Consider the following 114,962-nt stretch of genomic DNA (forward strand, 5'->3'; position numbering starts at 1 on the left):
CCATGAGCAGGTGGTAGGTATAGGTCCTGTCTCCCCGGCGGTTGCGGATAGTCTGCACATACATATTAGCAACTTTATATCATAATCATACCTTGTTGTAAAGGTACTATATAATCGATGGCGCCCTTGTAATCTTAGCAACATGACCAGGCATGAATCAACCCCATATGGGGATTTACCTGGGCTTCTATGAATTTATTATATTCATGGCTCGGAAGTTCCGTTGAAATGCTCGTCGCGCCTCTGCACCAGCTTGTAGATGATGTACATGCCGTAGATGCCGCAGGTGACGATGGAGAGCAGGATGGCCATCCCGGGATCGGTGATGAAATCCGTGCTCGCCCGCGCGGCGATGTTGTACTCCAGTGCCGACCCCGCCTGGCCTTCCATGGGTGTTCCTTCCATATCTTCCTCCTTTTCCCTCCAGGGGAGGCTATTCCGCCCCCGCCTGCTCGCCTGTCCGACTTCGCCGCCTTCCCGGCCCAACCGCCGCCGCCCGGACTTCCCCCTTTCCCGTCCTTCCTCCCCACCCCTTACTCCGCCGCCCCGCCGCGCGAACCGCCGCCGCGCAGCGCCTCCCCGCAACCCGGCCACGCCTGGTCTAGACGTTGACGCCGAAGACCGCCAAGCGCAGGACCCAGGCCAGAGCGAGCAAGGCCAGGAGCAGCCAGGCCGCTTTCCTCATGGCGTCTCTCCCCGGTCGGGGCAGGAAACGCGCCGCGAGCATTCTCTCCAGGACCAGGAGAGAGGTCGCCGCGGCCACGATGAGGAAAAGCGGGGGGCCCAGCAGGTGCATCCTGAAGGCTTCCTCCCAGCGCCCGTGGGCGGTGGCCGCGAAGCTGCGGGTCATGCCGCACAGGAGACAGGGCAGGCCAGTCAAGCGGTGGAAAAGACATCCCGGGGTCACTCCGTCCACCACCCCTTTGAGGTAGGGATAGAGAAAGGACGCTCCCAGGACCAGGAAACCCGCCCCTATGAGCTCGCTCTCCCTCGTAAGGGATCTTTTCCCGAGTGTATCCGGAAAGGCCGGGACCCCCGTTGACCTCGATACCAGGCCGGCATCATCCAGCATGCCCTCACCATCCTTTTCCCTCGCCGTCCATTATACCCGAGGACGGCCTTTCGCTCTTCCGCTTTGCCGGGGGATCGGGAAAGGGCCGTCCCCGTCAAGGGCATCACAAAGGCGGCACTCCTGTCTCTGCCGAGGTAGACGAGCGGCTCCCGAAGCGGTCTTGTCGTCAGCGGCATCAACAGAGCGGCATTCCTTGAACTCCCATGCACCTGGATACAGTTTCCATTTCCTCGCCGCCGCATTCCACGTGCAGCCATATGCCGTGTATGATTTCAGGGCTGGAGACCGCTGGTACCACCCCCTGACGGGGCCTTAAGTCGCGGGCCCGCGCAACCGATGGTGGGATTAGGAGATCGAGGGGGAGGAGCGTTGCGCAAGCCGAGAGTTCTCGCCAGGGAAGACGGATTCTCGCTGGTGGAACTGATGATCGTTGTGGGCATCATCGGCGTCCTGGTGGGGATCGCCCTGGTATCCTACGAAGCATCGGTAAACCTCAGCAAGAAGGCAGCCTGCCGCGCCAACCTCAAGATCATCCGGGAACAGTTGCTCAACTACTGCGCCGACCATGAAGACTACCCGGGTTCCCTCGGCGAGCTGGTCCCGAACTATATCGAGAACGAACGGGGCATCAGGTGCCCCGCCACGGGAGAGATATACCATTACGACCCCGCGAGCGGCGAGGTGTGGTGCCCGTACCATCAGGACCTCTAGGCGGGATCGGCCGGAAGGCGTGAGGAGAGGCTTGAAAGGGGCGGAGGTGCATGAGATACGCCAGGTTTGAGCGCATAATCGTGCTGGTCATCGCGGTGGCGGTGGCGGCCATGGCCGTGGCCATGGCCTTCCAAAAGACGGACGAGGTGGAGATCCTCGGCCACCTGTTGATGATCGCGGTCATCGTCTCCAGCCTTTACGGCGGCAAGAGAGGTGCCGTAGCGGGTTTTCTGGCCAGCCTGGCCGTATACGCCGCGGCCCGCCTGGTCTGGAGGGGGGATTTCTGTTATGTCACGGCCCTCGAGTTGGTGGGCATCAAACTCCTCGTCTACGGGGTCCTCGCCCTCCTTTGCGACTACATCAGGATCCAGTTCCGCTACTTCTTCGTGAAGATGGAGCGCCAGGACCTAGTGGACGACGAGACCCAGATCGGAAACGAGAGGTTCCTGGCCCGCGAACTCCAGGCCCGCATCGATGAGCATGGGCGTTACCAGACCCCCTTCTCCCTCGTCCGCTTCTCCCTGGACGGAGATTTTGTGAAGAGACAGCGCCGGGAAGGGGTGAGCGTGATGAGGGACCTGAGCATCTCCGTGCTCAAGAACGACACGCGTTCCGTGGACGAGCTGGCCAGGATGGGCGACGAGTTCGTGGTCATCCTCCCCAACGTGGGAAGGGAGGGAGCGGAGGTGTGCCGCAACCGCCTGCAGGGCAAGATTTCCGCGTACATCGAGCGCCACCTGGAGGGAGATAAGGCGGCCGAGGTCCTGAGGGCGGAGGTGCTCTCCTACCCCGAGGACCGGGAGAGCGTGGAGGCCATCCTCTCCGAGGCGCAAACGCGGGTGGAGGCAGGCTGATACCACGAAGGCCGCGTGGACGCGACACCTTCACTCCGGGGCGGGATGCAGAATATTCCCCCCCGCGCTGGCACGGCGCTTCGCGAGAACCTGCATCCCGAACAGAGGCAGGTCATGGCCGCTGGAGTCCGGCATCCCGGGGGCAGCCTTCTCCCGGAGAAATCCTTTCAGGGATCCGCCACAGGGTTCACCCCCGAACTGCGAGGTCCTCGCCCGTGGAGCTCGGTCGCCTCTCCTGAAAGCGGGAACCACGCCGCGCTGCCGGAACGCCCTTCCGCGCCGGGCGAGGATCGCTCACAGCACCTCCCCGCCGTGCTCGCCGCCTTCAAAGCGGCTCCCGCACCCGTCGCTCGCCTTACCCAATACCCGTATTATGGTGGGAGACAATCCCCGGCGCTCCGCCAGCCTGACCCCCAACCATAACGATACGCCTCCCGCCGCCACCGCGGCCATGACCGCCGGCCCCGCGCCGCCGAAGCCGGCGAGGACGGCCAGGGCCATTACTGAAAGGTAGGCGGCCGCCATGCCCACGAGCGGGAGCCCGAAGACGACCAGGTAGGAGAGGAGTAGGTGCCCGGAGGGGACCTCGAGGATGACCTCGTCACCCTCCTCCACTCCCAACCGCGCCGTTGCCGAGAACTCCATCACCTGCTCGCGGTCGCGCGCCAGCAGCCCGCACCCGCCGCATTCCGCGCAGTTCACCCGGGCCACGCGCACCTTCGCGCGCCCGCCCTTCACCTCCATGACCACAGCCCTGCATTCCATGCTTGAAGTTTATCGTATCCGACGGCCCTTCTCCCAGGGTGCCTCGCGACCCACGGCCTCCCCGCCTCAAGCGCATATGGGCGACCCCACCGGAAATGGCGGCCGTTTCCAATACGGTTCACATCGCGCTTGACGGCGGAACAGCCCCGGCACCGGAAAAGGAGGGGGAGGCAAAATCCTCTGGACTTAACGGCGGGCAAGGATTAAATTACTGGTGGTATTTTTTTGCCCGCGCCCCGGCGGCAGCGGCAGGGAGGGGTCCGGAGCAGCACAGAAGGAGCCATGGGAAGGACGAGCGGCCTGCTGTACAGGATCAGGGGAGGTGTACATCCGCCCTCCTCCAAGGACCTGACGGCGGAGAAGCAGATCCGGAGGATTGAGGCTCCCGCCACCGTCACCATCCCCATGCGCCAGCATATCGGCGCTCCCTGCACGCCGAGGGTCAAGAAGGGGGACGAGGTCCTGGTGGGCACGGTCATAGGCGACTCCGAGGCCTTCGTCTCCGCCCCCATACACTCCAGCGTCTCGGGAAAGGTGGTCCAGGTGGCCCCCCAACCCCACCCCGCGGGCGGCGAGGTGCTGGCGGCGATCATCGAGAACGACGGCGAGTACCGCCGCGACCCCTCGCTCGCTCCGCCCAGCCCCTGGGAGGACATGCAGCCGGAGGAGATACGCAAAGAGGTGCGGTCGGCGGGCATGGTGGGCCTGGGCGGCGCCGCCTTCCCCACCCATGTGAAGCTTAGCCCCCCGCGGGAATACCCTATCGATACCGTGATCCTGAACGGAGCGGAATGCGAGCCCTTCCTGACCTCGGACTACCGCCTTCTCCTGGAGGAGCCGGACGCGGTACTGGAGGGCATGCGCATCATCATGCGGGCGGTGGGCGCCCGCAGGGGGATAGTGGCCGTCGAGGACAACAAGCCCAAGGCCATCAAGGCCATGGAGACATGCGTAAGAGGGTCGGGCATAGAGGTGGCTTCCCTGCGCACCCGCTACCCACAGGGAGCGGAGAAGGTGCTCATCGCCAACCTGCTGCACAGGGAAGTGCCCTCGGGCGGTCTCCCCATGCACGTGGGGGTGGTGGTGAACAACGTAGGCACCGCGTATGCCATAGCGCGCCGGTTCTCGGAGGGGATGCCCCTGGTGGAGAGGGTGGTCACGGTCACCGGATCGGTGGTGCGCGAGCCCTCCAACCTCATGGTCCCGCTGGGGACCGGTTTCTCCCATGCCGTGGAGGCATGCGGTGGGTTCACCGAGCCGCCCGCCAAGGTGATCATGGGCGGGCCCATGATGGGGCTGGCGCAGTATACCCTGGAGGTGCCGGTGGTGAAGGGCACCTCGGGCATCCTAGCCCTCTCCTGGAAGGAGGCGCGGTACAGCGAGCCCGCCGAGCCGGTCTGCATAAGGTGCGGGCGCTGCGTGGACGTCTGTCCCATGGGGCTCATCCCCACCTATCTGGGCACCTACGCCCATAACGAGAAATGGGACCTCCTGCAGAGGCTCCATATAGAGGACTGCATAGAGTGTGGCTGCTGCACCTATACCTGTCCCACCAAGAACCCCCTGGTCCAGCTGATCAAGACCGGTAAGGCGGAGCTCGCGCGACGCAGGCAGCACGCGGAAAGGCGCGAGTCCGAAAACCGCGCCGCGGCAGAAAAGAGCGAGGGGGCGGGGAAGGATGGATGAGGGGAAGCTCATCATCTCCACCTCTCCCCATGTGAGGGACCCCATCAACACCCGCCGCATCATGTGCCACGTCATCGCGGCCCTGGCGCCGGTGACCGTATACGCTTTGGTGATCCACGGGCTTTCCGCCCTCTGGGTGCTGCTGGCCTCCATCGCGGGCGCCATGTTGGGAGACTTCTCCATGCAGAAGGGCAGGCGGCTGCCCGTGACCCTGGATGACTGTTCCGCCCTCTTGACCGGCCTTCTCCTCGCCCTTACCATGCCGCCCAAGCTGCCCTGGTGGGTGGCCGGCGTGGCGGGGCTGGCGGCCACCGTGCTCGGCAAGCAGATGTTCGGCGGGCTGGGGCACAACATCTTCAATCCCGCCCTGGTGGGACGCGCGGTGGCCTTCGTCTCCTGGCCCGGGTACTTCGCGGCCGGGTACGCCAAATCCGCCGCCATCGGCATCGCCAATACCGCCGCCCACAAGACCATCCAGGCCGCCGTGGACGTGGCCAGCGGGGCCAGCCCTCTGGCGGCCATGAAGATCGTCTACGACCCGTCGACCAGCCCCATCGGGCCGGGCGGGGTCCCTCGAGGCATCGTCGCCAGCACCTACTACAAGCCGCTGCTCCTGGCCAATCCCTGGGGGTGCATAGGCGAGGTGTCGGCTCTGCTGCTCATCCTGGGCGGCATCTACCTCGTGGCCACCCGGGTCATAGGATGGAGGATAACCGTGTTCTACGTGGGCACGGTGGCCGCGCTCACCGCCATTACCGGGCGCGATCCCCTTTTCTACATTCTGGCGGGAGGCCTGCTCATCGGGGCCGTGTTCATGGCCACGGACTACACCACCAGTCCCCTGGCGCGGCGGGGAAAGATCGTCTACGGCATCGGCCTGGGAGTGGTCACCTGGCTGCTGCGCTTCTGGTCCAACAACCCGGAGGGCGTGATGTTCGCCATCCTGTTCATGAACGCCCTGGTGCCCCTCATCGACCGCTACATCATGCCCCGCCGTTACGGCAGGGTAAAGGAGGCGGAGGAGGCGGTGAGAACATGACCAGGACCATCCTCAACCTGGGCTTGCGGCTGCTGGTCGTCTGCCTGGTGGCGGCGGTGGGCCTGGGCCTCACCTACACGCTGGTGAAGAACAGGATCGAGGAACAGGACCGCAAGCGCCGCGCCGAGGCGGCGGAGGCCGTGCTATCCGCCATCGAAGCCCGGCCCCAGGAGGACCTGGAGCTGACGGCCTCCCTGCAGGAAAGATTCGCCGACCTCATCGGGGTCTTCGAGGGCCTTGACGCGTCGGGAGACGTCATCGGCTACGCCTTCGTGCTCAAGAGCAAGGGCTATAACTTCATCACCATGGCCGTGGGGGTGGACGCCGAGGGCAAGGTGACGGGCATCGATATCGTGACCAACGAGGAGACGCCCGGGCTGGGCGCGGTGGCGGCCGAGAAGCCCGAGTTCCTGGGCCAGTTCAAGGGCAAGGGGCCGGAAAAGCTCACCCTCAAGGTGGACGTGGACGCGGTGAGCAGCGCCACCTACACCTCCCGCGGCATCACCAACGGGGTGAACATGGCCCTTGAGGTCTGGAAACATCTGAGCAATAAGGGCGATTAGGAGACGGGCGCATGGAAAAGGAGAGGACCCTCTGGGGAGAGTTCATAAAGGGCTTCATAACCACCAACCCCCTGCTGGTGCTCATGGTGGGCCTCTGTTCCTCCCTGGCCATCTCCACCCGGGTGGAGAGCTGCATCTTCATGGGTATGGCGGTCATCTTCGTGCTCACCTGCTCCAACATCATCATCTCCCTCATACGCAACTTAATCCCCGACCAGATCCGCATCCCCATTTTCATCGTGGTCATCGCCTCCTTCGTCACCATCGTGGATCTCACCCTGAAGACCATCCCCGCGGTCTACGAACGCCTGGGGGTCTGGATACCCCTCATCGTAGTCAACTGCATCATCCTGGCGCGCGCGGAGGGCTATGCCTCCAGCGCCAAGGTCTCGCACGCCATGATGGACGGCCTGGGCATCGGCCTGGGATACACCTGCGTGCTGCTGATCATGAGCGTCGTCCGCGAGCTCTTCGGCACCGGCAAGATCGTGATGTTCGAGCACACCATCATCAGCCTGGGGACGAACAAGATGCCGGCCATACTCATCCTCTTCCCCGGCGCCTTCATAACCTTCGCCCTGCTCTCCGCCCTGCTGCAGTGGTACCAGCAGCGCCGCAAGCCCGAGATCGAGGGGGGATGACGGGATGCACGAGGCCTGGCGTTTTTTCCTGCTCTTCTTCGGCGCCGCCATCGTCGCCAACATCCTGCTCATCCGCTTCATCGCCCTCTGCCCCTTCTTCGGGGTCTCCAACAGCCTGGAGACCTCCCTGGGCATGAGCATCTCCGTGATCTTCGTCATGGTCATGGCCACCTCGGTGAGCTGGCTGGCATGGAACTACGTCCTGGATCCCCTGGAGGTAGGACAGTTCCTTTACATCCCCACCTTCATCCTGGTCATCGCCAGCCTGGTGCAGTTCGTGGAGATGGTGATCAAGAAGACCAGTCCTCCCTTATATCGTGCCATGGGCATCTATCTTCCCCTCATCACCACCAACTGCGCCGTTCTCGCCGCGGCTACGGAGAGCGTGAAGCCCGGCTTCTTCACCAAGCTGAACATCGCCTACAGCTACGGTTTCGTGGAGGCGGTGATCTATACCCTCGGGGTGGCGGTGGGCTTCTCCGTCGTGCTCGTCATCTTCGCCGCCATGCGCGAGCGCATAGACCTGGCGCCGGTGCCCAAGTTCTTCCGCGGCGTGCCCATAGCCTTTATCGCCGCGGCCCTGTTCTCGCTGGCCTTCATGGGCTTCGCGGGCATGTTCGGACTGTGAGGAGAGCGGCATGGACTGGTCCCTGATCTGGAAGGCGGCCATAGCCCTGTCGGGCTTCGGGGCTCTGCTGGGGGCAGTGCTGGCCGTGGCCTCGAAGCGCTTCCACGTGGAGATAGATCCCAGGGTCCAGGAAGTGCTGGATGCCATGCCCGGGTCCAACTGCGGCGCCTGCGGGCTTCCCGGCTGCGAGGCGGCAGCCGAGGCGGTGGTCAGGGAAGACGCCCCGGTCACCATCTGCCGGGCGGGAGGACCGGAGGTGGCCGCGGAGGTGGGAAGGATCATGGGCGTCGAGGTGGGCTCCATGGTTCCCCTGGTCGCCCACATCCACTGCCGCGGCGGAGCCAGCCTATCTCCCATCCGCGCCGTGTACCAGGGCATCAACTCCTGCCGCGCGGCGGAGACGGCGGGGGGTGGGGGCAAGGCCTGCCCCTACGGATGCCTCTGCCTGGAGGACTGCGCCAAGGTCTGTCCCGTCAACGCCATCACCTTCGACGAGGACTGCATCAGGCGCGTGAATGTGAGGAAGTGCACCGGCTGCGGGCTGTGCGCCGACGTATGTCCGCGCGACCTCATCGAGATGGTGCCCGCTTCCGCCACCGTGTTCGTGCGCTGCAAGTGCCAGTACACGGGGAAAAAGGCCCTGGGGGTGTGCAAGGTCGCCTGCATCGGGTGCAGAAAATGCGAGAAGGTCTGCCCCTCCGACGCCATACACGTGAACAACGGTTTCGCCGCTATCGACTACGAGAAGTGCACCGACTGCGGCGAATGCGCCCTGGTCTGTCCCACCGATTCCATCCAGGTATGGGTGGCCAGTGAGGACCATCCCGAGGGCGGGGAGTTCGTCGTCCCCGAGGGCAAGAAGAAAAAGGGCGCGCGGGAGGACGAGCCGGAGAAGGGTTAAGGGCAGGACAGGGACATCCGCGCGCCACTCCCGGCATCCAGGGGCGTAAGCCAGTAGCCTCTCCCGGGGCTTCTATAAGACCCCGGTCCGCCTGTCCCCCTGCGGCGGGCAACGATGTTTTCTCGCCTTTTCCTTGAGCTCCGTGCCCCGTCGCGGCCTGCATGGCGGCGGCGAGAGCGGTCGTCGCGGCCTTCGGGCGCTCCTCGCCTCCGTCCCCTTCCCTGCGGGGAGAATCAAAGGCCACGCAACGCTTGATGCCGGCGAGCGCGGGAGCCGGCGGCGATGCCCCCTCGGCAGAAAGCGGCGGATCGCGCCATCGCCTGCGGCCATCTCCCTGTGCAGCGGAGCGGGATGCGCGCCGGGTCCCGGACCGGCACGGCGCCAGTCGGCCGGGGAAGCGGAGTCATCGATCCGTCAGTCTCCCCGCAGCCAGCGCAGGGTGGGCACGAGGAAGGGGTGCTCCTCCTCGAGGCGGGCGAACTCGGGGCCGCGGAGGGCGCCCCCCTCGCGCGCCCATGGGAGGGTGTTGTCGTAGGCCACCTCCACGCGCACCGCCTCCGCGAGGCGCGAGCTCTCCACGAGCGCGCCGCAGAGCCTCTCCAGGAAGGCGGCGAAAAGCGCCTCGGCAGCCTCCTCCTCCTGCAGCAGGTCGCAGGGCAGATAGAGGCCCAGATGGCGAGGGGCGCGCAACACCGCGATGACCGGATCGTAGACCACGGCGAAGAGGCGCCGGCGGAACCGCGTGCGGTGGTACCCTCCGTGGGGGAGCACGCAGTCGGCCCTCGGCTCCTCCTCCCTCTCGCAGGGCGGGAACACCTCCTCCACAGCCTCACGCACCGCCGCCTCCAGCCCCTCCACCATCTCCATCCAGCCCCTCTCCCCCGAGAGGGAGAGCTCGGCGAAGAGGGAGCCGCGCAGGGAAATGTCGCCGCCGACGGGCTCCGCCTCCGCGAGCTCCAGAAATGAGGCCATGCCCCGCACGGCATAGGCATCGTAGGAGCGGTCCCCCAGTCCCGCCAGGCGGTGGGCGGCCTCGCGCCCCACCTGCAGGATGCGGCCCCGGAAGCGCACACCACCCGCGGGCAGCTTTGCGCCGGCTGGCACGAGAACCGGGATGCGCTGGTAATCTCTGGTAAGCACCTCCCGCACGTGGGCGGGGAAATCCGGCCGGTCGAACGCCCTCTTCCCGCGCGGAAAGAGAAAGCCGACCACGCGACCGTCCGGGAAGAGGGGAAACCTGCTCACGGGGAGGAAATGAGGCGAGGCGGAGGGCTCCCTCTCCCCGCGCCGCAGGGCCGCGCGCATCTCCCCCAGGACATACTGGGGATAGTACGCCCGCGGCCTGTACACCGCCGCGTAAGGTCCGGCGACAGCCTCGCCCTCGACCTCGTCGCCGGGCAGGACGGACCCGTTGAAGATGCCCCTCTTTATGGAGGCGACGTCCATGCCCCCGTGGGTCCTGCCGCTCGCCGACTCCCCCAACACCCCTTCCCGCTGCGAGAGGGCGAGGCAGAGGGAGAAACGCGCCATCTCCTCCGCCATCCCCCGCTTCCCGCGCGGCAGGGGTACCCGGTATCTCTCTTCCTCCTCCAAGGTCTTTCCCTTCCCTTTCCTCCGCCGCCTCCAAGTTTCCGCCCACGGCCGTCCCCCGGGGACCATGCGCGCTCCCCGCGCGGCCGCCGTGCCTTCACCGAAGGCTTCATCCCCGCCGGACGGCACGGTTGCCGCCTTCACCTCGCGACGATTATACCCCCTGCTCCCCCGCTCCCCGAAACCGCGGACAGATGCAGCCGCGTGGGTACCGCCGCCACTATGGGAAGCAAGACATAGATGTTAATATGTGTACGGAATTAGACGCCGCGTCCGGGAGGGGAGCAGGAAAGGAGGAACCTTGGCGAGCAAAGCCGACGTGACCATCTACGGCGCGGGGATGTCCGGCCTGGTGGCCGCCATCGACCTGGCCCGCAAGGGATACGGCGTGGTGGTCCACGACCGCGAGAAAGGGTACGGGGGGGACTCCATCTACAACCCCTCCACCCACACCACGGGTATCGACGTGGGGCGCACCTCGGAGTACGTGGGCATCGACCTCTCTCCCGTCTTCCACCCCTTGGCGCGCTGCCCCTTCTACTTCCACGAGACGGTGCTGGAGGCTCCCCTGGAGGACCTGGATATGTACACGGTGGAGCGCGGCAACCGTCCCACCAGCCTGGACACCCTGCTCTACGGGGAGGCCCTGAAGCTGGGGGTGGAGTTCAGGTTCGACTCCCCCCTGAGAAAGGAAGATCTTCCCAGGCTACCCGAGAACACCATCGTGGCCTGCGGGCTCACCCCCAGCGTCTACGAGATGCTGGGCATCCCCTACCTGCGCTGGTACGGATGGATCTCCCGCGGCGAGATAGGCTTCAGCAACATCTCCTGGATCTGGATCGACGAGGTCGTCACCGAGTACGGCTACCTGAGCTCGTGCAACAACTTCTACTTCGACCTCCTCTTCTCCATCCGCCCCATCGACCGCGCGGCTCTGAAGAAATACAGCGACTTCATGGCCCGCCACGAGGGGGTGGAGCACCGGGAATGGCGCTACGTCTCCGGGGCCGTGCCCATCGCCGCCCCTGACAACCCCCGGCTCTTCCACCGCGACCTCATCCTCTGCGGCACCATCAGCGGGGCCATGGACCCCTTCTTCTGGTTCGGCATCCTGGGCGCGCTGATCTCGGGGAAGGTGGCGGCCATGGCCGTCTATGACCGCTCCAAAGCACTGGAGGAGTTCGAACGCTTCAACCGCGGCTTCAAGGCGGGGTTCCTCTTCAAGCAGCACGTGTGGTACAGGATCAGGCCCCACGTCAGCCTGCTCGAGCTGCAGCTCCGCCTTCTCGGTCCGCAGCGGCTGGCCAGGATGGTGGCCGTGGGGGTGAAGCGGGGGGCCAAGTTCCCCTTCAACCTCCCCGGCTTCAGCCTGCTGGGGAATTACTAGGCGATGCGGTCGCCGGCCAGGGGCGGCATGGCGTTATAGACCTCCCGCACGCGGAAGAGGAGGGTGCTGCGGCCCAGGGGACGGAGCTCGCCTTTGACCTTGTAGCTCTTCACGTCGAAGGTGAGCACGCACAGCGCCGCCGGGCAGGGCACCATCACCTCCGCCAGCTCCCGGTTGTAGGAGGTGATGCGGAGGGCGAACCCTCCCTCCCCCGCGGGGGATGCCGCCATCACTGGGAACACGCGGGGATATCCGTCCTCGCCCATCACCGCCAGCGCCTTCACCGAGGTGAGCCTGACGAACTTCTCCCGCACCATGGGGGGGACGGACACCGCGCCGTTCCCCTCCGCGCGGCGGTGAGCCCTCACCAGGAGGAAATCCAGGGGCACGGCGGCCATGGAGGCGGCGCGCACCGGTCCCACCTCGCGCACGTCCACCACCCCCGCGGCCCGCACCCCGGAATAGGCGTTGTAGCGCATGAGGGGTGAGGAATCCAGGGCGTCCTTGTAGGGCCCGGTCTTTTCGAACCCCCGGAAATCCCCGGTGAGGGTGGCCATGCGCAGTTTTGTGTTCACCACCGCGGCGGCCACGCGGGGGTTTTCCCGCAGGTACTCCCTGCTCTTCCACATCAGGAACTCCCCGAAGATGAGCCTGTCCCGCCTCCCGTCCGGCGGCGGCTGCAGGGTGACGATAAGGGCCACGTTGGGACGCCCCTCGGGGTCCACGGTGGCCAGGAACTTCGCCGCCATCTCCTCCGCGAAGAGGTCCATGACCTCCCTAGGCATGTCCATCCTTCATACCCCCTTCGCCCTCGCCGTCGCCCCGGACCAGCGGGCGACGCTCACCCCTTCCTCCGCGGCCGCCTCGGCCAGCCTCTCCATCCTCTCCTCCGTCAACAGCCCCTCTCCGGCGAGGGGAAAGACCATGTCCAGCCGCCGGTACTTGGCGTCGCAGGTGTTGTTGAAGGCCAGCAGGTCGTACCGCTCCACCGCCGGGAGCTCGTCCCTGATAAAACGCGCTATGGCCCTGATGTTCTCCTCCCCGTCGGTGTAGCCGGGGATGACCGGGGTGCGTATCCACATCGGCCGGCCCGTCCGGGCCACGGCGCGGGCGTTTTCCAGCACCGTCGCGAGGGGGACCGCGGTGAAGGCGCGGTGCTTCTCCGCATCCATGACCTTGAGGTCGAAGAGCACCAGGTCCGCCACCTCCACCAGGGGACCCAGCCTCTCCCAGCTCACCCCGCCGCAGGTGTCCAGGGCCAAGTGCACCCCCTCCTCCCGCAGCCTGCGCATGAGCGAGAGGGTGAAATCGAACTGCAGGGCGGGCTCCCCCCCGGAGAGGGTGACCCCTCCCCCCGACTTCTCGTAGAACACGCGGTCCCGCAAGGCCTCCGCCGCCACCTCTCTCACCGTCCTCACCTTGCCGATCACCTCCAGGGCCGCCGCGGGGCAGGCCTCCTCGCATCTCCCGCAGGCGTCGCAGCGCTCCCTGTCGATGACCATGCCCTCGGGGGTGAGGGTGAGGGCGCCGCGCGGGCAGGCCTCCAGGCAGTCGCGCGCCCCTATGCAGCGCACCTCGTACCATACCAGCTGGGGCTCCCTCGCCAGCCCCTCCGGGTTGTGGCACCAGGGGCAGCGCATGGGGCATCCCTTGAGGAAGACGGTGGTGCGTATTCCGGGTCCGTCCTCGGTGGAGTAACGCTGGAGGTTAAAGACCACCCCGGTGACGTCGTCGCCTTCAGAGCGCATGGGACTCCCTCGCGATGATCTCGTCCTGCATCTCCCGGCCGAGCATGACGAAGTAGGCGTTGTATCCGGTCACCCGCACCAAGAGGTTGCGGTACTCCTCCGGCCTGCGCTGCGCCTCGCGCAGGGTCTCGGGGTCGATGACGTTCACCTGCAGGGCCGTCCCTCCCCTCTCCCCGTAGGCGCGCAGGAAGGCCATGAGCTTGGAGATGTGTTCGTGGTCGCGCAGCAGGGAGGGGCTGAAGCTGATGGTATGGGAGGCCCCGTTGGGCGCCGACTCCAGACCCAGCTTGCCCACGGAGAGCAGCTCCGCCGTGGGGCCGTTGCGGCAGGCCCCGTCCACGGGGCCGATGGCGTTGGAGAGGAAGGTCCCCCTCCTCCTGCCGTCCGGCGTCGCCGCCGTGCCCGGGGCGAAGGCGATCCAGTAGTTCCAGGAGAGGTACCCGGCGCGATAACGCCTGCCGGTGGCCGGGGACACGCGCTTGCTGACCATCTCCGTCCACAGCCGTGAGAGGTAGCGGGCCACCCCGTCGGCGTAGTCGTCGTCGTTGCCGTACTTGGGGGCCTTGTTGAGGAGGGTCTGGCGCAGGGCCTCGTGTCCCTCGAAGTCGTCGCGCAAGGCCCTGGAAAGCTCTTCCATCTTGACCCTGCCCTCCTCGTACACCAGCTTCTTCACCGCCGCCAGGGAATCCGCCGCGGTGGCGAAGGCCACGCCCTCCACGGTGATGAAGTTGTATCTCGCCCCGCCCCCGGTGATGTCCCTGCCGCTCTCCGCGCACCCCCCCACCAGGGCGGAGAGATAGGGGGTGGGCTCCCAGGCGGCGCGGATGCGGTCTGCCTCGTCGCTGATGGAGAGCATGTAGTCAATGAGCGCCTTCATCTGCGCCTCGAAGGCGGCCCTGAAATCCTCCCAGGTGGAAAGGTCTTCCACTCTGCCGGTGTCCGGGCCGATACGTTTTCCGGTGGCCGCGTCGCGGCCGCGGGAGAAGACCATCTCCACCGCCTTGGCCAGGTTGACGTTCACGTCCACGGTTCCGGAGCGGTCGTCTCCCTGCAGGGTGTTCTCCAGGCAGCCCACGGGGGCGTAATCCCACAGGCGCTCCTCCGGCAACCCCTGCCAGGCCAGGCCGCGCATGGAGTTCTCGTCGAAGTTCATGAGAAAGGGGGAACCCTGCGCCCCGGCGATCATCTCCGCCACCCTGCGCAGGAGGGGCTCGGGGGTGCCGGCGTGCAGCCTGATGTTGGGCTTGGGCTCCAGCATGTTCATCTCCTCGATGACCTCGAGGATGAGCCAGGTGAGCTCGTTGGAGGCGTCGTTCCCCTCCGCGTCGATGCCGCCGATGGTGATGAGCTGCCCGAAGCCGGAGTTGATGCCCTGGTTGTTCATGACCCGGCACTGGAAATCGTAGGCGTAGTTATGCTTTATCCAGTAGCATTCCAGGAGCTCCTTGGCCTCCTCGCGCGTGAGCCTACCGCTCTCCAGGTCCGCGCGGTAATAGGGGAGCATGTACTGGTCGAAGCGCCCATGGGAGAGCCCGGCGCCGGGGTAGGATTCCGCGGCCATGACCAGCATGTGGGTGAACCACAGCGACTGTAACGCCTCGTGGAAGCTCTCCGCGGGCTCCCAGGGAACCTTGCGGCAGATGCGCGCGATCTCGCGCAGCTCCTCCGCCCTGCGGGCGTCCCCCTCCTCCCCCGCCAGCCTCTCGGCCTCCTCCGCGTAGCGGCCTGCGAGCTCGCGTGCCGCCTCGCAGCATTCCATGAGGGCGCGCAGGAAGTCGGCATGGGCGGTGTCCTCAACCTCCGCGAGCATCCGGGCGAGGCCGGCGTGGATGCCCGCAAAGCCATCCCGCAGCACGCGGGGATAATCCGGGATGAGGTGGCCGGGAACCGCGCCAGCGTTGCCTATGCCCAGCTCGTTTATCTCCGCGGCCCGCTTCCACCACTTGTCCACGGATTTCTTCCACTTCCTGGCCTCCCGGCGGTCGTGGCACTTGGAGAGGGCGGTGTTGAACTGGCCGCCTACGATGAGCTCGCCCTCCAGGATGCGCACCGGCAGGTGACGTCGGCATACCTCGCGGAAGAAGACGGCCCTGCGCATGACCAGGGAGCGCTCCCAGAACCCCTCCGGGAGCTCCACCACCCGTGCCGAGGCGCGCAGCGACTCCGCGAAGGCCCCCATGAAGGGCACCATCTCAGGGATGATCCCCCAGTTCACGGGAGACCACACCGCGTCCCATTCCGTCCCCGTGGTGAAGGGCATGACCTCGTTGCGGAAATAAGGCCTGTCCTCTATGGAATAATATTCCTCGCGCAGCCTACGTACCCGCGGCGTCAGCCCATCCGACGCATGCCAGATCCTCTCCGGCGTGATGACCTCGCTCTCCCTCATCCTCTTACGCACCTCCCGGAACCCGACCGGCCTTCCCCGGCCCTGAAAGACTCGCCCGCATATATGCTCGGCATATTTCCCCGCGCGCCGCGCCGGAATGATCCCCGTCACTTAACAGGTTAGCAAAAAGCATGCCCCTGACCCAAGTTAAGCGGTGCTGCCGGGCCACCCGCAGCAAGGGCTCGCGGCGGAGCCTTCGAGGGTCCGGTCACGCTCCGAGGTGATTCGAACACGTCTCCGGGGATGCTCGGGGGAGGATCGGCGAATCCCGGGGAGGCGGGCGAGCATCCTCCTTCCGCCGCCCGGCCCCGTCGCGCCGGGCACGCCCCCTCCCCGCCCCTCCCGCCGCGGCCTAGAAGAGCAGCTTCTGGAACTGCCAGTCCAGGAGGGAGCGGCCCACCTCCAGCAGTCGGAGGTCCCGCTCCATAGCCAGCATGGTCTCGTCCCTGGGCACCCTGGCCTCCTCCACCGCGGCGCGCATGCTCTCCACCCACTCCGGCAGCGCCTTGCCGAAGAAGAGGAGGAGCTCCATGCGCTCCCGCCCGTTCTCGGTCTCGCCGAAGGTGAGCTCCAACAGGCGGGAGCCCAGCGCCCGGTAGGCGGTGAGCTCCACCTTCCTCTGGGCCAGCAGCACCCGGAGGTCGGGCGAGATGGCGTCGGGATCGAGGCTCGACACCGTCAGGTGATGCCAACGCTCCAGGTAGGACACGAGGACCGGGATCAGCGCCGTCCTCTCCCAGATGAAGAGGGAGCGGGAGATCTTTTCGTGACCCCATCCCTCCGCGCCGAGGAGATGGTCCCTGGACACCTTCACCCCGTCGAGGATGACACGGCCGTGGGGAGCGGTGGGAATATATCCCAGCTCCACCTCCTCCACCCGCACGCCCGCCGCCCTCTCCACCACGAAGGCGGAGAGCCCCTCCTTCCCCGCGCCGGGGTCGGTGGCCGCCACCACCAGGAAGACGTCGGCCACGGGGGCGTTGGTGACCGGGCTCTTGACCCCCTGCAGGGAATAGCCGTCCCCGCTTCGCGCGGCGGCGCTCCGCATGCGCGCGGGATCACCGCCCGATCCTTCCTCGGACACCGCCGCCGCCCCGATGTAATCGCCGCCGCACAGGGAGGGCAGGTAGCGCTCCTTCAGGCGCTCCGACCCGAACACCTGGAGGGGATAGGCGCAGAGGATGACGTGGTCCACCAGGCTGAGCGCAAGCCCCAGATCGAGGCTCTCGCCGGCGAGGAGGGAGGCGCACTCCACGAACTCGCTCATGCCGGCCCCCCCGCCTCCGTAGCGTTTCTCCAGGGCCATGCCCACGATGCCGGTATCCGCCATGGCCCTCCAAAGCCCGCGGTCGAAGGCGCCCTTCGCCGCCCTGTCTCCGAGGCTGCCGAAGATCCTGTTGCGCGCGAAGGTCCTCAGTTCCTTGGTGTTCATGTCGCCTCACCTCTCAGGGATCTCTCCTCCCCTCCGCCGCGGCCGGTGCCGCGCGTTCATCACCCCTATCATATCCGTAGCCGGGAAAAAACGGCAAACCGGGGCGGTGGGGCTTCAGGCGCGGATGGCGTCGTTCAGGTACTGGGTGTAGTCGATAAGCTCCTGCTTGCGAGGGGAACTGCCGCCGCGCGGCCGTGGAACACGAGGGATCGGAGGCGGAACATTAACGGACCGGGTATCCCGGGGCTTCAGGCGCGGATGGCGTCGTTCAGGTACTGGGTGTAGTCGATGAGCTCCTGCATGGAGGAGAACTCCTCCCCGGCGAAACAGAACTCCTCCGACCAGCGGTTGAGGCGCAGGCGCTCCCGCTCCTCCTCTCCGAAGGTCTCCAGGAAGGTCTGGTAGAGAGCGGTGCCCCGGAAGACCACCAGCGGGAAGAAGGTGGCCTCGGTGATCCCCTCCCGGCGCAGTGTCTCCACCGTCCGCTCCATGCTCGCGCGGCTCTCCCCCGGCAGCCCGGCGATGAAGGTGAGGATGGGGGTCATACCGTGGGCGCGCACCGCCCTGGCGGCAGCGAGGATCTCCTCGCGAGTGGTGCGCTTCCTCACCACCTCCTTGAGGATGCGGTCGTCGAAGGACTCCGCGCCGATGGCCACGCTCCCGAAGTTGCTCTCGCGCAGCCCTTCCAGCACCTCCGGGGTCAGGGAGTCGGCGCGCGTCTGGATGTGGTAGGTGAAGGGGAACTCCCTGACCGTCTCCAGCAGCGCCCTGAGGCGGGGGCGGTTGAGGGCGAAGGTGGCGTCCCCGAAATAGAAGCTGCGATCCCCGGTGGTGAAGTGTTCCCAGCAGTAGGCGAGCACCTCGCGCACGTACCCCGGGGAATGGAAGCGCGTCTTCCTCTTCCACACCGCGGGATCGAGGCAGAAGGTGCATTCCTCCGGGCAGCCGCGGGAGGTCAGGAATCCTCCCCCGGGGATGTAGTCGTCGAGGGGGTTGAGGGCTTTCAGGATGCGGTGACGCGTCCCGATGGCGAACTCCTCGGAAACGGTGTAGATATGGGGGAAGCGGTCGATGTCCCTCTCGCGTTCCCGATCGGGGTTGTTCACCACGCGGCCTCCGGCGTCGCGCCAGGTGAGGCCGGCGATATGGGAAAAATCCCCTTTCCTCCCTTTATCGCGCAGCGCTTGCAGCAGCTCCAGGGCGGTCCACTCCCCCTCGCCCCGCACCACGAAGTCCGCGGCGCCGTCCTCCATGATCTCCCGGGGATGCATGGTGGAATAGACTCCCCCCGCCACCAGCACCGCTTCCGGCACCAGCTCCCGCAGGCGCTTGAGCATCTCGCGGGCATGCAGGGCGATGTAGTAGATGGAGATGGGGAAGAGAACAACCTCAGGCTGCGCTCGCCGCAAAGACTTTTCCAGGTTTTCCCTCAACATCCGCAGCGCCTCTTCCCCGCCGACGGGAGCCGTGGAAAGGGCGTCGTCGGGGAGGCCCTCCTCGCTCTCCACGAACCACCTCCGGTCGTCGAAGACGTCGGCCACCAGGTTGATGACCTCGACCTCCACGCCCCTGGCCTTGAGAAAGGCGGCGACGTACATGGCCCCGTACTCGGGCACCAGCAACGCCTTGTTGCGGACGGCCCAGTAACGCACCTGCCAGAGAGGATGCGGCCTGGTCTCCATGAGCCCGAACCCCCAGGCATCGGAGATGATCGCCGTGCGGAGCTCCCGCCTTACCCGGGACATGGCGTTTCCTCTGCTCCCTTCTATCCGTAACCGGCCCGTGGCCTGCGCGACCACCATGATAACACGCGCGGCGGAAAGCGGGTTGAGACACGGGCCGCGGAGCCCGCCGCGGCCCGTCAGGACGGGGAGATCTCCCTTACCCTCATCCCAGGATGCGCTCCACGCACAGGATGGCGGAGCGCGAGGCGCCCTCTATGGCCAGTCCCCTTCCCAGGTAGGTGTCGCCGGCGAAGAAGAGGCCGTCCACGGAAGGGGCCCGCACGTCGGGCTTGAAATCCCCCGTGAGCCCGGGCTTGCGCGCCAGGCCGTCGCACCCGGTGGTGAAATATGGCAGGGCGAACTCCACCTCGCCGTCCTCGAAGGAGTAGAGCTCCTTCACGTCCTCCCAGTGCTGCTCCATGAGGCGGGCCAGGTTGAACTTGTCCTCCAGCTCCCACGGCTCGGCCACGTTGTCGGTGACCAAGAGGTAGCGGTCGGGCGGGGCCACCCCCGGGTCGAAGGCGGTGGGGGCGAAGGCCTGCAGGGGCAGCCCGGTGCGGGGCGACTTCAGCGCGGACATGAACACCGTGCGCTCGTAGAGGGGCCGCCGGGTGGCGATGATGTAGCCGAAAAGGCCCGTCCGCTCGCCCCGGATGTCCTCGATGCGCTTCAGCCACCAGCCCGGCAGAGGGGAATAGCGGCGGTCGAAGTCCAGCACCTTGTCCAGGTGCCAGATGGGGAGGGCCAGCACCACCAGGGGCGCCGTCACCAGGTCGGTGGAGACGAAACGCCATTCCCTGGCGATGGGGCTGGCTCCCCTGCGGGCCACCCGGACCCCGGCCACCTTCCTGCCCTCGAAGACCACCTGCTCCACGCGGGCTCCCAGCCTGAGCTCTCCTCCCATTTCCTGGAAGGCATCCACCAGGGGCCCGATGACCCCCCACATGCCGCCCCGGGGATAGGCGGCGATGAGCACCGCCCTGCCCTTGATCAGGGCCTCCCTGGCGATGTAGAGGCATTCGCCCGCCGACTGCTCCCTGGCGTCGGGTATGGTGGTCATGATCATGCTCATGTTCTCCCATACCTCGCGCAGGCTGCCCGCGAGGTCGTTGCGGTCCAACCACTCCTCGAAGGAACGGTTGTCCCAGGCCTTGAAATCGGGCTCGCCCATCTCCGCGATGTCCTTCATGAGGGCGATAAAGCTGGCCTTCTCCTCGTCGGTGAGCTGGATGAAGCTCTGCATGTCCTGCCACTTTCCGTCCTCGTAGAGGTCCAAGGTCACGGAGAAGGCGGCCCATTCGATCTCCTTGCCCACACGGGCGCCGAGTTCGTGGCAGTAGCCCTTCTTGCCCATCTCGATCATGTGCAGCCCGATGTCCACGCGGTATCCCCCCGGCAGGTCGTAGGACTGCATGCGGCCTCCCGCCTTGGGATACATCTCCAGCAGCAGGGTCTTCTTTCCGGCCTGCTGCAGCTGCGTAGCCACCCCCAGGCCGGCGATGCCCGCTCCCACCACGATCGCGTCGTAATCGTACATCACGCCTCCCTCAGCCTCGTCCCCCTCCCAGGAACAGATCGGGGGTCGTCGCGGACCCCCGTTGCCGTCTCATCCTCCCGCCATGCGGGAGATGATGAACACCTCGTCGCCGTCCCGCAGGGCCTCGCCGTCCTCCAGGAACGGCGCTCCGCGACGCGCGGCCCTGATGACGGGATGGAAGCGCTTGTTCTCCGCGTCCCACATCTGGGGCGGCATGCGGTGGCCGAGATCCTCCCCCACGCGGCGCAGGAGGTCCGAGACCGCCGTTCCCTCGGGCAGCTCGTACCTCCTCTCCTTCACCCCCGCGTGGTGCCGGACGATCCCGGTGAGATGGACCGTTACCTCTATACCCATCGGTCAGAACTTGCCCATGAGCAGGCGGCTGATGATCATCTTCTGGATCTCCGAGGTCCCGGCCCCGATGGTACCCAACTTGGCGTCGCGCAGCGTGCGCTCCACGGGGTACTCGCGGATGTAGCCGTAGCCGCCGAAGATCTGCACCGCCTCGTTGGCCACCTTGAAGGCGCTCTCGGTGACGAAGAGCTTGCACACGCAGGCCTCCATCATGGCCGGGATGCCCTGGTCCTTCATCCAGGCCACGCGGTAGACCAGGAGGCGCGCCGCGTCAAGCAGGCACTTCATCTCCGCGATCTTGAAGGCCACCGCCTGGAACTTGCCGATGGGCCTCCCGAACTGCTTCCTCTCCTTGGCGTACTCGATGCAGCGGTTGATGTTGCACTCCATGCCCCCCACCGCCGGAGCCACCATGATGGCGCGCTCCCACTCCAGGGTGGCCTTGCCCACGCCGTAGAAACCCTCGCCTTCCGCGCCCAGCAGGTTCTCCGCCGGCACCCGGCAGTCGTTGAAGGCCAGCTCGGCGGTGGGAGAGGTGCGGTTCCCCATCTTGTCCAGCTCGCGGCTGACCTCGAAGCCGGGGGTATCGCGGTCCACGATGAAGGCGCTGATCCCCGCGCCTCCCTTCTCCTTGTCGGTCACCGCCATCACGATGCATAGGTCGCAGATGGGGCCGTTGGTGATGAACATCTTGGAGCCGTTGATGACGTACTCGTCCCCGTCCCGCACCGCGGTGGTCTTGATGGAGGCCGCGTCGGAGCCGGCGTCCGGCTCGGTGAGGCCGAAGCAGCTCACCTTCTCCCCGCTGCAGATGCCCGGGAGGTATTTCTTCTTCTGCTCCTCCGTGCCCATCACCCAGATGGGCACCGCCCCGATGATGGTATGCGCGCCCCAGGACAGGGACACGCCGGCGTCGCCTCCCCCCGCCGCGAAGGCGTCCATGGCGATGGCGGTGTCCAGGGCCCCCGCGTCGGAGCCGCCGTATTCCTCCGGGAAGGGGAGACCCAGAAGGCCCATTGCTCCCATTTTCTTCCAGCCGTCCCAGAAGAACTCGCTGTTGCGGTCGTACTCCTCGGTGAAGGGCGCGATCTCCTTCTCCGCGAACTCCTTGACCTCCTTGAAGAAGGCCTTCTGCTCCTGAGAGAGTTCAAAGTCCATGCTCAACCTCCTCTTGCCTCTTCCGTTTCTCCGTGGAGAACCCTCCCTGCCTGCATGCTCATTCCGGCTCCGCCGTGGCCGTCCCCGAACCGCTCCCCGGGAGCCGCCCGCGCCGCGCGGCGCACGTCGCCGGACACACAAGCATCATAATGTGCACGCCCCTACGCCCGCGTCAAGGCCCTCCCGGCCGACGCGGGCGCCGCATCCGGGTCGTACGCTAACTGCCCAGGACGCTGCGGGCCATGACTATCCGCTGGATCTGGTTGGTACCGTCCCAGATCTGGTTTATCTTGGCGTCGCGCATGTATTTCTCCACCGGGTAGTCCCGCATGTAGCCGTAGCCGCCGAAGACCTGCACCACGTCGGTGGTCACGCGCATGGCCATGTCGGAGCAGAAGGTCTTGGCGTAGGCGGCCTCGCGGGTGAAGGGCATCCCCCGGGTCTCCATCCATGCCGCCTTCATGTAGATGAGCCTGCCCACCTCGATGTCCATGGACATGTCGGCGAGCATGAACTGGACCGCCTGGTTCTCGGCGATGGGGCGCCCGAACTGCACCCGCTGACGCGCGTAGTCCACCGCCGCCTCGAAGGCGGCGCGCGCGATGCCCACCGAGCCCGAGGCCACGTTGACCCGCGCCTTGTCCAGGGTGATCATGGCGATCTTGAAGCCCTGCCCCTCCTCTCCCAGGCGGTCCTCCGCCGGCACGCGGCAATCGGAGAGGATGACCTCCGAGGTCACCGAGGCGCGCACCCCCATCTTGCGCTCCTTCTTGCCCCCGCTGATGCCGGGGTTGTCTTTGGGCACCAGGAAACAGGAAAGCCCGCGCACCCCCTTCGCGGGGTCGGTGGTGGCGTAGACGGTGGTGAGGTCGGCGATGCCGCCGTTGGAGATGAAGCACTTGGTGCCGTTGAGGACATAGGCGTCCCCCTCACGTACCGCGCTGGTCTTCACGCCCGCCGCGTCGGAACCCGCCTCCGGCTCGGTGAGGGCCATGGCGGCCAGCGAGGGGCGCGAGGTGAGCTCGCAAAGGTATTTCTTCTTCTGCTCCTCGGACCCCGCCACCAGCAGGGGGGTCACCCCCAGGCCGTTTGCTCCCAGGATAGTGGCGAACCCGCAGCACCCCCAGGAGAGCTCCTCGTTCACCAGGCAGGCGGTGAGGAAATCCATGCCCTGGCCGCCGTACTCCTCCGGCACGTAGAGGTAGGTCAGGCCGGCTTTGAAGGCCCTCTCGATGAAAAAGTCGGGGTATTTCTCCTCCTCGTCGTATTCCGCCGCCACGGGGCGGATCTCTTTCTCCGCGAACTCGTGGGCCACCTTGGTGATGGCCTTCTGCTCCTCGCTCAGCTCAAACGAGATCATGCTGCATTCCTCCCCTTGTGGTGTACGGGCACGGCAAGAACGTGCCTCCGGTATCCCGTGTTCGTGGTCAAGACCGGCGCAGGACGCGCGCGCTCAGCGGCCCCTGAACTGCGGCTTGCGCTTCTCCTTGAAAGCGGCCATCCCTTCCTTCTGGTCCTCGGTGGAGAAGAGGAGGGAGAAGCACTTGCGCTCGTATGCGAGGCCGGAATAGAGGTCCAGGTTCATGCCCTCGTTGACGCAGGCCTTGGCGCAGGCCAGGGCCACGGCCCCGTTGCGGATGCAGCGCCGCGCCAGCTCCCTGGCCTCCGCCATGAGCTCCTCCACCGGCACCACCTTGTTCACCAGGCCCATCTCCAGGCAGGTCCTGGCATCGTAGAAGGAGCCGGTGAAGATCATCTCCTTGGCCCGGTTGGGCCCCACGAGGCGGGGAAGCCTCTGGGTGCCGCCGGCGCCGGGAATGATCCCCAGGGTGATCTCCGGCATGCCGAATACGGCCGTCTCCGAGGCCACGATCATGTCGCAGACCAGGGCCAGCTCCGTGCCGCCCCCCAGGGCATATCCGCTCACGGCGGCGACGACCGGCTTGGGGATGCGTTCCAGCTTCTCGAACCCCGACAGGTCGGCGCCGTAGGCGTTGAGCATGTCGGGGGCGTACTTGCCGGCCATCTCCTTTATGTCGCCTCCCGCCGCGAAGTTGTCCTCGCCGCCGGTGACGATGACCGCCCGCACGCCCTCGTCCCTGGCCAGCATGTCCGCCGCCACGCCCAGCTCCGCGATGAGCTCCAGGTTAAGGGCGTTCTTGGCCTCGGGGCGGTTGAGCCGGATGGTGGCGATGCCCTCGTCGTCCGTTTCCACCAGCAGGTACTTGAAATCCATGCGACCTCCCGTGATGTCTTTACCCTCCAGGGACAAAAGCGGCGACCCGTGATCACGGGCGCTCTGGCGATATATCGAGGATGCGGCGCCCTCCGCGCCGCAGATCCCGCTCCGCGGTCTCCCGCCGTGCCGCCGTGCACCCGTCCTCGCATCCCTTGACCGTACGGCCGGCGGTCAGCCCGCGCCGAACCGGGGCACGCGCTTACGCGGTCTATAACCCCGCCGGGCACACGGCGTTACTCGAAGATGGTGTCTCCCTCTCCCGCTTCCCTCTCGCCCTCTTTTCTTCCGACGGCGGCACCTCTCCCCCCCTCCGCTTCGGGCGCGGCCTCGAGGGGAGCGTTCCCTCCGCCCTCCGCCCCAGCCTGCGCGGCATACCTCCTCAGGGAGGCTGCCGGCTCGCCGCTGGCGAAGCAAGTGGCGAAGCATTCCGCCTCGTGTTCCAGCCCTCTCTCCAGAGGCAGGTCTGGGGCGCGTCTCAGACAGCGCTTGGCCTGGTAGAGGGCCAGCTTGCCGCAGCTCGCCAGCCTCCGCGCCAGTTCATCCGCCTCTCTCTCCAGGGCATCCTCTCCGGTCACGCCGTTTATCAGTCCCCATTCGGCGGCCTCCCGGGCGGAGAGGATGCGGCCGGTGAGCACGAGCTCCTCCGCGCGGCGCAGCCCCACCAGGCGGACCAGCCTCTGGGTGCCTCCGCCGCAGGGGATCATGCCCAGCCTGGCCTCGGGGAACCCGAACCTTGCCCGGGGGGAAGCCAAGGCGAGGTCGCAGGCCAGGCACAGCTCCAGCCCCGCCCCCATGGCCACCCCGTTCACGGCGGCGATGACGGGGAGAGGCGAATCGGCAACGCGCCCCACCACGGCCTGCAGCTCTCGGCAGCGCCGGCGCGCCGCCAGGGGATCGCTCCCCTCCAGTCCCGACATCTCCATGCCCGCGCAGAACGCCTCGCCCGCGCCCGTGATCACCAGAGCCCTGATCTCCGGGTCCGCCTCCAGCTCGCCCAGGGCCCTCCACAGGGCGCGCAGGGAATGCGGGGAGAGGGCGTTCATGCGCCGGGGACGGGAGAGGATCACCCACCCCGCGGGCGGCCTTTTCTCCAGGACTATCCCGTCCTTCTCCTCGCCCACCTGTTCCCCCGTTCGCCGCGCGCCGCCGCGGACCGCCGCGCGGGGCGGTCCGCAGCCGCGCCTTCAGGCCATGCTCAGACCTTCCAGTAACTCTCCTGCTTGCCGCTGGAATAGTCGTAATATCCCTTCCCCGTCTTCCTCCCCAGCAGCCCGGAGGCGATCATGCGGTGGATAAGCGGCGGGGGGAAGTACTTGGGGTCTCCGGTGTCGTTGTATATGGCCATGCAGGCATTGGCCAGCACGTCGATGCCGGTCATGTCCGCGAGCTCCAGGGGACCCATGGGCAGGTTGTAGCCCAGGCGCATCGCCTTGTCGATGTCCTCCGGCGTGGCCACCCCGGCCTCGAGCATCCTGGCCGCCTCCATGCCCATGGGCAGGTAGAGGCGGTTGGCGATGAAGCCGGCGTGGTCCTTGAGCACGCGCACCGTCTCCTTGCCCACCGACTGCGCCCATTTCTCCGCTATCTCCATGGTCTCCTCGGAGGTCTGCAGGCCGCGGATGATCTCGCAGAGGCGCATGAGGGGCACGGGGCTGAAGAAGTGGGTCCCCACCACCTTTTCCGGGCGCCCGGTGGCGGCGGCGATGGAGGAGATGGGGATGGCGGAGGTGTTGGTGGCCAGGATGGTATGCGGGGGACAGACTTCGTCCAGCTTCCCGAACACCTCCTTCTTCACCTCCAGCTTCTCGAAGACCGCCTCCACCACCAGGTCGGCGTCGGAGGCGTCGGAGAGCTCGGTGGTGGTGGAGAGGTTGGCCAGTGCGGCGTCATGCTGCTCCCGGGTTATCTTCTCCTTGGAGAGGAACTTTCCCAGGGAGGACTTGATGGCCTCCATGCCCCTGGCGGTGAACTCCTCCTTCACGTCGTGCATCTTCACCTTGTAGCCGGCGAAGGCGCTGACCTGGGCGATGCCGCTCCCCATGAGGCCAGATCCTACTACGAAGACGTTCTTGATCTCCATTCCTCCCTCCTTCAGCACTGGAAATCTCCGGCACGGACATGTACACGGTGCATGAAAACCCCTCTACGGACCGCTCCGCCGCCGGCGGCGTAAAAAGTATAACACAGGGCACTTACGCCGGTAACGTCTCCCGGACGGCGCCGATACGCCTTAAAACGCCTCCTCCGGGCCGGGGGCGGGCGAAATGGGCTATCATGTGTTATGAAGCGGGGGATGCAGGAGGCCCTCGAAGGGACCCGCGGCCCGGCGGCGCGGACAGGAGGGCAACCCTCCCGAGGCTAGGAGGTGAGCCGGCCTTGAGTGAAAAAAAGAGCGTCGGGGAGCGTCCGGGATCTCCGGGATTCCTACCGGCTATCCGGGTACCCCGAAAGGCGGAGGCGAGGCCGTTGTCTATGAAACGCCTCTCGGGAAGCGCCGCCGCGGAGGCCTTCGAGGAGGCCCTCACCGGCATGAAGTCGGCGCGGCTGCAGCTCGGTACCTTCTCCCACCTCAGCGGGGATATGGGGGAGTACCTCGCCCCGCTGCGACGCGCGGCCGAATCCGCGACGTCCTTTCTCTCCCGCAGGGGCAACGCCCTGATGGTGTCCGCGGTGTTCATCTCCTGCGCCGGGCTGCTCGATCTGGCGCGCGGCTGGATGCGCATGCGCTCGCGCATCCCCGGATGAAGGAAAGGGCATCCGCGCGCGGGAAAAGCCCCTCCCCCGGGGGTCCCGGCATGGTAACGATCGCCGTGTAAGTGGCCTTCGACCCCACCGCCTCGTTCCCGCAGATGTTGCCCCGGCCGAGCGCCGCCGGGACGGGAGAGGCGCATCCCGCCCGACCCGGCGCGCGAGAGGAAGAGCATGCGCCTTCGCATCCCCCGGAGGAAAAGGCCTGTTCGCGACCCGGCGCCCCTCCGGACGGCGTGTCCTTCCTACGCGGGCCGCGTTCACGGGAATAGAGGCGTGTGAGAGAAGGTCCCCACGTCGAAGAGGCCCCGGTCGGTTATCTTCAGCTCCGGTATCACCGGCAGGGCCATGAAGGAGAGGGTCATGAAGGGCTCCGCCAGCGGGCACCCCAGGGAACGCGCCGCCTCCTGGAGGGAGGCCACCCGCTCCTTAACCTCCTGCAGGGGCAGGGTGGACATGAGCCCGCCGATATCCAGGGGGAGCTCCGCCAGCACGGTCTCCCCTCTTACCACCACCTGTCCGCCTCCCATCTTCTCCACGGCGCGCGCCGCCGCCATTATCTCGCCGTCCGAGGCCCCCACCGCCAGCAGGTTGTGGGAATCGTGCGCCACCGTGGAGGCCAGGGCTCCCTCCCGGAGCCCGAAACCGCGGATGAAACCCACCCCCACGTTGCCGGTCCCCCGGTGACGCTCGAACACGCAGATCTTGAGCAGGTCGCGGAGGGGATCGCTCACCGCCATCCCCTCCTCCACCTTCGGCCGCTCACGCAGCTTCGCGGTGATGATCTGGTCCGGGATGACCCCGATGACCAGCATCTCCTCTCCTTCCGCCCGCACGGCGAGGCTGCCCGCCTTCTCCCAGGCCACGCGCATGGCTCCCGGCGCCGGCGGCACCGGCGCGAGGCCGGGGAGGAAGCGGCCGTCCTCGGCCACCAGGGCTCCCCCTTTGTAGACCTGCCTGACGCGGAAACCCCGGAGGTCCTCCAGCACCACCAGGTCGGCCCGCATGCCCGGCGCTATCGCCCCGTATCCGCGCAACCCGAAGCGTTCCGCCGTGTTCAGGGTGACCATGCGCAACGCGGCGAGGGGGTCCAGGCCCAGCGCCACCGCCCTGCGCAGCAACGCGTCCATGTGCCCCTCCTCCAGGAGGTCCTTCGGCTGACGGTCGTCGGTGACGAAGATGCAGCGCCCCTGCGAGGCCCCTTCGGCGACGGGAAGGAGCGCCTCCAGGTTGCGCGCCGTAGATCCCTCCCGGATGTAGATGAACATGCCCTTGCCCAGCTTCTCCGCGGCCTCCTCCGCCTTCACACATTCGTGGTCCGACTGCACCCCGGCGGCGATGTAGGCGTCCAGAGCCGCTCCCGAGAGACCCGGGGCATGGCCGTCGACGGGAAGGCCAGCGCAGGCGGCGAGCTTGGCCAGCACCGCGGGGTCCCCGTTCACCACCCCGGGGAAGTTCATCATCTCACCCAGCCCCACCACCGCCTTCTCCTCCAGGAGGGGAGCGAGGTCCGCTGCCTCCAGGACCGCCCCCGCCGTCTCCATGGGGGTGGCCGGGACGCAGGAGGGAAGCATGACGAACACGCTAAGGGGCAGGCCTTCGACCGCCCTCATCATATAGCGCAACCCCTCCACGCCGAGGACGTTGGCGATCTCATGGTAGTCGGTGACCACGGCCACGGTGCCGGAGGGGACCACGGCGCGGGCGTATTCGGGCAGACTGACCATGGAGGACTCGATATGCACGTGGCCGTCGATGAATCCCGGGCAGAGGAAGCCGCCGCCCAGATCCACGCGCTCCCTCGCCCGCCGCTCTCCGAACCCCGCTATCCACCCGGCGTGGACGGCCACGCTCTCCTTCACCACCCTGCCCCGGAAGACGTCCACCACCCTCGCCCCGGACAGAAGCAGGTCCGCCTCCGCGTCGCCTCGCGCCACCGCCAGCAGGTCCTCCGATGCCATGCACCTACCTCCTCTGCTCCACCATCAGGGATGGTGAAAAGAATCCCGTCCCTCGGCGCCCCGGGCCACGTCTCGTCGGCTCCGCGGCGCCGAGGCTCCTGCCCGCCGCCCGGCTCCCGCAGTCAGATCACCGGTTCCTCTTCCAGCTCTCCCGGCCGCCTGAGGCCCTCCGCCGGGTAGGTCTTCATCTCCAGGATCACCTTGAGGGCCTCGTCCTTCATGGCGTAGTCGAAGGCCTGGAGCCCCATCTCCAGGGGGAATCTGCGGTCCACGAGCTCCTGCACCTCCACCAGCCCCCTCATGAGGGCGCGGATGGCGGGCTCGAAGGGTCCGCAGCGGGAACCCACCACCTTTATCTCGTCCACCACCAGCCTGGAGATGTCCACGTTCAGCGATTCCAGGTAGGTGCTCTTCTGCACGATGGTCCCCCCGGGGTCCACCAGCGAGCGCGCCAGCTCGAATCCCTCCGGCCTCCCCGTGCACTCCACGACCACGTCGAAACGCTCCTTGAGGTCGAGGTCGTCCCGCAACGCGGTCCTTATGCCCAGCCGATCCAGTATCTTGAGCTTGTGGGGAAAACGCCCGATGGCCAGCAGCCGGCAGCCGGTGAGGCGCAGCACCTGGGCGGCGAGCAGGCCCAGCTTCCCGTCGCCCAGCACGGCGACGCCGATCCGCGGGCTCACGTGCACCTGCTCCAGGATGCGGAAACACGCCGCCAGGGGCTCCACGAAGACGGCGGAGTAGAGCGGCAGGGTATCGGGCACCAGGTGCAGGTTGGCCACGGGAAGGGCCACGTATTCGGCGAAGACGCCGTCGCGCCCGCTGATGCCCAGGGTGGTGCGCTGGGAGCAGTGGCCGGTCTTGCCCTCGATGCACATGGGGCACACTCCGCACCAGCAGTTGATCTCCCCCACCACCCGCTTGCCCACGAGCTCGGGGTCGTCGGCGGCCTCCACCACCCCTACGAACTCGTGCCCCATGATCCCCTGGAAATGCATGTAGCCGCGGACGATCTCCAGATCGGTGTGGCAAATGCCCGCGGCCATGACCTTTATGAGCGCCTCCCCGGGCCCGGGCTCGGGCCGCTGGAGGTCATCCCTCAACTGCAAGCCGCCATCGAAGTAAATGCCTAGCATCCTTTCCAGCTCCCTCCGTTCACCTCGCCGCGATCATCCCCCCGATATCCCGGCACGGGGCCACCCGCGGCGCTGCGGCGCGTGCCTTTCCGCTCCGCGACACCCCCTGCCGCAGCCGCCTCCCGCCGGGGAGGGAGAAGCGAGCCCGTCACATGCGTCCCCGACGATGCCTCACGCTCCTCACCTACAATATTATTACCGCCCGCAGTCCTTTTGCACTCCCGAATCCCGCCGCCCTTTATCTGCCCGCCCCATCGGGCATATACTTTCCTTGTCGGCTGAAGTTACGTGCGCTAAAGGGGTGATGTGCGATGATCATCGACAGCCATGTCCACCTGGTGGCGGAGGACTGGATCGACCGCAGCTTCTTCATTGGCATGGCAAGGGTTGCCACCGCTCCCATGGGCAAGATGACGGGGGAATACCCGGATCCTGCGGCCCTCATCGACAGCCTCATGCCCGTGATCAGCGACACCACGGGCGAGAGGACGGTCGCCAACATGGACGAGGCGGGGGTGGACATGGCCTGTATCTTCGCCGTGGATTACGGCCTCGCCGCGGGCGAGCCTCCCGTATCCATTGAGGAGCAGAACCGCATGGTGGCCGAGGCCGCCAGGCGCTTCCCGGACCGGCTGGTCTCCTTCTTCGCCATCGACCCGCGCCGCCCCGAGGGGCTCGACCTCTTCAAGCGCGCGGTGGAGGACTGGGGGATGAAGGGGCTGAAGCTCCATCCTACCACGGGCTATTATCCCTACGATCCCGTGGCCTACCCCTATTACGAGAAGTGCATGGAATACGGCATCCCGGTGCTCTTCCACACCGGCAGCCAGCCTGCGCCCATGAAGTTCCGCTTCACCCAGCCCATCTACGTAGATGACGTGGCCGCGGACTTCCCCGACCTGCCCATCATCATGGCCCACTGCGCCCACTCCCTGTGGGAGGAGGCCCTGCTGGTGGCGGAGATCAAGCCCAACATCTACTTCGATTTCTCGGGCTGGCAGATGCGCTTCAACAGCCATCCCCAGGATTTCTACCGCATGCTGAGGCGGGTACTGGACCAGGTGGGGCCCTGGAGGGTCTTCTTCGGCACCGACGGGCCTTACCTCAACGTCCTCTGCCCCTGGGGGACCTGGGTAAAGGCGGTCACGGAGCCCGACCTGAGCTGCTGCCCGGAGGTCTCCTTCACCCCGGAGGAGATCGAGATAATCATGGGCAAGGCCTTCGCCAGGCTGCTCAAGCTGAGCTGAGCGCCGCCCTCAACCTCTGGCGCCTCCCGCGGCATCCGCCCCGGCGGGCTTGAGGTCGGCGGCCTCGGGGGGCGCCGTCTCGCGCACCAGCAGGTGGCGCCGCGCGATGAGGGTGATGATGGAGGGGAGCACCAGCAGGCTCGCCGCCAGGGAAGCGGTGAGCGCAAGCGCGGTGACCAGGCTGAAGCGGCGGATGGGCGCCATGCGCGAGAAGGACACCACCAGGAACGACCCCGCCGTGGCTACGGCGCTGGCCAACAGTGGCTTCCCCACCCTGGTAACGCAGGACCTCAGGGCCTCCGCCACGCTCACCTCGCCGGGCTCGTACTCCTCTATGAAGCGGTGGGTGACGTGGATGCCGTAGTCGATGCCCATGCCGATGATGAGGGAGGAGATGAGAACGGTCATCATGTCCAAGGTCCATCCCATAAGGGACAGGAAGCCCAGCTCCACCGCTATGCCAGCCACCAGCACCGAGAGGGTGGCGAGCCCGAAGGTGAGGGAGCGGAAGATGAGCACCAGCACCAGCGCCGAGAGGCAGAGGGCTAGGACGGCCGTCCACATCTGGGTGGGCACCAGGTTGCCCATCATGTCGGCGGTAAGGGGGGTGATGCCTCCCAGGCGCCAGCTCAAGGCGGTGGACCCGAAGGCCTCCTCGGCGGCCTCGGTGAGTATGCGGTCCTTCTCCAGCATCTCCTGGTTGTTTCTAGCGCCCTCGCTGAAGATGGAGATGAGCGCCGCCCGGTGATCCCCGGATACCAGCTTGCCCTCCTGGGGGCCCATGAGCGCCTCCAGTTCCGCCAGCGTCTCCTCCGCCTCCGCCCGGGTGGACGGCAGAGCGGCCTCCGGGCTGTCCGCGGGGCCGGCCCTGCCGGTCTCGACGCGGAAATCGCGCAGGAGCTCACCCAGGCTGGCGCTGCCCTTCTCGCTGAAGTACGGCGTGGCCGCGATCCTCTCCTGGAAATCCATCATCGCCGCCAGCGCCCGCGGCTCCATGACCTCCCCCGTCACCAGCAACACGTCCTGCTGTACCCCCCCGAAGATCGATTCCTGCAGGTACTGCGCCTGCAGGGAGGGGATGTCCTGGGGGGCAAGCGCCCGCAGGTCCGGGGTGGTGGTAAGGCGGAAGGTGCCCATGACGCAGATGAGCACGATGAACCCGTACACCACCACCACCGCGCCGGGACGGTGCTGGGAGAGGGAGGCGATACCTCCCAGGGCGCGGTCGATGCGCCGGTTGTTGCGGGGGGAGAAGATCTCGATCCCCCGCGGGTCCACTGCCCCTTTGCGCTGCCTTCTCCGCTCGCGCAGGATCATGAGAGAGGGCAGGAAGGTGACGCTGAAGAGGAAACAGACCCCTATCCCCGCCGCGCACATGATCCCGAACTCCCGCAGCACGTCGAAGTCGGAGAGGAGGAAGGTGGCGAACCCGATGACGGTGGTGATGCAGGCCAGGAATACGGCCACCCCTACCGTCACCACGGACCTGTAGGCCGCCCTCCCGGGGTCCCGCTCCAGGCCGAACTCCTCGTAGAAACGGCCCATCATATACACCACGTTGCCCAGGCTGATCCCCAGCACCAGGGGCCCGATGATGGCCGAGATCACCGTGAACGGGTACCCCACCCATCCCATGAGGCCGTAGATCCAGATGGTGGAGAGCGCGATCACCGCCAGCGGCAGGACCACGTCGGTGAGTCGCTGGAAGGCGATGAAGAGCAGGGTCACCAACACGATGAGCGCCAGCACCGCCAGCAGCCAGGTGCTGGAATAGACGTATTCCTCCAGGTCCTTGTCTATGGAGGGATCGCCGCTCACGTAGACGGTGGCGGGGACCTCTCCGCCCTCGAAGTAGGCGTGGAAGAAGTCCTCCATCCTGGTGGCCAGGGCCTTGCGCTGGGCCGAATCCAGGTCGGGGTTGATCTTGATGATCACCTGCGCGTACCTCCCGTCCGCGGATAGGAGGCCCTGGCCTTTTTTCTCCACCGTCCACTTGTGGGCCACGGGGTTGGCGAGGTAGAGGGCGACCCCGTCCTCGATCACCTCCTCGAAGGGCTTGCTCCGCGAGGGGTCGGACGGGTCGGGCACCAGGGTCCCCTCCCCGAACTTGAGGATGGTGGCGATGTCGCTCACCAGCGGGCCGTACTGCTTTTTCGCCTCGTTGAGGGCGTTGCGCGCGAACGCTGTTAGGTAGTGTTCCATGTAAACAAAGCTGTCCTCCCCCACCGCCTCCGCCATCTCCTCCTCCAGAAGGAGGAACTTCTTGATCATGGGGTAGGAGAGCAGCCCGTCGCTCTCCACCATCGGCGTCTCCATGGTGGTGCCCCCGAAGAGTTCGTTCACCTGCTGCAGGGTGCGTGAGGTCTCGTATTTGCGGGGGATGAGGTCCTTCTGCCCCGCCCTGACCTCGAGGAAGGAGATGCCCACCGCCACCGGAACGGTGGCCAGCAGGCATACCGCCACCACTGCGAGGGCGTGGTCCCTACACAACCGCGCGAAATATTTCATCACCGGTCCCTCCCGTCGACGAAAGAGAGCTCCCGAGCCGCATAGCTCTTCCCGCTGGCGAATCCCTCAATAATCGTAAAAACCTTCGCTCCCCGTAGGTTACCCTCCTTCCCCGGGCGCCGCAACCTCGGCATATCCCGCGAAGACGGGACCTCTCCTTTGCCCACAGGTGTCAAGGGAGTCTCCGACACATCTTGTCGCAATGGGAGACGAATACATGCCAGGCGCAGCGAGAACAAATTATGCGGAAATGATTACCATCCGACACATCTTGTCGCAATGGGGGATGAAGACATGCCGCCTCCTGTCTAGTAGAATGGTTGCTGACGGCAACCGGGCGGGTTCGCCCCGCGGGGGTTTACGCCACCTTCCGCGCCGCCCGACGGGTATGCGTCCCCGGCTGTGGACGCCGTTGGATGGGCGCCCGGCGCGGCGCCGCGATGGCCTCGGCGCCGGAAGGTCACGCCCGCGCCGAGAACGGGGGTCGGCAGATGACCGCGCTGACGGAGATCCTGGACCATACGGTGCGCGCTTTCCCGGAGTTCGAGATCCTTTACTTCGAGGAGCGCGCTTACACCAACCTGGAGTTGGACCGCCGCTCCCGGCGTATCTCCAACGCCCTCCTGGAGCTGGGGATGGAGCCGGGAGAGGTGCTGCTGGCGCACATGGAGAACTGTCCCGACTTCTTCGCCCTCTTCTCTGCCTGCGCCAGGACGGGGATCGTCTTCTGCCCCACCATGTTCCTCCTCAGCGCAGATGAGCTCTCGTGGATCGCCGAGCATGCCGGCGCCTCGTACATGGTGACCACGCCGAGCCTGCTGGCAAAGGCGAGGCTCGCGTGTCCGGAGCTCTTCTCCCGCGGGCGCGTCATCCTGGCCGCGGGAGAGGCGGAGAGCGGGGCCCGCTCCCTCGAGGAGCTCATCTCCGACCAGCCGGAGACCGCCACCGAAACCGCCGCCCTCGGAGACGGCGACACCGCCGCCCTGCTCTATACCGCGGGGACCACCGGCCGGCCCAAGGGGGTGCTGCTCACCCACGCGAACATCGCCAGCAACGTACGCTCCATCGCGGTGTCCAACCGCATAAGCAGGGATGAGACCGCCCTCTCCGCCCTGCCCCTCTCCCATTCCTTCGGGCTGACCACTTCCCTGCTCCCGGCCCTGTGCGGGATGAAGAGCGTGCTCTTGCCCTGGTTCGACGCCGAGAAGGTGCTCGCCTGCACCGAGAGGTTCCACGTGCGCGCCATTCCCGGCGTTCCGGCCATGTTCGTCCAGCTCCTCAACCATCCCCATGCGGCCCGCTACAATACCAGGAGCTGGAAACGGCTCCAGAGCGGCGCGGCCCCCCTGCCCCTGGAGGTGCTCAGGGCCTTCCACGACAAATTCGGGATCTATCTCTACGAGGGATACGGGCTCACCGAGGCCTCTCCGGTGGTGAGCTGCCAGACCCCTTTCATCCCTTTCAAGGCGGGCTCGGTGGGTCCCCCCATCGCGGGCGTCGAGGTCTCCATAAGGGACGACTTCGAGCGCGAGCTCCCGGCGGGCAGCCCGGGGGAGATCACGGTGCGCGGGCCCAACGTGATGAAGGGATACCTGCGCGACAAGGAGGAGAGCGAGCGCGCCCTGCGGGGCGGCTGGCTGCACACCGGCGACATCGGTTACCTGGACGAGGACGGCTATCTCTACATCGTGGAGAGAAAAAAGGATCTCATCATCAGCGGCGGCTTCAACCTCTATCCCGCGGAGGTGGAGGGGGTCCTGGCGAGACACCCCGCGGTGGCCGATGCGGCGGTGGTGGGGGAGCCGGATCCCATCCGGGGAGAGGTGGTGCACGCCTTCGTGGTCACGGTGCCGGGGAGGGAGGTGACCGAGCGGGAGCTCATCGACTATACCCGCGGCCACCTCGTATATTACAAGTGCCCGCACCGCGTCACCTTCCTCAGGGAGCTGCCGCGCGACCTGCTGGGAAAGCCCTCGCGCCGCGCGCTGCGCGGTCTTCTCTCGGAAGGATGAGGTCGCCCGCTGCGCTTTCATGCGCGCGCCGAGAACCATCGGAACATGGCGCGGTCCATTGTCGGGATATAGGGTCACCTGAAGATCGGTAGATCCCGACGCGCGGGATGCCGTGGCCCGGCGCCGGGTCACCGCAGGGACATGCCCTTCTCCTCCTCCACCCGGCGCAGCAGTTCCCTTACCGCCACCTCCCCCGGACGGTGCCTTCCTCCCTCTATCTCCTTTATCAGGGTGAGCAACGCTGCATGCACGGGTACCGCGGTGCCCGAACCGCGCGTCGCCTCCACCACGCGCCCGCTCATCCAGGCCACTTCCGTGGTCTCCCCCGCTTCAGCTCTTCTCTGCATGGGGGGCCTGAGGTCCTCCCATACCGCTTCCTCCCACGCCGACCCCGGGCGGGGAAGCTCCACCCCCGCCACGGCCGCGGCCCCGCGGCACTCCTCCGCCGCCTCCGCGCAGAGTGCGTCCAGGCGGCCGTCCGCGCGCGCCTCCGCGGGCATCATTCCCGACACCGCGCATATGCCGCTCACCGCCGCGGCGCACTGCAAGCGCTCCCAGGCGCTGCCGGCGATGTCCGACACCGCCTTCACCCCGCAGGGACAGGCTCGGGCCAGGGCCGAGGCGAGGTCCTCCCAGCCCCCGACATTCCGCTCCGCGAAGGGCCCGACCCTCAGCTCCCTCATCCCCTCCACCTCCACCACACCCGTGGCGGACTCCTCGGCCGAGACCCAGGGGAGGGCGACGACGGTCCGCTCCGCCCCCACCAGCGAGGCGAGCTCCGCGGCCGCGAAGCCGTCCTGCAACGAGAGATAGATGCTGTCCCGGTGCACGAAGGGGCTTAACGGCCGCAGCGCCTCTCCGGTCTTCCCGGCCTCCACCGCCAGCACCAGCGCGTCGTAAGGCGCCGCGGCCCCGCCTTCCTCCCCCACCTCCGGAGCGCAACGCCCCTCCACCGCGCCCCGCAGGACTACGCCCTCCGCACGCAGGAAACGCAGGCGCTCCGCGCGCCGTTCGTATAGCACCACCTCCGCGCCGGCGGCCTGGAGCAGGTAGGTCGCCAGGCTCCCCATAGCCCCCGCCCCGATCACCGCTATCCTCATGGTTACCTCCCGTCCCTCTCTTCACGTCGTTCTTCTTACCTCTACCTTCCACCTCCCTTCCCGCCCCTCTTATTCTTCCCACAACCGTCTCTGCGCTCCTTCCCCGGAGAGGGCGGTCGGCGTGAGCACGGCGCGGCCAGGTTTGGCCTTCCGCGAAGGGGGAAAGATTTATTTGAAGGGCGGCTGACGCGAGGAAAGGGGGAGAGATGGGCGACAGCGTGTACAAGATCATCGAGGTGGTGGGCTCCAGTCCCGACTCCTGGGAGGACGCGGCGCGCAACGCCGTGGAGACCGCCGCCAAGAGCCTCACCGACCTGCGCATCGCCGAGATCGCCGAGCTGGACATGCGTGTAGATGAGGGCAAGGTCACCGCTTACCGCGCACGGGTGAAGATCTCCTTCAAATACCACGGAGAGGATTGACGGGATAGAGCCCGCATGCGCCGCCGCGAGGTGACGCATGGGAACGGCTCCATGGGGGGCCCGCGGGGCGACATCCTTTCCTGAACGGAACTCTATGCCCGATAAGGGCGCTTGGAGCCCGCCCGACGCGGAATCCGGCAGAGACACCGCGCGTCGAGCGCTTACGGAAAATCCTCAAAAGGGCGCTCCGTGCCGGCATCTCATGGGTGCAGTGTCCCTCTCCGGACCAGGCATGCTTCCGTCCAGACGGCTTGCCTCCAGACCGGCGGGAGCGGGGATGGCGCCATTGCCGTTTCATGATGTCGGTGACCGCCGCCGTATGCCGGAGCAGCGCGCCGCGCGGATGCGGCCGTTCTTCCTATACCGGAGCGTCCTCAGCGGTCGTTGCCGTTCTGGGTCTGTTCGCCCTGCGGCTGCGCTTCCTGTCCGAGCCCAGGATCCTCGGGTCCCACCGGGGCTCCTTGCTCGGGGGGCGGCGGGGGCACCGGTCTGGAAGTCCAGATGAAGAGGGGCGTTCCCACGCTCACGTGGTCGAAGAGCTCCAGGATGGCCTGGTTGGACATGCGTATGCACCCGTGGGAATACAGCCCGGGCACCAGGTTCTTGGTGCCGTGGATGAGCACCGTGCCCCCCGCCGCGCTGGTCACCAGAGCCCGCACCCCCAGGGGGTTGTCCGGGCCGGGCTCGATGCGGGGGGGCATGTTCTTGGACCACTCCACATTGGGGTTTAGCCACACCGGGTTCTCTTCCTTGCGGATGATGTAAAACTTTCCCAGCGGGGTGGGGTACTTGGGCTCCCCGGTGGCCACGTAATACGTCTTCACCAGGGTATCCTTGTCGTACCAGCTCAGGGTGTTGCCCATGATGTCCACCACCAGCACCGTCTTCACGTCGTCGCTGGACAGGGAGGGCGGGGTCACCGCCACCACGGGCTCCAGGACGCGGTTCTCGCCGCAGAGTGCCGACTGCACCAGCTGCGCGGTGGCGTCGACGTCCATCCACAGCCCGTCCCGGGAGGGATGAAAAGTGAGCCTCCCGGTCTGGAAGTCGAAATCCAGCGAGGCGTTCCTCACCTCCTGGTCGATTTCCGCGGCCACCGCGCTCAGCTTCTCCTTGAGCACCTGGCCGTCCATGTAGCACTCCAGCCCGATGTTGATGTCGCCGGGGCGGTTGAAGGCGCGCCGGAAGGCACGCTCGAAAACCGACCTGTTCCATCCCTCGTCGTATGCCTGCTGCACCAAGCTCTCCACGTCCAACTCGAGGCCCAGTTCCGCGGGATCCAGAACCCACTGCTCGCCGCGGAACTGCAGGGTTATGGGGAGCATGAGGGGCCTTACCGCCTGCTCGGTCACCGCCTCCACCGCCTCCTCCCTGGTCATGCCGGTCACGTCGACCCCCAGGATGACGGTGTTGGGGAACATCTCCCCCCGATGGCGGGCATCCGCGTAGACCAGGAGGGAGGAGGAGATGAGCATGAGCGCGAGGGCGCACCCCAGCACCACGAGCGCCCAGCGCGCCAGCCCGTTCCTCGGCAGCACAAAGGACTTCAGCTTCTCCCAGTTGCTCAACCTACGCCTGGCCATGAACCCTTCTTACCTCCGACGTCTTATCCTCTCGTCATTTCCCGCCCTTCGCGCGCGGCCATGCCCGGTCCAAGAGACCGGGCAGCATCCCCGGCGCCCCGCGTCTTCGCCGCGACCCGCGCGGGCGCGGTCTCGTATCTCCTGCCGGCGCCCGGGAGAGAATATGCCTCACCTTCTCAACCTCATGTGACGCCGCGGCGTCCCGGGCGGTTTCATCCTTTCCCGGCGTTCTCCCCTTACCCCATCCGGATGAGCGCTCATCAGAGCGTATCTTCGGGACCGCTCCAACAGCTCCGGGCGGTGCTCTTTCCTTTACTTCCTCCCGCATACTTCCCGCCGCTCCGGGGACGCCTCCCGCGAGGGGAGTCCTTTTTCAATACCGGTCCCATCTCTCCACGAACTGCCGGAAGTAGCAGAAAAAGGAATACTCCGAGAGTACCCTCTGCCGCTCCTCGTGCATGGAGCGCAGCCGCCCCATATCCCTTTCCATGCCCCGTGAGCCCTCCTCTTCGATGAGCAACAGCAGCTCCCGGTTTCGCCTGCTCAGCTCCTCCAGACGCAGCTCATAGCCGGGTATCCACATGGCCAGGAGCTCGCCTTCGCGAAAGCGCGCCAGCGACCTGCAGCGCATGCACTCGTGGCACCCGGCCTCGCCCGCGGAGCGCATAACGCCGTTGCACAGCGGGCAATGGAGTTCCTCCTCCCCGGGGCCATCAGGCGTCCCCGGCCATGACGCATTATCCTCCATTTCCCGCCTCCCAGCCATGACCAAAGACACGGGAACCCCGTTCCCGGGGTCCCGCTCTCCGTCTCTGCCGATGCCTGAATACGCCGCCGGGGCGCACATCACCCCTCGGCGGGCTCGGGAACCTCGCCGCCCCCCATGAGGAGGCCGATGATGAGGAGCAAGGCGCCCACGATGAGCAGCGCCCAGGGTATATACACCTTGACGAGGTTGATCTTGGAGACGGCGTCCTTGGCGTCGTCGATGGCCGACTTCACCGTCTCCTCGGTCTGGGCGATGCTGTACTCGAGGATCTTGCGGGGTTTGGACTCCCCGAGCTGGCTCTGCAGCCCCATCAACTGCGAGAGCGCCGGCCCCAGCTCGGGATCGTTCGCGTACTTGGCCAGGATGGCGAAGACCCCAGCCAGCTTGGAGGTGTCCGGCTCCATATACATGGCCTCGGCATCCTTGTACAGGTCCACCGGCGCGCCGGTCTTGGGTTCGACGGAGGTCTCGATGTCGTAGGTCCAGTAATATTTCAAGGGGATCTTCTCCTGCAGGGCGGCGTCGAGGCTCTGCAGGTCCTCGGGCGATAGGCGACGCTGCGCCAGGGCCAGCAGCCCGTCCACGTCCACCCCCAGCGCCTGAAGCTGGGGCTTCAAGGCTTCGAAGGTCACCTCGGAGGGCAGGCCGTTGATCTCCAGGTAGGCCGGGACCACCTCTTTCTTCTCCTCCAGCGCGGCGCTGCCCTTGAAGTTGTAGACGGTGACGCCGAACTTCTCGACCTCCTCGAGGAACTCGCTCTCCCCGGCCTCCCCTATCTCGCCCTTCCATACCTTGTAGGTCTCGTCCTTTGAGGTGTCGAAGGGCAGGAGGGGATAGTAGCTGCCATCGCGGTTCACGCGGTTGCCGGCTTTGAAGTCATAAGCACGGTCGTCGTCGAGGTTCTCGGAGCTCTTGCGGTCCAGGGCGTAGACGGACTGCAGGCCGCCAGGCGGGACCTTCATGCCTCCCACCTCCACCGTGACCTCCTCCTTGATGAGCGCGGTGGAGGAATCGTACTCCTCCGCCATGGAGACCACCCTGCGCTCGACCTTCATGGGCATCTTCATCTCCTCGCCCTCCGGCAGGGGCTCCTGGGTGGCGGGGTTCACGTAATAGGTCATCTCGCCCTCGTACTTCGTGGTCGAGTCCAGGTCGTCGGGGATCTTCACCATCGCATTGACGGCGATGGCCCACCACAGGATGGCCGCCAGGATGAGAACGATACCCAACGCGATGAGTATCTTGCTGGTCAACCCCTTCATCGTGACCTCCTTTGACCGTGCCTAGGATAATCCTCCGCCTGTCGCTTTATTCTATACCTCTCCGCCTTTGTCCTTCGCCGCGACCCACAACCCTAACCTATTCTAACATCGCCGTCGAGGGGTGATCGGTTACCGTGGGGCACGATCTCCTCACCGGCGCCGGCGGGGAAGGGCTAGCGGACCACGCCCGGGTAGTAGCCCGCGGAGACGTGCTCTCCCGCCCAGGCTCCACGGTACCGGAAATAGAGCGGACGCTCCACAACGATGTCGCCACCGGCGTGCACGGAGAGGGCCAGGCCCTCCTGGTAGGGGGTCATGGAGTTGAGGAACACGGTGGTCCGGCTGTGGGGATCCAGCTTCACCTTCTCATACAGCACCTCGCCGCTCTCGTGGTGCATGCCGACCTCCGCCTCCACCGCCTGCTCACCTGGGTTCTGAAGACAGAGCCACGCCTCGAATCCATCTCCGGTGTAGCCCTCGGCGAAGTACCAGTGCCGGGAGGGGGCGGTCACCCCTGCCCCCACGTCCCCTCCCTCGCACCAGCCATGATAATGGTGATAGATGGGGCGCTCCGCCACCAGCGGCCTTTCCCCCGTCACCGCGATGGAGAGCTGGAGGTCGCGGCCGGCGCGGAGGTTCACGTCCACGGTGCGGCGGCAGAAGGGCGGGATCAGCTCCTGGTCCTGCCTGACCACTCCTTCCGAGGTCTGGTAGGAGATGCTGACCAGATTGGGTTCGGGGTTGGGGTTGTACAGGCACAGCCACTCCTCGAAGCCGTTCCCGGTGTAGCCCTCGGCGAAGTACCAGGTGGTGGAGGGGGTGTTGACGCCGGGGGAGACATGCCCGCCCGCCCAGCGGCCGTGGTAGAGGAAGTAGATGGGGCGCTCGGCCACCACCGGTCGGTCCGAGGTCACGCGCAGCGAGACCTCGTGCCCCGGACCCACGGCCTGGTTGACGAAAACGGTGTCGCGCTGCCGCGGGTGCAGGGTCCTCCGCTCCTGTCCCAGCACTCCCCCCTGCGAGAAGTACTCGACGGTCACCTCCGCCGCCTCCTCTCCCGGGTTGAGCAGGCACAGCCACTCCTCGAAGCCTTTCCCGGTGTAGCCCTCGGCGAAGTACCAGGTGGTGGAGGGGGTGTTGACGCCGGGGGAGACGTGCCCGCCCGCCCAGCGACCTCCGTAGAGGAAATACATGGGCCTCTCCACCATGAGCGGCAGGGGCGAGTCGACGATGACGCTCACGTCGCGCCCCTTCCCCACCTCCCGCGCGACCTCGATGCTCATCCTGCTCTCCTCCGGCACCCGGTAGGAACGTCTTTCGGCGCCTTTCCCCCCGAAGGCGTAGGTGACCTCGAAGGTCACCGGCTCGTGATGGGGGTTGAGGACCGTGAGCCACTCCTCGAAGCCCTCGCGGGTGGTCCCCTCGGCGAAGTACCAGTGACGGGCGGCGTTCGCCACCATGAGGTCGCGGGATACGGAGGCCGTGCTCCCGTTCCTGTACCGGGCGGTGGCGCGCAGGGAATAGGTGCCGTCCTCCAGCGCGCCGCAGTCGATCTCGAAGCGGTAGGGTTTGGAGGTCCTGGTGGCCAGGAGCCGTCCCTCCATCTCCAGGTCGAGGCGCTCCAGGCTGTCGTCTCCCAGGAGCTGCACCTCCACGTCCACCACGCCCTGGGAGAGGCGGTTTTCCTGCGGCAGGGCGAAGCTGATGCTGGAGGGCATGTGGATGCCGCGCAGGATGGCCATGGCCTCGCGCTGGAGGTAGGAGTCGTCCCGCAGGCGCCGCTCCTCATCGGGGTTGGAGATAAATGAGGCCTCGGTGAGGATGGCGGGCATGACGGTGTTGTCGAGCACCCCGCAGTCATCCACCTTCCATACCCCGGAGTTGCCCAACCCGAGCTCCCCCACCAGCTCCGCCTGCACGGCGTTGGCGAGCTCCAGAGACTCCCGGCTGGCGTTCACCGAGACCAGGGTCACGGTATAGTTGATGCTGCGGTCGCTCACCGCGTTATGGTGGATGCTGATGAAGCGGTGAGCGCCCCAGGAGTTGGCCATCTGCCAGCGCTGGGTGATGCTCACCTTGCTGTCGTCGTAGCGGGTCATGCGCACCTCGGCGCCCTCCGCCTCCAGGAGGTCCTTGAGTTTGAAGGCCACCGCGAGGTTGACGTCTTTCTCCTTGAGGCCCGTGGGACCCACCGCACCCAACTCACTTCCGCCGTGCCCGGGGTCCACGCAGAACTTCCAGCCCGAAAGGGTGCCCCCGTACGCCCTCCGCGCTCCGAAGGGGAGGGAAGGAGGAAAGGAGCACGAGAGACAGAGCAGGACCGCGCAGAGGAAAAGGCCCGCCCCCGTGTTCCAGGCGCCCCGACTCCTCCCGCCGGCGGCACGCGCCGCGGCCGGACATGCCCGTGAGGCGAGCGCCGCGCCCGCCTCACGGTCACGCCTCCCGCACGAGGGCCAAGCCCCAGCCCGAAGTCTCACGCCGGCCTGTACCTCCCTAACGCCCCGTCTCCCGGCCTTCTTTTCTTTCGGCAACCCGGGGACAAACCCTTGAGCCGGGAAAGCAGGCATGTTGCCGCGATCCCCGCGCATGCTCCTCGCGGCGCGACATCTCCGCCTCCTTACATGTCCATGTGAGGACGCCGGCGCGGGCGAGGTTCCTACCAGTTTTCCGCCAGCAACTCGAAGTAGTCGACGGGATGGGCGATCACAGGTATATCCCGGGATCACGCATATGCGCGGAACATGATCTGCACGGCGGAAAAAGACCCAGCACTTTTCGACCGCCCGAACCATCTCCGCATATCGCGCTCAACGTTTGAGCTCCAAGAGGAAACGCGTGGCCTCCGGCTCGTCCGGCTGGATGCGGAGGACCTCGGCGAAATCCTCCGCCGCGCCGGCGACATCTCCCTTCTTCATCCTCCCCAGCCCGCGGGCGAGATAGGCGGGGTAGAGGTCGCGGTCGAGGATGAGGGCACGGTCCCAGCTGTCCACGGCATCCGGCCAGGCGTTGAGGAGGGCATAGCAGACGCCCCTCTCGTAGTAGGCCTCCGCCCAGCCCGGCTTCATCCTGATCACCTGGTTGAAATCGCGGATGGCGCGGTTGTAGAGGGGGTTCTCGCCGGGGTTGAGCTTTCGGCGCAGAGCCTTCCCCCGCAGCATGTAGGCCTCGGGAAAATCGGGGCGCAGCTTAATAAGGCTCGAGAGGTCCCTTATCGCCAGGCCGTAATGTCCGTAATCGAACCACAGCCTCCCGCGGCGGAAGAGGTCCCCCTCGTCGGTGGGATTCTTTTCCAGGTTCTCCGTCAGCTCCCTCAGCAGCAGTTCGTCGCCGCGGTCCGGGGATGCCGGTCCCTGGCCTTCCTCCCCCTCCAGGAGGTCCGCCACCATCTCCGCCACCCTCCGCGAGCGCACCAGCCCCATATGGGTGGTCGGCCACCTCGCGCGCACGTTCAGGGCTCCCTCCAGCCGGCAGCTCGACCAGGGCACAACCGCCAGGTCGATGGGGGTATAGATGGATACGTAGCGCCGCCCTCCCTCCTCGCCCGGCGCGGCCCGGTATCCCTCTTCCAGGACCCGCAGGAAGGAGCTCGAGGGCACCGCCTCCCGGGCCGCGGCGAAAACCACGAAGGGATAGAAGGAATACGAGCCGTGATTGGGGGTGCCCAGCATCACCAGCCGGTCAAGGTATTCCAGGGCACCTAGCTGCTCCACCGCGTAGCGGGCCGCGAGACCTCCCGTGCCCTGCCCCACGACGGAGAGCTTGCGCGCCCCCAGTAGCAGCCTCATCTCCCGCATCCTGTCGTGCAGCGCCCGGGCATAGCGTCGCAGGTCCCCCGTGCCGCAGCGCGGAGGGCGCAGGGCATAGACCTCGAAATCGAGGGACCGCAGGCGCCGGCGCAAGGTGGCGGTGAGCGCGTTGAGGCGCAGAAAGCCCGGGAGGAAGAGCACGGGGCTGCGGCTCCTCCTCGCCACCTCGAGCCTTTCCGGGAGCCGCCCGCCGGAAGGCTCCCTGCTCCGGCGCTCCATCAGGGTCTCCTCCATGCCGGAAGCTCCTTATCCAGACTCTCCGCGCTGCCGTCCCGTCATCGCCCTACCGCTTACGCCGCTACTTCTCAGCTCCTTCTCCACCCGGCGCAGGCCCTGGACGGAGGTCGGATCCAGGGGCCGGGGCCCGGGTGGCGGGGATCGGTCCCCTCCTCCCGCGGAAAGGCGATGCGGCAAGAGTTCCGCACCAGGACCCCCGGCGACGACCTCCACGGGCTCCGCCACGGCGCCGGTTATCTTTCCGGGGAAGGTTTCGGGGAAAGGGCGGCGACTTCCTCCGTCACCACGGCATGATCGTTTAGCTCGTCACCCCCATGGCACTCCTTCACCCCCGCCCGCACGCGCCGCGCAGGCGCCCGATCTTCCACCTCGTCTCCCCGCATGCGTCCGCCGGACGGCAACGGCGAGTTCCCCCAGACATGCCTTTTTCACGCGGGTCGAGTCGTTCTCCCGCCCCCGACTTCCGGCGGCGACCCTGCTTCATCCCCTGGGGATGATGGGGGTGATGCGCGCCGTGGTGCGGTGCAGGCGCGCCTGTATCAGCAGGCCCAGCGACTCCAGCGCCGGCAGGGGCACCATCCGCAACGGGTTGACGCCCATGAGCGGCGTCAGGGCGCCGAGGACGTCTCGCAGGTTGTTGCAGCCGCGGGCCGCGCACACCGCTCTCCTCCCCAGCCTGTGCGCCAGCTCCGGATAGACCTCCTGGAACGCGCAGTCTCCCACCACCAACACCTTACCGCCCAGGGACGCCAGTTCCTCCCGATCTATGCCCTTGCCCATGACGATGCTGAAGCCACCTTGCCCATCATGATCCACGTAGAGGTACTGCAGCACCATGCGGGTGTTGAGGCTGCACCCCTCGGGGCAACACCGCTCCTTCCCCTCCACGATGTGCACGTCCGGAGGATAGACGTCGAGGAGCTCGCTGGTATAGCGGCGCCTGAAGGGGTCGCGCTCGCCGATCACCTCGATCTCGCCCAGGTCGATGGTTCCAAGACCTCTCTCCGCCGCAAGCCTGAGGTGCTCCACCTCCCGGGGGTCGATGCCCAGGATGTCGCAACCGACCGCGTCCACGGCCAGGGTGTCGTCCCCGCCGATAAGGACCCCCAGGCGCTCGGCGCATCTGTCCACCAGGCCCTCCGGGTGGTCATGGCCGTGATTCATGGCATAGATGCCCTCGATGAGGGTGAAATCCGGCCGGATCAGGTCATAGATGTCGGCGAACTTGCGGTGCAGATTGTAGTTGTGGTCCCTGATGCGGTCGCCCTGCATGATCAGCCCGAACTGGTTTTTCACCCCCAGGGTGACGGTGGCCATGGAATGGGTCTTGAGTTTGGGGATGCTCAGGTAGAGGTTGTCCCCGCGGTTATCCATGAGCCTCTCCTTCACCCACCGCGACACGTGCACGCCGTATCCGAGGGTGGGTAGGGTCACCTCCACCTGCCTGCCCTCGTCCAAGTAAAGAGGCTTGGCGCCCGCTTCCCGGGCCGCCCTCTCCAGCCCCGTGACGCGGAACACCAGGCGGGTGAAGGCCGCCTGGGTGCAGTTCTCCATCACGTACACCTCGCGGGCCCCCGCCGCCCTGAACAGCCGCGCGGCGGCAGAGACCACCGCGGGGTGTGTATAGCTGTGGGACTTGTAATCGACGGCGTTGACCTTGATGAAGACGCCCTTCCTTCCCCCCAGCACCTCCTTCACGCCGCCGAAGGGCTCGAACGCCCGCCCCACCGCGTCCTCGACGTCGTCGCCGACCGCGATCACGGCCACCCTGCTCATCTTTTCTCCTTTACTCTCCACCCCGCGACCGCTGACTGCACGCGTTCTTTTGCCGGACCGCCATGTACGCTACCGTGCATCGTGAGTCCTGCTCCGCTCAGATCCTGCCTTCACCGGCATCACCCCCCGCCCGCGCTGCGGCACGCGCATGCGCCCTGGACCAAAACCCTGCCCGCACCACGAGACCTCTTTCCGGTCCGGCCTGCCCGGTCGGTGAAGCGGCTGCCGGAAGCGCCCCTATTCCCGGTAGGCGACGGCGGAGAGCTCCAACCGGAATCCCCCCAGGAGAGACACCCCCACGGCTGAACGAGATGGATAGGGCGGGCGGAAGAACTCCTCGTAGACCTCGTTGAACGCGAAGAGGTCCTCGATATCCGCCAGGTAGACGTTCACGGCGAGCACCCTGTCCAGCCCGCTGCCGGCCTCCTCCAGGAGGCGTTTCAGGTTCCGCAGCACCACCAGGGCCTCCTCGCGCACATCCCCGGCCACCTCCCTGCCGTCCGGGTTCACCGCCAGCAGGCCTGAGACGAATACCAGCCTTTCCCAGACAACGGCCGGGGAATACGGGCCCTTGGGCACGGGGATGCCCTCTCCCTCCACGACCTGAAACCCATCCGCCATCCAGCTCACCCCCTCGTCTCAAAGAGTATATCACGGGGCCGCTTCAGGGCACCCCACGCCTCAATCGGCATCCGGAGTCGGAGATGTCCCATGTCCGGGGCTGACCCTGATGACGGGGCGGTAGCGGGCCGCGGCGCGTGACCCCGAGCGGTAGGTGCGCGAGATGATGAGGTAGGAGAGGGCGAGGGAGGAAAAGCCGCAGACAAGGGAGATCGGGACGGCGAGCCTTCCCCCCAGGACGAAGTGGCTCAGCAGTGCCCCCAGCGCCAGGCCGGCGAGGAAGAACAGCAGCGGTATCCCGTAGAGTACGTATGCGGCGCGTATGGATGTGTTCACGGGGATATCCACCGTCACCCTCTCGCCCGGCTTCGCACCCGCGAGATTCAGCGCGTCCACCAGCATGCTGTCCTCGTCCAGCTTCACGCAGCAGGAACCGCAGCCCTCGCACAGCCGGCTCCGCCGCATCAACACCTTCGCCTCCTCCCCCCGTACCGAGACCACCACGCCCTCCTCGGCCCGCGGACGCGTGGCGGCACGGTAGGCGAAGTGCTGTGAGAGATCGGCGGGCGCCTGCCTCGCCTCGAACTCATCCTCCATCGACACCGGCCTCCTCACTCCGACTAGCGCGGCGCGCGTTCTGCAAGACAGCCCGCCGCCTGCCTTTTCGCCCTCATCCCCTGGCGCGCGAGATATACTTTTCGGGATCCCTGTCGAACTCCTCCTTGCACGCCAGGCTGCAGAAGTAGATGGTCTTGCCGTCGTATTCGGACGTCGCGGCGGCCTTCTTCCTGTCGATCTTCATCCCACATACCGGGTCCGTCGTCTTGCCGAACATCTCCTCTCCTCCTTCCGATTCGCTACGGTCCGCGGCGTCCGGGATCCCGCGGCCGCCTTTTTCCCCAGCCCGGCCCGCCCAGCTCTCGCGAAAGCGGCGCAGGCGCAGCGAGTTGCTGACCACGGACACGGAGCTGAAGGCCATGGCCGCGGCCGCGTATATGGGGTTGAGCAAAAGCCCCCAGACCGGGTAGAACACCCCCGCGGCCAGGGGGATGCCGATGACGTTATAGAAGAACGCCCAGAAGAGATTCTGCTTGATGGTGCGCAGGGTAGCGCGGGAAAGCGCGATGGCCGTGGCCACTTTGCGCAGGTCCTCGGAAATGAGGGTGATGTCGGAGGTCTCGAGGGCCACGTCGGTGCCGCTGCCGATGGCGATGCCGATGTCCGCCCGCGCCAGCGCCGGCGCGTCGTTGATGCCGTCCCCCACCATCGCCACCACCTTGCCCTCGGACTGGATGCGCACGATCTCCTCCGCCTTGTCCGCGGGCAGCACCTCCGCCAGCACGCGCTCTATGCCTATCTCTCCGGCCACGGCCTCCGCCGTGGAGCGCCGGTCGCCGCTGATCATGGCCACCTCCACCCCCATGCCGCGCAGCGCCCTAACCGCCTCCGCCGCCATGGGCTTCACGGTGTCCGCCACCGCGATCAATCCCCTCAACTCGCCGCCGGCGGCCACGTAGACCACCGTCTTGCCCTCCCTCGCCAGCTCCTCGGCGCGCGGCTCCAGCGCCCGCGTGGAAGCGCCACCCTCGGCCACGAAGGCGGCGGTCCCCAGCCTCACCTCCATCTCTCCCATCCGTGCGGTGACCCCCTTGCCTGGAATAGCCTGGAATTCCGCGGTCTCTCCGGGCTCCAGTCCCCTCGCCCGCGCTTCCTCCACCACCGCCTCCGCCAGCGGGTGCTCGCTGCCCCTCTCCACCGCCGCGGCCAGCGCCAGCAGCTCCTCCTCCCCGCTTCCGAACGCGGGGATCACCTCCGTCACCGACGGCCTTCCCCAGGTCAGGGTGCCGGTCTTGTCGAAGACCACCACGTCGAGCTTGCCCGCCCGCTCCAGCACCTCGCCGCCCTTGATGAGTATCCCCAGCTCCGCGCCCTTGCCCGTACCGACCATGATGGCGGTCGGCGTGGCGAGGCCCAGGGCGCAGGGGCAGGCGATCACCAGCACGGCCACGAAGTTGAGCAGGGCGAAATTGAAGGAGGGCTCCGGCCCGGCGAGGAGCCATACCAGGAGGGTGACGGCGGCGATGATCATCACCGCGGGCACGAACACCGAGGCCACCTTGTCCGCCAGGCGCTGGATGGGGGCCTTACTCCCCTGGGCCTCCTCCACCATGCGTATTATCTGGGCCAGCACGGTGTCCTTCCCCACCCGGGTCGCCCGGAAGATAAAATAGCCCGTCCCGTTCACCGTGGCTCCCGTGACCTCGTCGCCGGGATTCTTCTCCACCGGTAGGGGCTCTCCCGTGAGCATGGATTCGTCCACGGCGCTCCGCCCCTCGGTGACCACGCCGTCCACGGGGATCTTCTCGCCGGGCCTCACCACCACCAGATCCCCCACCCTAACCTCCTCCACGGACACGCTGACCTCTTCGCCGTCGCGCAGCACCCGCGCCTCCGGTGCTTGGAGGTCCATGAGCCGGCGGATGGCCTCCGAGGTACGCCCCTTGGCCTTCGCTTCCAGGAAGCGCCCCAGCAGGATGAGGGCGATGATGGTGGCGGAGGCATCGTAATAAACCGCCAGCTTCAACCCCGTCCCACTGATGAAGGAGGGGAAAAAGGTCGCCACCACGCTGTAGAGGTAGGCCGCGGTGGTGCCCACGGCGATGAGGGTGTTCATGTCCGCGGTGCGGTGACGGGCTGCCCCGAGGGCCGCGCGGTAGAAGGTGAGGCCGGGCCAGAACTGCACCGGCGTGGCGAGGGCGAAGAGGATGGTGAACAGGGTGCGTTCGGGGATATCCTTCAGGCCCGGCAGGTGCATCCCCACCATGGAGAGGAACGTGATCGCCGCCGCGGAGGCGAGGCTGTAGATGAGCTTGATCCTGAGGATACGGGTCTCGCGCTCGCGGCGCCGGCGCTCGCGGTCCAGCGCCTCCTCCCCCTCCTCCGAGGCCACGAGGCGGTATCCCGCGGCCTCCACGGCTCGCGCCATGGACCTGAAGTCCGTTCTTCCGGGATCGTAGGTCACGCTGGCGCGCTCCGTGGCCAGGTTCACGTCCGCGGACAGCACGCCCTCCACGCCGGAGAGAGCTTTCTCCACCCTAGCCACGCAGGAGGCGCAGGTCATGCCCTCCACCGCGTACACCGCTTTCTCCAGCCCCGCGCGGTAACCGAGGTCCTCGATGGCGGAGACCATCTCCTCCACCGCCGCGGACCCGGGATCGAACACCACCGCGGCCTTCTCCGTGGCCAGGTTGACGTCCGCCTCCTTCACCCCCGGGAGGCCTCGCAGGGCGGTCTCCACCCTGCCGGCGCAGGTGGCGCAGGTCATCCCGCCCACGTTGATGACCACCCGGGCCGGCTTGGCCTCACCGTCCGCTTTTTCGAGATCCGCGCCCGCACCTTCCGCGCCGCGGGCCGACTCCTCTCCATCGCCGCCGTTCACGCCGTTCATGTCCGTCATCCCCCTCATTCACCCGTCCGCCATGGCCCTCTCTGCCCTACGAGCGGCGCCTGCTCTCCCGTGCCGGGCGCCTGCCGGACGGATGTCGTTACTCCATATCATCCATCATTCCCGCGGAGGACGAAACTTATCCTCCATATATTTCCTTTAATTATGGTGTACCCTCCGCTGCACAACGGCCATGAGCGAGCTCATGCGTCGCGGGAGCCCCGGTGGAAGGGGGTAAGGGTGAAACGGAGCCGATTCGAGTAAAATGCCCCTATGGGCGAGGAAGGACTCGAGCCGGCCATGGCGCAGCAGGGAAAAAAGCCCCCCGGGCGCTCCAAGCTGAAAAGGGGACTGCTGGTCGCCGTATCCCTTTCCGCCGCCACCCTCATCCTCATCTCCCTGGTTACCCTGGACCGAGCGACTCTGAGCGCCCTGTCCAACCTCTCCCCCGGTTTCCTGATGCTCGCCGCCGCCCTCTCCCTGGGGCGCTGGCTCTGGGCGGTGACGCGCATGCGCCTGCTCATCCGCTGCATGGGGGGGCATGTGCGCCTGCCCGAGATAGCCAAGACCGTATACGCGGGCTACTTCACCGGCCTCATCACCCCCTGGCGGGCGGGTGGGGTGACGGGGGAGATGGCCTTCCTCTACGCCTACGGGCTGGGGGCCGGCGAGGGAGTCGCGGTGGTCTCCTTCGGCGCCTGCATCTCCACCGCCCTGCTCATGCTCTTCTTCCCCTTCGCCATCCTCATCGCGCGCAGGTATATCGCCCTATCCATGTCCATCCAAGGGGTGCTCTTCTCCGCCCTGGCCGTGGGGCTGCTCTACCTGGCCCTGGTGCTCTGGGCCATCCTCCGTCCCCACAGCGCGGTGGGCGACACCCTCCTCCGGCATTCCCCGGGCTTTCTACGCAGGCGCCTGTGGTATCAGCGCTTCCTCGAGAGGCTGGGCGAGGAGATCCGAGCCTTCGCGACCTGCCTGAACCGCCTGGCGCGCATCGGACGCGCCCGGCTGCTGGCCGTCACCCTCCTCACCTGCCTCTACTGGTTCACCGGCTTCCTCGCCGTTCCCGTCGCCGTGGTGGGCCTGGGCTACGGCGACTTTTTCTGGCGCGCCGTGGTGGCGCAGCTGGTGGTGCACATCCTCATGCCCTTCGTTCCCACCCCGGGGGGAAGCGGCTTCGGGGAGGTGGGATTCCTCTACGTATACAAGGGCGTGCTGCCCGACCTGGGAGCGGCGGGCCTGCTCACCCTCATCTGGCGCTTTATAGATTTCTACCTCGGCCTCCTGGTGGGCGGCACCGCCTTCATCCTCATCATGCGAGACATAAGGAAGCGGGACCGCGGGTGAACGGAATCTTGTTTCGGGGCATGATTCTGGAACCCGAGGAACAAAGCTGCGATCCCGATATGCGAGCCGGTGGGGGCGGGCGCAGACCGGCGGCAAAATGACGTGCCCGTGTTCCAGCAGGTGGAGCGCTCGGCCGCCACTGGGTAGGAGCTTTTTTGCCACCGCGTTTGCTGACCGGGTCCGGTCCCTCCGGCGTTCATCGTACAACACCTGTACGCACCTAAATCCAAGGAAGTGCTTTCTACCTCCCCCCAACGGTAGCGATAGGCTATGGCCGATCTGGATGGAGCTCTTCTATCAGGATGGAGTTCTTCTATAATCATACCTGGTAGAAGATCCCGGGGTATCACGAATCCCCGCAACGCGAAGGGAGAGACGATGTTCGGACCGCAAGACCTCACGGTGATCATCGGCGAGAGGATCAACCCCACGGGAAGGCCGAAACTCGCGGAGGAGCTGCGGGAGGGGAAGTTCGACCTGGCCCTGGATGACGCGGCGGCCCAGGCCGAGGCAGGCGCCGATTACATCGACGTCAACACAGGCGCACCGGGTGTGGACGAGGCCGCCCTCCTTCCCCGCCTGGTGGAGGCGGTAGCGGAGAGGACCGGGCTTCCGGTCTGCGTGGACTCCGCCGATCCCTCCGCCCTGGCCGCGGCCCTGGAGGCCTACGCCGTCCCCGAGGCCTTGGTCAACTCGGTCACCGCCGACGACGAGAGCATGAACGCCGTGCTGCCCCTGGTTGCTGAGGCGGGCTGCTACGTCATCGCCATGACCAAAGACAGGGAGGGCATACCTCCCACCCCGGAAGGGCGCCTGGAGAAGGCAGGGAAGATCGTGGAGCGCGCGGCATCCCTCGGGATACCCGCCGAACGCGTGCTCGTGGACTGCCTGACCATCCCCGCCGCCACCGACGGCGAGGCCGCCGCGGTGACCCTGGCATCCATATCCCTCATCCGCGCGGAGCTGGGATGCCCAGTGGTCCTGGGCGCCTCCAACATCAGTTTCGGGATGCCCGAAAGGCCGGCCATCAACGCCGCCTTCCTCTGTCTGGCCATAAAGGCGGGGCTCAACGCCGCCATCGTGAACCCCCTTGAACCGGGTCTGGTGCTCGCGTTGCGCGCGGCGGATTTCCTGCTGGGGAAGGACCGCATGGGGCGAGCCTACCTCAAGTATTACCGGGCCCACCGCTGAGAGACCGGGGTGGCGCATGGCGAGTGGGGAATACCGCATCACCGTCGATCCCCTGGGGAGGGTGGTGGACTGCCGCGAAGGACAGACCCTTCTGGAGGCCCTGCGCGAGGCCGGCATAGGGCTGGAAAGCGTATGCGGGGGACAAGGAAGGTGCGGTAAGTGCCGGGTGCGCGTGCTGGCAGGGGACGCGGGAGAGCCCGCCGACGATGAACGTTCCCTTCTTCCCGGAGGATGGAGGGAGAAGGGCCTGCGCCTGGCCTGCCGGGTCATTCCCCGGCAGGACCTCACCGTCTACCTGCCGGCCTCCACCCTTACGGCTTCCGGCCGCCTGCAGCTCGAGAGCGCCCTTCGCCCCGGGGAGCGCGACCCGGCCGTGCAGGCCTACGACGTAGAGGTGGAGCTGCCGAGCCAGCCCGGAGACGCGGGCTCGGATCTCCTGCGGCTGCGCGCGTCCCTGCTGCGCGTGGCGCCGAAGGCCGAGCCCGAGAACATAGATATCGAGGCCCTGCGGGCGCTGCCCCGGATGCTGCGCGAGGAGGGGGGCGCGGTGCGGGCGTTGCTGCGCGGGCGGACCGTCCTGGGAATCATCCCCAGGAAACGCTCCCCGCTGGGGGCGGCCGTGGACCTGGGCAGCACCAAGATAGCCCTTTTTCTCTACGATCTCGAGAGCGGGGAGATGCTCTCCGCCCGCGGCATGCTCAACCCCCAGATACCCTACGGCGAGGACGTGGTGACGCGTATCCAGTACGCATCGCAGGGAGGCGCCCGGCGCCTGCGCGAGCTGGTGGTGGAGGGTATCGGCCGCGAGCTCGACGGGATGGCCGCCGGCGCCGCCCGCACCCGGGACGGCATCTTCGAGATGGTGGTGGTGGGGAACACCGCCATGCACCACCTCTTTACGGGCCTGCCGGTGGAGCAGCTCGGAAAGAGCCCCTACCTCCCGGCCACCGACCTCCCCCTGGAGGTGACGGCCCGCGACCTGGGGCTTGCGCTCAATCCCTCCGCAGTGGTGTACCTGCCCCCTCCCGTCGCGGGCTACGTGGGCTCGGACCACCTTGCGGCGCTTTCCGCCGCCCGCCTCGAGGAGAGAAAGGGGCCGTCTCTCCTGCTGGACATCGGCACCAACACCGAGGTGGCCTTGCAGGTCGAGGGCCGCATAAGGTGCTGCTCCTGCGCCTCGGGGCCCGCCTTCGAGGGAGGGGGGCTGAGCTGCGGCATGAGGGCGGGCGAAGGCGCGGTGGAAGCCGTTTCCATCGATCCCCGCACGGGCGAGCCGGAACTGAAGGTCATCGGGGAGGGGCCTCCCGCGGGCATATGCGGGTCGGGGGTCCTCTCCATGCTGGCCGAACTGGTGCGGACGGGAACGGTGGACGAAGGTGGCAGGCTGGCGGAGAAAAGTCACGGGGTGACGCGCCGCGACGGAGGGCTTTCCTTCACGCTATCGCCGGGAGGGGAGGAGCGTGAACCGCTGGCGGTCACCCAGGGCGACATCCGCGAGATCCAGAAGGCCAAGGGGGCCATGCGCGCGGGCATAGACGCCCTGCTGGCCGAGGCGGGGCTGGCGCCGGGCGACCTGCGGGAGGTGATCCTGGCCGGCGCCTTCGGCACCTACATCGATCCCCAGGATGCCCTGGACATCGCCCTCCTTCCGCCCGTGCCGCTGGAGGCGGTGGTGCAGGTGGGCAACGCCGCCGGCGCGGGAGCGCGCTCCATGCTCCTAGCGAGCGGAGCGCGCCGCGAGGCGGAGGCGATGGCGGAGCGTATCGAATATCTCGAGCTCTCCGCTTACCCGCGCCTGGGACCCCTCTTCGCCGCGGGCATGTTCCTCACGGAAGAGGCGGTGGCCGAGGCCAAGCGGCGGTTCCGTCTTGCCTGAGGCTTATTCATCTGAAAGGTTGACGTCCGCGGGCAGCCGGCGTCTCCGCGTGGTTATGTGGTTCTCGTGGAATCTATCGTTGCCGGCAGGAACTGCCGCTGGTCACGAGAACGCCGATCCCGAAAGGTCTCGGTGCAGGCTTCTACGCCTCGCGTATAGACGGCACTGGATGCCGGTCCTCCTACGCGGCGGCAGCCCCTCCGGCCTCGGCATTGATGAACCACCGGCACGCCCGGTCTCCTGGGGCCCGCGCGCGCGGCTTACCCCCGGCGAACATGGATCATATTCTCATAAAGATACTTACCGGTAACGCGGTTCCGCCAACGAAACCTGTCCTGGCTGGTCCAAGAGGGCGCGGGGGCGACGCGCCGGTCCTGCGGGTATTCAGGAGGCGAGACGGATGGTGCTGCTCGAGTTCCTCAAGATGGGGGCGGCCTCCGCCCTGGACATGGTGGGACACGCGGGCGGGACGCTGAAGGACCTCCTCTTCTCCCCGCGCTACGACCTCGGCCGTCCGTGGTGGAGGAGGCCCGGGCTGGGGACCATGTACCAGATCGAATGCCGACCGGGCACTGACTGGGGCCGCGATTACCGGGGGTACAACCGCTCCATGACCGGGCCTGACGGGCGGCTGCTCTTAGACGGGCTTTTATGCAAGAGGAGGAATGGGTGGAGCTGAGCGAGAGGGCCTGCGCCGATCACCACGCGATAAAGATAAAGCGGCACGACGGCATCTGCTACTTCGACACCGCCCTCGCCGCATGCTCGTGATCCTGGGCGAGTGGTACGGGCCGAGGAAGCGCCTGTTCACGCAATCGGTGCCCGCCCGCTGCCGGCGCAGGGAGCCGCCCGGGGTCGCGGTGAGCCCGGCGGGCTTCAGGGCCATCGCGTGCGAGCACGGCGGCGACCTGCTCCTGCACCTGGTGAACATGCGCGGCTCCAGCGGTCCCGTGGAGGTGGAGCTCGAGGGCGGGATGTGGAAAGGCCCGCGCTCCGCCTCGCTCGAGCCGCAGGGCACGGGGGTCGAGATAAACCGGGGTCCGGGCCCGATGGGCCTGGGGATGCCCTCCGAGCTCGTCGACCGGATAGACGCCGTCGTCAGGCTGCGGCGTTGAGGAAAGAGAGCGCTAAGGACTGGCGCGCCGGGCCCAAGAAAGACCTTTTGCGCCTGCCGGAGAAGAACCACGAGTTCTTCTCCAGGCTGCAGAGGGACTTCGGGGAGAGGATCTTTTTCTTCTTCTCCTTCGTGGGCGGCATCTTCGGATACACGTTGGGCGTGCTGGGGTGGGCAACATGGATATTACCCAAGTGCCGGTCGATGCGGACCGCGAGGAGGGCTTCGAGGCGGTCAGGCGGTCGATAGCCGCGGCGGGCCGGGGAGGAGGCTACGTCATCGCCCCCACCAACTCCCACCCGCACGTCTCCGTGGAGCGGCTGCGGTGGCTGGTGTAGGCGGTGGAGGCGTACGGGAAATATCCACTGGGCTGACGGCGCCCATTCCTCTCCCCGGCCGTGAGGGTCATGGCCGTCCGGAGTCCGCGTCCCGGTCCCTCCCGCCCTTCCTTCACCGGATCCCGAGCGGCGGAAAGCCCCGGTCGCGTTATGGCATCTCCTGCCAGGTCTTGCCGCCCTTGCGCCAGGTGATGCGGGGCAGCTCGCGCTTGACCATGGAGTCGGCCTTCACGCGCGGATAGCCCAGGACGATGGCCGTGACCGGCACATAGGGCCACTTTATCCCCAGGTAACGCTTCAGGTGGGGCAGCATCTTGGCCCCCACGGCGGCGAAGCTCATCCAACAGGTGACCAGCCCCAGGGAATGCGCCGCCAGGACCATGTTCTGACCGCATATGCCGATGTCCACGTACATGTTGTTGATGCCTCTTTTGTCCCCCAGCAGATATATGAGGCAGGGAGCTCCCAAGAAGACGTCCTTGGGCTTGAGGATGGCCGTCCCGCCGGTCATGGCCCGCTGGTCCATGAGAGGAGGCAGCAGAGCCGAGGTAAAGGAAAGCAAACTCCTCACCAACGGATTCTTTTTCCCGGAGAAATAGAACCGGGTGAGGTTACGGTACAGGGGGTCCATCATGTCCGCGATCCTGTCCATCTCCTCGCGGTCGTTGACCACGATGAAGCTCCAGGGCTGGCAGTTTCCGTGGGAGGGGGCGAAGCGGCCCGCCTCGATAACCCGTCGCACCAGCTCGTCGGGTACCGGCTTCTTGGAGAATACGCGGTTGCTGCGGCGCCTTAAGATGACCTCCTCCACCGGGGTGAGGCCCTCTATCCCCTCCACCTCCGGTATCTTGGGGTACCCGTCGTCGGGATGCAGGAGCATGGTCTTGAAGAGGCCTTTCTCCACCTCGTAGAAGCCCTGCATCTGGATGGCGTCCTTCTCGCAGTGGGCCATGCATGCGGAGCAGGACATGCACACCACGCCCTCGATGAACCTGACCTTACCCCCAGCCACCTCCAGGCAGGCGCAGGGGCATGCCTGCACGCAGTTCCCACAGCCCGTGCACTTCTCCTCGTCCACCACGATCTTCGAGTTGGACCACACCTCCGGGTGGGAAGGCAGATAGGTGTAGGAATACTTATCCAGAGCCAATCTCCTCGACCTCCTTTTTCCAGTGGATCCCCGCTTGAGGACCTCGCATTCCTTGCAGGCGCCTACCTCGCCACGCCCCGCTCACCGCCGCCCGCACCGCGCCCCTCCGCGATGAGGCCGGCTCTTTTCCCGCGGGCTCAGGAGCCCGACTCCGCCATGTCCAGGAGGCGCAGCAGCTGCTCCTCCTCGGGGCGGGGGAACATCTGGCAGTACTTGGCATCCCGCATCAGGCGCTCCATGCCATAATCCCGCATGTATCCGTATCCGCCGTGGATCTGCACCCCGTCCATGGCCGCCTGGCAGGCGTTGGCCCCCGCCCTCCTCCAGGCGATGATGGCCGGGGCCAGGTCCTCCACCCCGCTGGCGCGGCGGATGAGCGCGCGCCCCTCCTCCATGGCGCAGAGCATGCGGGCCAGCATGAGGCGCATGGCCTGGTGCTCGATGATCAGCTTCCCCGCCTGGTAGCGCTGGCGCGCGTAGTCGTAGGCCTTTTGGAAGGCCTTGCGCACGATGCCGTTGGCCACCGCCGCCAGTCCCAGGTAGAGGGTCCTCTCGGTGGCCGCCAGCGCCTCCCTCTCCGACCCGTCCAACACGAAATGAGGCTCGGCGCCCTTCATCTCCAGGGTGGCGAACTCGCTCACCCGCCAGCCCAGGGGATAGGGGTCGATGCGGGTCTCCACGCCGCTCGCGCCGACGCGCACGTAGGCCGCCTTCCTTGCCTCCCCGGAGCCTGCGAAGAGCAGCACCGGGGCGCCCTCCATGACGTTGAAGACGAAGGGGGCACTGCCGCTCACCTTCCCCTCCTCCAGGACGGTCTCCCCGGCGGTGGCTGCGGTGCACAGGGGACGTCCCCTGGTGAACTCCTCCACCAGGTCCTTGCGGTCGGAGTAGACGAGGGGAACCAGGGCGGCGTTGTGGAAGAGGAGGGCAGCGGCGAACCCCGCGCTCTCCACGGCGCTTTCCTCCAGGGCCACGCAGAGGGAGTAGAGGTCCACGCCCTCTCCCCCCAGCTGCTCGGGCACCAGGGCAGCCAGCATGCCCATCTCCCCGGCCTTTTCCACTGCCTTCCACAGGAGCGGAGAGTCCACGGTGTTCTCGAGGTCATCGGCCACGGGGGCCAGCTCGGATACGGCGAAGTTCAGGGCGTTGCTGCGCAGCACCGTGTACTGTTTGGACTCCCTGGCCCAGGGCACTCCGATCATGCCATCACCCCCTTCTTCAGCGGGCGGGGGACTTCCACCCGCAGGGTCTCCTCGAACCGGATGTTGTTCACCACCAGCCGGTTGAGCTGGTTGGTGCCCTCGTAGATCTGGGTGAGCTTGGCATCCCGGTAGCACTTCTCCACCCAGCGGCGCTCCTCGGAATCCTCCGGCCCCATGAGGCTCAAGGCCCGGGAGCAGAGCTCCATGGCGTTGTCCGCGCAGGAGAACTTGGCCAGGGAGGCCGTCTCCAGCAGCTGGGTCATGTCCTCGTCCTTCAGGTAATAGCGCAGTATGGCGTTGATCATGGCCTTCCCATAGTAGGAGTTGAGGAAGTTGCGCATGAGAGGCATGGTCCTGAGGGAGGAAGGCAGTCCGAGGGTGAGGTTCATGATCGGGTTGTCCAAGGCCTTGCTGAAGATGCCGTCCCCCAGCATGGCATTGCTCATGTACAGACCGCGGTTCTCCTGGATCATGCCCCACATGTCCGCCAGGGCCAGGCGGATACGGTCCTCATCGATGGGGCGCTTCCCGTTGCGCTTGGTCTTCGCCCAGGCCAGGAAGTGCTGGAAGGCTCCCCGGGCGATGCCGGTGGCGATGGACCCCACCGGACCGCGCGATGCGGCCATGATCATGAGGATGCCGTTGCCCATGCCGTCCCCCTCGTAGCCCAGTACGTGGGAGTCGGGGACGAAGACCTCCTCGAAGAGGAGTTCCGCGGCATGGGAGGCGCGCTGACCCATCTTGAGCTCCACGCGCGGTGTGGAAAATCCTTCCATGTCCCTCTCCACTAGGAAGGTGGTCCAGGTCTGCAGGGGACGGCTGCGGTCCAGGGCGGCGCAGACGGTGAAGTACTTGGCCTCGCTGCCGTCGGAGATGAAGCATTTCCGCCCGTTGAGCACGTAGCCGCCCTTGACCTTCTTGGCCTCCAGGGAGAGCTTGGCCTTCTCCAGGTATTCCGGCTCCTCCACGTCCGTCCCCGCCGAGGGCTCGGTGATGGCGTAGGCCATGGTCACCGGCTGTTCCCTGAGCTCCCCCTCCACGATCTCCTTTAGCACCGTGTCCCAGTGGGCCATGGCCCCCGAGGTGACCAGCGGGGCCACCCCCAGGCTGTGGGCCCCCACGGCCAGGGCGATCCCCGAACACCCGGAGCACAGCTCGTCCATGAGCAGGGAGGTGTTGGTGACCATGAACTCCCCGGCTATGCCTCCCAGCTGTCTGGGGATGAACAGGGAGAGGAAGCGGTACCTGCAGGCCCGGCGCATGATCTCCCAGTCGAAGTACTCCGGCTCCCTCTCCATGCGCATGTCCAGCTCCAGGGCCCTCGGCACGGCGAAGGTGCGGTTGAACTCCTCCGCCTTCTCGATGAGGCCGATGGTCTCGCGTATCCCCTTCTTCCGTCCGCTCTCCCAGAGCATGCGCAGGATGGGAAAGTCGCGGAAAAGCCTCCTGCCCGTCTCGCTCAGTTCCTGACCGATCATCATACCCCCTTCCTCACGGGTTCCCCCTTCCGAAACCGAATACGGCTGCCCCGAATTCCGATCGGGGCCGCTCTTTCCCGGCCGTCCACATCTACCGGCAGTGCCGGCGCCTTCCTCCCTCCCGCCGCACCCCGCCGGGCCAGCGGAACCTGTCCGGGAACGCGCGACCGCGCCGGCGGCACCCGCGCGCTCTCCTATCTTCTCAGACCTGGAAATCCTCCAGGCGATAGACGTTCTCCGCCTCCGGGGAGAATTGGTCCCGGAGCACGCGGTCGAGGTACTTCTCCGAGGCGCTCTTAGGGATCTCCTCCACCACCTGGATGTAGGAGGGGATGGCGTTGCGCTCCAGCCCCTTCACGGCCTGGCGGAAGATCTCCTCGGGGTCGATGGTCCTCCCCTCGAAGGGCGCCACCGCCGCCACCAGGTCGCTCTCTCCCGGCGCGCCGGAGGCGGCGGGGATGCCGTACACGCACACCTCGGAGACGTCGGGATGCTCTCCGATGACCTTCTCCACATAGGAGGGGATGATGAACTCGCCCGCCCGGCGCAGCCCTCCTCCCTCCTTGCGGTAATCGAAGAACAGCCAGCCCTCCTCGTCGCGGTGCACCATGTCGCCGGTACGCAACCAGCCCCCCCGCGTCTTCTCCTCCGAGTCCTTGGGGCGGCCGTAGTACTCCACCTCGGGCTTCTGGGTCACGGCGCGCATGAGCAGCTCCCCGGTGACGAAGGGCGGCACCTCGTTGTCGTTCTCGTCCACGATCTTGTACTCCATGAGCCCCTCGATGGGCTTCCCGAAGGAGCCGATGGGTCCCTGGCCGATGGGCTTGTAGGCGAACCCGCCCTCCACCGCCCCGTACCACTCCAAGATCTTGACGTTGAACCTCTTCTCGAAGGCCTCCCAGATGGCGATGGGCGTCCCCGCGGAGATGACCACCTCCACCGGGTTGTCGGCGTCGTCGGGACGCGGCGGCTCGTTGTAGATGCCGGACATCATCCCGCCCAGCAGCGAGAAGGTGGTGCACCCATACTTGCGACAGATGTCCCAGATGCGGCTCTTGGTAAAGCGCTGGCTGATCACCGCCGGGATGCCCAGGGCGATGGCGGACATCAGGGTCACCGCCTGGGCGTTGCCGTGGGTGAGGGAGAGGCCGGTGTAGAGCACGGAGTCCTGGGTGTAGCCCCACACCATCTGCGCCAGCGCCGTGTACATCACCGTGCGCGTGGCCTTGATCACCACCCCCTTGGGGTTTCCGGTCACCCCCGAGGTGTAGATGATCTCCATGGGCAGGGTGGGGTCGTCCACGCGGTCGGGCAGGTCGAAGATTTCCGGCCCCTCCAGCAGCTCGTTGATGGTGGGGTACTTGTTGGCCAGGTCGGGGTCGGCGTCCGGTTTGAGGTTGAGCCAGATCCTCTCCAGGCCGCTGATGCCCACCGCCGCCGCCTCCACCTCGGGGAGGAGGTCGGCGGTGGTGATCACCGCTTTGGCGTTGCTGTTGCCAAGCATGTAGGCCAGCTTCTCCCCCTTGGAGCGAGGGTCTATGGGCACCACGATGCATCCCAGGGGAGCCGTGGCGGACATGGCATAGACCACCTCGGGATGGTTGCGCATCACCAGGGCCACCGCGTCCCCCTTGCCGATCCCGCTCTCCCGCAGCCCCTTTGCCACTTTGAAGCTGTTGGCCACCAGCTGTCTGTAGGTGAGGGGCTCGTCGGGGTAGAGGCCGCCGTTCTCGAATATCAGCCCCACGAAATCAGGCTTCTCCTCCATCCTCATCTCCAGTTGATGGAAGATAAGAGCGGGGTTCCTTTCACCCATCCTCATCACTCCTTTCGTGTGACCCTGCTCTCCGAAGGCACCGATCGCCGTCACCAGCGGCCCGCCGGCAGGTGCCCCCTTTCCCTCCATGCGTCCGGGGCCTCAACCGCGAGGCGGTCTTCCGCCTGCGCGGCAGACTCGCTCCGGAAACACCTTGTCCCGGAAGCCCGGCAAACCGTGGCGGCATCCGCCCGGACCTCGCCGCTCTCGCCCCGCCCGCCACGTGTACTTCGCGGACCACGAGAAACAGGGATTCCTTTTGCTTTGCCTCATCTCGTCGCCGCCGCAGCCAGAACCGGATATGGTATAACATACCCTGGTATGATACCATGGTATCCATAAAGGTCCGCGCCGTCAAGGGAGATCTCCGCAAGGGTAGGCCGGGCACGGGCGGTAGGAAGGAGGCGCGTGGTTCCGGCGCCGGGATAGGGGCCGGAGGGAGCTCATGGAAAGAAGAGGGCAGGACATGGCGAAAAGGAAGGAGACGCCGAGGACGGAAAAGGGACAGCAGACGCGGCAGGCCATCTTCGACACCGCCATCGACCTCTTCGCGAAAAAGGGCTACGACAAGGTGACCGTGGACGACATCTGCACCCGGGTGGGGGTCACCAAGGGGGCCTTCTACAACCACTTCCGCTCCAAGGACCAGATCATCCTGGAGGAGTTCATGCGCATGGACGAGCACTACGTGCGCGTGGCCGAGGAGATCTCCGCCCTGCCCACCAGCCTGGAGAAGCTCAGGGCCTTCAACCACGCCGCCATCACCCTCATGTCCGACATCGGGGTGAGGCTGATGAAGGTCCTCTACCATTCCCAGATCGCCCCCCATATGAACCGACCTTACCTGGCCGACAGCAGGCGCTACCTCTACCGCATCACCAACCAGCTCATCCGGGAGGGCCAGGAAAGGGGCGAGATCCGCGACGACATCCCCAGCGAGGAGATGGCCTCCATGTTCATCGACTGCTTCCGCGGTCAGATCTACCACTGGTGCCTGGCCAACGGCTCCTTCGACCTGGTGGGGACCTGCGACCTTCTCATGCAGCTTTTGCTGGATAGCCTGAAGCCCCGCTGACCTCCCGGGCCCCGGTCTTCGTTCGCATATTTATTCGTTTGCATACTTATTTCAAACTTATTTCAATCCCCGATGTTCCTGACCTGGAACCGGCCGCCTTCCGCCGGTGGACCAAAGGCCCGTCCTCACTCCAGCTTGAAGACGTTGTCGGCGTCGGGGTGGAAGGCATCCCGCAACACGCGGTCGAGGTGTTTCTCCGAGGGGCTCTTGGGGATCTCTTCCACCACCTGGATATAGCTGGGAACGGAATTGCGCTCCAGCCCCTCCAGCGCCGCCTTGAAGATGGAGTCGGGGTCTATGGCGCGCCCCTCGAAGGGGACCACCGCCGCCACCAGGTCGCTCTCCCCCGGCGCGCCGGAGGCGGCGGGGATGCCGTACACGCACACCTCGGAGACGTCGGGGTGCTCCCCGATGACCTTCTCCACCAGGTCGGGCTTGATGAAATCGCCCGCCCGGCGCAGGGCGCCTCCCTTGCGGTAATCGAAGAAGAACCAGCCCTCCTCGTCGCGGTGGACCATGTCCCCGGAGCGCAGCCAGCCGCCGCGCATCTTCTCCTCCGAGGCCTCGGGTTTTTTGTAATAGTCCACCCTGGTCTGGGTGAGCATGCGGCTCACCAGCTCCCCTGTGACCCCGGGCGGGACCTCATTGTCCTCCTCGTCCACCACCTTCATCTCCACCAAGCCCTTGATGGGCTTGCCGAAGGAGCCCACCGGGCCCTCGTCGATGGGCTTGTAGGCGAAGCCTCCCTCGATGGCCCCGTACCACTCCAGGATGCGCACCCCGAAGCGCCGCTCGAAGTCCTCCCAGATGGCACGGGGGGTGCCGGCGGAGATCACCTTGCGCACCGGGTTGTCGGCGTCGTCGGGACGGGGCGGCTCGTTGTATATCCCGGACATCATCCCGCCCAGCAGCGAGAAGGTGGTGCAGCCGTGCTTGCGGCAGACGTCCCAGATGCGGCTCTTGGTGAAGCGCTGGCTGATCACCGCCGGGATGCCCATGGAGAGCGCCGGGAAGAGGGTCACCGCCTGGGCGTTGCCGTGGGCGAGTGAGAGCCCGGTATAGAGGACGTCGTCGGGCTTGTAGTCCCATACCAGATAGCCGAGGAGGCAGTACATGGCGTTGCGGCGCGAGTCCAGGGTCACCCCCTTGGGGTTCCCGGTGACCCCGGAGGTGTAGATGATCTGCACCGGGAGCGAGGGGTCCGTGGAGATATCGCCCGGTGGCGAGGCGACCTGTCGCTCCAGCATCTCGTTCACCGTGGGGTAGCGGCCAGCCAGGGAAGCGTCCGCGTCCGGCTTGATGCTCAGGTAGATATCCTTCAGGTTGGGCGCCTCCCTGGCCGCCGCCTCCACCTCCGGCAGGAGGTCCGCGGTGGTCATCACCGCCCGCGCGTCGCAGTCCGCGAGCTGGTAGGCGAGCTTCTCGCCCCTGGCGCGGGGGTCGATGGGCACCAGCACCGTCCCCAGCATGGAGCAGGCGGCGAGGGCGTAGATGAACTCCGGGTGGTTGCGCATGACCATGGCCAGTTTGTCGCCGCGCTCGAAGCCCGCCTCCGCAAGGCCCCTGGCCAGCCGCAGGGAGTTCCCGTACATCCTGGCGTAGGTGAGGTGGTCGTCCTCGTAAAGACCCCCGTTGTCGAAGATCACCCCCACCCGGTTGGGGTCGCTCTCCGCCCTCATCTCCAGCAGCCCCGAGAAGACCCCCTTGTGCTTGAGGAAACCCGAGCCCGCGACTCCCTTGGCCACGCGCTTCAGGGTATCCGCCTCCGAGAGGAGTTGCAGGATCATGTACAGGCGCGGGTTCTTCCTCTCCAGTTCCTCTATTAACGCCATCTCGTCACCCCCTTCGACCCCAATCCGTCCTCGCATGCCCATGCGAGCCCATGACCCGTGCGGGCCCCACGGGTCATGGGCTCGCACCATCCCTGCCGCGGCGCAGGTGCGGCACCCGATCGCGGCCTGCCCGGCCGTTTCAGCCGCGCACGATGCCCTTACGCCGTCTTATCCACGCGCTCCATTATGTGTATGCACATGGCGGCCTCGCCGGTGCCTATGAAGCCGCCCCCGTTCTCCGCCAGCGCCAGCCTGGCCCCCTCCACCTGGCGCTTTCCGGCCTCGCCGCGCAGTTGGGTCACCAGCTCCACGATCTGGGCGATGCCCGAGGCGCCGATGGGGTGGCCGCGGCACTCCAGTCCCCCGGAGGTGTTCACGGGCAACTTGCCCCCCAGCTTGGTGGCGCCGGATTCCGCGAAGGGACCCCCTTCCCCTTCCCCGCAGAACCCCAGCTCCTCCGTCTGCAGCAGCTCTCCGAAGGCGGTGGCGTCATGCACCTCCGCCACGTCGATATCCTCCGGCCCCACCCCGGCGATCTCATAAGCCTGCCTGCTCAGCCGCGTCCCGATGAGGTCCATCTCGCCGCTTTCGGGTATTCCCCCCGAGGTGAGCACCGACGCCAGTATCTTCACCGGTCGCGCGCCCGGGAAGCGTTTGAGGGCCTTTCCGGAGCAGAGCAGCGCCGCGGTGGCGCCGTCCCCCATGGGAGCGCACATGGCGCGCGTCAGGGGATAGGCGACGGGCCGGTCGTTGAGCACCTCCTCAACCGTCATGTTCACCTGATACTGCGCCAGGGGGTTGAGGGAGGCGTGGTAGTGGTTCTTGGCGGCGATCACCGCCAGCTGCCGCTGCGTGGTGCCATACTTTTCCATGTGCATGCGGGCGGCCATAGCGTAGATGTCCATGAAGGGGGAGCGACCGCCTCCTCCCCCGCTCTTGGCCGTCCCCTCGCCGGAGGCGGCGGCCTCCGCCGCCTTCCGCTGCTCGTCCGCTTTGAAGGCCTCGAGGATGCCGCGGATGAACTCCACGTCGGTGTTGGACATGAACATCTCGAACATGGCCTGCTTGTCCTCGGGGTTGTACATCTTCTCCACCCCGATGGCCAGGGCCACGTCGTAAGCCCCCGCCTTGATGCCCAGGTAGGCGCCGTTCATGGCGCTGGTGGCACCCGCGCAGGCGTTCTCCACGTTCATCACCGGTATGCCCTGGATGCCCAGGGGGGTGAGGGCCACCTGGCCGCGTATGCTGTGCTGGCCCGTCACGATGCCCCAGAAGGAATTGGAGAACCACGCCGCCTCGATGTCTTTCTTCTCCACCGGGCAGTCGGCCAGCAGGCTCTCCAGCACCTCCTGCGTCATCTGCTTGACGCTCTTCTCGGGATACTTCCCGAAACGGAACATCCCCACGCCGATGATGTACACGTCGTCCATACCCGCCTCCTTCGTATGTTAGATACTCTGGTATCATACCATGGTATCTAAACTCCGCGTCGCCATCAACCCCCGCCACAGGCGATGACCGGTGCCATCCCCGGGCTGTGGGCGGCGATGGCCAGCCCGATCCCCCCTCCACAGGCGGAGCCGAGCTCATCCGCCACCGGGGCCATACCGGTCACCATGTGCTTGTTCGCGAGACCGCCCACCACCTCCAGGGTGGCAAGGGATAAGAAGAAGTATTCGCGCGCCTCCCGCATCATCTCCCAGTCGAAACATCCCGGCTCGCGCTCCACGCGCCCATCCGGCTCCGGGACGCGGGGAAGAGCCGCCGTGCGGTCGTATTCCGCCGCTCTCTCCACTAGGTCTATCAACCACTCGATGCCTTTGCGGTCTTGCCCGTAAAGGGCTCCCGGCGCCGGGAAATCGCGGAGCAGCCTCCTCCCTCTCTCGCTCAAGGCAGTCGCGGCCATCCCCCTCCTTTGTCGTTTCTCATAATCGCTCGCCCCGCCGTCGGCGATGCAAAAGGCGCTACCCGAAACCGGATTTTCCCTTGTCCCCCGCCTTGCCCTTGGGAGATGGATTCCGTTTCTCGCTCAAAGGGCTTTTCGCTCGCTATGCCCTTTGCGACATGCCTCAGACGTAGATCTCTCGTTTCCTGCGTCATCCAGCCCCGGACAGGGAGATTATAACCTGTCACCTGGAAACCGAACAATCTGTGGATTCCGTTCTGTTTGCAGGGCTCCGGCCTGAGACGGTATATCGTCCCATCCCGCCCAATGGACTGCTTCGCGGAAGCGACGGAGCCGGCCGCAGGTGGGAGCGACGATGTCCCGTTGCTGAACGGAGCGCAGCGAGGTCCATGCCCGGCGCGCATACGTCAGCGAGCAGGACCTCCGGGGTCGGGCTCAGAATGTCCCATGTCCGGGGCTGACCCCATTATGCGGAGGTCCGAGAGGGGGTAGCTCATGCAGGGGTGGATGTATCCAAAACGCTCGTCCGCCCAGCGGCGCCGCACGCGGACGGGCGCGAACACCTCTCCCGATATCAGCCGCGTGCGGCAGTAGGTGCACTCGCCGGAACGGCACACCGCCTCCACCGCCAGCCCCGCCCTCTCCATGGCGTTCATCAGCGGCTCCCCCGCCCGGGCCCGGAAGGAGACGCCGCTCCTCTCCTCCACCACCTCGAACTCGGCGCGGGGGTCGAGTCCCGGCCACCCTTCCTCGGCGGTGACGTCGTCGGGGGGACCGTAGGCCTCCTTCTTCACCCGCAGCCTCGGCACGCGGAGGGCTTCCAGGGCCGCCTCGCAGAAGGGGTACATCTCCGCCGGGCCGCAGATATAGAAGGTCTTGCCCTCCACGCCGTCCAGGACGCCGGAGATCATCTCCGCGTCGATGAATCCGCACAGCCCTCCCCAGTCCTCGCCGGGCTCGGAGATGATGAAGTCGATGTCGAGGTTGTCGTGCTCCGCCCCCAGCCGCGCCAGTTCCCCTCGGAAGATGATGTCCTCGGGGTCGCGGGAGCCGTAGAGGAGGTGGATACGCAGGGGGAGCCCTTTCTCCGCCGCCTCGCGCATCATGGACATGAAGGGGGTCACGCCGCTCCCACCTGCCAGGAACACGAGGTCCGAGCCATCGGTCAGGGGTTCATAGTAGAAATTACCACATGGCCCCGTGGACTCCAGCACCTCCCCCACCGCCAGCTCGTCGAGCAGGAAGGGCGATACGAAACCGCCCGCCTTGCGACGCACCGTGATGTCGTAATAGGGCTTGCCGGGGGCCGAGCTGATGCTGTAGGGGCGCGAGGTCCTCACTCCCCCGACCTCCACGAAAAGGTTGATGTACTGCCCGGCCCGGAACGGGGGCAGACCGCCTTCCACGGGGACCAGCCGCAGGGTCCTGGAGCTGGGGGTCTCCTCGATGACCTCCGACACGCGCAGGCGCAGCCTGCGGGGATGCAGCGCCGAGGCCTGCCTCTCCACCAGACGCGGCTCCATGGCGATCTCCGGGGCTTCCGCGGCCTGGTTCAGGCAGAAGCCCATGAGCTCCTCGACGGCGGCCGCCCCCATACCTCCCTTCTCCATGTCCTCGAGCACGTTCTCCGCCGCCGTGCGCCCGGAATCGATGCAGGGCTGGAAACCGCCCCCCACGCGCACCCAGGCGCCCGCGAAATAGAGGCCTTCCAGCGGCCCGCGGTTGGGCAGACGCAACACCGTGCCCTCGGCGGGGGAGTTCTCATACCCGTACACCGCACCCTCCACGTTGCCGGTATAGCGCAGGTGAGTGAGGGGGGTGGCGACCTCGACCACCTCTATGTGGTCCCTGATGCCGGGGGCCACGCGCTCCGCGAGGTCGAGGAGGCGCGAGGCCAGGGCGTTCTTGGCCTCCACGTGGCCCTCCGGGGAGAGGGTCAGCCAGGTGTCCCCGTAACCCACGGCGGTGAGGGTCACCACGCCGGTTCCCGGGGGCGAGAATTCGGGATCCACGATGTTGTAGGGCGCCACCGCGAGGCCCTTGGGCTGGTATACCGCGGCGCCTCGAGCCGCCCGGTAATGCGACTCGAAGTCGTAGTCGAGGTTGAACATGATCTCGTGGTTCTCCAGGCCGAGGTCGCGCACCGGACAGTCCAGCCCCAGGAAGACGGTGAAGAGGGAGGTGCCTATCCTCCCCCATCCCAGGCGCTTGAGGTACCAGGAGGGTATGGCGTCGCGCCCCACCAGGTCCAGGCAGGTGGAGATGGGGTTGGCGTTGCTCACCACGTAGGAGGTGGCGATCTCCGTGCCGTCATCGGCCACCACCCCAGTGACCTTTCCCCCCGAGGTGAGGATGCGTGACGCCCCGTTGTTCAGCCACACCTCGCCGCCGCGCTCCAGGATGGACTCCACGAAGGCCTGGGAGAGGGCCTGGCTCTTCCCCTTGACGTGCACGGGGCCGTATCTCAGGTAAGTGGCGTTGGCGATGGCGAAGAGGAGGAAGGAAAGCCGGGAGGGCGGCAGCCCGTAATACCCCCACAGCTGGGCGATGACCGCGCGGGCCCGTTCGTCCTTCACCTCGGCGTTGAGGACGTCGGCGAGGCTGGCGCCCGCGTAGGTCATGAGGTTGGCGAAGGCGGCGGGGTTCTCGGCCATGGCCTGGGGGGAGAAGGCGGACACCTCGTCCAGCATGGCGAACATGAGGGAGGTGAATTTCCTGATCCCCTCCGCCTCGGCGGGGAAGTTCTCGCACAGCACCTCGTCGTAGGCCTCGCGCTCGGCGGGCATCACCAGGTCGAGGTCGGGGTAGGCGCTGCGGTAGAAGTCGGGGATGTCCAGGAACTCCACCTTCTGGGCCACGCCGATCTTTTCCAGGGAATACCACAGGGGTCCCCTGCGGCCCGCGTGCCCCAGGCCGGAGAGCTCGTGCAGCGAGATCTCGAACTCGAAGCGTCCCCTGCAGAAGGTGGACGCGTAGCCGCCCGGCACGCAATGACGCTCCAGCACCAGCACCCTGCGCCCCGCCGCCGCCAGGTTCGCCGCCGCGGAAAGCCCGCCCAGCCCAGCGCCCACCACCACGACATCGTAATCTCCCATCTCGGATCCCCTCCCGCGCCTTCTCTTGCCACGCCTACCGGGTCTCGCCGCCGGCACTACACCTGGAAACGGCGCTCCAGGTCCTTATCCGGCGGGCATCCCCCTTGACGCCCGCATCATGCAAGGCCGTGACCGCAACCGCATCTACCTGTCGTCGCTATATAGGCTACCCCATGTCGGAAGGGATAAACCTCTTCGGGGCAACGCCTCAACCGCTCGAGATCGCCCCCCGCCCGGCGCAGCGCTGTAAAGCATGATAAGGCATCCGACCATCGGTCTCAGGCCGTCGAGAGGCGGGCAACCACCGGTTCGGCACGGGCAGGTCCGCGGGCGCCTTTCCGCCAACGGAGAGAGACCTGCTCGCAGGCCCACGGGCCTTCGCCTCCGCGGCGGCCGTTCCGGGGAGTGCCCGGACGACCGCGGCCTCCCTCTCCCTTGATCCCGGCCGGGAGAACGGGAATCCGGGTCGATCACTCCTTCCCGATGTCCCTCTTCTGGCTCTCGGGTGGGGCTCCCGCAAGCATCATGCCCGCCATGTACAGGCTCTCGATGAGCAGCACCTGGTTGCGGTCCTCAAGGCGCAGGGTGTCGCGCAGGCTGCATGAATTGAGGCCGATGCTGATGGCGTCCTTGGTCATGCGCAGGGCGAGGGGAGGCTTCTCGGCCATCCTGCGCGCCATCTCCATAGCCCGCTCCAGCAGCTCCCCGGAGGAGTAGAGATGGTTGACGAGCCCGATGCGGTAGGCCTCCTCGGCCTCGATGACCCTGCCGGTGAGTAGCATCTCCGCCGCCATCCCCCAGCCCACGATGCGCCAGAGGAAATAACTGGAACCCATGTCCGCCCCTCCCGTGCCGATGTTGATATAGGAGGCGCAGAACTTGGCCTGGGGGGGACGCGATGCGCACGTCGGCGGCCATGGCGAAGCTCAGGCCCGCCCCCATGGCCGCCCCGTTCACCGCCGCGATCACCGGCTGGGGACAGGCGCGCATCTTCTCCACGATGCTCGAGAATCGGAGCTGCCCGCGCTGGATGGAGTCCCCGCTGATCCCCTCCGCGGCGAACCCTCCCTGCAGGTCGGAGGCCTCCTTGAGGTCCAGTCCGGAGCAGAAGCCGCGCTCTCCCGCCCCGGTCATCACTATCACCCGGCAGTCCTGCCTGCCCTGCATATCCTCCCAGAAGGAGTTCAGCTCCTCTAGCATCGCCGCGTTCACGGCGTTGAGGCGCTCGGGGCGGTTCAAGGTCAACAGCCCGATGGCCTCCTCGAGGTCGAACTTCAGGGTCTGGTAGGTCATGTGCTCTCTCCCTCCCTCGCTGTAGTGACCGCCGCTCTCGGCACCGGGAAACGCCGCCGCGACCCCCCGTCACCGGCCATGGCCGCTTCCCCGCGAGAGCTCACAGCTTGATGTCGATGTCGCCGCTCACCTTTCCGATGGTGATCTTAACCGCCCCGTCCGCGGGCTCCACGATCACCGCCGTGAGCTTGCCCTGCGCGTCCTGGAATATCCAGGTGGTCTCGGCGTCTCCTCCCGACACCGGTTCCCCCAGTTTCCCCCTGTACCAGTCCACCACCTTGCCGATCTTGTCCCTGGTGGTGAACTCGGCCCCCGTCACCTCGAGCTCCTTTTCGCCCGAGGTGGTCCTGCCGCTCACCCCGCTGCCGGGCACGTAGGCGGCCTTGGGGTAGATGGGCGCCCCAAGGGACTCCTCGCTGGGAACCTCCTCCTGGACCTCGATGGTGGACTGGCCTTCCTCCCCCTCCAGGGTTATCTTCCCGCTTTCCCCCTCGCCGCCCTGCTCGACCTCTATCTTGCGCTCGCCCCCCTCCGCGGGGGTTTCCTGCCCGCCCCCGCCGCCGCAGCCCGCGACAAGCACGAGCGCGCACAGGAGGGCCGCGAGTACCGCCGCTGCCGTTTTCCCGCTCATCCCGTCTCCTTAACTCCTGCCCGGAGAACGCCGGGTCGCCGCCCTTTCCCGTCAGGAAGAAGTATAACCCACGCCGGTTCCCCGCCGCACCGGGGGCGGAGGGTCGAGGGTGAGCGGATGGCGCGGACGTCCGGAAAAGGCGCGCCGCGGATGGCCTCCTGCGCGGATAACGGTTAGAATATCAATGCGTAGCGGAGACTCCGCATCGGCGGCGAAAGGCGCGCCCGACAGCCGGAGACTTTCCTTCTAGCGCTTTGCGCCACCGGCAGGCGCTCAAGGTGGGACGAGCGATATGGTAAAGTTCATCTTCACCGTCTTCGAGGCCTTGGTGATACTCACCCTGGCGTGGCTGGTCTTAAAGTCCCACCCCGAGCGCTTCCTCAACCGCTCCTTCTCCCTCTTTCTCCTCTTCCTCGCACTATGGGTGCTGTGCGGGTTTCCCCAATACCTGGTCGGCGACCCCGGCGACCATTACCTCACCCTGGTGTTCCGCGCGGCCCACTGCACCGCGAGCCTGGCCACCGGTACCTTCTTCCTCTTCGGCCTGTCCTTCCTCCGCGGCCGGCGGCCGGATGCGGGGTGGCGCTGGGGAACCTCCGCCGCCATGCTGTTCATGGCCTTCGTCAGCCTGACCGACCAGGTCATCGCCGGGGTCAGCCCGGTGCCGTCCGGTTTCCGCGTGGAAAGCGGGCCTCTCTACGGCCTCTTCGTAGCCTACATGGTGCTATTGGGTTTCGGGGGCCTGTACGCCGTCTCCCTGAAGCGCTCCAGGTCGCGCAGCACCGACCGCGCCCGGGCCACCTATATCCTGCTCGGCTTCGGCCTTTTCCTGGCTCTGGCGATGCTTCTGGTGGTGGTGCTGCCGGAGATCCTGGGGAGGGACGTGACCTCGGATTACATATTCTTCCTGGTGGTGGTGCCCATCGCGTTTACCGCCTACGCCATCCTCCGCCACCGCCTCCTGGACGTGCGCCTGGCCATACGGCGCAGCTTCGCCTATCTCTTGACCCTGCTGCTCTTCGGGGCCCCGCTCCTGGTCCTCTACCTCGCCTTCCGCTACACCTTAAGCTCCTACCCCGACCTGGAGATGGCGGTGTCGGTGATCATGCTCGCCCTTGCCGTGGCCTTCGCCCCCGCCGCCCTGCGCCTCTCGAACCGCCTGGCGGCGAGGATCCTCTTCACCGGCCTCTACGACGAGGTGGAGCTGCTGCACGAGGTCTCGGCGGTGTTCACCTCCACCGCCAACATCAGGGAGGGCCTGGCCTCCGCCACCGGGCTGGCGTGTTCGCGCCTCGGGCTCTCCCAGCTCCTGGTGGCCATACCCGACGAATCCACGCGCGGCAGGGGAAACTGGGTCATGGGCTCGCTGCACGCGGAGGGCGCCATCCGCGGATACCACGACATGGAGGTGGAGGACTCGGCGCTCTTCCACCTCTGGGAGACGGTGCTGGTAGAGGACGAAGGCCCCCGGGGGATGGGCAGCGAAGCCGTCGTCCGCGCGCGGATGGAGATGCGGGCGCGGGGGCTCGCGGCCTGTATCCCCCTGAAAGGGCCGGCGGGGAAGATGGGGGTGCTCCTGGCGGGAGAGAAGGTCAACCGCCTGGCCCTGGACCCCGTGGACCTCGACTTCCTCTCCCAGTTCGCGGAGAGGGCGGGCATCTTCGTCGAGAACTACTTGCTCTCCTCCTACCTGCTGTCGCAGTTCGAGGAGCTCTCGGAGGCCCGCAAGAGGCTCGAGGAATCCGACAACTTCAAGACGGAGATCATCACCGTGACCTCCCACGAGCTCCGCACCCCCCTTACGGTGCTCAACGGCTACACCCTCATGCTCCATGACCATTACCACCGCTTCGACGAGGAGGAGCGCAGGCGCTACCTGGAATACATCGCCTCCTCCTGCGAACGCCTGAACGCCGTCCTGGACCAGTTCCTCACCGTTTCCTATTTCCAGCGCGGCACCGCCCGGGCGTCCGCCAAGCCCACCGACCTGGAGTCCCTTTTCGAGGAGCTGAAATCGGCCTTCGTCCCGGAGCAGAGCAGGCGTATCGAGAGCGAGGTGCGGCCCTCCCACCTCACGGTGCTCACCGACCGCTCCTACCTCCTTCTCATGCTCAACAACCTGGTGGAGAACGCCATGCGCTTCAGTCCCGAGGAGAAGCCGGTGGTGGTGCGGGCTGAGGAGGCGGAGGGGGTGGTGCGGATATCGGTGCGCGATTACGGGCGCGGGCTGGACACCGGCGACGTGCAGTACATCTTCCAGCCCTTTACCCGCCTGGAGGAGACGGACAAGCACCGCATCGGCACCGGCCTAGGCCTGTACATCGTGCGCCTGGTGGCCGACCTCCTGGGCATCGAGGTGGACGTCGAATCGGAGCCGGAGAGCGGCACCACCTTCCACCTCCGTCTGCCCGGGGCGGCCCGCTCCCGCACGCAGCCGCGCTAACAGACCGACTGCGGCGCCGCAAGCAGCTCCATCCACCCCCTGTCGTGCTGGCAGGAGGGGTCCCGTCCATAGTCATGCAGAAAGTGCCTCCTCTTCAGCCCGTACCATTCCTGGAGGCTGAGCCGGGTAAGGTCCGGGTGGTATCCCTTCCTCGCCAGCTGGAAATAGGGCGCGGCCACCAGGGCGCAGCCTATATGGCCTTCCGGCACCTCCCGCAAGACCGCGTCGGCTACAATCTCCCGATACGTTACGTCGTGGTTGGCGCCGATCCTCAGCACGCTCCTCACCATGTTGAGGATGATGCCCGTGCGCGCTCGCTCCCACCCCTCGCGGAGTACGCCCTTCCCGCATCTTCCGACGTCCTCCATGAGCAGGCAGGCGTGGCGGTCCCTCTCCTCGGGTATGCCCACGGCCACGGCGGCATACAGCACCTCCCTGCCCTCATAGGAGCGGTACTTGCCGGCGCAGGGGACGTGGCTGCCCGGCAGGAGGGGAAAATGCCGCCGTCCGCGGGTGCCGAAGAGCATGCGCGTCGCCTGCCGCAACACGGCGCCGTGGACGAGGGTGGTTCCCGCGAACTCCGCGGCCTCCGCCCCCTCGAGCAGGGGCGGTCTCGCGACCCCGTCACGAGCTACGTCATAGCCCCAGATCAGCCCCCGGGGGCCGCAGAAGGAGGACACGGTTATCATGTTGATCTGCCCGATGTAGGTGTCCTCCACCTCCGCCTCGTCGTAGGCCACGATGGCGTCGAGCAGCTCCGAGCCCGCTTGCGAGAAGGTCTTCCTGGTGATGCCGATCCCCATCACCAGCCCGATGCAGTACCCCCCTCGACCGGGGAAGCCCACGCAGTAATCGTCCTCCATGCCCACCGCGGACGCCAGGATCTCCCGGGGATCGAACTCCCCGGCGGCGCGGGCTTCCCGTCTGCCCCTCCCGCCGACGTCCAGAAAGGCGCCGGGGGTCTCGGGCGCCAGCAAGGTCTCCATTTCTATCCTCCATCGCTCACCACATGACTACAACGCCACACCCATGCGCGCGCCCGGCCGCGCTGATCATGCCGCCCTGCGCACCAGGCGGCTGGCCGACCTCACCAGCCTCTCCAGCGCCTGGCCGTTAACGTTCTGGGCGATCTTCAGGAGAGGTCTGATATCCGGGTTGTAGAGGAAGGCTATCCCCTCCACCTCGGCGACCACCTCCGAGAAACCGAGGTAGAGGGACAGCGGGGCGATCTTCGAGCTCCAGGAGGTCCAGCCAACCCCCTCCGTCGCCCCCGACCACACCGCCATCTCCAGGGCCGGGCGAACCAGGAACTGGATGGGGGCCATGCCGCCCCTGAACTCGCGCAGGATGGCCACCTCGTCGAGGAAGAAGACCCTGCGGCCAGAGATACGCCCGCGCATCCCGCCGTCCAGCAGCTCCTTTACCCCCGGCGACCGGAAGCCGTGGGCGGCGAGGGTGCGCTCCGCGGCCTCCTCCACCGGCACCACCGCCCCCCAGGCGAACCCCCCCACGGGCTGGTGCTCGTTTCCCCGCATGAGGGTGAGGCATGAGGGGGGCCTGAGCTCCCTCCTCATCTTCTCCATCACCGCCTCCGGCTCCCAGGCCTCGTTCCACGGGGGCTCCGAAAAGACGCGGGCATAGGCCATGGCGGTATCCCGCAGCACCCCGACCGGCACCTCGTCGGCCCCGGCATAGGAGCGGAAGCCCTCCGGGCTCCTCACCGGCGCCTCTCCCGGGGGGTAGAGGCGGAACGGGACCGACAGCGCCCTGAGCATGAAGTTGAACCTCACGGCACCTCCTCTCCTTCTCGCTTCCCGTAAGCGGCACCGGGCACGCTCGGCCCGCAGCGCGAGGCCCAGCACCTTTTCCACTGCTTAGTGATTCATGCCCGACACCGCGGATTCCTTCATCAGGAGGCGGGTCGCTTATGCTACGACCTCGCCTTACGCCGTGCCAGCGTAATGCCGCCGGCGCAGAGCCGGGACGAGGAAAAGACGGTCATGGTTTCGCGCGGAGATGGATGGCGGAGTCGCCGGATTCATATTGACGACCCTCGAGACCGCGGCGCTGCTGTCCCTAGCCGGGATGGTGCTGAGAGCCGGCCGGCGAAGGTTCCTTAATCTCTCCTTCGCGCTCCTGCTCGCCCTGCTCGCCCTCTGGGTCCTCCTCGGTTTCCTCCACTGCCTGGTGGAAGAGCCGGGAGACGCATATGTGACCCGGATCTTCCACGCCGCCTATGCGCTGGGCTCGCTGATCGCGTGCGCTCTTTTTATCTTCGGCTTGTCCTTTCTTCACGGCGGCAGGCCCGTTTCCGCCTGGCTCTTGCTTGCCACCCCCGCCACATCGCTCTTCGCGGCGCTGTCGGCGGGAGGGCTGGTGATCCGCGCGGCGAGTTTCGAGCGAGGCCATTTCAGCGTGTCCTACGGTCCTTTCTACGTCCCCTATCTCGTCCATGCGGCGCTCTCCGCGGGCGGCGGACCGTACTGCGTCGTCCTGAAGCGCTCCAGGTCGAGCGGCATAGATCGCGCCCGGGCCACCTACATCCTTCTCGGATTCGGCGTCCTCCTGCTGTCGGCGGTCATCGTGGCCGCGGTCCTTCCGGGTCTCGCCGTCAACTACGACACCTCCGATTACCTCTATTTCCTAGTGATCCTGCCCATGGCCTTCACCGCCTACGCCATCCTCCGCCACCGCCTCCCGGACGTGCGCCTGGCCATAAGGCGGAGTTTCACCTATCTCCTGACCACACTGCTGTTCGGAGCGCCCCTCCTGTTTTTCTACCCGCTCTTCCGTTCCTCCCACGCCTCCAGCCTCCGACTGGAGACGGGCCCGACGGCGGCCACCCTCGCGCTCGCGGTGGCATACGCACCCGCCGCGCTCAGGATAGCCGGCGCGCTGGCCTCGAGGCTCTTCTTCCCCGGCTTGTACGACGACGTCGAGCTCCTTCGCGAGACATCGGCCGTGTTCAACAACATCGCTGACGTCAGGGAGGGCCTGTAGTCCGCCACGCGCGTGGTAGGCCAACGTCTCGGACTCTCCAGACTGCTGGTGGCCATACCCGGCTCCCTCATCCGCGACATGGGGAACTGGGTCACGGGATATGTCCGCTCCGAGAGGAATAAGGGGCCCTTTCACGCGGCGCACGTACATGACTCGGCGCTCTTCCGCCTTTCCGACGCCCTCGTCCTCGAGGATGGAGATGCCGGGGAGAGACGCCGGGGAGGAGAGAGCGGACGGCGCGGAGAGGGAAGCGCGAGCGGAGATGCGCCGGTGGGACCTCTCCGCCTGCATCCCGGCACGGTGAACGGCGGGAAAGACGGCCGTGTTGCTGGTGGGATGGAAAAGTGGGCACCGGGCACCGGATCCCTACGACCTCGATCTCCTGGTCCGTTACGCCGCTGGAGCGGGTGTCTTCATCGAGAGCTATCTGCTCTCCTACCTGCTCGTTCAACTGGAGGAGTTGAGGGAGGCTACCGGCGACTCGAGGAACAAGAGCGGCAGAAAACGGACATCATCAAGGTCACCTCCCACGAACTTCGCACCCCCTTGAACATTCTCAACGATTATGCCGTCATGCTGAAGGATCACCATGACCGTTTCGGTTCGGAAGAGCGCGGGAGGTACCTGGGGTTCATGGCCTCGGCGTGCAGGTGCCTCGACGCCATCCCGGACCAGTTCCAGACCGCGGCAGCCCTCCAGGGCGGAGCCGCCACCCCCTCACGTGAACCCGTGCAACTCCAGGCACTGCTCGGCGAACTGCCGTCAACCTCGGACCCGGGAAACGGGACGATCTTCCGCCTCACCCTGCCCTCGCCGTGACGGCCGATCAGCCGGTGCCGCGCGTCTGCCCGCTCCGCCGGTCGGGGCCTGTTCGTCCCGCGGCGGCATCCTCGCCGCCGGCGGCTCCAGGCGGAAGCACGCGGAAGGCCGGCTTTCCCTCGCCGTCCCTGAAAAGGGTGAGGGATAGCGCCTCCACGTCGCGGAGCATCTCCTCGCATGCGCCTCGCAGGGCGGCGAAATCGGTGTTTTCCAGGAATTCCCTGAGCAGATCGAGGCGGTAGCCGTACTCCGACTCCTCCAGGCTCCCCGAGCCGCGCAGGTATTCCTCGGCCAGCCTGGCGTATTCCCTCTTCGCCGCCGTCTCCGCGCAGTTATCCCGGTCCACGCTCAGGACCAGCCCGCGCTCCCGCTCTTTCTCCTCCCTGTTCATCGTCTTGTACCATCCGTGGTCGTGCGTGCTCCCCTCATCCGCGCGTCCGCCTCCCCTGCAAATATACCGCGTGACATCGTACGCGCAACCAGCGGGTCAAGGGATCGGGATGGCCGGGCCGGGGGAACGCGGTCCTCTGCGGCGTGCCGGCGAGGGTTTACCGAACTCGGCTCCTTCGCGCCGCCCGCGGGAAAGGGGAGGGGTCGCCGCCGTCCGCGCCTCATCGCTCCGGGGCATCGGCCTGGTTGGAGTATCCTCGGCTCTCCCAGTAGCCCCTGTATTCGCCCTCTATCACCTCGATGGAGGCGACCCACTTTATCCACTTGTAGCCCAGGCGGCCCGGCACCACCAGGCGCACCGGAAAACCCTGCTCTTCGGGTAGGGGGGCGCCGTTCACCTCGTAGGCCAGCAGGGGATCGGTCTCCTGGATGTCGGCGAGGGTGAGGGAGGTGGTGTAACCCCCCGGCGAAGCGAAGACCACGTTGTCCGCGTCCTCCAGCACCCCCGCCATGTCCAGCAGGAGCGAGAGCCGCACCCCTCTCCAGAGCGCCGTTTCCGTCCACCCCTCCACGCACGGCAGGTCCACCAGCCTCTCCTCGGCCTCCATGCCCAGGAGATCGGCATACCGCAGGGTGAGGGTTTTCTCCACCTTCCCCGTCACCACCAGTGTATATCCCTCGGGGTCTATCTCAGGCTGCCCCTCTGCGGTGCGTACGCGCATCCTTTCCGTGGGCGTCACCTCTGCGCTGCCGCCCCCGGGAAGCTCGAGCTCCGTCTTCGCCCCCCCGACCCGCGTCAGGAGGTAGATCGCCCCCACCACGAGGAGGAGCGCGACGAGCGCCACGGGGCCGTGCCTGCGCATGACGGCGTAAACCCTGTTCATCGTCCCAGGATAGGGGGATCCGTCCGGAAGGGGGATGACGAGGCTCAATCCCTTCCGCCGGGATAAGCTCGCGGCCCCCGGCCGCCCAAGGGCCGCTCCCGGGAGCGCCCCGGCAGGCGGGAATAACCCAGCTTCGCGGCATGCCGGGCGGTCTTCCCTTCCGGCCCGGGCCCGGAACCTCCGATAACGGGGCCGATATCCGCCCGCGTTACCCCGTGACGGAGCGGCGCAAATAGGGAGGACAGCGAAAGAGAAAGGGGGGAGGGACCAGCCCTCCTCCCTTTCGGAGTTGCGTGATGCTCAGCGCATGCGCGCCAGCCTTGCCGCCCCCACGGAGGCGACGATAAAGCCCGCCAGCATGAGGGCCCCGAATATCAACAGGAAGTAAAGGACGTCGAAACCGGTCCTGGGCAGCGTTCCCTGCTGTTGGGCCTCCTGCTCGGGCTGCTGGGGCTGCGCGGGGGGAGTCACGACCTCGCCCGCCACCAGCACGTTGTTGTGGAAGTCCACCCTCTTCTCCTCGCCGGGGAGGAGGCTGAAGCTCACCGCGACGGGAGAGGTGGCCACGTAGCCCTCGGGCATGACCTCCTCTACCCGATAGGCGCCGGCCCTGAGCTCGCGGAAAGCGTAGGAACCGTCGGAGGCGCTGGTCAGGGTGGCGAGGACCCCGCCGCCGTCATCGAGCAGGCGGATGGTCACGCCTTCCAGCCCTTTCTCGCCCTCGTCGAACTGCCCGTTGGCGTTGGTGTCCAGCCACTTGTAGCCGGTCACCGCGGCGTAGGGGGCGTTGATGAAGTCAACCCTCCGCTCCTCGCCGGCCTGCAGCACGAATCCGACCTCCACCACCCCGGTGGCGTAATGTCCCGCGGGCACCTCCTCCCTGACCAGGTACTGGCCGTCGAGAAGGTCCTCGAAGGCATAGCGGCCCTCGGCGTCGGTGCTCATTTCTTCCGAGAGGCCCTCGCCCTGGAGGGTGATCCTGACCCCCTCCACGCCGGGCTCGTCATCCTGGTGGATGCCGTCCCCGTTGACGTCCAGCCACTTGTAGCCGTAGATGCTGCCGAGCCTGCGGTTCACGAAGACCTGGTGGAAGCGGTCCCCGCTCGCCAGCTCCAGTTCGACCTCGGCCTCGGTAACCGCGGCCCATCCCGCGGGCACCTCCTCGTAAAGGGTGTAGGCGCCCGGCATCAGCCACCCGAAGTCAAGCGATCCGTCCCCGGCGCTGATGGCCTCGGCGCGGAACTCATCCCCCTCGAGTACGAACTTCACTCCCGCGATGGGAAGCTGAGTGGTGTAATCCAGCTTTTCCGCCGTCACTCTCGCCATCCTGGCGTTGAGGAAGTAGACCCAGGCCTCCTGGCCCACGGCAACCCATATCTCCACGGGGTTCTGCGAGGTGGGGAAATAACCCTCCGGCACCTCCTCCTCCACCACGTACAGCCCCTCATGGAGGTCGTTGAAGGCGAAGTCGCCGTTCTCGTCGGTGACCGTCTCCCCGGCCAGTGCTGTCGCCTCACCGGAAAGGAGCGCGGCCCATGTCGCCGTCTCGGCGGGTATCACCGACCGGAACAGGCGTATGGTCACTCCTTCCAGCGCGGGCTCGCCCTCGTCGAGCTCCCCGTCGGCGTCGAGGTCCACGTATTTGGTGCCGGTTATGGCGCCCAGCCTCACTTCCTTTTCCTTCACCTCTATGGTCACGTCCACATCGTCCTCGAGGTCACCGATCCGGGCCTTGTTGTTGAGGACGTAGGTCCCCGCGGCCTCCGCCGCCAGCTCCTTCTCGATGACCACCGTGAAGGGGGCTTGCGCCAGGTCCAGGCTCCAAGGTCCCGCCAGCGAGGACGCGGGTGAGCCGTTCACGCTCGTGGACTTGATGGTGTAGGAGAGCCCGGCGTCCGGGTCCACCGTCTCGATGTCCTCGAGGGAGACCGTGCCGGGAGCGCCCGTCTGCGGCTTGGGGAAGCTCTCGCGGTAATGGAAGGTCCAGTCCTGCATCCCCGGCTTGGGGGGCGCGGGCTTGTTGCTGATGGTTATCTCGATGAGGTTGCTCATGGCGGTGACGCTCGACAGCGGCACCGGGATGGTGAAGGTGCCCGAGTATGAATAGACGTGCGGACCGCCGGTGGGGATGGCATTATCTCCCATAGGGACCGTGGTGGTGATGCTCGAGGAGGCCGGCAGCCAGTCGGGCCCGCCCGCCTTGTACCACACGGTGTCGGAGACCGCTATCACGTCCGCCGGCCACTCGCCGGTGTTCTTCACGAAGATGTCGCCTTCGATGTGATACGCGTTGCCGGCGCTCGCCCCCACGTTGATGGTGAAGGTGATGTCCCTTTTCTCGCCCACCTCCATCGCCAGGTACGATTCCGAGGCCGTCTTCTCCAGGCTGATGTCCCAGCCGGGAGCGCGCACCACGTCCACGCCCTTCCGTATGTCCAGGCTGGTTACCTCCCAGGTATCGTTGCGATCCCCGCCCGAGGTAATGGCCTGGACGCGGTCCGCTTCGGAAGCGGCGTTCTGCGCCTCGGCTTCATGCCCTGAGGTGTCTTTTACGGTCTCGGCGGCACCTTCCTCGCCAAGATCTGCCTCGCTGCCCGTGGCCGTCTCGGCCTGCGCCTGTTCATCTTGCGTCTCTTGCGTCGGTGCCTCTTCCTCCAGCGATACCGCTTCTCCTTCCGCATCGTCCGCGACTATCCTCGAAACATCCTCCTCGCCGGAGGCGGCTGCCGGGATGAAGGGTACGGCGATGAAGAGCGCCAGGGCCATGATGACCATGAGGCTTATCGTTTTTCTCCATATCTCTTTCATTTTCATCACCCCTTTGGTAACAGAAAACCGGCCTCTATAGATGATGAGGCCGGTTTCACTATTGGCTCCAAACGATCCAAGTGACCACTTACGAATCGTTCTTCATAGCTTCCTCTTGAGATGTCCCAGATCCGACTGATCCTGTTTTTGTATCCTCTATTCAGTTTCCATCTTCAGGATACGGGGGGCGCATGCGGAACGCCATGACCCAGGTCATGAGAACATGCGATACGGCAAAGAGCGGCGGCGATCCAGGGGCGTATCGCCGCGAGGACGCGTTCCCGGCGCAGGCTCCCGGCGGATGGTGTGGGAATGCGCTGAAAGGGGTATAATGTCATTGTGTCGTACGCGATAGGTGGAGCGGCACGCGGGAAGCAATGATCCGCGTCCTCGATCTGGTCACCTTGGACGCGTGGAGCCAGTGGTGAAACCGGCCCGATCATCCGGATGATCGGGTTTTTTAATAAGGCCCGGGCGGTTACCGGAGACGAGGTGATGTAACGCGCGTCTTGACCGGGATACGGGCAGGTTCTCGGGTCAAGGTCAGAACGGGTTCGGCGTAGATATTTGGGTAAGGTCGATCTTCCGGACACGGAATTCCGGACCTCATCTACATCACTCTCATGCTTTGACGCCCCAGGCCGCCCAGGCCGGCCGCGACGGCTCCCGGCGCACTTATTCGCCCCCGCGTCGTATTCGCCCCTAGGAAAAGAGCCGGCCGGCTATCCGATAACGGCGACCGTACACATGGGAGGTGAGGTCTTGGAAAGCTTCAAAAAAGGGATGGCCTTGCTCGCCGCCGTGACTCTGCTGCTCCTTTCCCTGTTGTCGGGGCTGATCTCCGCCACTTCCTCCGAGAGCGAGGGCATCGACAGCGAGAGCGCGCCGTCCGGCATGTACGTTCAGGAGGACACGGGCAGCGGCGATGGAGTCCTCCAGGCCGATTGCGGCGAGTCGGGAGGGGGCGAAGAAGCCCTCGACCCCACGGGACCAGAGGCAGGCCCAGAAGAGGACCTCGGGAGCGGAAAGGCCGAGGCGGATTCCCCGGACACCATGGAGGGCAAGGACGCGGGCGGCATGGGCGCTGATGCCGCTTCCGGCACGGAGAGCGAAGGCGGGAAGGTCGGTGCCGGCAGCGAAGCCGGGCCCGCCGGACCACCGGGTGGGCTTCCTGGGGCGGGAGGCGGGCTCCTCGCCGCGCCGGCGAGCGAGGCTGTGGACGGCGCCGCGGGCACGGCGGGCGGGCTTCCCACACCCGGGGTCTCCGCGCTCATCGACTACACCTCGGTGCAGCCGGAGGTGGTCGATCCATGGCAGTCAGGCAACGCCCAGGCGGAATGTGAGAGGGCCGGCTGCGCCTGCCCCTACGCCTACAAGATCGATGGATGGGGCCAGGGCATGGACGGCACCTACGCCACCGGCGAGGGGAACGCCATCACCATCTACGGCAGCGATGGCAGCGCCTTCTACTGGTCATCCGTCTGGCCGGTCTGCTGCGTGATCGTCAAGGGAGGCACGGGCGCCAATATTTTCCGTTACGGCTCCGGCGGCTCCTACGGCGACGGGGCGCTCTACGCACCTTTCAGGCCCCCGGGATCGCCGGGCGACCCCACCCACGGCATCAGCCACGTCACCTTCTGCTTCGGACCTCCTGAGAACGGCCTCGGCTCCATCTGCGGCACCAAATGGGAGGACCGCGACTGCGACGGCAGGCACGACTGGGGCGAGCCTCCCGTGTCCGGCGTCACCATCGAGCTCTATGACTCCGAGGGCGGACTGGTGGCCACCACCGTCACCGGCGAGGACGGCACCTACTGCTTCCCCCGCCTGGCGCTGGGAAGTTACACGGTGGTGGAAAGGCCCGGGGAGGGCTGGTACGCCAAGAACCCCTCCGACGGCTCGCAGGACGTCGTGCTGAGCTGCCTGAGGCCCCGGGCCTGCGGGGTCGACTTCATCAACGCCCGCCTGGGCAGGATATACGGCTTCAAGTTCTTCGACCGGGACTGCGACGGGAGGTGGGACGGCAATGAGCCCGGGCTGGAGGGCGTGGTCATCGAGCTCTGGAAGGACGGCGAGCTGAAGACCTCCGTCTCGACGGACGAGCGCGGCGGCTATGCCTTCGAGGAGCTCAAACCCGGCCGCTATACGGTGAAGGAGATCGTCGAGAAAGGCTGGTACCATACCACCCCGAACCCGATCTGGGTGTGGCTGAAGTGCGGCGAGGAGGAGAGGGTCGATTTCGGGAACACGCGGCTGGGGACCATCCACGGCTACAAGTTCCTGGACGCGGACTGCGACGGGGTGATGGACGAGGGCGAGGAAGGTATCCCCGGCGTGCGCGTGGAGCTGAGGTCCCTGTGCGGCGTCAGGGAGGCCTGGACGGACGAGAGCGGCCACTACAGCTTCGAGGGCCTGTGGCCGGGCCCCTACAAGGTGGTGCTGGACACGGACACCGTGCCCGAAGGCCACTACCATACCACCGGCACCAGGAAGCTGCTCTGGCTGTGCTGCTGCGAAACCGAGAAGGTGGACTTCGGCAACGCCAGGTACCTCTCCATCTCCGGAGCCAAGCTCGACTGCCACGGCGAGCCCGTGCCGGGGGTGCTCATCGAGCTCCGGCAGGGAGACAAGCTGCTCGCATCGGCCACCACGGACGATAGCGGGGAGTATTCCTTCGGGTCTCTGCTGCCGGGCAACTACACGGTCAGGGAGGTGCTGACCGAGGAACAGCTCGCAGAGTGGTACGCCCTCTATCCCGAGGGCGGCGTCTTCCCGGACCTGCAGCTGGTATGCGGACAGGACATCAACGACCTGGACTTCATCAACGCCCGCTACGGCTCCATCTGCGGCGCCAAGTGGGAAGACCTCGACGGCGACGGGAAGCACGACGAAGGGGAGCCTCCGGTGGAGGGGGTCTCGATCCAGCTCTGGAGCCGGGCGGAGGCCAGCAGCGAGGCGGTAACAGCCCAGGAACCGGAGAACGACGGCTGGACGCTCCGGGAGGAGACCGCCACGGCGGAGGACGGATCCTACTGCTTCCGCGGGCTCAAGCCCGGCATCTACCGCGTGGTGGAGGTCTTGGGCGAGGAGCAGCTCGAGGAGTGGTTCACGGTCGCTCCCGAGGGCGGCGTGCACGACGGCGTGGAGCTCGTCTGCGGTGAGAGCATCGAGGGCCTGGACTTCCTCAACGCACGTTACGGCTCCATCATCGGCTACAAGTACGAGGACCTGGACGCGGATGGGACCCTCGACGAGGGCGAGCCCGGCTTCGCGGCGGTGGCCATCGTCCTCAAGCGGGGCGATGACGTGGTCGCGACCACCACCACGGGGGAGGGCGGCCGCTTCTCCTTCGCCCACGTTGAGCCTGGTACCTACGACATAGAGGAGATCCTGGACGCCTACGTCTACACCAAGGCCTCCACCACCATCACGGGGGTGGTGGTGGTATCCGGCCAGGAGACGGTGCTCGAGGAGGACTACTTCCTCAACTATCGCCGGGGCTCCATCACCGGCTACAAGTACCTGGACGCCGATGCCGACGGCTCCCTTGGAGAAAGCGACCGGCCGTGGGACGGGTCCGCCAACCCCGTGGTCATAGAGCTGGTGAGAGACGGCACGATGGTGGGTACGTTCACCATCCGGAGCGACGACGGCATGTACTTCTTCAGAGACCTTGAGCCCGGTTCCTACACGGTGAGGGAGGCGCAACCTTTCCCCGAGAGGATGAAGAGCAAGGCGCCCACCAGCGTCACCGTGACGGTTACCTCTGGAGTCGACATAATCCTGGGGACCGAGGACTACTTCCTCAACTACCTGGAGCCCGAGGTGGCCCCGGAGGTCATCACGCCCCCGGTCGCGCCCCAGGTACAGCCGGAGCTGACGGGCCAACTCCCCGCCACCGGCGCTGACCACTTGCCGCTGTTCCTGGTCTCCGGCATGCTGACGCTCCTCGGGATTCTGGCCCTGGGCCTGGGCATCCTGCGTATGCGCCGTACATGACGCGGAATAAGCGCATCCAAGAAAGGGCCCCCGCGGGGGCCCTTTCTTTGTCTCGTGTCCTGCAGCCGTGCCCCTGACCCCGCCCTATCCGGGCACCCTCACGGCCAGGAGGTGCTCGTAGAGCTCGTTGCGGCAGAACTGGTCGTAGTCATAGTAACCGCGCACGATGTCCAGGCGGGCGAGGTGCGCTCCTCCCTCCCACGACTGCAGGGTGCGGGCGTCGCGCCAGTACTTCTCCACGTAGTAGTCGCTCACGTAGCCGTATGATCCCATGAGCTCCATGGCGCGGTTGGTGGCGTGGAGGGCCGCCTCGCAGCAGAATACCTTGGCCAGGGAGGCCCGGGAGAGCATGTGCATCGAGGAGCCGTCGCCGTAATCCTCCGGGCGGTCGAATATATATGCCGCGTTGAGGCAGGCGTCCCTGGCCACCTGGATGCCGGTTGCGATATCCGCGAGGATGGCCGCGCAGACGGTGTGCTGGCGGATGGGCTTGCCGGCCGCCATGCGGTCGGAGGTGAAGGAGAGCACCTCCTCGAAGGCCCCCTGGGCGCAGCCCACCGCCAGGGCCCCCGCGAGCAGGCGCGCGAAGGAGATGTTTTCGCGCAGCAGGCGCGCGTCCTCCCCGGGACCCGAGGCCCTCCATTCCCGCGGCGCGGCGGCACCCTTGAGCTCCAGGCCGCCCAGGCGGCACCCGCGCATGCCCGTCAGGTCTTCCCACCCCGCAAAGCGCAGGCCTCCCGACCCTCCGTCCAGATATACGAGGGCGACGCCCTCCTCGCCGCTCTCCGCGCCGGTGGTGCAGGCGATGCAGTACATCCCCGCCAGGCCCGCGTTCACGCACCAGGCCTTGGCCCCTTCCAGCTTCCACGCGTCGCCTTCCAGCCTCGCGGTGGTGGCGAGCGCGGTCCCGCGCAGGTCCGGGTTCTCGATATCGCTCCCGGAATCCGGCTCGCATACGGCGTAACCCCCCAGGAAGACCTCGCTCTCCTGCGCGAAACGCGGCCCGAAGGCCTCCAGCACCGCCCGATTTCCCGCCTTCACCGCCGGGCGCATGGCCAGTATTCCCGCCGCGATGTTGTAGAACAGGGAGGCGTCCCCCCTGCCCATCTCCTCGGCGATAAGGCAGTTGCTGAGTGCCGAGGAGATGCCCATGCCCCCGTATTCCTCGGGCAGGAACCCCCCTTGCAGTCCCAGGGGGAGGAGGCGGGCCTGCACCTCCTCGCGCAGGCGGAAATCCCCACGCGCGCTCTCCTCCAGCTCCCTGCGCACGGGCATGACCTGTCCCTCCACGAAGTCGCGCGTGGAGCTCACCACCAGGCGGTCGGAGGGGCTGAGGAGCTCCCTGATGACGCGGTTCTCTTTTTTCTCAATGGAAACCTGTTCCACGGCCTTCAACCTCCCTTTGGTCCACTACCGGACGGAACATCCCGGACATGGGGCACCGGTCCGGTTCCACACCTGCTCAGTTACACGCCGCCTCCATGCCGATCCCCCCGGCCGCTCCATCAGGCGCCCCGCATCGCCCGCATGCCGTCGTAGAGCTGGTTGGGATGGAACTGGTCGTAGTCGTAGTATCCCCTGGCCACGTCCAGCCTGCCCAGCTGCGCTCCTCCTTCCCAGAGCTGGATGATCTTGTTGTCGCGCCAGTACTTCTCCACGTGCCAGGCGCTCGCGCAGCCGTAATGCCCCATGAGGTCCATGGCTTGGTTGGTGACCTTCACCGCCATGTCGCAGCAGAAGACCTTGGCGACGGTGGAGCGTGAGAGCATGTGCCTGCCGGTGCGTTTACCATATGTTTCCGGGTGATCGAACATGTAGGCGGCGTTGATGTAGGAGTCCCGGCCCACCTGGATGCCGATGGCCATGTCCGCGAGCACGTTGGCCGCCAGGGTGTGCTGGCGTATCGGTTTCCCCGCCACCTTGCGTTCGTTGGTGAATGCCAGGACCTCGTCGAAAGCCCCCTGGGCGATGCCCACCGCCCAGGCGGCGCTGAAAAGACGCGCGAAGATGAGGTTGTCGTGGAGCAGCTCGGCGTCCAGTCCCGGCCCCCCGGCGCGGTACTCCCTGGGCACCCTCACGTTGTCGAAATAGAAATCCCCCTCCCGGCTGCTGCGGAAGCCCACCTTGTCCTCGAACCTCCCGAAGCTGAAGCCCTCGATGGGCACGGGCACGTAGATGAGGGCTATGCCCTCGTCTCCCAGGGAGGGATCGGTGTTGCAGACCACGCAGTAGACGTCGGAGACCCCGGAGTTGGTGGGCCAGACCTTGGCGCCGTTGATCACCCACTCGTCCCCGTCCAGCACCGCGCGGGTGTGGATCCCCTTTCCCCTCATGTCCACGTTCTCGATATTGCAGCCGCCGGACGGCTCGGTCATGGCGAAACAGGCCACGTAGGGCTCCCCGGACAGGAAGCGGGGGGCGAAGTCCCTGAGCACGGTATCATTGCGGGCGATGCACGCGGGCCGGAACGCCCAGGCGCCTCCCGCGGGGGCCGCGCAGCACGCGGGCTCGCCGCGCCCGAACTCCTCCACCACCAGGCTGTAGGTGAGGGCGGAGGTCAGGTTCCAGCCTCCGTATTCCATGGGCAGAAAGGCCCCCTGGAATCCCAAACCCACTATCTTCCTCTGGATCTCCCTCACCAGCTCGAAATCGCCGCGCGTGCTCGCCTCCATCTCCCGGCGGATGGGCATTATCTCCCGCTCGATGAACTCCCTTATCAGCCCGACTATGAAGCGGTCGCCGGGGCCCACCAGTTCATGCATGAAGCGGTTGTCCTTGATCTCGATGCTCACATCCCCCATGACATCGACCCCCTTTCGCGTGCCCGGGCGGGCACGAAAGCCGGTTCCTCCCCGCTGGTTCCCTGGTGTGAAGCTGCGTGGTGTTGCTGCGAGCGTTGTCGGATATGAGGAAATAATATGACCGCGGTCAGAATCTGTCAATCATGGCCCGTGAAACGGGTCGCGACATGGTCTTCTATCCTCGATCGCGTCGATAGGTCCGGGAAGAAGGCGCCGTCCGCGGCGACCCGGGATACGGCCCCTTGACTCCCCGGTTTTTCCACCTCATGCGACGGGCGGGCTATTATCCCATCCCGTCACGCGGCCGTGGCCGTTCACCCCTACGACTCGGCAGGCGAGATGATATAGGAGATGGTGGCCGGCCCCGCAGAGGTCCACTCGACCCTTGCCCTCACTCCCTCCATGACCTGGTAGAAGGCGGCCAGCCTCCCGGCGATGAAGTATTCGTTGTAGGGATTGTCTATCCACACCCGCAGCACTCCGCCCGAGGTGTTTTCCACCTCACCCGCGAGCCCTTGGCCGTACAGGGGCAGCAGCGAGAGCATCTCCTGCAGGAGGTCGCCGCGCTCCTCGCCCCGCTGGCCGGTCATGCCTATGTCGCGCAGCATCTTGAGGGTCCGCTCCCTCTCGGCATCCACGATGATGGGGACCACGTCCTCCCCCAGCTCCCGCACCAGTTCCCTGGTGACGAGGTGAAGCGAATGTCCCTCCCAGTTGAGCATACGCACGCCGCGGCGCCGGTCCACGATGATGCCCTCGTTCTCCCTCCATTCCATGTGCCTGATGTCCAGGGGTACGCCGCAGCGCGGGCAGCGATGGTGCCGGTAACCGCCCTCCTTCAGGGGCGGATAATCCACTTCCAGCCGCTCGGAGAGCTCGGGCTTGCGCTCCGTGACCTCCACCCGCAAGAGGTATTCCCCATCCAGCTCTTTCCAGAAAGAGCGCAGGGGCTTTCCCTCCAGGGCCTCGAAGGCGCCCACCACCACCGCCGCCATGAGGTCCAGGTCCCAGGGGTTACGCATGCGGGCCACCCCGTATCTCCCCCGCCGGTATTCCACGGTGGCGGAGTGGGCGGTGCCGGTCATGGCGGCCAGGCTGTGGAAGAAATGGACCGCCCCCCGCCGGAAAGGGGGGATGCCCAGGGCCAGTCGCCTGGACCGGGAACGCAGCAGGGCCTCCACCACGATGCGCGTGGAGTTGCGCTCCGCCTCGTAGAAGATGCGGTTGACCGGGAAACCCAGTCCCTGGGAGATGCGGGCGCGCGTCTCCGGCAGCAGATCCGCCTCTATGAAGACCTGGCGGATGCGGGGATCCGCCTTGCTGGAGATGACGCCGTTGGGGAGCCAGCGGTTGAAGCGACCGATCATGCGCGGCACGCCGCATACCGAACACCGACTGTAATGCATCTCCGCTCCCCGCTCACAGATACCACGGACCGGATTCTATTGTAGGACGAGCGCCGCCTGGCGCTCAAGGCAGCACTGCGCGTGGAAGAGCCAGCCCCTGGCGGCGGCGCAGAAATGGTGGTGCCCGGGGCGGGAGTCGAACCCGCACGGGTTTCCCCGAGGGAGTTTAAGTCCCTTGTGTCTACCGGTTCCACCACCCGGGCACGTTTCCGCGAGATATGGCGATCTCTATTATAAACGTTATGAACGCCGCCGGCGCCGGGGCGGGAACGCCGGCGGCGGCATCCCCTCAGGGCGCCGACCTCGCCTTCACCATGCGCTTACGAATCGACGGTATCGCGCATCCGCAAACGGCAGAAAACATCTCCCCGCAAAAAACAGCCCGTATTCCCATCGATGCCGCCTCCCGGCACGAGCGGCCTGATGATAAGCGCTCTCAAACAGGGCGCAGCCGGTGATGTACGGGGCATGTGGACCCAGGGGTGGACGTGCGTTCTTCCCGCCGCTTCCGCGTCGCGACACCTCACTCCCGCCGTTCAACACTTCTTGGCAGAAAGGGCGGTGTGCACGGCGTCCACCAACTCCGAGGGTTGGAAGGGTTTGGTCATGTAGATATCCGCGCCCAGCGCCATGGCCTTGCGGACGTCCTCCTCCATATTGCGCACCGTGAGCACGATGACCGGTATGTCCCTGGTCTCCTGGTCTCCCTTGAGCATGCGCAGGATCTCGAACCCGTCCACCTCCGGCATCATGATGTCCAGGATGATGAGGTCCGGCTTGCCGCTGGCGATGGAGCGCCTGGTCTCGTCCTGGTCCCCCATACCCACTATCTGGAAGCCCTCCACCTCCAGGATTATCTGCACCAGGCGGTGCATGGCGGGCTCGTCGTCGATCACCAGTACCTTCTTCTTCTCCATAGCCCTTCCGTGCTTCTTCCTCTTGTCTTCCGTACGTGTTCACATTATACAAAAAGGGCGCTCGCACGCCCTAGGAGATTTTACTACTTTCCGGCCCACGGCGCCAGCGCCCATGTCCCCGCGCCCCGCGGAAGGGAAACCCTCTTCCCGCAGCGACATCCTCGCGACCACGGCGTCCATTCCGGCGACCTCGCCGCTTCTCCGCAAAGTCCTGCTCCCCCGCCTGCCCCGACACCAGACACCCGGCACCCAGCGGGGCTCAAGCCCGAGGCGTGGACGGTGACCCCCAGGCCTCTCCGAAGGCGGCGGCGATGGCCAGCCCGTCGAGGATGTCCTTCTCGCTGACCAGCAGCTCGTCCCATCCCGCGGCGTGCATGAGGGAACGCAGCACCGCCGCTCCTCCCACGATGACGTCGGCGCGGCCCGGCTCCAGGCGCATGAAGTCCCTGCGCTCCGCCAGGGTCCGGGAGGCGAGGCGCCGGTAGAGGGCATCGACCTCCCCGCGCCCCAGGCGGGAATGGTGGATGGCCTCTCCGTCGTATTCCCGCAGCCCCAGGCTCAGGCCCGCCAGCGTGGTCACCGTCCCCGCCAGTCCCACCACCAGCCCCGGATGGTGTCCTGCCAGCTCACGTGCCGCCGCGCCCATCACGCCGCGTAGGTATCGCTCCATGGCCTCCAGTTCATCCCGCGCGGGAGGGTCGGCGTGCAGGAACCTCTCGCTCATGCGCACGCAGCCCACCTCCAGGCTGCGGTCCAGCAATATCTCTCCGCCCCGCCCCACGATGATCTCCGTGGAGCCGCCGCCGATATCGAGGACCAGGACCGGCCTGTCCTCGGGGCGCAACGGCCCCAGGTCATAGGTGGCCCCGAGAAAGGATAGCGCGGCCTCCTCGCGGCCGCTGAGGACCCTGGGCTCGGTCCCCAGTATCCCCGCCGCGGCGCTCAAGAAAGGGCCCGCGTTTCCGGCATCCCTGGCCGCGCTGGTGGCCGCCGCGCTCCTCACCGCCACGCCTTCCCGGTCCATTAGCCGGCGGTATTCGCGCAGCACCGCCAGGGTGCGCTCCACCGCTTCCTCGCGCAGCGTGCCGCTGCCGTCCACCCCTTCCCCCAGCCGGGTGATGGCCATGCGTCTGTGCAGCGTCACCAGGCGGGGATGCTCCCGGTCGCCGGAAACCCCGGCCACGAGCAGGCGCACGGAATTGGTCCCCACATCCACCGCCGCCACGCGCAACGCGCCCAAATCATCTCCTCCCGCGCAGGAAGGGAGCGCAATCGCCCCCGCATTCACTTTCCTGTATTCCGCCCAGCTCCCGCGCCACCTCCGCGCCCACCGGGTTGCCGCCCCCCGCGAGAAAGTGGGCGAGGTGGGCATGCAGACACTTCGTTCCTCCGCTCGCCGTGCCCCCGATCCCTCCGCGGGGCGAGAAATACCTCTCGCAGTCCTCCCGGGCCCCCAGCCTTTCCGCCCACTCCGCCCTCAACGCGGCGTATTCACGCTCCGCGCGTGAGAGCTCCTCCCCGAACCCCGGGTCCTCCCGCATCCTGCCGCGCAGCCGGTGCCTGAAATCCCCGCTCTCCAGGCGCGATACCGAGCGCTGCAGGAGGGGACAGGTGAGCCAGAAAAGGGTGGGGAAAGGGGTCCCGTCCGGCAACAGGGGCGGCGTCGCGATGACCTGCACCACGCCGTGTGGGCAGCGCGAAGCCACCCTGATCTCTCCCCGCAGGGGCCGTCCCAGTTGCCGCTCCGCCGTCTCTCTATCCCGCGCGTCTATCCGCATGCCGTCCATCGCTATCCATTCTACCAACCGCCGGCTTCCGCGGCGTCCGCGCTTCCGCCGGGCCGTACGGCCTCTCCCGACCGGCCTCGGCGGCGCAAGGCCCTTATTCCACGCCATCACCTCCGCGTCGGATATCCTCGCCCCCGAAAAGGCGGCGGAGCGGCGTCGACGCCGGCGGAACCTGGTAGAAGCTTCCAAACAGTTGCCACGCGGGTCATGGAGGCGTTCTCACTTCGGCCTGGAGGCCATGAAGATCTTGAAGGTGGCCACGGCCTTCTCTTTTCCCTCTTGGTCCACGATCTTCTGCTGGAAAGTGACCACCCCGCCCAGCTCGCTCTTCTCCTTCTTCTCCGTGACCTCCGCCTCCACGTGGATGGTGTCCCCGATCTTGGTGGGCCCCACGAAACGCACGCGGTCCATGCCGTAGAAGGCCACGATGGCATAGTCGGTGAGGGGCATGAGCCCGGAGGCGGCGGAAAGCACCAGCATGCCGTGGGCTATCCTCTCGCCGAAGGGGCTCTTGGCGGCATACTCCTTGTCCACGTGCAGGGGATACCAGTCGCCGCTGAAGGCGGCAAAGTTGACGATGTCCGCCTCGGTGATGGTGCGGCCGCGGCTGACGTAGACGTCTCCGACCTCGAAATCCTCGAAATACTTCATCTCTCCCTCCTCATCCCGTCACGTATACCGAGTCGCCGCAAGTGATTATATCCCAAAACGCCATCGTGCCCTTACCGGCGGTCGCCGCGGCGGAGGCCAGCCACGCCGTGGCCACCCGCTCCTGTCAGGAGAGAAAGAGGATGGCTGACAGCGGAGCGAATCACCTGCTGGAATACCTTAGTGTCCAGTTTTAAAGCTTAGACTGTCTACTTTTGGATTTTAGATCACAGCGGCCACCCGCTGCTTGCCTTTCAAGCTCGCCGCGGTTATGCTAGAAGGGTCACAAATTGTTAAGTAGAGGTTAATAGTCGGCGCGTCGAAAGGAGCGGGGAATGGCACTGAGTCTTTTTTTCACCGAGGAACACGAGATGCTGCGCCAGAGCATCCGCGAGTTCGTGGAGAAGGAGCTGGCGCCCCACGCCGATGAGTGGGAAGAGGAGGGGATGTTCCCCGACTGGGTGTTCAAGCGCATGGGCGAGCTGGGATTCCTGGGCCTGCACTATCCCGAGGAATACGGCGGCGGCGGCGGCGACTACTTCACCAATATCGTGCTGGCGGAGGAGATCACCCGCTGCGGTTCGGGAAGCCTGGGCATGGCCATCGCCGTGCAGGTGGGCATGGCCACCCCGCCCATCCTCGCCTTCGGCACCGAGGAGCAGAAGCAGAAATACCTCGTGCCCGCCATCAAGGGCGAGAAGATCGCCTGCCTTGGCATCACCGAGCCCGGCGCGGGATCGGACGTGGCCAGCGTGAGCACCTTCGCCGAGAAGATCGACGGCGGCTGGAAGGTCAACGGAAACAAGATCTTCATAACCAACGGCTACCGCGCGAACTTCATGACCCTGCTGGCCCGCACCGAGAAGACCAAGGGCTACAAGGGCATGAGCCTCTTCCTGGTGGATACGGACACCCCCGGTTTCGTGGTCAGCCGCAAGCTGGACAAGGTGGGATGCCGGGCCTCCGACACCGCCGAGATCTTCTTCGAGGACATGGTCATCCCCGAGGACGCTCTGCTCGGTGAGGAGGGCCGCGGATTTTACAACATCATGTGGGAGCTGCAGGGAGAGCGCCTCATCGGCTCCGCCCTGGCCATCGCCGGCGCCAAGCTCACCCTGGAGGGCGCCATCGCCTACACCAAAGAGCGCGTGCAGTTCGGCAAGCCCATCTGCAAGAACCAGGCCATCGCCCACCGCCTCGCAGACCTGGCCGCCAAGATCGAGGCGGCGCAGGCGCTCATCTACCTCACCGCCTGGAAGGTGGACCAGGGGGAGTACCCGGTGAAGGAGATCTCCATGGCCAAGCTCATCAGCGCCCAGGTGGCCTGCGAGGTGGCCGACGAAGCCCTGCAGTTCATGGGGGGATACGGCTACATGATGGAATACCCCGTCCAGCGATCCTGGAGGGACGCGCGCCTGGGACGCATCGGCGGCGGCACCGACGAGATCATGCGGGAGATCATCGCCACCACCATGGGGCTCTATGCCTAGAAGCTCCGGGGAAGCAGAAAGGGCGCGGGCGACCGCGCCCTTTTCATTGCGCCCGACACCGGGTGCAGACCTTCCTCGGTCAAGGTGCGCTTTCCAAACCGGACCTACGGAAATCTAGGCTCCCGGACGCCTTGCCGGTGCCCGGCGGGCGTAACCGTGCCTTCGCGCCGCAGACCTGCCTTGCGGGGTCGAAAAAAGGGCGCGGGCGACCGCGCCCTTCGGCTGCCTTTCCGGTCAGGGGAGATAGACCGTGGCCTCGCCGCCCTTGAGGACGTCGCTCCCGTCCGACTTCTCCGCCCACACGTCCAGCACCACCAGGTTGCCCTCGAGCTTCTCGCGCACCCTGCCCTTGAAGATCACCGTGTCCCCGGGGATGACCATGCCCCGGAACTGGCAGGAGAGCTTCTTGAGGTAGCCCGGATCCCCGATCCAGTCCACCACCGTCTTGCCCAGCAGCGCCATGTTGAAAAGCCCGTGGGCGATGACGTCGGGAAGCATGGCCACGTCCTTGGCGAAGAAGGGGTTGGTGTGGATGGGGTTGAAGTCGCCGCTGGCCCCGGCGTAGATCACCGCGTCCATGCGGTCGAACTGGTGGGTGAAGGAGGGGATCTCCTGTCCCACCTGCACGTCGTCGTACTTGAGGTTGCAGAGCTCGGTCATGGCCATCAACCTCCCCTGATGATGAAGGTCGCCCGCGAGCGGCATACCAGCTCGTCGTTCTGGTTGCGCGCCTCTCCCTCGTAGACCACGAAATCGAGGTTGCCCTTCTCGTAGATGTCGGCGATCTTCCCCGTCTCCGTGATCACGTCTCCGGGCTTGACCACCGTGAACCACTCGAACTCCTGGGCGCCGTGCACCAGCATGGCCAGGTTCAGCTTGATCTCCTGATCGACGAGCACCATCCCCGCGCCCCGCAGTGCGTACACGGCGGCGAAGTTGGGCATGCCGATGATGTCACCGTACCTGGTCTGCCTGGCGAACTCGCGGTCGTGATAGATGGGGCGGAAGTCCTTGGCCGCGGCCGCGTATTCCTTCATCTTCTCGCGGCCGATCTCGTACTCCAGGGGACCGTAGGTCTTGCCGATCCACTTGTGATCAACCATGGCCTCACTCCTTTCAACGTCTTCCCCTCCCCGGCAAGAGCAAGAAGATTCTAACATCGCGCGGGGATGCCGCGAAAGATGCCGGAGTCCCTTTACCTCGTCCCGCCGCGGCCGGGGCCTGCACGCACGGGCTCAGATCCTTCCGCCCCTCTCCTCGTAGAGCCGCGGCAGGAAGGAGGCCAGGTTGTTGTACTCGATGAGGCTGTGGCCTGCCCACAGGGACTCAGATCTTCCCGCCCATCTCCTCGTAGAGCCGCGGCAGGAAGGAGGCCAGGTTGTTGTACTCGATGAGGCTGTGCAGGCAGTTGTTGCGCGCGAGGTCCATCATCCTGAAGGGCATGGGTCTCTTCACCCGTCTGGGCGCGCCGTTCTTCATGGTGTACCCGATCCAGTAACGACTGCGGTATTCCACCCCGCCCTCCACCTCGCGCACGGCGTGGAAGAAGACGTTGAAAGGCGTCTTCAGCAGGTCGAGCACGACGTTTGCGCAGTAGGCACGCGATATCTCCGGTTCCCTGAACATGCTCATGTCCAGGCCGAAATCCCGCGGTGAGAAGAAGTGGATGGCGATCCTCTGGGCTCCCCGCAGGTTGAAGCCCTCCACGGGGTAGTGGGTACTGCCGTAGTTCCGATCCCGGAGCGGAACCCCGGAGCTGTCCAGGTGCCGTGCGGGGTCCTTCACGCCGATGTCCACGTGCGCGACGGGACACCAGATGGCGTAACGCAGCCCCTCCAGGGGATGCCAATTGAACCACCAGTCCAGCATCTCGGGGGCGACCCCCGGCATCCTCACCAGGGTGGCCGCGAAACCGCTCCCGTCGGGCATGACCGTATATCCCGTCTCCACCTCCAAGTACCCGGGCTTCATGAGGTCGTCTCGCGCGTGGATGGAGGTGGCCCTGGCGGGGTCAACGGGACCGGCGTTTACCTTCTCCAGGTCCTCGGCGGGGACCTCCGCAAGCTCCCTATGGAGATACCCGGCATAGGGCTTCTCCTTCTCCTCTTCCGCCAGCTCGCGGCGCTCCATCCCGCGGATGTCGTCCATGCTCACGGGATGTGGAAAGACTTTATCCATCCTCACCAGCAGGTTCCTGATGCTCAACCCTCGATCCCTCCTCTCTCTGCCCTTGTCCTGGCCGCTCCTTTATCTGACCGCGCGCGAGAGGGCCCGCTCTCCGCGTCCTCTTCGTCTCTCTTGCGGCGCGGCCTACTCCTTTTTCGCAGCGGAAAGGGCCGAGTCTCCGGACCCGGGCCGGATCGCCATGCATCACCCGGCGCCGTCCCGGACCGAGAACCCGGCCCCTTGGCCCCGTATGGACCTCACTCACTCTCCATCGCGGTTACGGGCTTGCGTGCCCTCGCCGTCGCAGGTGCCGTCCTGGAGCCTCTCGCGCACGCGTTCGCAGTCGCCGTTGCACTCGCCTGCCTGGTTCGCCTCTCCCGCCTGCGCTCCCTCCGTCGGATCTTCGTTTCCCGCGCGGTTGCGAGTCTGGGTGCCCTCGCCGTCGCAGGTGCCGTCCTGGAGCCTCTCGCGCACGCGTTCGCAGTCGCCGTTGCACTCGCCTGCCTGGTTCGCCTCTCCCGCCTGCGCTCCCTCCGTCGGATCTTCGTTTCCCGCGCGGTTGCGAGTCTGGGTGCCCTCGCCGTCGCAGGTGCCGTCCTGGAGCCTCTCGCGCACGCGTTCGCAGTCGCCGTTGCACTCGTCCATGCCCTCGCAGTGCTCGGACCTCAAGCGTTCACCCTCGCCGCCGTTCCCGCACGCGAAGCGAAGGGCTTCCGCCCCGGTGCCCCTTCCGCTTGACCTCTTGGGGCCGCCCGCCGACCCTGCCGCTACGGCGACGCCCACGGACACGACCAGTGCCGCGGCCAGCGCCAGCGCCACCACCACCGTGCTCTTCCTCTTCATCCACTCTCACCTCCTTATCTCCATACATATCGCCGTGTTTACGGGCCCTCGGCAGGGATGCCGTCGATGCCCCGCGAGCCCGCCTGCATTCCCGCGACCCGCCCGCCGCCCCTCCCCGGGACCGTTCCCGGGCCGTGCGCGGCGCCTTCCCGCCGCCGGGGATACCTCCGTCCGGCGACGCCGCGGTTTTTCGCCCCGCCTTTCCGGAGCCTCCGACCTTAGATACGCTCGCCGGCCTCCAAATGTACGCGATTGCGGCAATGGGCTCGAGCGGGCGCGCGGCCGGTAGGGGCGGGGTTCGTCTCCCGGAAACGGACGGCGCGAGCAGGGGGTGGAAGATCATGGCCGCGTATGCGTACATATGATTAAGTCATGGCGTATTAAGGGTTGAGAACAACGAAAGGATGTTCGCTTGACGCCCCTCGAGGAGCTTGCGGTAAGGACGGCCGGCGGAGACCGGGACGCTTTCGCGGAGCTGTATCGGTCGCTGATCGACCCCGTGTTCCGCTACCTTTACTGGAACACCGGGTCGCAGGAGGATGCCGAGGACCTTGCGGAAGAGGTGTTTCTCAAAGCCCTTCTGAACATGGGTTCGTTCGATCCCAGGCGCGGCCCCTTCAAAGCCTGGATCTTCCGCATCGCACGCAACCTCATGATCGACCATCAGCGCAGGCGGAGCAGGAGGGGTTGTGAGGAGCTGGGCGAAGACGTCGATGACGGCTCCGAGCCGGTACCGCAGCGTCTCGAGGACGAGGAGCGCGCGCGGACCCTGCGGGAATGTCTGCGCGAGCTGCCCTCGGCACAGCGACAGGTGATAGCCATGAAGTATTTCGCGGGGATGAGCAATGCGGAGACGGCGAGAGCGCTGGGCAGGAGCGAGGGAGCGGTGAACGCCCTGCAGAACCGTGCCCTGCGCCGCCTGGGCAAGAGCCTGCGCGAGCTCGGTTGGGAGTGATCTTACCATGAGAGCCAGAGAGAGGAAGGAACTGGAAACACGCGGGGGGGCTTTTCTCGCTAGCATTGAGGGGCCGAGCGCGCCCCGTCGCCTGCGGGAATACGGAGCGCAGCGGATCTGGTCGCAGGCGCAATCCCTGAAGGAGTCCGGAGCCGGGGCGGAGGTCCGGCGCCTCGTCCGCAACCCCGCCTTGCTGCGACACGCCCTGGTGGCCTGCATCATCCTGTTGCTGGTCCTGACCCTTTCCACCACCGGCGCCTACGCCCTCTCCTCCGGGGCGCAGCCGGATTCCGCCCTCTACGGGTTGAAGATCTTCTTCGAACGGGCGCGCCTCGCCCTGACCTTCTCGGGCTTGGAGGAGGCGCGCGTGGAGATGGAGTACTCGCTGCGCCGCATGGAGGAGATCGAGAACCTGGCCTCGCGCGGCACGGGGAAGGGAGCCGACCGCTGGCTCGCGGAATACGCCCGCAACCTCGAGGGAGCCGGATCCTACCTGGAGAGCGTCTTTAACGAGGAGGCATCCGCCCTCTCCCTCGGTTTCCAGGAGATGCTCGATGCCCAGGCAAAGCGCCTGGAAAGCCTGCGCGACCTCGAGCCGTCACAGCTCGTGGAGAGCCTCGACGCCGCGTATCATGCCTGCAACCGGCAAAGGGAACGCATGCGGCGCCGCTGCGGTACCGATGGAGGAGAAAAGGACGGCGGTAAAGGCCAGCCGGACGACGGCGGAAAGAGCGGGAACGGTCAAGGGGGGCCGGGCTGTTCCTCCGAGAGCGAGGGCTCTGTTCCATCAGGTTCGGGAGACGCTACATGCTCGCAGCAGACCGGCACCGAAAGCGCCGCCGCTGCCACGGGAAACAACGATGACGAGATCGGCGGACAGGCGCAACCGCAAGATGGGGAGCGGCTATACGAGGGTCCATACGGCGGTAAGACGGGAGGATCTTCCGCGACGCCCGGGACCGAAGGCGAGGGATCCCCTGGCGGCTACATGCCCCGCCGGGGATGCCATATGCCCTGAGCTGCGCCGGCAATCCTCTAAATCAGTGGTCAGCTTTCCCGGTTGCATACCCCACCGGGGACGCCGTTCGCCTTGGACTACGCCGACGATCTCCAAAAAAGACTTTGTAGACTTTCCAAGTCGCATGCACAGCCGGGCGCCATGCGACATGAAAAACAGCCCCTAGGGAACCGGGGGCTGGTCCTGTGCGGGCTCAGGGGTCGTCGCCACTTTCTCCTCCTCGATGCCCGGCGCTGCCTCCCCCGGGGTGTCCAGGATCACGACGGGTATCTCTCCCGGCTTGACGTAGCCCATACGGCGCGCCTCTCCCTCCACGTAACGGTCGGTGAGGTCCCGCGCCCTGCGCTCCTCCAGGGTCCGGGTGATCTCCTCCTCCTCCGCCAGGCGGGCCTCCGTGGCCGCCAGGTTCCGGCGGCTCTCCACCAGGCGCGTCACCGGGGCCCTGAGGAACAGCGCCACGATCCCCAGGCATACCAGCAGGAGGAAGGCCATCAACAGCCGGCGCCGGCGCCTGGCACGGGGCGAGATCTCGACGCGGCGACGGCGCTCCTTCACCTCCGCTCCCGCCGACCTGACGGCATCACCCGGGGAGCCTCCCGCAATTACCCGCAGCCGCTCTCCGCCGCCAGCGGGGCCCATCCTTCCGGGCGAGGACCTCGCCGTACGCCTGCCCCTTGGCGCCGCCGCCGGACGCTCTCCGAGATCCCGGCGTTCCCTTCCCCGCTTACAGCTCGTGCTTTGGTTCGGCCTTGCGGCGGCCCGTGTCGGCCTCGCGCGCCCTCCGGACGCCTTTCCGCCCCCCTGGCGAGTACGCGCGCGGCCAGTGCCTCTTTTCTCGCGGCGCATCGCTTTACTCTTTTTCCCCTCTGCAACAACAATATCTTTTCTCATCACTCATATTATAATCCATCAATATTTTACAGGTCTATAATCTTACAAAAACATTCAACGGCATCAGGCCCGCTTGTGAGGAACCGGCGCCGCCGGATCCGCCCCTCGCGCATCCCCGCCTTTCCCCGGCTGCCCTGGCGACAGGGGAGGGCCGCCGATGGCTGCGCCGAGGGACTGGAAACGTAACCCGTTTTCTCATATAGGGTGGTCGGGGATGGGAGACCCGCCGATGGCTGCGCCGAGGGAGCGGTGACACCACCTCCCTCACGGGTTGATGACAGGCCTCCGCCCAGCCAAAGGGGAGTGGGGGTTACCGTCACCACCCCGTCGAGGGGATATCCGCCGGGAAGAGGCCGCCGGCGCGGCCGGCGTTTGCCGGGATTCCCTCTACGAGGAACTCGGGGCCGGCATCATCCCGGAGGGCCGTCCTCCGTCCAGCGCAGGCTCTCCGCCAGCTCCTCCAGCTCCCGCCTCTTCGCGGGGTCGATGCGCTCCCAGGCGAACTCGGGGCCGGCATCATCCCGGAGGGCCGTCCTCCGTCCAGCGCAGCCTCTCCGCCAGCTCCTCCAGCTCCCGCCTCTTCGCGGGATCGATGCGCTCCCAGGCGAACTCGGGGCCGGCATCATCCCGGAGGGCCGTCCTCCGTCCAGCGCAGCCTCTCCGCCAGCTCCTCCAGCTCCCGCCTCTTCGCGGGGTCGATGCGCTCCCAGGCGAACTCGCTCTCGTCGGTGTAGAAACCCTTGTCCGCGCACTCCCGCGGGTCGAAGGCGGCGGAGATCCTGCGCTGCCACTGGTTGAAGTTGCCGGCCAGGGGGCTCAGTGCCTTGCGCACCGGCGCGATGAACGCGGATAGGGGGGTCATGCACAGGCGAATGGCGTTGAGGGTGGAGCTGAACTCCATGGGATTGAGGGAGTCCAGGCTCTCCTTGCTGTCCACGGAATAGGCGTACAGCACCTCGCAGTGCGCCCAGGCGTTGTTCTCGTAGGGGACGAAATAGGGATTGTTACCCCCGTCCTCCATGAAGGCGCCGCGCGCGAAGAACTCCTGCTTGGCGGCGGCGATGGCGTCCACCCATTTCATCTGCAGGTCCAGGGCTTCGTTGCCGTCAAGGCAGGTGCCGAAGATCCCTCCCGGCCGGAAGGCCAGGGGGATGATGCTCACGCGCAGGAAGTTCAGGGGCATGAAGGCGGCCAGGGGACCCATCCTGTTCACGTCGAGCATGAACCCCTGGTGGTCGAGGACGATGCGCTTGAGCACCTTTTCCTGGTAATCCGCCTCCTCCCGGCTGTCACCGGCGATGACGAAGGTGAGGGGGTAGGCCAGGGTATCGGACAGGATGGACCGCAGAGCCCTGGTCTCGAGGATGTTCATGCCCGAATGCGGCATCACCAGGGCGGTGTAGGCCACGGGCGCGATGCGCACCGCGGCGTATCCTATCTCCGCCTCCCCTATCTTGTACATGGCGTCGGCGAACTCCCGCGCCCCCGGGAAGAAGATCATGTAGAAGCGGACGTTCTCCGGCACCTCCACGCGGGAGTCCAGCACCAGCCCCTCGGCCTCCAGGCGCGGCGGACCGGGCCAGTTGTAGAGCTTGACCGCGCACTTGGTAAATACTCCCATGCCGGACAGGGCCCCCAGGGCGCCGCGCATGATCCCGCGCAGGGAGGGACCCGGCCCGTCGCCGCTGTACCATCCCAGGCCGGAACCGGGCGTGCCCAGCCTCAGCACCTCCCCGTCCGGCAGCACCCATTCCACCCCCAGCACGTTGCGCGCGCTGTAGGCCATGTAGATGCAATCGTGGCCCACACCGCTCATGGAGGTGGCGCTGGCCAGGGGAGAACAGGAGGGGCCCGCCCCTATGATGTGGGTGTTCAGGCCCAGCTTCATGGCCTCGGCCTGGAGCTGCGCCCCGCTCACGTAGGGCTCCACCACGGCGATCATGTTGCGCTCGTCGATCTCCAGGATGCGGTCCATGCGCCGCAGGTCTATCTGCACCACTCCCTCGGTGGTGGGGCCTGACGCCGCGCCCCAGCCGGTGGAGAGGGCCTTGAACCTGAGGCCGTGGCTGTTGCAGGTCCTGATCACCGCCTGCACCTCCCCGGTGGTGGAGGGCAGCACCACCGCCACCGGCCGCTTGATCCACAACGCTGGATCGTCGTTGAGGAAGGGCTGCCAGGCATATCCTTCCAGCACCGCGGGCTCCCGGGAGACGTTCTCGGCCCCCACCGCCTCCTCGAGCTCCTTGTATGCCTCGTCCGAGATCATCTTCACCTCCAGGGGTCGGCGCCGCGCGCGGCGCGATCATGACGAGCCGTCATCCACCCACCCCAGATGATAGCCCAGGAATCGCCGCCCCGTAAACGCTCATCAGAGGGAAGGGACGTCTTCCCGTATGGTGATCTGGCCGGCACGGCGGGGGTCTGCGCCCAAGGCCTGCTCGCGAAGCGCCCCGGGAGCGCCTCGGGCGGGCGGCCCGCGGAAGGGGCGGCTCCGGGCGGCGGAGGGTTCCCGGGATGAGTGCGGGTCGCGTCCCCGTAAGCACCCTATTGCAAGGCGGGTCGATATTCCGAAAACGAATGGAGGCGGCTCCGGCGGCGGACCTCAACACGATGACCCGCAGACCGTGCAGTGGATGGTGTTGGTGACGGGCATGCCCTCCTCGCCCGGCCTCTTTACCCCCGCCGTTATCACCACCACATCCCCCGCTTCCGCCAGGCCTTCCGCGCGCGCCGCCTCCTCCGCGGCGATGAACATCCTGTCCGCGCCGCCCGCCATCCCCTCCAGGCGTGGCAGCACTCCCCAGTAGAGGGTCATGCGCCTGGCCGTCCGCTCGTGCGGCGTGGGGGCGAGGATGGGCTGGCCGGGTCGGAAACGGCTCACCTGCAGGGCGGTGAAGCCCGAATCCGTGGGGGTGACGATGGCCTTCGCATCCAGGCGCAGGGCCAGCTCGCAGGCGGCGTAGGCCACCGCCTCCACCTTTCCCCGGTGTATCCAGCGCCGGCGCTCCTCCAGCCAGCGCTCGTAAGGCAGGGCGGTCTCGGCGTTGAGCACGATGCGCCGCATGGTGCTCACCGCCTCCACCGGATAGGCTCCCACGGCGGTCTCTCCCGAGAGCATGACCGCGTCGGCCCCCTCCAGCACCGCGTTGGCCACGTCGCTCACCTCCGCGCGGGTGGGGCTGGGATGATCAATCATGCTCTGGAGCATCTGGGTGGCGATGATCACCGGCTTGCCGCAGCTCGCCGCCGACTCCACGATACCCTTCTGCAGCAGGGGGACCTCCTCCAGGGCCATCTCCACCCCCAGATCTCCCCTGGCCACCATCACCGCGTCCGCCTCCGCGATGATCTCCTCCGTCCTCTCCACCGCCGCCCGCCTCTCTATCTTGGCGATGACGGGGAGGGAGGAACCCCTCTTCCCCAGTTCCTCGCGCAGCAGGGCGATGTCGGCGGCCGATCCCACGAAGGAAAGCGCCACCCAGTCGATGCCCAGGGAGAGGCCCACCTCAAGGTCGCGGAGGTCCTTTTCCGTGAGGGCGGGCAGGCCCAGCTCGACCCCGGGCGCGCTGATGCCCTTGCGGGACCGCAGCCTGCCCCCCACCTCCACCCTGCAGCGGGCCCCGACGGGAGACGCCTCCAGAACCCGCAGGCGAAGCGCCCCGTCGTCCAGCAGGACCTCGTCCCCGGACCCCAGAGCTCCCGTAAGCCCCTCTTCCTCCACGGGGATGCAAGAGGCGGAGCATCCCGGCTGCAGGCTGGCACTGAGCACCACCTCCTGCCCCGGTGAGAGGTCGATGCCGCCTCCCGGCAACACCCCCACGCGCAGCTTGGGCCCCATGAGATCCAGGACCACCCCCACCTCCCGTCCCGCCCGCCTCGCGGCCCCCCGCAGGGCGGCGACCTCCTCGGAGATGAGGGCATGGGAGGCATGCGAGGCATTGATGCGGGCCACGTCCATACCCGCGCGCACCATCTTCTCCAGCACGGCAGGGTCACGGACGGAAGGGCCCAGGGTGGCTATGATCTTGGTCTTGCTGCGTCCCGTCACCTCTCAACCTCCCGGCAAAGCCACACGGCAGATGCCGCCCTCGCCGCAGTAGAGGATCCCGTTCCCGGCCTCGTCCCAGGCCAGGGGGCAGGCGGCTGAGACGCGCGTGAAGCGGTATATCCTGCCGGCGTCGTAATCCAGGTATTCCAGTCCCTTGTCACCGATATAGGCGACGCGCGCCATGCGGCGGGAGGGATAGAATCGGTAGCGGGCTGCATCGTCGCCCAGCGATTCGCTGCTGGCCGCCTTTTTCTCCTCACCCGTATCCCCCACCTCGAACCAAACCGCCCTGGTCGCGGCCTGATCCGAGGGCCTCCAGGCGGCCACGTAGAGGGTCTTGTCAAGCCGGGGCCACCACAGGAAAAGCGGCTCCTCCTTGCAGGAGGCCAGGTATTCCCATCCCTGCCGTCCCCGGGTCGCCACCTGGAGGTAATATTCCGAACCTCCGCTCCCCTCCGCCAGGTACCCTCTCCCCCTCGAGGCCACCCTGCCGCCCGCTGGGTCCCAGGCCGCGAGCTCGGCCCGCGGCGCCAGCATCTCCGCCTCTCCGCTTTCGGAATCCATGACCCACATCTGCGCCGCGCTCCCCGGCCGCCCCTCCCCCTTAGATCTGGTCCAGAGGATGAATCTTCCATCAGGGGAAGGAAGGGGGTCGTAGTCGACCTCGGGTCCTGAGGTCAGCCTCACCTCCTCCCCGGTCTCGGCGTCCAGGAGGCGGATGTCACCGCCGTCCTCGTAGACCAGGCGGCGGGAATCTCCCACCCAGGCGACGCCCCGTGCGCCCGTCTCACGCTCCAGCACCGCCTCCCCGACCCGGGATAGGTCGAAGACGCGCAGGAGCGATGTCGCGCTCCCGGTCGGGGATTCCAGTACTGCCAGCAGCCTCCCGTCCCCGCATACCTCGAGGTCCAGGACCTCTCCGCCCGCGGTGGGCAGCACCAACTCCCCCGCGGACTCCACCTCACGCACCGGCGTCTTGGGGGCCACCACCATGCCGGAGAGGATGTCCAGCATGAGGTAGCTGATCCCCACCAAGACGGCGCAGGCGGCCACCATCACCACCACGACGACCACAAAACGCTTGGAGATGGCCTTTCACCCCTTCCCTTCACCGGCAGCGCATTTCACGGACGGGATAGATCACCATGCGCTTTTCCGCCGCCACCATCAGCGCTTCAGGGCATCCCGACCCGGGAACCTCGCCGCGTCTCCCAGCTCCTCCTCGATGCGCAGGAGCTGGTTGTACTTGCAGACACGGTCGGTGCGCGCCGGCGCGCCGGTCTTTATCAGTCCGCACCCGGTGGCGACCGCCAGGTCGGCGATGGTGGTGTCCTCGGTCTCCCCGGAGCGGTGGGATACTACGCGGGCGTAGCCGGACTGCAGGGCGTGGTCCATCACCTCCAGGGTCTCGGTAAGGGTCCCGATCTGGTTGAGTTTGATGAGGATGGCGTTGGCCACTCCCTCCTCGATACCCCTCTTGAGTATGCGCAGGTTGGTGACGAAGATGTCGTCTCCCACCAGACGCACCCGGTCACCCAGGCGCGCGGTGAGGAGTTTCCATCCTTCCCAGTCCCCCTCCGCCATGCCGTCCTCGATGAGCACGATGGGAAACTCTTCCACCAGGCCTCGGTAGTAGTCCACCAGCGTCTCCGCGTCCATCTCCCTTCCCTCGCCGGAGAAGAGGTAGCGGCCTTCCTCGAAGAGCTCGCTCGCCGCCACGTCCACGGCCAGGACGACGTCGTCGCCGGGGCGGTATCCGGCGGCCTCTATGGCCTCCACGATCACCTCCAGGGCGGCGCGGTTGTTCTCCAGGCTGGGCGCGAACCCGCCCTCGTCTCCGATGCCGGTGCTCAGGCCACGCTTCTTCAGCACGCCGCGCAGGGAGTGGTAGACCTCCGCGCCCATACGCAAGGCCTCGCGGAAACTTTCCGTCCCCCAGGGAAGCACCATGAACTCCTGGATGTCGACGTTGTTGTCGGCGTGCGCACCCCCGTTGAGGATGTTCATCATGGGCAGGGGCAGGAGAACCGCCTCGCTCCCGCCCAGGTAAGCGTAAAGGGACTGTCCCCTCTCCAGGGCCGCAGCCCTCGCCGCCGCCAGGGATACCGAGAGGATGGCGTTGGCTCCCAGGCGCGACTTGTCCTCGGTGCCGTCCAGCTCGATGAGGGTGCGGTCGATCTCCTCCTGGGCGGAGACCTCCATGCCCAGCAGGCGCGGCGCGATCTCCTCGTTGACGTTGCGCACCGCCTTGAGCACCCCCTTGCCCCCATACCTCTCGTCCCCGTCGCGCAGCTCCAAGGCCTCCAGGGTGCCGGTGGACGCGCCCGAGGGCACGGCGGCGCGGCCCACCCCCCAGGCCCCGTGCACCTCCGCCTCCACCGTGGGGTTGCCCCGCGAATCCAGTATCTCGCGCGCTCTGATGGCCTTGATCTCGGACATCCCTACCTCCTGTAAGACATATGCCGTTCTGGAAGGGCTTTCCCGCCAGCGGTCCGTGTCCGGCTCCATGCTCTCCTCTCGCTCACCGAACCGCCTTCGCCAAAAGGATCGCCCGTAGACCTGGAACGAGGTTCGGAAGTGAGTCGCCGGCCACCGAGACAGAGCGTGCAGTTCATCTCCTCCTTACCTCGCTCACACCTATTATAAACACCAACATATCTCCCGGGTCATCCGGGACGGGGAAAGCCCGCCGCTCCCCGGACCGCAGGACTCGCGGCCAGGCCCTGCAGACGGCGGATCCCGCCGGCATACGTTTCACTCCCACGGCTCCTGCCGTGGTGCGGATGCAGAAGAGGACGGCGGGGTTTACGGGCATGAGAAGTCCCGGGGGCGGGGCCTTAAGGGATGGAGCGGCTCTGCGGTCCGCGGGGCTTCAGTCTGATGCTCGACGTGGATCGGGCTCAGCTTCCCGTGTAGCCCTCGGCGAAATACCAGCGGCGCGAGGGCGCGTTGGTTCCCTGGGAACAGCTTCCCCCGTCCCGGTTCCTGTAGTCGAAGTACATGGCGCGCTCCGCCACCAGGGGACGGTCGGCCTCCACCCGGGTGGAGAACTCGGCGTTCCCCAGGCCGGGGAGGTCGTCCACGTGTACGGTGTAGCGCGACTTGCCGGATATCAGCACCTCCTGCTCGAAGGTGTTCCCGTCCCCCTTCATATAGGTCAGCACGACCTTCGCCGGCGAATCGCCGGGATTCTGGAGGAGCAGGTAGGTGTCGAACGCGCCCCCGGTGTAGCCCTCGGCGAAGTACCACGCCTCTGCCGGCTCCCTCACTCCCATGGCCGTGTGGCCACCCCTGCGGCCGAAGTAGGAGAAATACATGGCGCGCTCCGCCACCAGGGGACGGTCGGCCTCCACCCGGGTGGAGAACTCGGCGTTCCCCAGGCCGGGGAGGTCGTCCACGTGTACGGTGGCGCGGCTGCGCGCCGCCACCTCGAGAGAGAGTTCCCTGGTGGTGGCGTCGGGCAGCATGAAGGTGAGCTTCGCCTCGGCCGCCTCTTCCTCCGGATTGGCCAGGAGTATGTAGGTGTCGAACTCGTCCCCGGTGTAGCCCTCGGCGAAGTACCACGCACGTTCCGGCGAGGGGGTCCCCTCCGCCGCGCTGCCGCCCGCGTGGCCCCGGTAGCGGAAGTACATGGCGCGCTCCGCCACCACCGGGAGATCGCTCTGGAAATGGGCCGAGAACTCACCGTCCTCCATGCCCGGCTCCATGTCCATCCAGATGGTCATGCGCGAGGAGGGAGGCAGGGTGTAATAGAGGCGGTCGACCTCGCCCCCGTTCCCCAGGAAGGAGACCTCCAGGTGGGCCTGGGCCTGGTTGGGGTTCTGGACCAGGAAGAAGGTATCGAACTCGCCCCCGGTGTAGCCCTCGGCGAAGTACCACGCATCACAGGCCTCGGGAAGGCCCATGCAGGCATGCCCCCCTTTGATGCCGTTGCCCAGGAAATCGAAGTACATGGCGCGCTCCGCCACCACCGGCTTCTCGCCGTCCACCGCGATGGACACCTCCGCGTTCTGCACGCGGTCGTTCACGCAGATGGTGTGGCGGGAGTGCGGTGCCACCTCGTAGGTCTCCTCCATGGCGCCGCCCCCGGGGAACATGTAGGTGATGGCGCATACCGCGGGGACATCCCCGGGATTCTGGAGGAGGAGGTACTCGTCGAAGTTCTGGGAGGCGATGGAGAAAAAGTGGGTCTGCAACCCCACCACGGAGGCGAAGAGCGTCCCGCTCACCGCCCTGCTCCCCGCGCTGCCGTCGATGCGTATCTGCTTGACCCGGCCGGAGGTCCATCGGGAGACGACCTCCAGGCCGTAGAGCGTCCCCACCGCGGTGTCGGCGTTTGCGTTGAGCCTCGCCTGCAGCTCCTCCCAGGTCATGGTAACCTGCCAGTCGTGGTCCTCGTCGGCGGCACAGGCGTCGTCGGGCACCGGGCTCAGATAGGGCACGGGGTTTCCGCCCCAGGCCTCGTCCGTCCCCGCGGTGTAGCCTCCGCAGCATGAGCTGTAGGCGGCGATGATAGGCTGGCCTCCGTAGGTGATGATCTCCCCCGCGGTGGCGTTCACCGCCGCCACGGTGTTGGGCCTTTTCGCGGGGTCGATCTGCTCGTTGAAAGCCTGGCAGCAGCTGCCGTAGGGACAGATGTCGTAGCCGTCCTTGGCGTGCTTGCCCCGCGCGATCACCGAGAGGACATAGGTGCGGGCGGCTACCGCGAGCACCCTCAAACCCTGGGCCGGCCAGGTGTCCGGCTCCTCCTGCAGGCGGTAGAGGTATTCCCTGAGGGGATAGGTGCGCACCACGTTATCGCGGCACAGCACCCTTATGGGCATGTCGTCGCTCACGCGTGAGAAGTCCACCCCCTTGTAATAGGCGCGGATGATCTGGTGGTATTCCTCGCCGCGCAGGGCGCGGAAATAGACGCCGGCCATGCACATACCCACCCCGTGGCCCCTGCCGTGGCCCACGAAGGTGATCTTGCCCCCGCCCGCCGCCGCCTCCTCTTCCGTCCCGGCGGGCCCCCCGGGGAAAAGGGCCACGAGCAGGGCGATCACGCAGGCGGCCGCCGTAAGCACGCGTCCCCTGCGAAGCCTCCCGTCAGCGAGTCGCCCTCTCACCGGTTCGTCCCCTTTCTCCGCCACCTCATTCCTTTCCCGAGCCGCCGTCCGGCTCGAAACGCGCTGCCTCGCCGTCTCGGGACGGGAAACTTCCGCCACCCTCCGCGCCCCGCGCCTTGCCGGTTCCCTATCCCGGACCTTTTATCGGCTCTACGCGGCATCTCCGGGCGTCGACGCCCGGATTCCCTGTCCATAAACAACATTAATTGCATTATACAACAATAATATAAAACTGCAACAAAAGTGTCTTTTTTGTTGCCGCCCATATGCATGCGTCGGAAGTGGACTGCCCGGCGGACAACCCTTTCCGCCCTCCCCGTGAGACGGCGATCGCGCCTCGGCGACGGCCTCGCGCGAGGAGGGCGAGCGTACATACGCCGCCCTGCCGGTTGCCCGTGGTGGTCCAAGACGGGAGGGGGAGTGATCCCGGGAGCTGATCGACCGGCGAGGCCGCGGGAAGGCCCATGCCCCTTCTCAGATCACGCCGTCCTTGATGGCCTTGATGATCACCTGGGCGCGGTCCTCGACCTCCAGCTTGCGGAAGATATTGCGCAGGTGGGTCTTGACCGTGCTTATGGTGATGCCCAGCTCGCGGGCGATGGACTTGTTGCTGTATCCCTTGGCCACCAGACGGAGGATATCCGATTCTCTCTCGGTCAACTCCTCGTACACCCCCCTGCGCTCGTCCTCCAGATGCAGGGAACCTCCCTGCTGCTGGAGCACGGCTACCAGCTTCTGGGTTATGGTAGAAGCCACCAAAGGAACGCCCTCCGCCGCGGACTGGATCGCCTTGACCAGTTGCTCCTTGCCGCAGTCCTTGAGGATGTAGCCGATGGCCCCCGCCCGGATGGCCTCTGCGGCGATCTCCAGGTCATCGTATACCGTGAGGATGATGGCCTGCACCCCGCGCGTCTCGGGATCGTTCTTCAGCCGCCGCACCACCTCGATACCGCTGATGTCGGGAAGCTTCACGTCCACCAGCATCACCCGGGGCTTGAGCGCACGCGCGATCTCCAGCGCCTCTTCGCCGTTGCAGGCCTCGCCCACCAGGCGCACCCCCCGCTCTTTTTCCAGCAGGCGGCTTATGCCCATGCGCGCGATCTCGTGGTCGTCCACCACCGCGAGGGTTATCTCATCCACTGGCCTGGAGCCCCCTTTCCGAGAGGGACGAAACCGGCATGCTGAAGATGACGCGTGTCCCGCCCCCGGGCCGCGATTCGAACGTCACGCTGCCCTGCATGAGCTCCGCCCTCTCCTCCATCCCCCTCATGCCTAGGCAGTCCCCTAAGGCCATGCGCTCACGCACCTCGCGCTCCGCGAATCCCACCCCGTCGTCCTCGATCCTCATCTCCACCCGCCCGTCGCGCCCGTCTAGGAAGAACGCGACCCTGCCGGCTCCCGCATGGCGGGCGATGTTGGAGAGCGCCTCCTGGGCCACCCGGAAGAGCGTCACCTCTTCCAGCGGACCCAGTCCGCCCATGTCGCCCCGGATCTCGAAGTCCAGTTCCAGGCGGTTCTCGGCCACGAACCTCTCCAGGTAGGTCCGCAGGGTCCGCTCCAACCCCAGCACCTCCAGTGAGGAGGGGCGCAGGTCTGCGATCATCCTGCGCAGGTCGCTCATGCCCTCCCTGGCCATCCTTTTCAGCGCCCGGACCTGCGACACCAGGTCCGGCGATCCCTTCGCCAGCTGCTCAAGGGTCTCGAGTCGGAAGACGGCGTCGAGGAAGAAGGAGGCCAGCCCGTCGTGGAGCTCCCTCGCGATACGGATCCTCTCCACTTCCTGGGCCACGGAAGTGTTGTGGATGAGACGCTGCAGGCGCGAGCTCTTGTCCATGAGCTCTTGCAGCAGGCGTGAGTTGAGGAGGGAGACCGCCAACTGGGTGGAGAGGGTGGAGATGAGGTCCAGCTCCTCCAGCTTGAAGCTCGCTCCCCCCGACCGCCCACCTATCCACAGCAGCCCCGCGTCCTCTCCCCCTGCCTCCAGGGGCACGGAGACGAACTCTCCCTCCTCCTCCTCTCTCCATACCATCTCCTGCACCCTGTCCCGCCGCAGCGAGCGCAGCACCCCTATGTCCACCCGGTCCATGTAGAACCCCTCGCGGCAGAACCTCTCGCGCCGGCGCAAGTAGCCGGTGAGCTCGCCCCCTTCGCCCTCGATGCTGTACCCGTGTTCGCCGACGAAGACCGTGGAGCCGTTGAGGTCTCGGCCCGCGAAAGAGGACAGGGCGTGGGCGGGATCCACCGAAGAGCCCACGATGCGGTATACGCCGTCCTCCCTAATCATCACGGCGCAGAGATGAAGCTCCATGGACAACCTGACCCTCTCCGCCACCCCCTGTGCCAGCTCCTCGAGGCATCCCACGGTGCGTATGGAGCGTCCGAGCTCCCGCAGGAGCTCTCCCTGTGCCAGGTCCCGGCCGTAAAGCCAGCGCTCCGCGGCCCGCGTGGCCCAGGAGAGCTGCCTACGATAACTGACGAGGAAGGGGACGGCCGACAGGGCCATGAGTACGTAGGTCACCGGGTGAAGGCCTAATCCCAGGGGATAGACGAAGAAGATGCAGAGAGCCAGGAAAAGTGCGATGTCGAAGAGCAGCACGGCAGCGTTGACCAGGATGTGCTTGGTCACGGAATGCATGTCCACGAACAACCCGTACCGCAGGATGCCGTAGGCGAGCATGGACACGAAGATGATGCTCGACTGCGGGGTGCTGATGATACGGTTGAGCTCCAGGTTCTGGATGGCGTTGGCCACCAGCATGGGAACGGGAGCCAGGGCCAGGATGAGCAGCCCCCTGCGTCCCCGCACCGATTCGCTGCGGCCACGCTCCCGGAGAAAGATCACGATGGAGGCGATGATCTCCGCGAACCCCAGGGCGGTGAGAAACCAGAAATATGAGGTCCTGGTGACATTGACCCCCTGGCCGTAATCGGTGAGGTAATAGGACGTATAGATGAGGTCCGTGGTATAGAGGGCCACGAGGTTGAAGATCCACGGCAGGTAGAGCGCCGCCAGAACGGCCAGGGCCTTGCGGCGGTCGCGCATGAAATCCCTCACGCGGGGAAAGACCAGCGCGAGCAGCAGGTAGCTGGGGACCAGCAGCAGCTCCCCTATTCCCTGGAACCTGGTCCAGAATATCTTGTCCTCCAGGGTCAGGGAAGCGACGGTCATGGCCTCGCCTATGGCCCAAAGGGACATGGTCACCGAGATGAGCAGGAAGACAAGGCCATGAAGCTGTCGCCGGCTCTTCAGGAAGGCGAACAGCCCCACGCAGAGACCGGCCAGCCCGGAGGCAGTGGTTATCGCTCGCTGCAGTTCGTCGACCATACGGAGATTATACCATTATTTTCCCACTCGCTTTCCAGCGCCGGGATAAGCGGGTTCGCGTCTCCGGCCGGAGGCGCAGTCCCGTCACTCTTCCTGGCGCCGGCTACCACGGAGGCGGGGGTCCGGGGTAGGGCGGCATGGCGGGGATGTCGGGAGGGACATATATCCCCAGATCGAAGACCTTGAACTCCGCGGGTCCCAGCGGCAGGGGCAGACCGATGGCCGCATAGACGAAGAGATGGATGTTGAGGTCCTTCAGGGCCCCGCCCCTTATGCCCGCTTTGTAATCGGGGTCTCTGTCGGCCCGACACAGCCCCACCACCAGGTCGGGATCCATGAAGGCCAGCAGGTCGGTGAGGAACTCCTCCCCTGCGTTGTTGACAGCCTCCGCTACCGGCTCGGGGTCGAGGTTGGCCAGGAGGCCTGCCAGGAACTGGTATCCAGCCCTGTTGAGGAGATCCGCCACGTCCGCCCCGCTCATGTGGGGGGAGCCCAGCAGCCTCTCGATCAAGGAGGAGCCGGGGTGCCTGGCGTACTCGGTGTTGATGGCCCGGGCCACCACCTCCCCGTCCAGGTCGGAGAGCATTCCGGATATGACGTCGGGGTGGTCGGAGAGCAGGCCGGTCACCATGGTGTGCCGGTTCACTACATCGTGGACACATAAGCCCTATCCTCGCTTCCCTCCCTCCATCTTTCGAGAAATTCCATGGGCGTAAGATACCCCAAGCTCTGGTGGGGTCTTTCGTAATTGTACAGGTGATTCCACTCATCGAGGATCTCGTTCAACTCCTCTACGGTGTAACCCTCCCGGAAGGCCCAGA

94 protein-coding genes, 1 tRNA gene and 2 riboswitches are annotated in these 114,962 nt (G+C 66.5%); of the genes, 28 read left to right on the top strand and 67 right to left on the bottom strand.

The window, feature by feature from the left end:
• Positions 1-204: 204 nt before the first annotated feature.
• Positions 205-405 carry a DUF4234 domain-containing protein gene (locus H5T74_11415; protein MBC7230982.1) on the bottom strand — a complete coding sequence of 67 codons (201 nt, stop codon included), beginning with the start codon at positions 403-405 and terminating at the stop codon, positions 205-207.
• A gap of 196 nt (positions 406-601) precedes the next feature.
• On the bottom strand, positions 602-1,072 hold the full coding sequence (locus tag H5T74_11420; protein ID MBC7230983.1) for a DUF2752 domain-containing protein: 471 nt from the start codon (positions 1,070-1,072) through the stop codon (positions 602-604).
• A 369-nt stretch (positions 1,073-1,441) separates the two neighbouring features.
• Between H5T74_11420 and H5T74_11425 the strand changes: the two genes are divergently transcribed.
• Together H5T74_11425 and H5T74_11430 are read left to right on the top strand one after the other, a co-directional pair.
• Positions 1,442-1,783 (top strand): prepilin-type N-terminal cleavage/methylation domain-containing protein, encoded by a 342-nt coding sequence (locus tag H5T74_11425; protein MBC7230984.1) that lies wholly within the window; start codon positions 1,442-1,444, stop codon positions 1,781-1,783.
• Between the two features lie 50 nt (positions 1,784-1,833).
• Positions 1,834-2,637 (top strand): diguanylate cyclase, encoded by an 804-nt coding sequence (locus tag H5T74_11430; protein MBC7230985.1) that lies wholly within the window; start codon positions 1,834-1,836, stop codon positions 2,635-2,637.
• A 294-nt stretch (positions 2,638-2,931) separates the two neighbouring features.
• Here the strand turns inward: H5T74_11430 and H5T74_11435 are convergent, their stop codons facing one another.
• Entirely contained in the window at positions 2,932-3,402 is a 471-nt protein-coding gene (locus H5T74_11435) for a SoxR reducing system RseC family protein (protein MBC7230986.1), read from the bottom strand.
• A gap of 282 nt (positions 3,403-3,684) precedes the next feature.
• Here H5T74_11435 and rsxC point away from each other — a divergent pair, with 282 nt between their 5' ends.
• Genes rsxC through H5T74_11465 form a run of 6 tightly spaced genes read left to right on the top strand, consistent with a single transcriptional unit; the run spans position 3,685 to position 8,860 of the window.
• Positions 3,685-5,088 carry an electron transport complex subunit RsxC gene (gene rsxC, locus H5T74_11440; protein MBC7230987.1) on the top strand — a complete coding sequence of 468 codons (1,404 nt, stop codon included), beginning with the start codon at positions 3,685-3,687 and terminating at the stop codon, positions 5,086-5,088.
• The gene (locus H5T74_11445; GenBank protein MBC7230988.1) at positions 5,081-6,127 is read left to right on the top strand and encodes an RnfABCDGE type electron transport complex subunit D; all 1,047 of its coding nucleotides are present in this window, start codon (positions 5,081-5,083) and stop codon (positions 6,125-6,127) included. Before rsxC ends, H5T74_11445 begins: the two co-directional genes overlap by 8 nt.
• Positions 6,124-6,690, top strand: a complete 567-nt coding sequence (locus tag H5T74_11450) for an FMN-binding protein (GenBank protein MBC7230989.1) — start codon at positions 6,124-6,126, stop codon at positions 6,688-6,690. Before H5T74_11445 ends, H5T74_11450 begins: the two co-directional genes overlap by 4 nt.
• Before the next feature lie 11 nt (positions 6,691-6,701).
• A complete protein-coding gene (gene rsxE / locus H5T74_11455; protein MBC7230990.1) occupies positions 6,702-7,331 on the top strand; it encodes an electron transport complex subunit RsxE in 630 nt (209 codons plus the stop codon).
• 4 nt (positions 7,332-7,335) lie between these two features.
• Positions 7,336-7,959, top strand: coding sequence for an electron transport complex subunit RsxA (locus H5T74_11460; GenBank protein MBC7230991.1), 624 nt, complete (start codon positions 7,336-7,338; stop codon positions 7,957-7,959).
• Positions 7,960-7,969: 10 nt separating this feature from the next.
• Positions 7,970-8,860 (top strand): 4Fe-4S binding protein, encoded by an 891-nt coding sequence (locus H5T74_11465; GenBank protein ID MBC7230992.1) that lies wholly within the window; start codon positions 7,970-7,972, stop codon positions 8,858-8,860.
• A gap of 414 nt (positions 8,861-9,274) precedes the next feature.
• Here H5T74_11465 and H5T74_11470 read toward each other — a convergent pair whose 3' ends face one another.
• Positions 9,275-10,453 (bottom strand): hypothetical protein, encoded by a 1,179-nt coding sequence (locus H5T74_11470; protein ID MBC7230993.1) that lies wholly within the window; start codon positions 10,451-10,453, stop codon positions 9,275-9,277.
• A gap of 298 nt (positions 10,454-10,751) precedes the next feature.
• Here H5T74_11470 and H5T74_11475 point away from each other — a divergent pair, with 298 nt between their 5' ends.
• Positions 10,752-11,837: an NAD(P)-binding protein gene (locus H5T74_11475; protein ID MBC7230994.1), complete on the top strand. Its 1,086-nt coding sequence runs from the start codon at positions 10,752-10,754 to the stop codon at positions 11,835-11,837.
• Here the strand turns inward: H5T74_11475 and H5T74_11480 are convergent.
• The 12 genes from H5T74_11480 to H5T74_11535 form a co-directional block, all read right to left on the bottom strand.
• A complete protein-coding gene (locus H5T74_11480; protein MBC7230995.1) occupies positions 11,834-12,628 on the bottom strand; it encodes a pyridoxamine 5'-phosphate oxidase family protein in 795 nt (264 codons plus the stop codon). The two genes, H5T74_11475 and H5T74_11480, sit on opposite strands and share 4 nt — an antisense overlap.
• A gap of 3 nt (positions 12,629-12,631) precedes the next feature.
• Positions 12,632-13,585, bottom strand: a complete 954-nt coding sequence (locus H5T74_11485; protein ID MBC7230996.1) for a glycyl-radical enzyme activating protein — start codon at positions 13,583-13,585, stop codon at positions 12,632-12,634.
• Entirely contained in the window at positions 13,575-15,974 is a 2,400-nt protein-coding gene (locus H5T74_11490) for a hypothetical protein (protein ID MBC7230997.1), read from the bottom strand. Before H5T74_11490 ends, H5T74_11485 begins: the two co-directional genes overlap by 11 nt.
• Before the next feature lie 352 nt (positions 15,975-16,326).
• Positions 16,327-17,406, bottom strand: coding sequence for an acyl-CoA dehydrogenase family protein (locus H5T74_11495; GenBank protein ID MBC7230998.1), 1,080 nt, complete (start codon positions 17,404-17,406; stop codon positions 16,327-16,329).
• 248 nt (positions 17,407-17,654) lie between these two features.
• Complete coding sequence (locus tag H5T74_11500; GenBank protein MBC7230999.1) at positions 17,655-19,151, bottom strand: B12-binding domain-containing radical SAM protein; 1,497 nt, start codon at positions 19,149-19,151, stop codon at positions 17,655-17,657.
• Positions 19,152-19,293: 142 nt separating this feature from the next.
• Positions 19,294-20,667, bottom strand: coding sequence for an NAD(P)/FAD-dependent oxidoreductase (locus H5T74_11505; GenBank protein ID MBC7231000.1), 1,374 nt, complete (start codon positions 20,665-20,667; stop codon positions 19,294-19,296).
• A 69-nt stretch (positions 20,668-20,736) separates the two neighbouring features.
• On the bottom strand, positions 20,737-21,021 hold the full coding sequence (locus H5T74_11510; GenBank protein ID MBC7231001.1) for a MoaD/ThiS family protein: 285 nt from the start codon (positions 21,019-21,021) through the stop codon (positions 20,737-20,739).
• Between the two features lie 3 nt (positions 21,022-21,024).
• A complete protein-coding gene (locus tag H5T74_11515) occupies positions 21,025-22,179 on the bottom strand; it encodes an acyl-CoA dehydrogenase family protein (GenBank protein MBC7231002.1) in 1,155 nt (384 codons plus the stop codon).
• Between the two features lie 217 nt (positions 22,180-22,396).
• The gene (locus H5T74_11520; protein MBC7231003.1) at positions 22,397-23,536 is read right to left on the bottom strand and encodes an acyl-CoA dehydrogenase family protein; all 1,140 of its coding nucleotides are present in this window, start codon (positions 23,534-23,536) and stop codon (positions 22,397-22,399) included.
• 96 nt (positions 23,537-23,632) lie between these two features.
• Entirely contained in the window at positions 23,633-24,415 is a 783-nt protein-coding gene (locus tag H5T74_11525; GenBank protein MBC7231004.1) for an enoyl-CoA hydratase/isomerase family protein, read from the bottom strand.
• A 236-nt stretch (positions 24,416-24,651) separates the two neighbouring features.
• The gene (locus H5T74_11530) at positions 24,652-25,539 is read right to left on the bottom strand and encodes an enoyl-CoA hydratase/isomerase family protein (GenBank protein MBC7231005.1); all 888 of its coding nucleotides are present in this window, start codon (positions 25,537-25,539) and stop codon (positions 24,652-24,654) included.
• Positions 25,540-25,613: 74 nt separating this feature from the next.
• Positions 25,614-26,498 (bottom strand): 3-hydroxyacyl-CoA dehydrogenase family protein, encoded by an 885-nt coding sequence (locus tag H5T74_11535; GenBank protein MBC7231006.1) that lies wholly within the window; start codon positions 26,496-26,498, stop codon positions 25,614-25,616.
• Positions 26,499-26,884: 386 nt separating this feature from the next.
• On the opposite strand from H5T74_11535, the gene H5T74_11540 reads away from it, so the two are divergent.
• On the top strand, positions 26,885-27,163 hold the full coding sequence (locus H5T74_11540; GenBank protein MBC7231007.1) for a hypothetical protein: 279 nt from the start codon (positions 26,885-26,887) through the stop codon (positions 27,161-27,163).
• A gap of 263 nt (positions 27,164-27,426) precedes the next feature.
• Here H5T74_11540 and ade read toward each other — a convergent pair whose 3' ends face one another.
• Together ade and H5T74_11550 are read right to left on the bottom strand one after the other, a co-directional pair.
• A complete protein-coding gene (ade, locus tag H5T74_11545) occupies positions 27,427-29,127 on the bottom strand; it encodes an adenine deaminase (GenBank protein MBC7231008.1) in 1,701 nt (566 codons plus the stop codon).
• A 122-nt stretch (positions 29,128-29,249) separates the two neighbouring features.
• Complete coding sequence (locus H5T74_11550; GenBank protein ID MBC7231009.1) at positions 29,250-30,263, bottom strand: alcohol dehydrogenase catalytic domain-containing protein; 1,014 nt, start codon at positions 30,261-30,263, stop codon at positions 29,250-29,252.
• 311 nt (positions 30,264-30,574) lie between these two features.
• On the opposite strand from H5T74_11550, the gene H5T74_11555 reads away from it, so the two are divergent.
• Positions 30,575-31,510, top strand: coding sequence for an amidohydrolase (locus H5T74_11555; GenBank protein MBC7231010.1), 936 nt, complete (start codon positions 30,575-30,577; stop codon positions 31,508-31,510).
• A 9-nt stretch (positions 31,511-31,519) separates the two neighbouring features.
• On the opposite strand, the gene H5T74_11560 is transcribed toward H5T74_11555, so the two are convergent.
• Complete coding sequence (locus H5T74_11560; GenBank protein MBC7231011.1) at positions 31,520-34,018, bottom strand: MMPL family transporter; 2,499 nt, start codon at positions 34,016-34,018, stop codon at positions 31,520-31,522.
• A 491-nt stretch (positions 34,019-34,509) separates the two neighbouring features.
• On the opposite strand from H5T74_11560, the gene H5T74_11565 reads away from it, so the two are divergent.
• On the top strand, positions 34,510-36,030 hold the full coding sequence (locus H5T74_11565) for an AMP-binding protein (protein ID MBC7231012.1): 1,521 nt from the start codon (positions 34,510-34,512) through the stop codon (positions 36,028-36,030).
• Positions 36,031-36,158: 128 nt separating this feature from the next.
• On the opposite strand, the gene H5T74_11570 is transcribed toward H5T74_11565, so the two are convergent.
• The gene (locus H5T74_11570) at positions 36,159-37,130 is read right to left on the bottom strand and encodes a ketopantoate reductase family protein (protein MBC7231013.1); all 972 of its coding nucleotides are present in this window, start codon (positions 37,128-37,130) and stop codon (positions 36,159-36,161) included.
• 206 nt (positions 37,131-37,336) lie between these two features.
• Between H5T74_11570 and H5T74_11575 the strand changes: the two genes are divergently transcribed.
• Positions 37,337-37,552, top strand: a complete 216-nt coding sequence (locus H5T74_11575) for a dodecin domain-containing protein (GenBank protein ID MBC7231014.1) — start codon at positions 37,337-37,339, stop codon at positions 37,550-37,552.
• A 374-nt stretch (positions 37,553-37,926) separates the two neighbouring features.
• Here H5T74_11575 and H5T74_11580 read toward each other — a convergent pair whose 3' ends face one another.
• The 9 genes from H5T74_11580 to cadA form a co-directional block, all read right to left on the bottom strand.
• Positions 37,927-39,135 (bottom strand): L,D-transpeptidase/peptidoglycan binding protein, encoded by a 1,209-nt coding sequence (locus H5T74_11580; GenBank protein MBC7231015.1) that lies wholly within the window; start codon positions 39,133-39,135, stop codon positions 37,927-37,929.
• Positions 39,136-39,508: 373 nt separating this feature from the next.
• Positions 39,509-39,883: a hypothetical protein gene (locus H5T74_11585; protein MBC7231016.1), complete on the bottom strand. Its 375-nt coding sequence runs from the start codon at positions 39,881-39,883 to the stop codon at positions 39,509-39,511.
• A gap of 98 nt (positions 39,884-39,981) precedes the next feature.
• Entirely contained in the window at positions 39,982-41,166 is a 1,185-nt protein-coding gene (locus tag H5T74_11590) for a DUF3068 domain-containing protein (protein MBC7231017.1), read from the bottom strand.
• 173 nt (positions 41,167-41,339) lie between these two features.
• The gene (locus H5T74_11595) at positions 41,340-43,367 is read right to left on the bottom strand and encodes an N-acetylmuramoyl-L-alanine amidase (protein MBC7231018.1); all 2,028 of its coding nucleotides are present in this window, start codon (positions 43,365-43,367) and stop codon (positions 41,340-41,342) included.
• A gap of 606 nt (positions 43,368-43,973) precedes the next feature.
• Positions 43,974-45,206: a tetratricopeptide repeat protein gene (locus H5T74_11600; protein ID MBC7231019.1), complete on the bottom strand. Its 1,233-nt coding sequence runs from the start codon at positions 45,204-45,206 to the stop codon at positions 43,974-43,976.
• Positions 45,207-45,689: 483 nt separating this feature from the next.
• A complete protein-coding gene (locus tag H5T74_11605; protein ID MBC7231020.1) occupies positions 45,690-46,985 on the bottom strand; it encodes a DUF362 domain-containing protein in 1,296 nt (431 codons plus the stop codon).
• Between the two features lie 237 nt (positions 46,986-47,222).
• Entirely contained in the window at positions 47,223-47,606 is a 384-nt protein-coding gene (locus H5T74_11610) for a RidA family protein (protein MBC7231021.1), read from the bottom strand.
• A gap of 60 nt (positions 47,607-47,666) precedes the next feature.
• Positions 47,667-48,203 carry a SoxR reducing system RseC family protein gene (locus H5T74_11615; GenBank protein ID MBC7231022.1) on the bottom strand — a complete coding sequence of 179 codons (537 nt, stop codon included), beginning with the start codon at positions 48,201-48,203 and terminating at the stop codon, positions 47,667-47,669.
• 73 nt (positions 48,204-48,276) lie between these two features.
• A complete protein-coding gene (gene cadA, locus H5T74_11620; protein MBC7231023.1) occupies positions 48,277-51,063 on the bottom strand; it encodes a cadmium-translocating P-type ATPase in 2,787 nt (928 codons plus the stop codon).
• A gap of 261 nt (positions 51,064-51,324) precedes the next feature.
• Between cadA and H5T74_11625 the strand changes: the two genes are divergently transcribed.
• The 6 genes from H5T74_11625 to H5T74_11650 all read left to right on the top strand — a co-directional run bounded on the left by H5T74_11625 (position 51,325) and on the right by H5T74_11650 (position 56,917).
• Complete coding sequence (locus H5T74_11625) at positions 51,325-52,398, top strand: flippase-like domain-containing protein (protein MBC7231024.1); 1,074 nt, start codon at positions 51,325-51,327, stop codon at positions 52,396-52,398.
• A gap of 378 nt (positions 52,399-52,776) precedes the next feature.
• Positions 52,777-53,589: a dihydropteroate synthase gene (locus H5T74_11630; GenBank protein MBC7231025.1), complete on the top strand. Its 813-nt coding sequence runs from the start codon at positions 52,777-52,779 to the stop codon at positions 53,587-53,589.
• A gap of 16 nt (positions 53,590-53,605) precedes the next feature.
• Complete coding sequence (locus H5T74_11635; protein MBC7231026.1) at positions 53,606-55,465, top strand: DUF4445 domain-containing protein; 1,860 nt, start codon at positions 53,606-53,608, stop codon at positions 55,463-55,465.
• Positions 55,466-55,865: 400 nt separating this feature from the next.
• Positions 55,866-56,144, top strand: a complete 279-nt coding sequence (locus H5T74_11640; protein MBC7231027.1) for a hypothetical protein — start codon at positions 55,866-55,868, stop codon at positions 56,142-56,144.
• Positions 56,145-56,226: 82 nt separating this feature from the next.
• The gene (locus H5T74_11645; protein MBC7231028.1) at positions 56,227-56,580 is read left to right on the top strand and encodes a hypothetical protein; all 354 of its coding nucleotides are present in this window, start codon (positions 56,227-56,229) and stop codon (positions 56,578-56,580) included.
• A gap of 178 nt (positions 56,581-56,758) precedes the next feature.
• Positions 56,759-56,917 (top strand): hypothetical protein, encoded by a 159-nt coding sequence (locus H5T74_11650; protein ID MBC7231029.1) that lies wholly within the window; start codon positions 56,759-56,761, stop codon positions 56,915-56,917.
• Positions 56,918-57,065: 148 nt separating this feature from the next.
• Here H5T74_11650 and H5T74_11655 read toward each other — a convergent pair whose 3' ends face one another.
• The 4 genes from H5T74_11655 to H5T74_11670 form a co-directional block, all read right to left on the bottom strand.
• On the bottom strand, positions 57,066-58,067 hold the full coding sequence (locus H5T74_11655) for a nitroreductase family protein (protein ID MBC7231030.1): 1,002 nt from the start codon (positions 58,065-58,067) through the stop codon (positions 57,066-57,068).
• Positions 58,068-58,204: 137 nt separating this feature from the next.
• Positions 58,205-59,269, bottom strand: coding sequence for an acyl-CoA/acyl-ACP dehydrogenase (locus H5T74_11660; protein MBC7231031.1), 1,065 nt, complete (start codon positions 59,267-59,269; stop codon positions 58,205-58,207).
• Positions 59,266-60,750, bottom strand: a complete 1,485-nt coding sequence (locus tag H5T74_11665; GenBank protein ID MBC7231032.1) for an acyl-CoA dehydrogenase family protein — start codon at positions 60,748-60,750, stop codon at positions 59,266-59,268. Before H5T74_11665 ends, H5T74_11660 begins: the two co-directional genes overlap by 4 nt.
• A 199-nt stretch (positions 60,751-60,949) precedes the next feature.
• A complete protein-coding gene (locus H5T74_11670) occupies positions 60,950-62,563 on the bottom strand; it encodes an AMP-binding protein (protein MBC7231033.1) in 1,614 nt (537 codons plus the stop codon).
• A 466-nt stretch (positions 62,564-63,029) separates the two neighbouring features.
• Here H5T74_11670 and H5T74_11675 point away from each other — a divergent pair, with 466 nt between their 5' ends.
• Positions 63,030-63,638 carry a TetR/AcrR family transcriptional regulator gene (locus tag H5T74_11675; protein MBC7231034.1) on the top strand — a complete coding sequence of 203 codons (609 nt, stop codon included), beginning with the start codon at positions 63,030-63,032 and terminating at the stop codon, positions 63,636-63,638.
• Between the two features lie 125 nt (positions 63,639-63,763).
• Here H5T74_11675 and H5T74_11680 read toward each other — a convergent pair whose 3' ends face one another.
• The 6 genes from H5T74_11680 to H5T74_11705 all read right to left on the bottom strand — a co-directional run bounded on the left by H5T74_11680 (position 63,764) and on the right by H5T74_11705 (position 72,395).
• Entirely contained in the window at positions 63,764-65,425 is a 1,662-nt protein-coding gene (locus H5T74_11680) for an AMP-binding protein (GenBank protein ID MBC7231035.1), read from the bottom strand.
• 203 nt (positions 65,426-65,628) lie between these two features.
• Positions 65,629-66,900 carry a thiolase family protein gene (locus tag H5T74_11685; protein MBC7231036.1) on the bottom strand — a complete coding sequence of 424 codons (1,272 nt, stop codon included), beginning with the start codon at positions 66,898-66,900 and terminating at the stop codon, positions 65,629-65,631.
• Between the two features lie 65 nt (positions 66,901-66,965).
• On the bottom strand, positions 66,966-67,376 hold the full coding sequence (locus H5T74_11690; protein ID MBC7231037.1) for a hypothetical protein: 411 nt from the start codon (positions 67,374-67,376) through the stop codon (positions 66,966-66,968).
• 407 nt (positions 67,377-67,783) lie between these two features.
• Complete coding sequence (locus H5T74_11695) at positions 67,784-70,471, bottom strand: FAD-dependent oxidoreductase (protein MBC7231038.1); 2,688 nt, start codon at positions 70,469-70,471, stop codon at positions 67,784-67,786.
• Positions 70,472-71,044: 573 nt separating this feature from the next.
• Positions 71,045-71,764 carry an enoyl-CoA hydratase/isomerase family protein gene (locus H5T74_11700; protein MBC7231039.1) on the bottom strand — a complete coding sequence of 240 codons (720 nt, stop codon included), beginning with the start codon at positions 71,762-71,764 and terminating at the stop codon, positions 71,045-71,047.
• Between the two features lie 100 nt (positions 71,765-71,864).
• Positions 71,865-72,395, bottom strand: a complete 531-nt coding sequence (locus tag H5T74_11705) for a hypothetical protein (GenBank protein ID MBC7231040.1) — start codon at positions 72,393-72,395, stop codon at positions 71,865-71,867.
• Positions 72,396-72,687: 292 nt separating this feature from the next.
• Here H5T74_11705 and H5T74_11710 point away from each other — a divergent pair, with 292 nt between their 5' ends.
• On the top strand, positions 72,688-74,838 hold the full coding sequence (locus tag H5T74_11710) for a HAMP domain-containing histidine kinase (GenBank protein ID MBC7231041.1): 2,151 nt from the start codon (positions 72,688-72,690) through the stop codon (positions 74,836-74,838).
• Here the strand turns inward: H5T74_11710 and H5T74_11715 are convergent.
• Together H5T74_11715 and H5T74_11720 are read right to left on the bottom strand one after the other, a co-directional pair.
• Positions 74,835-75,824, bottom strand: a complete 990-nt coding sequence (locus H5T74_11715; protein ID MBC7231042.1) for a hypothetical protein — start codon at positions 75,822-75,824, stop codon at positions 74,835-74,837. The two genes, H5T74_11710 and H5T74_11715, sit on opposite strands and share 4 nt — an antisense overlap.
• Positions 75,825-75,890: 66 nt before the next feature.
• Positions 75,891-76,628 carry a hypothetical protein gene (locus H5T74_11720; protein MBC7231043.1) on the bottom strand — a complete coding sequence of 246 codons (738 nt, stop codon included), beginning with the start codon at positions 76,626-76,628 and terminating at the stop codon, positions 75,891-75,893.
• A gap of 253 nt (positions 76,629-76,881) precedes the next feature.
• Here H5T74_11720 and H5T74_11725 point away from each other — a divergent pair, with 253 nt between their 5' ends.
• From H5T74_11725 to H5T74_11735, 3 genes are all read left to right on the top strand, one after another.
• Positions 76,882-77,838: a hypothetical protein gene (locus tag H5T74_11725; protein ID MBC7231044.1), complete on the top strand. Its 957-nt coding sequence runs from the start codon at positions 76,882-76,884 to the stop codon at positions 77,836-77,838.
• 322 nt (positions 77,839-78,160) lie between these two features.
• Positions 78,161-78,388 carry a hypothetical protein gene (locus tag H5T74_11730; protein ID MBC7231045.1) on the top strand — a complete coding sequence of 76 codons (228 nt, stop codon included), beginning with the start codon at positions 78,161-78,163 and terminating at the stop codon, positions 78,386-78,388.
• A gap of 23 nt (positions 78,389-78,411) precedes the next feature.
• A complete protein-coding gene (locus H5T74_11735) occupies positions 78,412-78,657 on the top strand; it encodes a hypothetical protein (GenBank protein ID MBC7231046.1) in 246 nt (81 codons plus the stop codon).
• Between the two features lie 7 nt (positions 78,658-78,664).
• Here the strand turns inward: H5T74_11735 and H5T74_11740 are convergent, their stop codons facing one another.
• The 3 genes from H5T74_11740 to H5T74_11750 form a co-directional block, all read right to left on the bottom strand.
• On the bottom strand, positions 78,665-79,048 hold the full coding sequence (locus H5T74_11740) for a hypothetical protein (GenBank protein ID MBC7231047.1): 384 nt from the start codon (positions 79,046-79,048) through the stop codon (positions 78,665-78,667).
• 220 nt (positions 79,049-79,268) lie between these two features.
• A complete protein-coding gene (locus H5T74_11745) occupies positions 79,269-79,931 on the bottom strand; it encodes a molybdopterin-dependent oxidoreductase (protein MBC7231048.1) in 663 nt (220 codons plus the stop codon).
• A 300-nt stretch (positions 79,932-80,231) separates the two neighbouring features.
• Positions 80,232-82,739: a hypothetical protein gene (locus H5T74_11750; protein MBC7231049.1), complete on the bottom strand. Its 2,508-nt coding sequence runs from the start codon at positions 82,737-82,739 to the stop codon at positions 80,232-80,234.
• 38 nt (positions 82,740-82,777) lie between these two features.
• A riboswitch (cyclic di-GMP riboswitch) is annotated at positions 82,778-82,861 on the bottom strand.
• A 239-nt stretch (positions 82,862-83,100) separates the two neighbouring features.
• Positions 83,101-83,184, top strand: a riboswitch (cyclic di-GMP riboswitch).
• A gap of 317 nt (positions 83,185-83,501) precedes the next feature.
• Between H5T74_11750 and H5T74_11755 the strand changes: the two genes are divergently transcribed.
• Positions 83,502-86,738: a hypothetical protein gene (locus H5T74_11755; protein MBC7231050.1), complete on the top strand. Its 3,237-nt coding sequence runs from the start codon at positions 83,502-83,504 to the stop codon at positions 86,736-86,738.
• Between the two features lie 84 nt (positions 86,739-86,822).
• Here H5T74_11755 and H5T74_11760 read toward each other — a convergent pair whose 3' ends face one another.
• The 8 genes from H5T74_11760 to H5T74_11795 form a co-directional block, all read right to left on the bottom strand.
• Complete coding sequence (locus tag H5T74_11760; protein MBC7231051.1) at positions 86,823-88,124, bottom strand: acyl-CoA dehydrogenase family protein; 1,302 nt, start codon at positions 88,122-88,124, stop codon at positions 86,823-86,825.
• 119 nt (positions 88,125-88,243) lie between these two features.
• Positions 88,244-89,539 (bottom strand): acyl-CoA dehydrogenase family protein, encoded by a 1,296-nt coding sequence (locus H5T74_11765; GenBank protein ID MBC7231052.1) that lies wholly within the window; start codon positions 89,537-89,539, stop codon positions 88,244-88,246.
• 320 nt (positions 89,540-89,859) lie between these two features.
• Positions 89,860-90,945, bottom strand: a complete 1,086-nt coding sequence (locus H5T74_11770; GenBank protein ID MBC7231053.1) for a hypothetical protein — start codon at positions 90,943-90,945, stop codon at positions 89,860-89,862.
• Positions 90,946-91,063: 118 nt separating this feature from the next.
• Positions 91,064-91,148 (bottom strand) — tRNA-Leu (locus H5T74_11775).
• A 333-nt stretch (positions 91,149-91,481) separates the two neighbouring features.
• On the bottom strand, positions 91,482-91,862 hold the full coding sequence (locus tag H5T74_11780; GenBank protein ID MBC7231054.1) for a response regulator: 381 nt from the start codon (positions 91,860-91,862) through the stop codon (positions 91,482-91,484).
• Between the two features lie 259 nt (positions 91,863-92,121).
• The gene (locus H5T74_11785) at positions 92,122-93,102 is read right to left on the bottom strand and encodes an exopolyphosphatase (GenBank protein ID MBC7231055.1); all 981 of its coding nucleotides are present in this window, start codon (positions 93,100-93,102) and stop codon (positions 92,122-92,124) included.
• A gap of 1 nt (position 93,103) precedes the next feature.
• Positions 93,104-93,640, bottom strand: coding sequence for a DUF501 domain-containing protein (locus tag H5T74_11790; protein ID MBC7231056.1), 537 nt, complete (start codon positions 93,638-93,640; stop codon positions 93,104-93,106).
• Positions 93,641-93,868: 228 nt separating this feature from the next.
• Complete coding sequence (locus tag H5T74_11795; protein ID MBC7231057.1) at positions 93,869-94,300, bottom strand: MaoC family dehydratase N-terminal domain-containing protein; 432 nt, start codon at positions 94,298-94,300, stop codon at positions 93,869-93,871.
• Between the two features lie 332 nt (positions 94,301-94,632).
• On the opposite strand from H5T74_11795, the gene H5T74_11800 reads away from it, so the two are divergent.
• Positions 94,633-95,787 (top strand): acyl-CoA dehydrogenase family protein, encoded by a 1,155-nt coding sequence (locus tag H5T74_11800; protein MBC7231058.1) that lies wholly within the window; start codon positions 94,633-94,635, stop codon positions 95,785-95,787.
• Positions 95,788-96,021: 234 nt separating this feature from the next.
• Here H5T74_11800 and H5T74_11805 read toward each other — a convergent pair whose 3' ends face one another.
• The 4 genes from H5T74_11805 to H5T74_11820 all read right to left on the bottom strand — a co-directional run bounded on the left by H5T74_11805 (position 96,022) and on the right by H5T74_11820 (position 98,796).
• Complete coding sequence (locus H5T74_11805; protein MBC7231059.1) at positions 96,022-96,453, bottom strand: dehydratase; 432 nt, start codon at positions 96,451-96,453, stop codon at positions 96,022-96,024.
• A complete protein-coding gene (locus H5T74_11810) occupies positions 96,453-96,890 on the bottom strand; it encodes a MaoC family dehydratase N-terminal domain-containing protein (protein ID MBC7231060.1) in 438 nt (145 codons plus the stop codon). The genes H5T74_11805 and H5T74_11810 overlap by 1 nt, the downstream gene beginning before the upstream one ends.
• Positions 96,891-97,113: 223 nt before the next feature.
• Positions 97,114-97,992 (bottom strand): hypothetical protein, encoded by an 879-nt coding sequence (locus H5T74_11815; protein ID MBC7231061.1) that lies wholly within the window; start codon positions 97,990-97,992, stop codon positions 97,114-97,116.
• A gap of 222 nt (positions 97,993-98,214) precedes the next feature.
• Positions 98,215-98,796, bottom strand: coding sequence for a hypothetical protein (locus H5T74_11820; GenBank protein MBC7231062.1), 582 nt, complete (start codon positions 98,794-98,796; stop codon positions 98,215-98,217).
• A gap of 412 nt (positions 98,797-99,208) precedes the next feature.
• Here H5T74_11820 and H5T74_11825 point away from each other — a divergent pair, with 412 nt between their 5' ends.
• The gene (locus H5T74_11825) at positions 99,209-99,751 is read left to right on the top strand and encodes an RNA polymerase sigma factor (GenBank protein ID MBC7231063.1); all 543 of its coding nucleotides are present in this window, start codon (positions 99,209-99,211) and stop codon (positions 99,749-99,751) included.
• A gap of 7 nt (positions 99,752-99,758) precedes the next feature.
• Positions 99,759-100,769, top strand: a complete 1,011-nt coding sequence (locus tag H5T74_11830; protein MBC7231064.1) for a hypothetical protein — start codon at positions 99,759-99,761, stop codon at positions 100,767-100,769.
• A 162-nt stretch (positions 100,770-100,931) separates the two neighbouring features.
• On the opposite strand, the gene H5T74_11835 is transcribed toward H5T74_11830, so the two are convergent.
• From H5T74_11835 to H5T74_11885, 11 genes are all read right to left on the bottom strand, one after another.
• Positions 100,932-101,324 (bottom strand): septum formation initiator family protein, encoded by a 393-nt coding sequence (locus H5T74_11835; protein ID MBC7231065.1) that lies wholly within the window; start codon positions 101,322-101,324, stop codon positions 100,932-100,934.
• Positions 101,325-102,070: 746 nt separating this feature from the next.
• Complete coding sequence (locus tag H5T74_11840) at positions 102,071-102,286, bottom strand: hypothetical protein (protein MBC7231066.1); 216 nt, start codon at positions 102,284-102,286, stop codon at positions 102,071-102,073.
• A complete protein-coding gene (locus H5T74_11845; protein ID MBC7231067.1) occupies positions 102,283-103,926 on the bottom strand; it encodes an FAD-binding oxidoreductase in 1,644 nt (547 codons plus the stop codon). The genes H5T74_11840 and H5T74_11845 overlap by 4 nt, the downstream gene beginning before the upstream one ends.
• A gap of 336 nt (positions 103,927-104,262) precedes the next feature.
• Positions 104,263-105,708 carry a pyruvate kinase gene (gene pyk / locus H5T74_11850; GenBank protein MBC7231068.1) on the bottom strand — a complete coding sequence of 482 codons (1,446 nt, stop codon included), beginning with the start codon at positions 105,706-105,708 and terminating at the stop codon, positions 104,263-104,265.
• A gap of 3 nt (positions 105,709-105,711) precedes the next feature.
• Entirely contained in the window at positions 105,712-106,782 is a 1,071-nt protein-coding gene (locus H5T74_11855) for a PD40 domain-containing protein (protein MBC7231069.1), read from the bottom strand.
• A gap of 93 nt (positions 106,783-106,875) precedes the next feature.
• The gene (gene eno, locus H5T74_11860; protein MBC7231070.1) at positions 106,876-108,147 is read right to left on the bottom strand and encodes a phosphopyruvate hydratase; all 1,272 of its coding nucleotides are present in this window, start codon (positions 108,145-108,147) and stop codon (positions 106,876-106,878) included.
• A 461-nt stretch (positions 108,148-108,608) separates the two neighbouring features.
• On the bottom strand, positions 108,609-110,840 hold the full coding sequence (locus tag H5T74_11865) for a SpoIID/LytB domain-containing protein (protein ID MBC7231071.1): 2,232 nt from the start codon (positions 110,838-110,840) through the stop codon (positions 108,609-108,611).
• Between the two features lie 450 nt (positions 110,841-111,290).
• Positions 111,291-111,956: a response regulator transcription factor gene (locus H5T74_11870; GenBank protein MBC7231072.1), complete on the bottom strand. Its 666-nt coding sequence runs from the start codon at positions 111,954-111,956 to the stop codon at positions 111,291-111,293.
• Positions 111,949-114,141, bottom strand: a complete 2,193-nt coding sequence (locus tag H5T74_11875) for a hypothetical protein (protein ID MBC7231073.1) — start codon at positions 114,139-114,141, stop codon at positions 111,949-111,951. Before H5T74_11875 ends, H5T74_11870 begins: the two co-directional genes overlap by 8 nt.
• Positions 114,142-114,244: 103 nt before the next feature.
• On the bottom strand, positions 114,245-114,772 hold the full coding sequence (locus H5T74_11880) for a hypothetical protein (protein ID MBC7231074.1): 528 nt from the start codon (positions 114,770-114,772) through the stop codon (positions 114,245-114,247).
• Positions 114,773-114,786: 14 nt separating this feature from the next.
• Positions 114,787-114,962, bottom strand: a 176-nt coding sequence (locus tag H5T74_11885) for a transposase (GenBank protein MBC7231075.1), incomplete at its 5' end; no start/stop codon positions are given.

This window comes from Actinomycetota bacterium, assembly GCA_014360645.1.
GTDB lineage: Bacteria > Actinomycetota > Geothermincolia > Geothermincolales > RBG-13-55-18 > Solincola_B.

Coding starts and splice junctions, on each gene's coding strand:
- H5T74_11415 (MBC7230982.1), bottom strand. CDS start 405: ATGGAAGGAACACCCATGGAAGGCCAGGCGGGGTCGGCACTGGAGTAC.
- H5T74_11420 (MBC7230983.1), bottom strand. CDS start 1,072: ATGCTGGATGATGCCGGCCTGGTATCGAGGTCAACGGGGGTCCCGGCC.
- H5T74_11430 (MBC7230985.1), top strand. CDS start 1,834: ATGAGATACGCCAGGTTTGAGCGCATAATCGTGCTGGTCATCGCGGTG.
- H5T74_11435 (MBC7230986.1), bottom strand. CDS start 3,402: ATGGAATGCAGGGCTGTGGTCATGGAGGTGAAGGGCGGGCGCGCGAAG.
- rsxC (MBC7230987.1), top strand. CDS start 3,685: ATGGGAAGGACGAGCGGCCTGCTGTACAGGATCAGGGGAGGTGTACAT.
- H5T74_11445 (MBC7230988.1), top strand. CDS start 5,081: ATGGATGAGGGGAAGCTCATCATCTCCACCTCTCCCCATGTGAGGGAC.
- H5T74_11450 (MBC7230989.1), top strand. CDS start 6,124: ATGACCAGGACCATCCTCAACCTGGGCTTGCGGCTGCTGGTCGTCTGC.
- rsxE (MBC7230990.1), top strand. CDS start 6,702: ATGGAAAAGGAGAGGACCCTCTGGGGAGAGTTCATAAAGGGCTTCATA.
- H5T74_11460 (MBC7230991.1), top strand. CDS start 7,336: ATGCACGAGGCCTGGCGTTTTTTCCTGCTCTTCTTCGGCGCCGCCATC.
- H5T74_11465 (MBC7230992.1), top strand. CDS start 7,970: ATGGACTGGTCCCTGATCTGGAAGGCGGCCATAGCCCTGTCGGGCTTC.
- H5T74_11480 (MBC7230995.1), bottom strand. CDS start 12,628: ATGGACATGCCTAGGGAGGTCATGGACCTCTTCGCGGAGGAGATGGCG.
- H5T74_11485 (MBC7230996.1), bottom strand. CDS start 13,585: ATGCGCTCTGAAGGCGACGACGTCACCGGGGTGGTCTTTAACCTCCAG.
- H5T74_11490 (MBC7230997.1), bottom strand. CDS start 15,974: ATGAGGGAGAGCGAGGTCATCACGCCGGAGAGGATCTGGCATGCGTCG.
- H5T74_11495 (MBC7230998.1), bottom strand. CDS start 17,406: ATGAACACCAAGGAACTGAGGACCTTCGCGCGCAACAGGATCTTCGGC.
- H5T74_11500 (MBC7230999.1), bottom strand. CDS start 19,151: ATGTCCCGGGTAAGGCGGGAGCTCCGCACGGCGATCATCTCCGATGCC.
- H5T74_11505 (MBC7231000.1), bottom strand. CDS start 20,667: ATGTACGATTACGACGCGATCGTGGTGGGAGCGGGCATCGCCGGCCTG.
- H5T74_11510 (MBC7231001.1), bottom strand. CDS start 21,021: ATGGGTATAGAGGTAACGGTCCATCTCACCGGGATCGTCCGGCACCAC.
- H5T74_11515 (MBC7231002.1), bottom strand. CDS start 22,179: ATGGACTTTGAACTCTCTCAGGAGCAGAAGGCCTTCTTCAAGGAGGTC.
- H5T74_11525 (MBC7231004.1), bottom strand. CDS start 24,415: ATGGATTTCAAGTACCTGCTGGTGGAAACGGACGACGAGGGCATCGCC.
- H5T74_11535 (MBC7231006.1), bottom strand. CDS start 26,498: ATGGAGATCAAGAACGTCTTCGTAGTAGGATCTGGCCTCATGGGGAGC.
- ade (MBC7231008.1), bottom strand. CDS start 29,127: ATGGCATCGGAGGACCTGCTGGCGGTGGCGCGAGGCGACGCGGAGGCG.
- H5T74_11550 (MBC7231009.1), bottom strand. CDS start 30,263: ATGCTAGGCATTTACTTCGATGGCGGCTTGCAGTTGAGGGATGACCTC.
- H5T74_11555 (MBC7231010.1), top strand. CDS start 30,575: ATGATCATCGACAGCCATGTCCACCTGGTGGCGGAGGACTGGATCGAC.
- H5T74_11560 (MBC7231011.1), bottom strand. CDS start 34,018: ATGAAATATTTCGCGCGGTTGTGTAGGGACCACGCCCTCGCAGTGGTG.
- H5T74_11565 (MBC7231012.1), top strand. CDS start 34,510: ATGACCGCGCTGACGGAGATCCTGGACCATACGGTGCGCGCTTTCCCG.
- H5T74_11570 (MBC7231013.1), bottom strand. CDS start 37,130: ATGAGGATAGCGGTGATCGGGGCGGGGGCTATGGGGAGCCTGGCGACC.
- H5T74_11575 (MBC7231014.1), top strand. CDS start 37,337: ATGGGCGACAGCGTGTACAAGATCATCGAGGTGGTGGGCTCCAGTCCC.
- H5T74_11580 (MBC7231015.1), bottom strand. CDS start 39,135: ATGGCCAGGCGTAGGTTGAGCAACTGGGAGAAGCTGAAGTCCTTTGTG.
- H5T74_11585 (MBC7231016.1), bottom strand. CDS start 39,883: ATGGAGGATAATGCGTCATGGCCGGGGACGCCTGATGGCCCCGGGGAG.
- H5T74_11590 (MBC7231017.1), bottom strand. CDS start 41,166: ATGAAGGGGTTGACCAGCAAGATACTCATCGCGTTGGGTATCGTTCTC.
- H5T74_11600 (MBC7231019.1), bottom strand. CDS start 45,206: ATGGAGGAGACCCTGATGGAGCGCCGGAGCAGGGAGCCTTCCGGCGGG.
- H5T74_11605 (MBC7231020.1), bottom strand. CDS start 46,985: ATGAGCAGGGTGGCCGTGATCGCGGTCGGCGACGACGTCGAGGACGCG.
- H5T74_11610 (MBC7231021.1), bottom strand. CDS start 47,606: ATGGCGGATGGGTTTCAGGTCGTGGAGGGAGAGGGCATCCCCGTGCCC.
- H5T74_11615 (MBC7231022.1), bottom strand. CDS start 48,203: ATGGAGGATGAGTTCGAGGCGAGGCAGGCGCCCGCCGATCTCTCACAG.
- cadA (MBC7231023.1), bottom strand. CDS start 51,063: ATGACGGACATGAACGGCGTGAACGGCGGCGATGGAGAGGAGTCGGCC.
- H5T74_11625 (MBC7231024.1), top strand. CDS start 51,325: ATGGGCGAGGAAGGACTCGAGCCGGCCATGGCGCAGCAGGGAAAAAAG.
- H5T74_11630 (MBC7231025.1), top strand. CDS start 52,777: ATGTTCGGACCGCAAGACCTCACGGTGATCATCGGCGAGAGGATCAAC.
- H5T74_11635 (MBC7231026.1), top strand. CDS start 53,606: ATGGCGAGTGGGGAATACCGCATCACCGTCGATCCCCTGGGGAGGGTG.
- H5T74_11640 (MBC7231027.1), top strand. CDS start 55,866: ATGGTGCTGCTCGAGTTCCTCAAGATGGGGGCGGCCTCCGCCCTGGAC.
- H5T74_11645 (MBC7231028.1), top strand. CDS start 56,227: ATGCTCGTGATCCTGGGCGAGTGGTACGGGCCGAGGAAGCGCCTGTTC.
- H5T74_11650 (MBC7231029.1), top strand. CDS start 56,759: ATGGATATTACCCAAGTGCCGGTCGATGCGGACCGCGAGGAGGGCTTC.
- H5T74_11660 (MBC7231031.1), bottom strand. CDS start 59,269: ATGATCGGAGTGCCCTGGGCCAGGGAGTCCAAACAGTACACGGTGCTG.
- H5T74_11665 (MBC7231032.1), bottom strand. CDS start 60,750: ATGATGATCGGTCAGGAACTGAGCGAGACGGGCAGGAGGCTTTTCCGC.
- H5T74_11670 (MBC7231033.1), bottom strand. CDS start 62,563: ATGGGTGAAAGGAACCCCGCTCTTATCTTCCATCAACTGGAGATGAGG.
- H5T74_11675 (MBC7231034.1), top strand. CDS start 63,030: ATGGCGAAAAGGAAGGAGACGCCGAGGACGGAAAAGGGACAGCAGACG.
- H5T74_11680 (MBC7231035.1), bottom strand. CDS start 65,425: ATGATCCTGCAACTCCTCTCGGAGGCGGATACCCTGAAGCGCGTGGCC.
- H5T74_11685 (MBC7231036.1), bottom strand. CDS start 66,900: ATGGACGACGTGTACATCATCGGCGTGGGGATGTTCCGTTTCGGGAAG.
- H5T74_11690 (MBC7231037.1), bottom strand. CDS start 67,376: ATGGCCGCGACTGCCTTGAGCGAGAGAGGGAGGAGGCTGCTCCGCGAT.
- H5T74_11695 (MBC7231038.1), bottom strand. CDS start 70,471: ATGGGAGATTACGATGTCGTGGTGGTGGGCGCTGGGCTGGGCGGGCTT.
- H5T74_11700 (MBC7231039.1), bottom strand. CDS start 71,764: ATGACCTACCAGACCCTGAAGTTCGACCTCGAGGAGGCCATCGGGCTG.
- H5T74_11705 (MBC7231040.1), bottom strand. CDS start 72,395: ATGAGCGGGAAAACGGCAGCGGCGGTACTCGCGGCCCTCCTGTGCGCG.
- H5T74_11710 (MBC7231041.1), top strand. CDS start 72,688: ATGGTAAAGTTCATCTTCACCGTCTTCGAGGCCTTGGTGATACTCACC.
- H5T74_11715 (MBC7231042.1), bottom strand. CDS start 75,824: ATGGAGACCTTGCTGGCGCCCGAGACCCCCGGCGCCTTTCTGGACGTC.
- H5T74_11735 (MBC7231046.1), top strand. CDS start 78,412: ATGCTGAAGGATCACCATGACCGTTTCGGTTCGGAAGAGCGCGGGAGG.
- H5T74_11740 (MBC7231047.1), bottom strand. CDS start 79,048: ATGAACAGGGAGGAGAAAGAGCGGGAGCGCGGGCTGGTCCTGAGCGTG.
- H5T74_11745 (MBC7231048.1), bottom strand. CDS start 79,931: ATGAACAGGGTTTACGCCGTCATGCGCAGGCACGGCCCCGTGGCGCTC.
- H5T74_11750 (MBC7231049.1), bottom strand. CDS start 82,739: ATGAAAGAGATATGGAGAAAAACGATAAGCCTCATGGTCATCATGGCC.
- H5T74_11765 (MBC7231052.1), bottom strand. CDS start 89,539: ATGGGGGATGTGAGCATCGAGATCAAGGACAACCGCTTCATGCATGAA.
- H5T74_11770 (MBC7231053.1), bottom strand. CDS start 90,945: ATGCATTACAGTCGGTGTTCGGTATGCGGCGTGCCGCGCATGATCGGT.
- H5T74_11780 (MBC7231054.1), bottom strand. CDS start 91,862: ATGGAGAAGAAGAAGGTACTGGTGATCGACGACGAGCCCGCCATGCAC.
- H5T74_11790 (MBC7231056.1), bottom strand. CDS start 93,640: ATGCGGATAGACGCGCGGGATAGAGAGACGGCGGAGCGGCAACTGGGA.
- H5T74_11795 (MBC7231057.1), bottom strand. CDS start 94,300: ATGAAGTATTTCGAGGATTTCGAGGTCGGAGACGTCTACGTCAGCCGC.
- H5T74_11800 (MBC7231058.1), top strand. CDS start 94,633: ATGGCACTGAGTCTTTTTTTCACCGAGGAACACGAGATGCTGCGCCAG.
- H5T74_11805 (MBC7231059.1), bottom strand. CDS start 96,453: ATGGCCATGACCGAGCTCTGCAACCTCAAGTACGACGACGTGCAGGTG.
- H5T74_11810 (MBC7231060.1), bottom strand. CDS start 96,890: ATGGTTGATCACAAGTGGATCGGCAAGACCTACGGTCCCCTGGAGTAC.
- H5T74_11820 (MBC7231062.1), bottom strand. CDS start 98,796: ATGAAGAGGAAGAGCACGGTGGTGGTGGCGCTGGCGCTGGCCGCGGCA.
- H5T74_11830 (MBC7231064.1), top strand. CDS start 99,759: ATGAGAGCCAGAGAGAGGAAGGAACTGGAAACACGCGGGGGGGCTTTT.
- H5T74_11840 (MBC7231066.1), bottom strand. CDS start 102,286: ATGATGCCGGCCCCGAGTTCGCCTGGGAGCGCATCGATCCCGCGAAGA.
- H5T74_11845 (MBC7231067.1), bottom strand. CDS start 103,926: ATGATCTCGGACGAGGCATACAAGGAGCTCGAGGAGGCGGTGGGGGCC.
- eno (MBC7231070.1), bottom strand. CDS start 108,147: ATGTCCGAGATCAAGGCCATCAGAGCGCGCGAGATACTGGATTCGCGG.
- H5T74_11875 (MBC7231073.1), bottom strand. CDS start 114,141: ATGGTCGACGAACTGCAGCGAGCGATAACCACTGCCTCCGGGCTGGCC.
- H5T74_11880 (MBC7231074.1), bottom strand. CDS start 114,772: ATGGTGACCGGCCTGCTCTCCGACCACCCCGACGTCATATCCGGAATG.